Below are 113,652 nucleotides of genomic sequence, written 5' to 3' on the forward strand. Positions count from 1 at the left end.
CCCTCCAGCAGCAGGCCACACGTCCACAACAGTAATCACGGCCAGTCGGCAGCTTACAGAGAGACCCGATCAAGGATCCGAGACGAGCCACTAGCAGGGCCGGCAGGCCGCCGTGGCCCCCAGAACCTGCGGCCGTCGCGGTACGGCCGGGGGCGGAGGGGCGGCGGGATGACAGCTGACAGCGGACAGATTTCAACATCTGTCCGCTGTCAGCTGTTGTCTGTTATCTGTCGCCTGTCCGCCGTCACCTGTTCGCCGAGCCCTGGGTGAGGCCCGCGCGGATCCCGTCCAGGATCAGCCCCGCGCCGGTGTAGCCGATGCCGAGCATCCACAGGCTGTCGACCACCTGGAACACCCGGCCGTTCCGGACGGCATCCAGGTTCTTCCACAGCGCGCCCGCGGTGACCCTGCCCACGTCGGACTTGTCCGCGTCCCCGTACACCGAGTAGAAGATGACGTCGGCCGCCGCCTGGTCGACCTGCTCCGGGCTGATCTCGATCGAGAAGCCGGGCTTGTCCTGGTTGGCGGGTCGACCGAGCCCGAGGTCCTTGAACAGTGAGCCGACGAAGGTGTCGTTGAGGTACAGCCTGGTCGGCGCGCCCGCCAGGAAGCGGGCCATCTCGACCCGGGTGGCGGCGGCCTTGGCCGGTCCGCCGAGTGCGGTGACCAGGTCCCGCAGCTTCGTCCGGTACGCGGTGTCCGCAGCCTCGGCCTCGGCCTGGCGGCCCAGCGCCTCCGCGTGCAGCCGGGCGTTCTCCTTCCAGGTCGGTCCGGTGGTCTTGGAGAGCACGGTCGGTGCGATCTTGGACAGCTCGTCGTACCGCTTGTCGTCGCGGACCTGGTTGCTCAGGATCAGGTCCGGCCGCAGCGCCGCGATCGCCTCCAGGCTGGGCTGGCCGATGGCGCCGACGGCCTTCGTCCCGGTCAGCCGGTCAGCGGGGAGGTAGGTCGGGAAGGGTGCGCCGGCGCTGACGGTGGTGGCGCCGACCGGGACGAGACCGAGGGTGACCACCGAGTCCAGGGCGTCGGTGTCCAGCGCCACCACCCGAGCCGCGCGCGCCGGTACGGTGCTCTCGCCGCGTGCGTGCCGGACGGTCCTGGTGCCGCCGCTGCCGGACGAACCGGCTGCCGGGGCAGGTGAGTCGGAGGTGCAGGCGGCGAGCGTCAGGCCCGGGGGGAGCCCGGCGACGAGGCCGAGTACGGCGCGGCGGCTGAGGGGTCTGGGCATCGACGGCACCTCCGACGTACGGGCAGGGCGCGGGAATCCCTGCCCGCGCAGCAGCCCGGGTACGCCTCGGAACCGCGCCGGCCCGCCTGCACCTCGGAACCGCGCCGGCCCGCTACGCCTCGGAGCCGTTCTCCCGTCGCTGGCGCAGCAGTTCGTCGTACTCGGCGTGCACCCGGCGGTCCATGGCGAGGGCGAACTGGGCGTCGGCGACGGTCCGGGCGAGTGGCCGCACCCGCAGGATGCGTTCGGTGAGCCGGGCCGCCTCGCCGGGTGGCAGCGGGGTGTCGGCGGACAGTGCGCTGAGCAGGTGCTCGCTGACGACCTCGATGAAGATCTCGGCGATGGCGTCCACGTGTTCCCGGGTGCGCCGGCTGGCGTCCAGCACCGCCGAGAGCGGCACGCCCTCCGCCACCAGCTCGGTGGTGGCGTCCATCAGGCGGCGGCTGACGTGGGTGATCCCGTCCTCCTCGACGGTGATGTAGCCCTGGGCGATCGATTCGGCGGTGTTCTCCTCGGTGAGCTGGTCTCCGAAGGCGGCCTTCAGTTCCTCCCAGTCCAGACGTACCGGGGCCTCGTCCGACCAGGGTGCGACGATCGCCGCCTCCAGTCCGATGAGGTCCGCGACGTCCCGGCCGCTCTCGCCGGCGCCGATCAGTTCGACGATGCCGCCGAGGGTGTGGCCGCGTTCCAGCAGTTCGCCGATCATCCGCAGCCGGGCCAGGTGCTCCTCGCCGTACCAGGCGATCCGGCCCTCCTTGCGGGGCGGTTGGAGCAGTTTGCGCTCGCGGTAGAAGCGCAGGGTGCGGGTGGTGATGCCGGCCGCTTCGGCCAGTTCCTCCACCCGGTACTCGCGTTTTCTGTCGCCCGCAGCAGCTCTGACCTTGTCCACGGCGATCAGCATAGGTCCGTCGGCCGGAAAGGCTCCCGGAACGCGGAAGGGAAGCTCCCGGAACCCGGAAGACTCCCGGAACCGGGGCTGTCGCGCTTCTTCCATCCGGTGTCAGCAAGGGCTACCCTGCCAACCATGCCAGTGATTACTGGCGCGATTGGCAGGGTTCCGGGGCAAGCCCCCCGGAGAGCGCGACGATCACCGCCCCACCCTCAGGAGGAGGCCGCATGGCATCCAGCAGCAAGCGCCCCCGATCCGGCGCGTCCGAGACGTCCGCGGTGCCGGACCAGGCCGTACCGCACGTCCGGGTGGCGGTGATCGGCTCCGGCTTCGGCGGCCTCGGCGCCGCGGTCCGGCTGCGCCGCGCCGGGATCACCGACTTCGTGGTCCTGGAACGCGCGGACTCCGTCGGCGGCACCTGGCGCGACAACAGCTACCCCGGCTGCGCCTGCGACGTGCCCTCGCACCTCTACTCCTTCTCCTTCGCCCCCAACCCCGACTGGCCGCGCAGCTTCTCCGGCCAGCCGGACATCCGCGCCTACCTGGAGAAGGTCGCCACCGTCTTCGGTCTCCGCCCCCACCTGCGGTTCAACACCGAGGTGCTGGAGGCGCGTTGGGAGAGCGACGAGACCCGCTGGCGGATCACCACCTCGGCCGGTCAGTGGACCGCCGACGCTGTCGTCTCCGCCGCCGGACCGCTCGCCGACCCGCAGATCCCCGACCTGCCCGGGCTGAGCGGCTTCACCGGCAAGGTGTTCCACTCCTCGCGCTGGGACCACGACTTCGACCTGACCGGCAAGCGCGTCGCCATGGTCGGCACCGGCGCCTCCGCCGCCCAGATCATCCCGTCGATCCAGCCCAAGGTCGGCAAGCTGACCGTCTTCCAGCGCACCCCGGCCTGGGTCCTGCCGCGCCGCGACCGCGAGATCACCCAGCTGGAGAAGTGGCTGCACGGCCGCCTGCCGGTCACCGCGGCGATCCGCCGCGGCACCCTGTTCGCCCTCCGCGAGCTCCAGGTCGACGCCTTCGTCCGCCGCCCCGGAATGCTGCGCCTGGTCCAGCAGCTCGCCGAACGCCACATCGCCCAGGGCATCCAGGACCCGGCGCTGCGCGCCAAGCTCACCCCGGACTACCGGATCGGCTGCAAGCGCATCCTGCTCAGCAACACCTACTACCCGGCGCTCGCTGCGGCCAACAGCGAGGTCGTCTCCTCCGGCCTGCGCGAACTGCGCGGCTCCACGCTGGTCGCGGCCGACGGCAGCGAGCACGAGGTGGACGCCATCGTCTTCGGCACCGGCTTCCACGTCACCGACATGCCCATCGGGGACCGGGTGTTCGGCGTCGACGGCACCAGCCTGGCCGAGGAGTGGAAGGACGGCATGGAGGCGCTGCGCGGCTCGACCGTGCGCGGCTTCCCGAACCTCTTCTTCGTCATCGGACCCAACACCGGCCTCGGCAACAGCTCGATGATTCTCATGATCGAATCCCAACTGAACTACATGATCGACGCGTTGACCACGCTCGGCTCGATCGGCGCCGCCGCCATGCAGCCGACCGCGCGCGCCCAGCGGCAGTGGAACCTCGAACTGCAGCACCGGATGGACCGCACCGTCTGGACCACCGGCGGCTGCCGCAGCTGGTACCTCGACCCGAGCGGCAAGAACACGGTGCTCTGGCCCGGCTCCACCACCTCGTTCCGCCGCGCCACCCGCAAGGTGGACCTCGGCGAATACGAGCTGATCATGCGGGCGGTGCCGACTGCCGCCCGCACCGTCCAGGAGGTCACCGCGTGAGTTCCGTCCATCTGCCTGCCGAGTACGAACCACCCCTTCCCGTCGAGGAGTTGAGCGTCCGCTCGGCGGACGGCATCCGGCTGCACGTCGAGGTGCACGGCCAACCCGGCGCTCCCACCGTGGTGCTGGCGCACGGCTGGACCTGTTCGACCGCCTTCTGGGCCCCGGTGATCCGCGAACTCTCCGACCGCTACCGGGTGGTGGTCTACGACCAGCGCGGCCACGGACACAGCGAGATCCCGCCGAGCCGGGCCCGCTACTCGACCCGGGCGCTCGCCGAGGACCTGTCCGCCGTGCTCGCCCGGACCGTCCCGGCGGGGGAGCGGGCCGTCCTGGCCGGGCACAGCATGGGCGGAATGACCATCATGGCCGCCGGTGGCCGCCCCGACGTCGCCGAGCGCACCGCCGCCGCCGTCCTGATCTCCACCGGGCCGAGCGAGTTGGTGGCCGAGCTCACCGTCCTGCCCCCGGGCGTTCGCTCCCCGGGCCTGCGCCGCTTCCTGCACCGGCAGCTGCTGCGCTCCCGGATGCCGCTCGGACCGGTCTCGCCGCTCAGTCGGGTGGCGCTCAAGTACGCGACCATGGGGCCGAGTTCGCCCGCCGGTCAGGTCGAGGCGACGGCCCGGATCGTGCACGCCTGCCCGACCGCCGTCCGCGCCAACTGGGCCGCGGTGCTCGACCGGCTGGACGTCCACGCGGGGCTGGCCCGGCTCACCGCGCCCACGGCGGTGGTGGTCGGCACCAACGACCGGCTGACCCCGCCGGTGCACGCACACCGGATGGTCGCCGAACTCAAGGATCCGCAGGGGCTGTTGCTGCTGCCCGGGGTCGGGCACATGTCGCCGCTGGAGCGGCCGTCGGAGGTCGCCGCCGAGATCCACCGGATGGCCGCCGAGCACCTGGTCGGCGCGCCCGCCGGCGCTGATCCCGTCCCGGCCGCAGCCGCCGACTCCACTGCAGAACCCGCCGGGGACACCGCCGTCTCCCTCGCCCACTCCGCCCTTGCCCTCGCCACCGCGGACTCCACTGTGGAGTCCACCAGCGACTCCACCGACGAAAGGACCGCCGTCGCATGAACGCCATCCCGCCGTTGTCCGCGCAGGTCGTCGTCGTCACCGGGGCCGCCCGCGGGGTCGGCGCGTCGCTGGCCCGCAAGCTCGCCCGGCGCGGAGCCAAGGTCGCCCTGCTGGGGCTCGAGCCGGAGGAGCTGAAGGCCGTCGCCACCCAGTGCGGGCCCGACGCGACCAGCTGGGAGGTGGACGTCACCGACCTCGACGCGCTCGACGACACCGCCCGCCGGATCAAGGAGCACTACGGGCGGATCGACACGGTCGTCGCCAACGCCGGGATCGCCATCGGCGGACCTCTGACGGACAGCGACCACCGGGCCTTCAGCCGGGTCATCGAGGTGAACCTGCTCGGCAGCGTCGCCACCGCGCGGGCCTTCCTGCCGGCGCTCACCGAGAGCCGCGGCTACCTGCTGCAGATCGCCTCGCTCGCCGCGCTGACGCCGGCGCCGCTGATGAGCGCGTACTGCGCCAGCAAGGCCGGGGTGGAGGCCTTCGCCCACTCGATCCGCGCCGAGGTCGCCCACCAGGGGGTGAAGGTCGGCGTCGGATACCTGAGCTGGACCGACACCGACATGGTGCGCGGCGCCGACGAGGACACCGTGCTGAAGCAGATGCGGTCCCGGCTGCCGTGGCCGGCGAACAAGACGTACCCGCTGGAGCCCGCGGTGGACCGGATCGTCGCGGGGATCGCCCGCCGGTCCGCCCACGTCTACGCCCAGGCCTGGCTGCGCGGCATGCAGCCGGTCCGCTGGGTGCTGCCGAGCCTGATCGCGGTGGTCGGCTCCCGGGACGTCGCCCGGCTCGCCCCCCAGCTCGCGGCCACCGCCGCGAGCCGCCTGCGTGCCGTCGGCGCCGGAGGTGCGGCGGACACGGCAGCCCGGGGGAGCCACAGCGGCTCGGGCAGCTGACCCCGGACGGGGTCACAGAGGACAGCTGGCGGACGGCAGTCGACAGATGACAGCTGACAGATTTCGAAATCCGTCAGCTGTCATCTGTCAGCTGTTCGCAATCCGCGCCAGCGTCTCCAGCGCCCGCGCCAGCACCGGCAACGGCGGCGACGCGAGCCCGACCCGGACGGCGGACGGCGAGCGCCGCGGATCCACCGCGAACGCCGTCGCGGGCGTGACCGAGACCCCGGCCCGTGCGGCCGCCGCGACGAAGGTCTCCGCCCGCCACGCCCCCGGCAGCTCCCACCACAGGTAGTACGAGCACGGATCGGCCCGCAGCCGCTGCCCCGCCAGCACCTCGCGCGCCAGCAGCTGCCGGGCCGCCGCGTCGGCCCGCTTCGCCGCCTCGACCACGGCCAGCGTGCCGTCCCCGATCCAGCGCACCGCGGCCTCCAGCGCGAACCCGCTCGGCGTCCACCCGCCCGACCGCAGCGTGCCCGCCACCGGATCGCGCAGCGCGGCCGGCACGACCGCGAACCCGGTGGTCAGCCCGGGGGCCAGCCGCTTGGAGAGGCTGTCCACCAGGACGGTGCGCTCCGGTGCCAGCGCGGCCAGGGGTGTCAGCTCGGGTCGCAGGAAGGACCAGATGGCGTCCTCGACCACCGGCAGGTCGAGCCGTCGCAGCTCCTCCGCGAGCGCCACCGCCCGCTCGCGCGGCAGGCTCACTCCGAGCGGGTTCTGCAGCCGGGGCTGCAGGTACACGGCACGCAGCGGCGCCGCCCGGTGGGCGGCCGCGACGGCGTCCGGCAGCAGCCCGTCCTCGTCCACCGCCAGCGGCACCAGCCTGATGCCCAGCCGTTCCGCCACCGCCTTGACCACCGGATAGGTCAGCGCCTCCACCCCGAGCCGCTGCCCGGGCGGCACCAGCGCGGAGAGCGCCCCTGCGACGGCCTGTCGCCCGTTGCCCGCGAACAGCAGGTCCGCGGCGTCGAACTCCCGGGAACCGGTCGACAGGAGACCCGCGAAGGCCCGCCGCGCCGCGCCCGTCCCGGCCGCGCCGATCGGCCGCAGAGCCTCCCCGAGCGCGTCCGCGCGCAGCAGCGGTGCCAGTCCACCCGCCAGCAGTTCGGACTGCCCGGGGACGACCGGGTAGTTGAGCTCCAGGTCCACGGGCGCGGCGGTGGGCTCGGCGAGCGGGACGAGGCCGCCGTCCGCACCGCGCCCGGCCCGGACGAAGGTCCCGCGCCCGACCTCTCCGACGGTCAGGCCGCGTCGGGCCAGTTCCCGGTAGACCCGCCCCGCCGTCGAGTTGGCGATGCCCCGGCTGCGGGCGAAAGCGCGCTGGGTGGGCAGCTGCTGGCCGGGCCGCAGCCGTCCGCCCGCAATGTCGGCGGCGACCAGGTCGGCGATCAGGCGGTAGTCGTCCATCGGCGTCGATCCCCTCATGCCCTGACCATCATTGCACCGAGTGCAAAGTCATCATTGCATTGAGCCGTCCACCCGTCCTAGCCTCCTCGCATGGACCACCTGGACCGCCTGCACCTGGATCACATGGACGCGTTGACATTCGCCGTGGACGGCCACGCCGTGCTCGGCATCGCTGCCGTGGCACTGGGCATGGTGCTGTCGCCGGGACCCAACATGATCTACCTGGTCTCGCGCTCGATCGCGCAGGGCCGCCGCGCCGGGCTGATCTCGCTGCTCGGGGTCGCGACCGGCTTCCTGGTCTACCTCGTCGCCGTGACGGCGGGGGTGGCCGCGGTGTTCTCGGTGGTGCCCGCCCTCTACACCGCGATCAAGCTGGCCGGCGCCGGCTACCTGCTCTGGCTGGCCTGGAAGGCGGTCAAGCCGGGCGGTACGGCGGTCTTCGCCCCGCAGGAGCTGCCGCCGGACCCGCCGCGCCGCCTCTTCGCGATGGGCTTCCTGACCTGCCTGCTCAACCCCAAGATCGCGATCATGTACATCTCGCTGCTGCCCCAGTTCGTGGCACCGGAGCGCGGCCACGTCGCCCTGCAGAGCCTGCTGCTGGGCCTGACCCAGATCGCGATCGCGATCACCGTCAACGGCCTGATCGCGATGAGCGCGGGCAGCATCGCCGCCTTCCTCAACCGCCGCCCCGCCTGGCTGCGCATCCAGCGCTACGTGATGGGCACCGTCCTCGCCGGCCTCGCCGTGCACATCGCCGCCGACCGCGCCAAGGCAGTCGTGGCCTAGGACTGGCGGGGCCGTACGGCCAGGCCTTGCGGCCGGGAGTCACGGCCGGGAGTTACGGTCAGGCCTTACGGCAGGGACTGGCGACAGGCGGTCCGCAGCACCTCGAACCCGACCTGGATGAACCGTCCGAGAACGATCGATCGTCTGCATCCGCACCCCCCCTGAGCAGGGGCGTTGCGCTCGGTGTGGGCTCGGTTGCGGCGAGTCGGTACGGTCGGGGGTATGACCACAGCCATGATCACCGGCGCGACCGCCGGCATCGGAGCCGCGTTCGCCCGCCGGCTCGCCCGTAGCGGCTACCAGCTCGTCCTGGTGGCGCGGGACACCGAGCGCCTGGAGCGCGCCGCCGCCGACCTGCACGGCACGTACGGCGTCGAGGCGGAGGTGCTGACCGCCGACCTCGCGACCGACGCGGGCATCGGCGCCGTCGAGGCCCGGCTCGCCGACTCCGCCCGCCCGGTGGACCTTCTGATCAACAACGCCGGCTTCGGCAACAAGGGCGCGTTCGGGGCCGTCCCGCTGCAGGACGAGCTGGACATGCTGAAGGTGCACATCGAGGCGATCCTGCGGCTGACCACGGCGGCGCTGCCCGGCATGCGTGAGCGCCGGCGGGGCGCGATCGTCAACGTCGCCTCGGTGGCGGCCTTCCTGCCGCGCGGCACGTACGGGGCGAGCAAGGCCTGGGTGGTCAGCTTCACCCAGGGCGTGCTGCGTGACCTGGGCGGCACGGGCGTGCGGATGATGGCGCTGTGCCCGGGCTTCACCCGGACGGAGTTCCACGAGCGGGCCGGCATGGGCACCGGCAACATCCCGTCCTGGTCCTGGCTCTCCGCCGAGCGGGTGGTGGACGAGGCGATGCGCGACCTGGCCCGCGGCCGGTCGTTGTCCGTGCCGGGCAAGCGGTACAAGGTCGCGGTGGCGATCGCCCGGGTGCTGCCGTCCGGCGGGCTCGGCGGCCTCTCCTCGAAGGCGGCGCGCACCTACCGCACCGACTGACGGCCGCAGCTGTCCGAGGAGTCGGTCGGTCGGGGCGAGCGGGGCGGTCGGGCGGGGCGGTCGGCTGCCAAGACTGCCAGAGCGGTCGGGCGGGGAATAGAGCGAATCTCACTATTAGCTTGTCTAACTATGAGCTATCCTCCCTATATTGATCCCCGTCCGACCCGCCGACCCAGGGAGGCCCGCCCTTGAGGCCAGCCACCATCCGATGGACCCCGCCCGAGCGCGCCGAGGGCGAGCCCCGCCCGCCGGCCCAGTGGCGGCGCATCCTCGCGCTCTTCCGCCCGTACCGAGGTCGCCTGACCACCGTCGGGCTGCTGGTCGCCGCATCCGCCGTGGTCTCGGTGGTCTCGCCGTTCCTGCTGAAGGCCGTCCTGGACACCGCCATCCCGCAGGGCCGCACCGGGCTGCTCAGCCTGCTCGCGCTCGGGATGATCCTCACCGCCGTGGTGAACAGCATCTTCAACGTCCTGCAGACGCTGATCTCCACCACCGTCGGCCAGCGCGTCATGCACGACCTGCGCACCGCCGTCTACGGGCACCTGCAGCGGCAGTCGCTGGCCTTCTTCACCCGCACCCGCACCGGCGAGGTGCAGTCCCGGATCGCCAACGACATCGGCGGCATGCAGTCAACGGTGACCTCCACCGCGACCAGTCTGGTCTCCAACCTCACCGCGGTGGTCGCCTCCGTCGTGGCCATGGTCGCCCTCGACTGGCGGCTCACCGTCGTCTCCCTGGTCCTGCTCCCGCTGTTCGTCTGGATCAGCCGCCGGGTCGGCCAGGAACGCAAGAAGATCACCACCGAGCGGCAGAAGCAGCTGGCCGCGATGAGCTCGGCGGTCCAGGAGTCGCTCTCGGTCAGCGGCATCCTGCTCGGCCGCACGATGGGCCGCTCCGACTCGCTCGCCCGCGAGTTCACCGGGCAGTCCGACCAGCTCGCCGACCTGGAGGTCCGGGCCAGCATGGCCGGGCGCTGGCGGATGAACACCATCCAGATCGTGATGGCCGCGATGCCCGCGCTGATCTACTGGGCGGCCGGGCTGACCTCCGCCGCCGGCGCGCCGATCGTCTCGGTCGGCACCCTGATCGCCTTCGTCACCCTCCAGCAGGGCCTCTTCCGCCCCACCGTGAGCCTGCTGTCCACCGGCGTGGACGTACAGACCTCGCTCGCGCTCTTCCAGCGCATCTTCGAGTACCTCGACCTGCCGGTGGAGATCGCCGAACCGGCCGACCCGGTCACGCTGCCCGAGCTCCGCGGCGAGGTCCGCTTCGAGCACGTCGACTTCCGCTACGACCCCGCGCAGGAGCGCCCGACCCTCGCCGGCCTCGACCTCAAGGTCCCCGCCGGGAGTTCACTGGCCGTGGTCGGCGAGACCGGCTCCGGCAAGACCACCCTCAGCTACCTCGTCCCGCGGCTGTACGACGTCACCGGCGGCCGGGTCACCCTGGACGGCGTCGACGTGCGCGAACTCTCCTTCGACACCCTGGCCCGCGCGGTCGGCGTCGTCTCCCAGGAGACCTACCTCTTCCACGCCTCCGTCGCCGAGAACCTGCGCTTCGCCAAGCCCGACGCCACCGACGCCGAACTGGTCGAGGCCGCCCGGGCCGCACAGGTCCACGACACCATCGCCGCCCTGCCGGACGGCTACGACACCCTGGTCGGCGAGCGCGGCTACCGCTTCTCCGGCGGCGAGAAGCAGCGCCTCGCGCTCGCCCGGACGATCCTGCGCAACCCGCCGGTGCTCATCCTCGACGAGGCCACCAGCGCGCTCGACAACCGGACCGAGCGCGCCGTCCAGCAGGCCGTCGACACCCTGGCCGCCGGCCGCACCACCATCACCATCGCGCACCGGCTCTCCACCGTCCGCGCCGCCGACCAGATCGCCGTCCTGGACCACGGCCAGGTGGTCGAACTCGGCACCCACGACCAGCTGGTGGAGCTGGATGGCCGGTACGCGGCCCTGCTGCGCCGGGAAGCGCCGGAGGCGGCCGCCCTGCCGGAACCCGTCCTCGGTCACGCCTGAACCCGCCAGTCGGACCCGGGGGTTGGGCCTGCCCGTTCGGACCCGCAAGTCGGACCCGCAAGTCGGACCCGAAGTCGTAGCCGGGAGTCGGGCCCGGGGGTTGGGTCCGGGAGTCGGACCCGCCGCTCGGAGCCTGGGGGTCGAACCCGTCGGCGGTCAGGCGGCCTTCGGTACCTCGTTGTAGCTCTCTGCGACCTCCTGGCCGGAGAGCCGCTGGATCGCCGCCATCACCTCGTCGGTCACCTGCCGACGGGCCTTCAGCGAGCGGGCCTGCCCGTGCAGCTCGTCGAAGTGCAGCGGCTCGCCGAAGCGGACCGTCACCTTCTTGAGCCGCGGCACGCGCTTGCCCACCGGCAGGATCTCCTCCGGCCCCTCCAGCGCCACCGGCACCACCGGCACGCCCGCGGTCAGCGCGAGCCAGGCGACGCCCGTCTTGCCCCGGTAGAGGCGGCCGTCCAGCGAGCGGGTGCCCTCGGGGTAGATGCCGAAGGCCTTGCCGTCCTCCAGGATCTCCAGCGCCGACTCCAGTGAGGCCTGAGCGGAACGGTAGGTGCCGCGCTCGACCGGCACCGCGCCGATCGCCTCGAAGAACCCCTTGGAGAGCTTGCCCTTGAGTCCGGGCGCGGTCCAGTACTCGGCCTTGGCGAGGAAGTGCACCCGGCGCGGGGCGGTCAGCGGGATCACCACGCTGTCGATGAACGACAGGTGGTTGCTGGCCAGGATCACCCCGCCCTTGCGCGGCACGTTCTCGGCACCCTCGATGACCGGCCGCCAGATACCCCGCGAAACGGGTTTCAGCACCAGCCTGGTGGCGAGATCGAGCATGTTCCCTCCCTGGACGAACGACCGCCCGGGAGGTCCCGGGCCTGCATCAGATCCGCAGACTACGACACCCACCCCCGCGCCCGTCCACTCCCGGCCGCCGTGGCGAACACCACGGCCGGGTAGGGTACGGCCGTCCGTACCGAGCACGACCCCGCAGTACCCAGGAGGGCACGATGGAGACCACCGAGGCGATCAAGGCCTTTTTCGACCGCTTCGACCAGGATGGCGACGGCAAGATCACTCCGGCCGAGTACGCCCTGGCCGCGAACGAGATGGGCGACCACGACGTCACCATCTCGATGGCCGAGGCGCTGATCCACAGCATGGACACCAACCACGACGGCGTCCTGACCTTCGAGGAGTTCCTGGCTGCCCGCCGGCGCTGAGCCCGCGCCGACGGGGCCGGTCGCCGTACCGGCGGCGCCGGCCCCGTCAGGAGGTCCCGTCCGGAGGCTTCGTCCGGAGACTCCACCGCTTGTGCTCCGGGCCCAACCGCCCCCGCGCTCCGGGGTCCTGGTCCTACCGCTTGTCCACCGGGAACACCCGGCGCACCACCCGTTCCGCCGCCCCGCCGTCGTCCCAGACGCAGAACTTCGCGCGGAACCGCGCCCGCGCCCCCGGCGCCGGATCGCCCGCCAGCAGCGCCCACGTCAGCTCGTCCGCGGTCTCCGTGACCGCGCCCGGCGGCTCCGCGAACAGGTCGAAGTAGACGCCGCGCTCCCGCTGGTACTCCTCCCAGTCCGGGGCGAAGATCACCACCGGCCGGTCCAGCACCGCATAGTCGAACATCATCGACGAGTAGTCCGTCACCAGCACGTCCGCCGCGAGGTAGAGGTCCTCGACGACCGGGTGCGCCGAGACGTCCACGATCTCCGCCGCTCTCCCCTCGGCCGTCAGGTCGCCCGGCCCGCCGGTGTGGAAGTAGTGCGTGCGCACCAGCAGCGTGAAGTCCGGGCCCAACCGCCGGGCCAGCTCGGCCACGTCCAGCAGCGGCAGGTAGCCGCCCTTGCCGCCGCGGTGGGTCGGCGCGTACAGCACGGCCCGGGTGCCCGGCCGCAGCCCCAGCCGCTCGCGCACCGCGCGCACCTCGTCCGGGTCGGCGTCGGTCAGCCGGTCGTTGCGCGGGTAGCCGGTGTCCAGCATCTCGTACCGGCCGGGGAAGGCGCGGGCGAAGTGCTCGCTGGTGTGCGGGTTGGGGGAGACCAGGAAGTCCCAGCGGTCGATGGCCTCCTGGAGCAGGTCGAAGTCCATCCCCTCCGCTGCGGAGGGGCGGTCGCGCAGGTCCATGCCCATGGCCTTGAGCGGGGTGCCGTGCTGGGTCTGCACGTGCACCGAGCCCGGCCGCTTGACCATCGTGCGCGGGAAGTTGACGTTGTTGACGAAGTACTTGGCGGTCGCCATCACCTTGAGGTAGGCGGGGGTGTTGACGATCACGTACGGCACCCCGGGCGGCAGCGTGGCGGCCTGCCGGCGGTTCTGCACCACCCACACGCCCCGGATCCGCGGCGCGAGCTCCTTCGCCTTCTCGTAGATCGCCGCCGGACTGCACGCGTAACCCCGGTGCCAGTACGCGGCGTAGACCGCCAGGTTCTCGTCCAGCGGCAGCCGGCGGAAGGCGTTGTACGCGGTGAACCGGGCGCCGCTGCGCACCCCCTTCTTCACCGCGGGCGCCATCGCCCGCGCCCCGCGCTTGAGTTCGCGCGGCAGCCGGCCGGTGCGGCGCAGCTCGGCGTACGCGATCCGGGCGCCGCGCGAGGCCAGCCGGTACTGCACGCCGCGCACCCCGCCGGGGAAGCGGTAGCCCGTCGGGCGGTGGCGGTCGAAGTGCCGGGCGATCCGCTGGAAGAACGTTTTGCGCAGGTCGACGGGGACCAGCCCGGGGGTGTCGTAGACGTTGAGCGCCTGGCGGACGGTCCGGTCGAAGACCAGGGTGCGCAGCGAGTCCGGGACGGTTGGGCCGGGGCGGTCCGCGCGGTCCAGGAAGGCGAAGATCGCGTCGTACTGGGCGAAGACGTCGGCGTGCTTGGGGGAGGCGGTGGCGGTGATCGCGCCGTCCCGGCCGCGCCGGTAGTTGTAGCAGGGGCGGTCGAGGTAGCGCAGCCGCTCGGCGGCCAGCAGCGCGGGGTAGGTGACCGAGATGTCCTCGTAGTAGCCGCGGCCGAAGGAGACGCCGAGGCCGTCCAGGAACTCGCGCCGGAACACCTTGTTCCACACCGACATCACGGTCTGGAACAGCGCCGGGTGCTCGGCCAGGGTGCAGCCCTCGACCAGCGGGGAGCCGGTCAGCACGTGGCGCCAGGGGTTGGACTCCGTCCCGCCGTCCGGGTAGACGTGGGTGAAGTCGGTGATCAGCACGTCGGCCGGGGTCTCGCGGCGGCGCTCCTGCGTCAGCTCGTCGAGGATCACGCTGACGGTCCGCTCGGGCACCCAGTCGTCGCTGTCCAGGAACCAGACGTACTCGCCGCGCGCGTGCGGCAGGGCGGCGGTGCGGGCCCCGCCGAGGCCCTGGTTCTCGGTGAGGTGCAGCACCCGCAGCCGGGGGTCGCGGGCCGCGTAGGCGTCCAGGATCGCGCCGGAGCCGTCGGGGGAGAGGTCGTCGACCGCGATGACCTCGAAGCGGGACTCCAGGGCGGGGGTGTCGCCGAGGATCGAATCGAGGCAGCGCGGCAGGTACCGCTCCACGCCGTGGACCGGGAGCACGATGCTGAGGAGGAGGGACACGGTGGCCGAGTCTACCGATCCACCGGGCGCGACCTGCGTGGACGTCCGGTGCGGAGGTCCTGCCGGGGATCCGCGGGTTTTGCCGGTGGCAGCTGGTGGCAGCCGTGGCGGCCGGTCGGTGGGATCCGCGGGGGGTGACCCGGAACCGCCGGTGCCGGGCCCCTCACGGGGCGGCACCGGCAGTCAGGTGGCGGCCCGGCCGACCCTCTACGGCCGACCGCCGGTCCGGGCACCGCGCGAGCCTGGCCACCGCAGCGTCGAGGCGGCCGGGCAGTGGCTCGCGGGAGCCGGAGTTCTTCATCACTCGAACACGCACCTGGGTGCGGTGCGGGCACCGGCGCGTGCATCAGATATTGCTTGGAGGTTCGGCGGGAGTCAATCCCTCGAATGTGTTCACTTCATGAATTCGGGCGGAGCCGGGAGCGGGTGGGAGCTGGCGGGCGGCGGAGACGGGCGGAGACGGGCGGAGACGGGTAGTGGCGGGCGGTGGCGGACGACGGTGGGCAACGGTGAGTGATGACCCCGAAGATCACTTTGTCGATCTGGCGGCTGTCCCCTATATGCGGTGTCCACATGCGGAGTCCCCGCGGGTGTGCGCGGGCGCCCCACCCGGTGCCGAGTCGCGTCCCGCCACAGCGCCCCCGTGCGCCGGGCGCGTACCGCGCACACGGGCGCCGGGCCCGCACCTCCTGGCCCTGCTGACGGATGGCCGGTCGTGCACCATCATTGATGCCTAGTCGTGATCGGCCGGGTGGCCCCTGGTGCACCGTCAGTTGACGCCACACGATACGGTGGCACAACACCAAGGACGGTTGCGCGAAGGCCGTCTGTCACGGATAGTCTTCGCCTCACGGCCCTGGCGCCTCGTAGGGGTGGGAAAACTGATGGAACACATGCAAGTGCGGACTCGGCCCCGTGTGCCGGCGATCCAGTGCGGTGTCGGCACGACCGGCCGCCGGATCGAACGGCACCTGGCCGTGCTCGGCGCGCCCGCGCTCCCGGCGGTGGACACCGCCGAGGCGCTCGGGTTGATAAGGGAGCTGACGCCGCGCGGCGGCGAAGCCCCGGCGACCCGTCGTCGCCACACCAGGATCTCGCTGCTGACACCGCTGCGTCGGCTGCGGCGGAGCCTCTTCGGCGGGCGCGGCTAGGGGTTCGTCCCCGGTCGGCGTCAGTCGTTGTCCCGTCCTGGTCGGGAGCAGGCCCGGTGGACCATCCGGTCCGCCGGGTCATTGGCGTATCCGGGCAGCTGCCGTCGGGGAGCCGGGCGGGCGGCCGCTGTCCCGAGCCGGGCGGGGGCTGTCCCGAGCCGGGCGGGGCTGGTCGAGGCCCGGGCTGTGGTCTGAACCTTTCACCCTATGCGAGTTTGCCTCCCTGGCAAGCCGAGTCGGCGAGGCAGTACGCCGAGCCCCCTGACCTGGGTCAGGATGGCGCCATGGCGGACAACAAGAACTCCACCCCGGCCGGTCTGTTCCAGACCACCACCTTCGAGATCACCACGGGCAGCCGCGAGGTCGCCCTCGACATCACCGACCGCTGCGCCGCGTTCCTCGACGAGCGGGCCGCCGGGCGCGACGGCCTGCTCAACGTCTTCGTCCCGCATGCCACCGCCGGGATCGCCGTCCTGGAAACCGGCTCCGGCAGCGACTACGACTTCCTCGCCACCCTGCGCGCACTGCTCCCGGCCGACGACCGCTGGAGCCACCGGCACGGCAGCCCCGGCCACGGCCGGGACCACGTGGTGCCCGGACTGGTCGCCCCGCACGCCACCCTGCCCGTGCTCGGCGGCCAACTCGCGCTCGGCGTCTGGCAGTCGGTGGTGCTGGTCGACACCAACGGGGACAATCCGCGCCGTACCGTCCGGCTGTCCTTCCTGGGCTGACTCCCGTCGGGCCGGCCGGCCCCCCATCAGGCCGATTGCCATGTCCGGTGGCTACCGGCCGACGTGCGCGGCCACGGCCGTGAGGTAGCGCTCGATCGCCAGGTGCTGGCAGAGCAGCGCGACCGGGCGGCCGAGGCGCGCGTACCAGGCGGAGAGCCGGGAGAACGCGGTGACCTCGAACCACACCTCGCCGTCGGCGTCCATGGACACCAGGAAGGCCTCCTCGCCGCACTCCGGGTGCCCGGGGAGCGTCCCGTACGCGAACCCGACCCGGTCCGGCTCGTCCACGGTCCACACCACCCGGCAGGGGATCACCAGACGCGGCCACCGACTCCCCGGCAGGCTCAGCCGCAGCAGGACCGTGTCCCCGTCGCGGGCCGGCCCGCCGGGGTGGACCGCGAAGCCGGTGCCCAACTGGGTGCCCCAGCCGAGGACGTACCGCCCGGCCCGCTGCAGTACCTCCGGCCCGTGCCCGAGGTGCACCCGCCGCCGCAGGTGTGCGTAGCCGTCCGGCAGCCGCCCGCCCCGGGTGGCCCCCACCTCGGCGTACGACGGGGCGGTGGCGCGGGCGGCGAGCAGGCGCTGGTGGAGATCGGTAGCCATGCCGGTCACGGTAGCCGTCGGCCAGGCCCGCCCGGTCGGCGGGCCGACGGCTACCGACTGCCGGCGGACGGGCCATGGCGGACGGGCGGGCTGCGAACGGGCTGCGGCGGACGGCGTTCGGCGAACAGCTTTCAGTCAACAGATATCAGCGAACGTTTTCTGAAATCTGTTCGCTGTCATCTGTCTGCTGTCATCTGTTCCCTCAACGCCGTGCCCCTCCGCCGTCCGCTTCGGTCAGTCGTCCAGCGAGATCGCGTTCTTGGCCCGCTCCACCGATTCCTCGGCGGCCGGTCCGCCCGGGTTCTCCGTCGCCAGAGCCTGATTGAGTTCGACGAACGGGCGCAGCCGCTCCTCGTACGAGGCGAGGGCGGTGCGGTGGTCGCCGGCGGATCGGGCGAGTGCGCCGGCGAGGACGTGGGCGCCGACCAGGGCGAGGCTGGTGCCCTGGCCCGACAGTGGGGAGGCACAGTAGCCCGCGTCCCCGAGCAGGGCGATCCGGCCGTGCGACCAGCGGTCCATCCGGATCTGCGTCATCGTGTCGCAGTAGAGGTCGGGCGCCTCGGCCAGCGCCTTCAGCAGCCTCGGGGTCTCCCAGCGCAGCGCCGACATCCGCTCGGCGACGACCGCCCGCTGCGCCTCCGGACTGCGCCGGCCCTCCGGAAACGGCTCACCGGCGAAGCCGAAGGTGATCCGCAGCTCGGTGTTGTCGCGTACCGGGTAGACGCCGTACCCGGCCTCGCCGTCGCGCAGCCACAGCTGCCAGTCCTCCAGGTCGAGGAAGTTGTCCGCGCTGAAGATCGCCAGGTGCATCCCGAGGTGGCGGGCGAAGCGCTCCTCGGGCCCGAAGGCCAGTCGGCGCACGGCCGAGTGCAGTCCGTCGGCGCCCACGACCAGGTCGTACCGGCGCGGCTCGCCGTGCTCGAAGGAGACCCGGACGCCTTCCTCGTCCTGGTCGAGCGCGGTCACGCTGTCCCCGAACACGAACCGGCTTGCCCCTTCCTCGGTGGCACGCTCGTGCAGGATCCGGACGAGGTCGTCTCGCAGCAGCTCGAGGTCGTCGTTGTCGAGCCGCCCGCTGCTGATCGTGTGCTCGGTGGAGCGGTGGACCTCGCGGCCGTCGCCGTCCAGGACGGACATGCCCCGCATCCGGGTGCGCCGGGCGCGGACCTGTTCCAGCACGCCCAGTCGTTCGACCACCTCCAGCGCGACACCCCGGATGTCCACGGCCTGCCCGCCGCCGCGCGGCCCGGGAGCGCGCTCCACCACCGTGGGGGCGAAGCCCCGGCGGCTCAGCAGTGCGGCGAGCGCGGTACCGGCGATGCCACTGCCGGAGATGAGCACGGTCTTCATTGGTCGCTCCTCGCTGTCCGTCCGCGCGCGGTGTCGCGCGTCGGCTCGTACGCTGTACGCGGGTTGAATGTACGGCGTACGCGTAGGCCTTCCAAGTGCTGTTCCACCGCCTCTGATCTAGTGCAGCGAGCCGATCCGTAGCGGCGCTCCTGGTAGCGTCTGAACTAGTACAGTTCGGGCCGTCGCGGAATGAGATCCGCGTCACACGAGAGAGTGGGCCGCATGACCGCCGGATCCGAGTCCACCCCGCCGTACCGGCGCATCGCCGACGAGATCGCGGGGCGGATCGCCGACGGCGCGCTCGCGCCGGGCGAGCAGGTGCCGTCGACGCGGCGGATCGCCCGTGAGTGGCACGTCGCGCTGGCCACGGCCACCAAGGTGCTGACCACACTGCGGCTGGAGGGGCTGGTCGAGACCCGGCCCAGGGTGGGCACCGTGGTGGCCGCCACCGCTGCGCCCGGGCCTGCTGCGCCCGGGCCTGCTGCGCCCGGGCCTGCTGCGCCCGGGCCCGCTGCTCCCGTGCCCGGTGCGTCCAGGCCCGCTGCTCCCGTGCCCGCCGGACCCGTTGCCGCCGCGCCCGCGTCGATGTCCGCCGCACCGTCGGCCTCGGGGCCGTCCGTCGAGCTGACCACGGAGCGGATCGTCCGGGCCGCGATGGAGATCGCCGACCGTGAAGGGCTCGCGGCGCTCTCCATGCGCAGCATCGCGGCCCGGCTCGGCGTCGCCGTGATGTCCCCCTACCGCTACGTCCCGAGCAAGGACGACCTGGTGCTGCTGATGGCGGACGCGGCGTTCGGAGAGGAGTCGTACCCGGCAGAACCACCGGCGGCGTGGCGGGCGCGGCTCGAGATCGGCGCGCACACACTGTGGCGGATCTACCGGCGCCACCCATGGCTCGCCCAGGTCGGCGCGCTCACCCGCCCGCTGATGCTGCCCGCCCTGCTGGACCACGCCGAATGGGCGCTCACCGCGCTCGACGGTCACGGGCTCGACGCCACGACCATGCTCGACCTGCACGTCCTGCTCTACAGCTACGTCCAGGGGATCGCCGTCCACCTGGAACGGGAGGCCCAGGCCGAGGCCACCACCGGCCTCACCGAGGACCAGTGGATGGACCATCAGGGTCCGGCCCTGACCGCGATCGTCACCGGCGAACGCCATCCCGTGTTCGCGCGTACGACCGGCAGCCTCGGCAACGGCTACGACCTCGACCTGGACGCGTTGTTCGCCTTCGGGCTGAAGCCGCTGCTGGACGGCGTCGCCGCCATGATCGAGTCGGTCGGGAGCGGGAGCGGGAGCGGGAGCGGGAGCGGGAGCGGGAGCGGGAGCGGGAGGGGGAGTGGGAGCGGTAAGGGAATCCGGTCGCGGGAGCGGCAGGGAAGCGAGGCCGGGATCGGGGCCGTCTTGCGGCGGGGCGGAGTGGCGGAGTAGGAAGGCGGCATGAGCGACAGCGTGACGGACGAGTCCACGGCGGTCTGCGAGCTCGCCCCCGAGGGCGGTGCCGAGGCGGCGCTGCGGCACGACCCGGCGGCGACCGGGCCGTGCGCCGACTGTGTGCTGTGCGGCGAGCCGACCGAGCTGCCCGCCGATCAGCCGGGCAGCACGCTCTGCCCGGTGTGTGCCTGGCAGCAGGCGCAGCGGATCGCCTGCTCGGGCTGATGCCGGTCCCCGGTTGAGTCGGCGGCGTTACGCGTCCTCCCGCCCGGCCAGGGCCAGGGTCGAGCCGCGCCGCCCCTTGCGGACCATCAGCTGGGCCGGGATGCGGCTGCGCAGGTCGGCGACGTGGCTGACGATTCCGACCGCCCGGTCCCGTTCGCGCAGGCCGTCAAGGACGTCCATCACCTCCTCCAGGGACTGCACGTCGAGGGTGCCGAAGCCCTCGTCGATGAACAGGGTGTCCAGCGGCATGCCGCCCGCCTCGTCGGTGACCACGTCGGCCAGGCCCAGGGCGAGGGAGAGCGAGGCGAAGAAGCTCTCGCCGCCGGAGAGGGTCGCGGTGTCCCGCTCGGTGCCCGTCCAGGCATCCACCACCCGCAGGGCCAGGCCCGAGCGCCTGGTGCCGTTGCCCCGGTCGTCGCTGTGCACCAGGGTGTAGCGGCCGCCGGACATCCGGACCAACCGGTCGCTGGCGGCCGCCGCGACCTGCTCCAGCCGGGCCGCCAGGACGTACGACTCCAGGCGCATCCGCAGCCGGTTCTCGGCGGAGGTGCCGGCGGCCAGGGTGGCGAGCCGGTTGATCCGCCCGTACCGGTCCAGCGCCGGAGCCAGTTCGGCGGCGAGCCCGGCCAGCTGCCGTCCGATCGTGGCCAGTGCCTCGCACCGCTCGCGGGCCGCCGCCTGAGCGGCGTGTGCCTCTCCGAGCCGGTCGGTGGCGGTGCGGAGGGCGGCTGCGGCGGCGGGCAGGTCGACCGGGGGACGGGCCGCGGCCTCGGCCAGCTCCGGGAGGTCGAGCTCACGCCGGACGGCGGCGGTCTCCGCGCGGTGCCGCTCCAGCCGGGCTTCCAGCCGCTCGCGCTCCTCGCGCGGCAGCAGCACTGCCAGTGCCGCCTCGGCGTCCGGGAAGCCCGCCACGGCGGCGGCCTTGCCCAGCTCGCCCTCGGCCTCGTCGAGCCGGGCGGCCGCCTCCGCACTGGTCCGGGCCGCCGCCGCCGCGGTGGCGACCTGTTCGGTGAGCCGGGTCAGGGCCGCGGCCCGGTCGGCGACCGAGGCCGCCTCACCCCGGGCAGCTGTCACCCGGGCGGTCAGCGCCTCCCGCTCGGTGTCGAGCTTCAGCAGCCGGTCGGTGAGGACGGCGGCGCGTTCCTTGGCCTCGTGCAGCTCGTCGCCACGGCGGGTGCGGTCCCGGGACAGCCGGGCGATCTCCTGCTCGACGCGGCCGAGCGCCTCCGCCGTGTGCCGGGCCTCGCGGTGTTCGCGCTCCAACGCGGCGAGGGCCCGCGCGAGCGCGTCCGCACCGTCCGGTCCGGCCGCCCCGGCGGCGGCGGCCTCGCGCACCCGCAGGGCGGTCAGTGTCTGGTCGGCCGCCGTCCACGCCTGTTCGGCGTCGGCCTGGGCGCGGCGGGCCCGCTCCTCGTCCTGGGCGCCGACCCGGCTGCCGGGCGCCGCTTCGGCGGGTGCCGGGTGATCGGGCGAGCCGCAGACCCGGCAGGCCTCGCCCGAGCGGAGCTGTTCGGCCAGTTCGGCGGCCATGCCCGTCAGGCGCCGGTCCCGCAGGTCCAGGCTGTGCTCGCGGGCGTCCAGTGCGGCGGTGCGCAGCTCGGCGACCCGCGGTTCGGCCGCCGCGATCTCGGTGCGCAGGCCGTCGCGCTCCCGGGCCGCGTCCAGGCGGGCGGCCGACTCGGCGCGCTGCCCGTCCAGTTGCTCGACCCTGGCGGTTGCCGCCCGGGCCGCGGAGTGTTCCTCCTCCAGCCGGTTCAGTTCGCCCTCGAACTCGGCCAGCCAGTCCTCGGCCTCCTCCGCCAGTGCCTCGGCGGCACTTCGCTCCGCCGTCAAGGAGCGCTGTTCGCGGGCGAGTTCGGCGCAGTGCCGCTCCTCCGCCCGGGCCGCCTCCAGCCGGACCACCTCGGCCCGCAGCCGCAGCTCGGCCTCGGCCAGCTCGGCGGCGCCGGCCCCGTCGAGCGGCCGGCCGCCCTCGCCGGTGGCGGCGGCCAGCGTCTCGCGGTGCCGGCGCTCCGCCGCCTGGGCGCGCCGGAGCGCCTCGGCCGCGCTCTCCCGCAGCCGCAGCGCGGACTCCACCCCGACGGCCTCCTGAGCGGCGGCCAGCCGCTGCCGGTCCCGCGCCGCGTCCGGCTCGAACCCGGCCAGCCGCTCGGCCCGGTCCAGCGCCTCCCGGTGTCGGCGCTGCCGCCCGGCCAGCTCCTCGGCGGCCTCTCGGTGCCGCTGGGCCGCGCGCTGCGCCTCCCCGGCGCCCGCGAGCGCCGACTCCGCGATGGCGAGTTGCTCGGCCGCGCCGCCGCGCAGGATCGCCGCCCAGCCGAGCACCCCGGAGGTCGGCCCGGCGTCACCGTCCTCGGCCGGGGCCCAGCCCTCGACGGGCTCGGCGCCGGGACCGGCCGCCTGCTCGGCCTTGCTGGCGAGGTCGCGCAGCCGGCGCCGGCCGGCCTGGACCTCGGCCTCCTGGGCGCGCCGCTGCTCGGCCAGCCAGTCCTCGACGAACCGGTACCGCTCGGTGTCGAACAGCCGCCGCAGCAGCTTGCCCCGCTCCTCCGAATCGGCCTTGAGGAAGCGGGCGAAGTCGCCCTGCGGCAGCAGCACCACCTGGCAGAACTGCTCCCGGTTCATGCCGATCAGCCGGAGGATCTCCTCCCCGACCTCCTGGTGCGACTTGCTGAGCCCCCGCCAGCCCGCCGTGCCGTCGCCCGTGTCGGCGACCCACTCGCGCAGCAGGGTCTGCGCCCGCTCGACGGTGGTGCCGGTGCCGACCTTCTTCGGCCGGCGCTGCTCCGGCAGGCGGGTGATCTGCAGCCGCCGCCCGCCGAGGGTCAGCTCCAGCCGGACCTCGGTCAGCCGCTTGGGGTCGGCGTGGTCGCTGCGCAGCCGGTTGGCTCGGCGGGTGCCCGGCGTCTCGCCGTACAGGGCGAAGCAGACCGCGTCCAGCACGCTGCTCTTGCCCGCGCCCGTCGCGCCGCGCAGCAGGAACAGCCCGCCGGCGGCGAGTGCGTCGAAGTCCACCGTCTCGGAGCCCGCGAACGGGCCGAAGGCGGTGACGGTGAGCCGGTGCAGCCTCATCGGGGCAGGTCCGCCTTCCGGTCGGTGGTCTCCCGGACGCGCTCGAAGCCCTCGCGCAGCCAGCCGAGCTCGTCCGGCGCCGGCTCGGCTCCGGGACGGACGTGCCGCAGGAAGCCCTCGGCGATCTCCAGGTCGCCCCGGCCGCTCACCCGTGCCGCGTACGAGGACGAGGACTCGGCCTCGGTCTCCTCGGGGTCGAAGAGCAGTTGCAGGGTGTGCGGGAAGCGGCGGCGCAGCTTCTCCATCGGCTCGCTCGGCCGGGCCGCGTCGGTGAGCGTGGCCTGCACCCAGGACTGCTCGTGCTCGGCGTACTCCTCGTCGGTGAGCAGCGCCTCCAGGCTGTCGCGAAGGGTGGCGAGGCGGCGCGGCTCGGGGCAGGGGACGCGCTCGGCGGTCACCGAGCCGTCGGCCGCGAGGTCGACCAGCCACATGCTCTTGCGCTGCTTCGCCTCGGAGAAGGAGTAGGCGAGCGGGGAGCCGCTGTAGCGCAGGTGCGGGGCGAGCGTCTGGCAGCCGTGCAGGTGGCCGAGCGCGACGTAGTGCACCCCGTCGAACACCGAGGCGGGCACCGCGGCGACGCCGCCGACCGCGATGTCCCGCTCGCTGTCGCTCGGTGCGCCGCCGGTGACGAAGGCGTGCGCCAGCACCACCGCCCGGGTCCCGGCCGGGCGCGCTGCCAGATCGGCCCGCACCTCGTCCATCGCGGCCCCGAGCACCGCCGCGTGCCCGCCCCTCGCCAGGCCGAACCGCTCGCGCACCAGCGTCGGCTCCAGGTACGGCAGCCCGTACACGGCCACCGGCCCGTGCTCGTCCGCCAGCAGCACGGGAGTGGCGCACTGGCCGGGATCCGTCCGCAGGTGGATCCCGGCCCTCCCGATCAGTCCCGCGCCGACCCCCAGCCGGCGGGCCGAGTCGTGGTTGCCGCTGATGAACACCGTCGGCACGCCCAGATCCGCCAGCCGGTGCAGCACGTCGTCGAACATCGAGACCGCTTCCAGCCCCGGCAGTGCCCGGTCGTACACGTCCCCCGCGACCAGCACGGCGTCCACACCCTCGGCCCGGACCACATCCACCAGGTGGTCCAGGAAGGCCCGCTGGGCGTCATGCAGGCTCTCCCGGTGGAACGAACGCCCGAGATGCCAGTCGGAGGTATGCAGCAGTCGCATGGTCCCCGACCCTAACCCGCACCACTGACAATCCCACCCGGATCCGTGGAGGCATGCGTCTCACGGGTACCGGGGGTCGGTCGGGGTGCTTTCGCCCCATCGGATCGTCGGTCAAGTCGACACGATCTCTCTCGCCTCTCCCGCGCCCCTTCCTTTCGAGGCGCGCTGTTCGATTACTCGGAGTGGATTGTCAGTGGCTCTGTGTATGTTCCTCGACGTCGGCAGCTCCGCCGTTCGGGGTGGCCGGCGCTGTCGGGTGTCGGGTGATCGAGGAACGGATCGAGGAACAGGAGGAGCCATGGCTGCTGTGCGGGAGCTGGTGCGCGAGGTGGCGGGTGTCGCGGGGCGGCGCCGGCGGGTGCTGGTGCTGGCCGGGTCGAAGCAGGGGGGTGCCGGTGGGGCGCCGGGCGGTGGGTCCGGTGGGGCGGTGCCGCCCGGGGGCGGACGGCCGCCGGGCGGGCGTGCGGGAGGAGGTGGTGCGCGGGCGCGGCGGAGCGAACGGGCCCGGGGTGCGCCGCCGCAGCCGGTCGCGGTGGCCCTGGCCGTCGAGGCCGGGGACTTCGCCGGGCTCGCGCGGTACGGGCTGTTCGGCGGACTCGGCCACCAGGACTACCTGCGGCGGGCCGAGGAGCAGCTGACGGCCCTGTACCGGCAGGGCCTGGAGGTGCACCTGCGGGTCCTGGACGCGAACGACTTCGAGGACTACTGCGAGGTGCTCGGCCTCGATCCGCGGATGCCCGCGGCCCGGGTCGCCTACGCGGGCGATCCCGAGCTGGCCGGGGAGCCGTTCGTCTACGCCGGGGAGCGGCTGGCCGAGCTGCTGCCGGTGCTGATGGACGACCACCGGGCGCGGGTGCGGATGTCCGTGGCCTGCGCGGCCCTGTTGGACGCCGTCGGCGACGACCAGGCCGGGCAGCGCCGGATGGCTGCGGTGATGCGGTACGTGACGTCGGTGTACCTGGCGCTGGCCGAGGGCGCCGGGGAGGGCTGTCACCTGCTGACGCTGCGCTGCCACGGACCCGAGGACGGTGAGGAGCTCACCTCGGCGGTGGACGTCTGCGTGGAGCAGGGGCGGCTGTACCCCGCCGGGCGGGACACCGAGGCGTTCTGCGTCACGCTCGCGGCGGGTGTGGCCTCCGGAGGTGAGGGGGCGCTGCTGCTGCACGGCGATCCGTCGCTGAGCGGCCGGGCGGACCCGCCGCCCGGTGGCTCGGGGGGTCCCCCCGGCGGCGACGGCCCGGCCCGGCCGCCGGTGCGCGGTTGGGCGCTGGCCGGCGGGCGGCTGCGACCGATGACCGCGCATGAGGTGTTCGACGAGCTCGCCGACGACGCCGCCCGCGGGCTGCCGTTCCCGCCGGGCGTGGACCCGCGGCCCGGGTTCCCGTTGCCCGGGTTCCCGTCGCTCGGCGTCCCGGCGCCGGGCTTCCCGCCGCCCGGGTTCCCCGGCCCCCGGGGCGGGGGTGGGCCGCTGGGGTGATCAGGGCGGTCACCGCCTCCGCATCCACCATGCGGCGCTGGGGACTGTTCATCGACCGCCTGTTCGGGGAAGATTCGGAGAAGATCAACAGCAGGAGCGCGAGGTACCCCACGCCGCCGCTCCGGCCGCTCCGCTCCGTACCGCGCCCTGCAGGTCCCTTCCGCGCACCGCCGGTCCGGCGAGCCCGACAGCGAGAGGGGGACGCATGAGCGCGCGGAGCGAGCTCGGTGCCGGGGGGTGCGCGCAGGCGGACACCACGGCCGAGGTCTCCACCGGTTCGTTCGCCGATGTCTCCGCTGGGCCGTGCGGTGCCCCGGCCGAGCGCCGCGAGGCGAGAGCATGAGCCCGATCGAGTACAGCGCGGAGATCGCCGAGCTGCTCGGCAAGGTGCGGCGTCGCCCCACGGCGGGCTGGCCGTGGCGGCCGGGCGAGCAGGTGCCGGACGGGCTGCCGGTCAAGCAGTCCTGGGGGTGGCTGTTCGCCCCGGACGGGCGGGTGCTGACTCTGGTGAACCCCAGGGACGGGATCTGCTCGCTGCCCGGCGGCTCGCTGGAGCCGGAGGACGCCGGGGACCCGGCGGCCGCCCTGGCCCGGGAGGCCGCCGAGGAGGCGCAGGCGGTGATCGGTCGGCCGTACTACCTCGGCTACCTCTACGACCGGGTCGGCTCGGCGAACGGCGGGCACGAGTGCGCGCGGGTCCGGATGGCGGCGGCGCTGCGGGCGGTCGGGCCGAGCGCGGCCGACCCGGCCTCGGGCCGGCACTACCGGCGGCTGCTGGTCGCGCCCGGGCTCGCCGTCGAGCTGCTGGGCTGGGGCGAGCCCGGGCTGCGCCAGGCGCGGGCGGCGGTTGCCACCGCCGTCCGCCGGCTCGGCGTGCCCGCAGCCGCGAACGAGACGATCGAGGAGCTGCCCGTCGGGGGCTGCACGGTCTCCCCGGGTGCCGCGTACCCGGGCGGCGGCCACCCGGGTGGGCGGGGCTGACCCGGTTCGGGAGTCGACCCGCCCGTCCCGGGCCTGAGCGACGCTCATTGTCTTGACGTTCAGTGTCCCGGGGCTTGGTGTCTCGGGGCTTGGTGTCTCGAGGCTCGGTGTCTCGACATCGAGCGCGTCGACATCGAGCGCGTCGACGCTCGGCGCTTCGGCGTCCGGTCCTGAAGGTGGTTCACACCGGCACCCGCCCGCGCCGGGTCGCACCCGCCCCGGTCCCCTCGCGCCCGCTGCCGCGCCCTTGCCCCCCGGCCGCTGACCCGCGTCGAAATTGACTCAACGATGGTCGGACGTCGACTCCAGGCTTACCCCGCGCTGAACATCCACAAGTTGCCGGTCTACGCGCGCAGTGCTACGCGCGTCAAAAAGCACCCGGGCTGACCAGCGTGAACTCACGTGCTGTGGGCGGCAGTTCACCTCTCTGCTATCAGACGGTCCGTCAATATCTTTGGCATGAGCGCTTCCGGGTTCGGCTACCGCCTGGTATCACTTCTGTGACCCACGCCACGCCCCCACGCCCCCACCCCCCCACCCTGGAGGTGTCATGATCCACCCCCGCCCCGCCCGTGCCCTGTCCATCGCCGCGATAGCGGCAGGCCTCGCCATGACGACGCTCTTCGCTGCCTCGTCCGCCAACGCGGCCGGTGCCAACTACGTGGCCCTCGGCGACTCGTACTCCGCCGGTGTCGGCGCCGGCAGCTACCTGAGCGACAGTGGCAGCTGCAAGCGCAGCACCAACGCGTACGCGTACCTGTGGAAGAACGCGCACTCGCCGTCCTCCTTCAAGTTCGTCGCCTGTTCGGGCGCGAGGACCGGGGACATCCTGAACAACCAGATCTCCGCCCTGGACTCCGGCACCACGCTGGTCAGCATCTCGGTCGGCGGCAATGACGCCGGCTTCGCCGACACCATGCAGACTTGTGTCCTGGGCTCCGACAGCGCCTGCCTCAGCGCCGTCAGCACGGCGAAGAACTACGCCCTCAACACCCTGCCCGCCCAGCTGGACCAGGTGTACTCCGCCATCAAGTCCAAGTCGCCGAACGCCCACGTCGTGGTGATGGGCTACCCGCACATGTACAAGGTGGGCGGTGACTGCGTCTTCGGCATCGGCGACACCAAGCGTGCCGCCATCAACAGTGCCGCCGACACCCTGGACGGCGTCCTCGCCAAGCGCGCCGCCAACGCCGGCTTCAACTTCGGCGACGTCCGCAGCATCTTCACCGAGCACGAGATCTGCGGCAGCCTGACCACCTGGCTGAACAGCACCACCCTGCCGATCGACGAGAGCTACCACCCGAAGGCCTCCGGCCAGGCCGGTGGCTACCTGCCGGTCTTCTCGCAGTCCTGACGGACCCGGTCGGATTCCGACACCGCCGCGGCCGTCGCACCACGGCTGCCGCCGCCCCCTCCCGAGGCACGGGGAGGGGACGGCGGCAACGCCGTTTCAGCTACCGGTAGGGGCAGCCCCGGTCGAGACGGCTCCGGTCGGGACGGCTCCGGTCGGGGCGGTCCCGACCGGAGCGGGTCAGGCCCCCGGCCCGGTCGGCGAAGGCCCGGTCGGCGGGAAGGGGATGCCGGACAGGACCGGCAACAACTCCGCCTCCTCGTGCTCGAGGTGCGCCTCCAGCTGGGCCGACATCCGGTCCAGTTCGGTGCGGAGCCGCTCCGGCTCGGTGACCTCGATCCCGGCCAGCAGCGCCACCAGTTCGTCCTTGATCCGCCCGATCGCCCGGTGCTGCTCGTCGAGCCGTGCGAGCACGTCGGCCAGCTCCGGGTGGCTGCGCGCGAGCGCGGGGAAGATCGCGGCGTCCTCGCCGGTGTGGTGATGGGTCAGCCCGTCGCAGAACGCCAGGCAGTGCTGCCGTAGCTGCAGCCCGAGCCCGGCCGGGCGGCCGGGGACGTGCGTGTGCGCCTCCTCCCGGACGTGGCGCAGCTGTGCGCGCAGCCAGGTGTGCGCCTCCAGCAGCTTGTCGGCGAGGGTGCGTACCACCGGCTCCTCGCCGCCGGGTCCGGCCCCGGGCCGCTCCCGTTCCAGTACGACGACCGGCAACTCGCGTTCGGTGTGCGCCTGGTAGTCGCCGTACCCCGGCGCCTTCCGGACGACGGCCGCGAACAGCCGTTCCCGGCGGGCGCCTTCGGCGGGTACGGCGATCACGTCGAAGGTGTCGGTGCCGAGCTCGACCCGGGCCACCGGGTGGACCAGCAGGTTGCGGTACCACTGTGGGTGTTCCGGCGCCCCGGCGGCCGAGGCGACGACCAGCAGCAGCCCCTCCGCCCGGACGTACCCGAGCGGCACGGTGTGCGGCCGCCCGGACCGGGCGCCGGTGGTGGTCAGCAACAGCAGGTCGCCGCCCTCGAACGGGCCGCCGACCCGCCCGCCGTTGGCGCGGAACTCCTTGATGACATTCAGTTGGAAAGACATAGGCATGTGTGTGTGGTGGGGTCTCCGGAGAAAGGGGAGTCGCGGCCACACGCGGTGACAGTCAGGGGTGGCGCATCGCGCACGCGGACACCGCGGGTGACCGCGTGGCGTCAGATCAGGGAAGCGGAGAGAGTGCTCATCGCGCGTCGTCCCTTCGGAAGGGTGCTCGCTCGGCCACCGGCCGGCCCACTGCTCTGTGGCCGGCGCCGCGCTGCACGCCCCCATTAGATCCGCGCCGCGGTCGCACTGTCAACGAGCGGGATCACCCACCACCGGGGGCGGCGAAGCACCGCGCGGTACGGCGACGCGCCGCCGCTCCCCCTGGAGGCGGCGGCGCGTCGGGTCTGCGACGGCCGGTATGGCGGTGCTTCTGCGACGGTCGATATGACGGCACGTCAGCGGCGGTCGGTGTCGCGGTGCGTCAGCGCAGGTAGTCGACCAGGCCGGTCGGCTTGAGGCCGGCGGCGTCGGCGGCGGCCAGGGCCCGCTGCAGGTCGGTGGCCAGGATGTCGGTCCAGTGCATGAGGACGACGTCGCCCGGCTGCAGCAGGCCCGGGTGCCAGATGTCGGCGGCACCCCAGCTGAAGTCGGCGTCGGCGGTGAGCACGGTGCGGATGCCGCAGTTGGCGGCGGCCTGCAGGGTGTCGGCGTTCCAGGCGAAGTACGGCGGACGGAAGACCACGGGCGCGGTGCCGAAGTGGCGGGTCAGGGCGTCGCGGGCGTCGCAGATCTCGACCTGCTGCTGGTCCGCCGGGAGTTTGCTGAGGTCGGAGTGGGAGACCGTGTGGTCCTGGATCGAGGAGCCGGGCACGGCGGTGACCCGCTGGAAGAAGGCCGGGTCGGTGCCGGCCGGCATCGGCAGCGGGAAGGCGGTGATCGGCAGGCGGTGGTCGGCGATGAACTGTTCCGCCTCGGGGGTGCGCTGCCAGCCGTCGTCCACGGTGAAGAAGACGACCCTGTCGGTGGTCGGGATCGAGCTCGCCGCCACCGCCGGGGCGGGTGCGGGCCCGACCACCCGGACGTCGTCCACCGAGAACGGGCCCTGCTGGTACCAGCCGTGCACGTACAGTCGGACGCTGTGCGCGTCGGGGCCGGTGGTGAACCGGGTGGTCAGTCGCTGCCAGCTGCCGCCGGTGCTTTCCGTCCAGGCGGGCGGGACGTCCTTGCCGGTGCCGGTGGCGCCCAGGTAGACGAAGCTGCCGCGCACCCAGGCGGAGGCGGTGTAGGTGGTGCCGGGGCGGACGGCGACGGTCTGGGCGCACTCGCCGGTGGAGTCGGCGTTCGCCGGGGTGACGGTCAGCGCGGAGGCGCCGGCGTGCGGGGCGGTGGGGGTGACGGCCGCCTCGGCCGGGCCGCCGGTGCAGTTCCAACCGGGGATACTGCCCCAGTCGGCGAGGCTCGGGGCGGGCAGCTCGAACCCGGGGTTGGTCGCCAGGTTGACGGTCGGGGCGGCCTCGGCGGCCGGGGTGGCAGGGGCGGCCTGGGCGGCCTGGGCGCCGTCGGCGGAGGCCGCCGGTACGGCGAAGGCGGTGAGCAGCGCGACGGAGGCGGCCAGCGCGGACAGCCGCGTGGACATCGACACGTGAGGACTCCAGCGTGTGGGGGAGACGCCCGTGGGGAGGGCGCGAACGAAAGGGGTGGTGGTGCGCCGCACTCGGGCCGAAGAGAAACAATGGACTGGACCAATCGGCCCGTCAAGGGAACGGCAGATGAACCGGGCGGCCACCGGACCTGTGCCACAAGGGACAAGACGGCCAGTCAAAACACCTACCGGACATCCCGATCAGGGGAGGTACAGCTCCTCGATGTCCTCCGCGTAGTACTCCGCGATGGCCCCTCGCCGCAGCTTGAGTGAGGGCGTCAGCAGACCTTGCTCCTCGCTGAACTCCCGTGGGAGCAGCCGGAACGCGCGGATCGACTCGGCTCGCGACACCGCCGTGTTCGCCGCCGCCACCGCGCGCTGGATCTCGACGTGCAGGTCCTCGTCCGCGAGCACCGCCCATGCGTCGAGCTGTTCCCGCCCGCGGGTCTTCAGCCAGTGCGCCAGCGCCGCCGGGTCGAGCGTGATCAGTGCGGCCACGTACGGGCGGTCGTCGCCGACCACCAGGCACTGGGAGACCAGGGGGTGCGCCTCGACCCGCTCCTCCAGGCCGGCCGGGGCGAGGTTCTTGCCGCTGCTGGTGACGATCAGGTCCTTCTTGCGGCCGGTGATGGTGAGGTAGCCGTCCTCGTCCAGCCGGCCCAGGTCGCCCGTCGCGAACCAGCCGTCGACCAGCGACTCGGCGGTGCACCGCGGGTGGTTGAGGTAGCCGCCGAAGACCGAGTCGCCGCGCACCCACACCTCGCCGTCGTCGGCGATCGCCACCGAGGCGCCCGGCACCGGCTGCCCGACGGTGCCGAGCTTCTGCCGCCCGGTCGGATTGGCGGTGATCGCGGCGGAGGTCTCGGTCAGCCCGTACCCCTCGTACAGCTGCAGCCCGGCGCCGGTGAAGAACAGGCCCAGGTCGCGCCGCAGCGAGGAGCCGCCGCACATCACGCTGCGCACCCGGCCGCCGAGCGCCGCGCGCAGTCTCGGGTAGACGGTCCGCTCGTAGGCGAGGTGGCGCAGCCGCAGTGCGGCGCCCGGTCCGGGGCCGCGTCCGAAGGCCTTCTGCTCCCGGGCGGCGGCCCAGTCGACGGCCACCTGTCGGGCCTGCTCGAAGAGTTCGCCGCGGCCGGAGCTCTCGGCGGCGCGCCGGGCCTGCTGGAAGATCTTCTCGAACACGTACGGGACGGCGTGCAGGAAGGTCGGCCGGAAGGTCTCCAGCGCGGGCAGCAGCGCGTCGGTGGAGACCTCGGGGACGTGGCCGACCCGGAAGCCGCCGCGGATCGCCGCGATCTGCACGGCCCGCCCGTAGACGTGGGCGAGTGGCAGGAACAGCAGGGTGCCGGGCTGGCCGCCGCCGGTGTCACGCAGGACGTCGCCCCAGCCGGCGAGCAGCGCGTCGGCCTCGGCGGCCAGGTTGGCGTGGGTGAGCAGGCAGCCCTTGGGCCGGCCGGTGGTGCCGGAGGTGTAGACGACGGTGGCGACGTTCTCGGCGGCGACGCCGAGGCGCTGGCGGTGCACCAGGGAGTCGGGCACGCCGTGGCCGTCCTCGGTGATCGCGGCGACGCAGTCGCGGTCCAGTTGCCAGATGCCGGTGAGGTCGGGCAGTGCGTCGCAGACCGCGCCGACGGTCATGGCGGCGTCCTCGTCCTCGACCAGGCAGGCCACGGCCTGGGTCTCGGCGAGGATCCAGCGGACCTGCTCGGGGGCGGCGGTGGGGTAGACCGGGACGGTGATCGCGCCGATCGACCAGAGCGCGTAGTCGAAGAGGGTCCACTCGTAGCGGGTGCGGGACATCAGGGCGACCCGGTCGCCGTAGTGCACGCCGTGTGTCAGCAGTCCTTTGGCCAGGGCGAGCACCTGGTCCCGGAACTGCCGGGCGGTGACGTCCTGCCAGCGTCCGCCGCCGGTCCGCCGGGACAACTGGACCAGGTCGGGGGTGCGCTCGGCGGTGTCGTACAGGGAGTCGGCGAGTCCTCCGGCGGCCTCGGGAGCGTCCGGGGCGGGGGTGGTGAACTCGCGCACAGTCCTCCCCAGTTCGCGTCTCCCGGCGCCTGTTGCCGGGCCGGCCCGGCGCGCCCTCCGGCCGCCGGGGCGCCGGCGCCGGTTGCGCGGGTGGAGCGAAACTATCGGATCGTCCCGTCACTTCCCAGGGTTGTGACGGTGGCGCGACGAGATCGGCACCGGTCCGCCCGCATGGTGCCGCACCCGTGAAGGCGTGGGAGAGGATGCGGGAGAGGGGTGAGGGTGGCGTGCAGGTCGGGCATTCCGGGCATCAGTGGACGATTCCGTCGTGAAACGAGGGCCTGGGCGACCGGTTTCTGACGTGTGCGGGGCAAGGTGGGGAGGCGGATTGGTTCGGCCCTCGAACGAGTGGTCAGGGCGTAGTAGAGTCGCGCAGACCCGTGGCCGGGAGCCCCCTCCGTATCCCTCCTCACCGTTCCTGCCCCTGCCCCACCCCGCCCCACCCCTCCCGCCGCGCCCACCGCTTCCACGGCCCCCACCCTCCCCGTCCGCGCCTGGCACTTCCCGACCGAGGACTCCATGCGTCTGCGCCGCAGCTCGATCCGCGCGAAGATCATCGCGCTGCTCCTGGTGCCCATCGTGGCGCTCACCGCCCTGTGGGTGTTCGCGACCTTCGCCACCACCGGCGACGTCTGGAGCCAGCTGAGGATCAGCCGTACGTACAAGGAGTTCGCTGGCCCGGTCGACCAGTACGCCACCGACCTGCAGAACGAGCGCCGCGCCGCCGTCCAGAGCCTGGCCGACCCCCGCTCGCCCGTCGCCCGGGACGCCTACGAGCACGCCAAGGCCAACACCGACCGCAGCCTCGCCGTGCTGCGGCAGAAGAAGGACAGCGCGGGCAGCAAGCTCTCCACCCCCCAGCGCGGCCGCTTCGTGCAGATCATCGCCTCCGCCGACCAGATCGGCCCGCTGCGCTCCCAGGTCGGCCGGGCCGCGCTGAACTGGGAATTCGCGCTGGACCAGTACAGCGACCTGGTCAAGCCCGTGTTCGGCTTCCGCTCCGCCTACGTCGCCCGGCAGACCGGCCAACTCCCGCGCCAGGGAACCATTCTGATCGAGCTGGTGCGCGCCCGTGAGTACCTGTCTCAGGAGGACGCGGCGATGGAGGGCCTGCGCGCCGGCGCCGCCAAACCCACCGCCGAGCAGTACCAGGTCGCGCTGGACGCCCTGCACAACCAGCAGGCGCTGTTCACCGTCTACGTCGCCGAGCTCGAACCCGCCGACCAGTCCGACTACATCGCCCTGCGCGGCGGCGAGGCCTGGGGCGCGCTGGCCCGCGCCGAGGCGGACTTCGTCGGCGCCGGCGGCCCCGACCGGGTGGTCCAGGCACTCAACAGCGACTCCTGGCGGGAGACCGCCGACCGGGCACTCGGCGACCTCAACTCGATCAACAGCCGGATCGCCGCCGGGCTCGACGAGCGCGCGCGGTCCGCGGCGATCGGCATGCTCTGGCGCGGCGGCATCGCCGGTGCGATCGGCCTGGTCGCGGTCGTGCTGTCGATCATGATCTCGTTCCGGATCGGTCGCGGCCTGGCCCGCGAGCTGATCGGCCTGCGCAACGCGGCCAACGAACTCGCCGGCACCCGACTGCCCTCCGTCATGCTGCGGCTGCGCCGCGGCGAGCCGGTCGACGTGGCCACCGAGGCGCCCGGACTGAACTTCGGCGACGCCGAGATCGGGCAGGTCGGCCAGGCCTTCAACGCGGTGCAGCGGGCCGCCGTCGAGGCCGCCGTCGAACAGGCCGAGCTGCGGCGCGGCGTCTCGGCCGTGTTCGTCAACCTGGCCCGGCGCAGCCAGGTGCTGCTGCACCGTCAGCTCACCCTGCTCGACACCATGGAACGCCGCACCGAGGACCCGACGGAGCTCGCGGACCTCTTCAAGGTCGACCACCTCACCACCCGCATGCGCCGGCACGCCGAGGGCCTGATCATCCTGGCCGGCGGCTCGCCCGGGCGTGCCTGGCGCAAGCCGGTCCGGATGGTCGACGTGGTCCGGGCGGCGGTCGGCGAGGTCGAGGACTACGCCCGGGTGACCGTCCGGCCGTTCCCCGGCACCGGCCTGCTCGGCAGCGCCGTCGCGGACATCACCCACCTGGTCGCCGAACTCGTCGAGAACGCCGCGGTGTTCTCCCCGCCGAGCACCCAGGTCACCGTCCAAGGCGAGGTGGTGGCGCACGGCTTCGCGCTGGAGATCGACGACCGCGGGCTCGGGCTGAGCGAGCAGCTGCTCGCCGAGATCAACGAACGCCTCGCCGTGGAGCAGGAGTTCGACCTGGCCGACACCGACCGGCTCGGCCTCTTCGTGGTCAGCCGGCTGGCCCGGCGGCACGGCATCCGAGTGCACCTTCGGCCGTCCCCGTACGGCGGGACGACGGCGGTGGTGCTGATCCCGCGCGAGCTGCTCGCCGAGGCGCCGGACGGGCTGGCGGAGCCGGCCGCGACCGGTCGGCGGTCCGTGGGCGCCGGTCGGCGCGGGCAGCGGGACCTGGTCGCGGTCCCGGGGCCGGTTCCCGGGCCGGGGGCTGCGGGCGGAACCGACCCCGGGGCGGGCTCCTCGTCCGGTTCCCTGTCCGGCGTGTCGTCGGGCTCCTCGTCCGGCGCCGGTGAGGGCGGTCGGCACCGGGGGACGGGCGGGCCGCGGCCCTCCGTGCCCGAGGCGGGGCGTACGGCGGGCGGTCTGCCGCGTAGGGCCTCGCGGCCCAAGGGCGGACCGGTCCTGGTCCCCGCGCCCGGAGCGTACACCGGGGACACCGGGGACACCGGGGACGGGCCGGGCACGGGCCGGCACCGGCGGGAGGACATGGTGGTGGCCGCGGCTGCGGAGGCCTTCGCGGCTGCTGCGACCGCCGAGGCTGCCGCTGTCGCCGAGGCTGCCGTGATCGCTGGGGCTGCAGGGGTTGCCGAGGTTCCGCCGGTGGACGCCGCGCCCCGGACGGTGGGCGGTCTGCCGCGTCGGGTCCGGCAGGCGAACCTGGCGCCGCAGCTCAGGGAACAGCTCACGGAGCAAGTGAAGGAACGATTCCGCAGCGCGGGCGGGTCGGGGGACACGACCGGGGACGCGGGGTCCGCTCCCGACGCTCGGGAGGCACGGGAGCGCTCGCCCGAGGAGGCCCGGGCGACCTTCGCCTCGTTCCAGCGCGGCTTCACCCGGGGACGCGGTGCCTCCGCCCCGGTGGACCGTGCCGATGCCACCAAGGATCGCGACGGCTCGCCGACAGGCCGTGACGGATCGTCAAGAAACGGCGACGGATCGTCAAAGGACCGCGACGGCACGCCAGAGGGCGCAGAGAGCGCCCCGACGGCCCACGAGGGATCGCCGCGCGATCGCTTCGCAGCCGTACCCGTCTGGCAGCCGCCGGGCGCGTCCCGCCGGGCGATCGGCCCGGCGCCCGCCCCGGCGGCGCTGCCCGCCCCCTCGGACACCGGGCGAGCCCCGCTCGCCCGTCGGCTGCCGCCCGGACCGCCGGTCCGTCGCAGCCCGGGCCCGGGATCGCCCGTACCACCGGTATCACCCGTTGTACCCGATTCATCAGCACGACCGGCACCACTCGCACGACCCGCACCACCCGTGCGGCCCACATCGCCTGTGCGGCCCACATCACCCGCATCATCGGCATCACCTGCACCACCCGCTCCAGCGGAAGGAACTGATTCATGACCACTTCGACGCAGCCGTCCGGGGACCTCAACTGGCTCCTGGACGACCTGGTGGGGCGCGTAGCGGCCCTCCGGCACGCGGTGATCCTGTCCAGCGACGGCCTGGCCACCGGCGCCTCCCGCGACCTCGACCGCGAGGACGCCGAGCACCTGGCCGCCGTCGCGGCCGGGTTCCACAGCCTGGCCAAGGGGGCCGGCGGGCACTTCAAGGTCGGCGGCGTCCGGCAGACTATGGTCGAGCTGGACGAGGCGTTCCTGTTCATCACGGCCGCCGGCGACGGCAGCTGCCTGGCCGTGCTGAGTGACGCCGAGGCCGACATCGGCCAGATCGCCTACGAGATGGCCCTGCTGGTCAAGCGGGTCGGCGAGCACATGGCCGCCGAGCCGCGCACCGAAACCGCCCCGCCGGGGAGATGAGCGGGCCGATGGCGGATCCGAAGGCGGACGTGCCGGACGTGCCGGACGGCCCGGAGGTGCCGGTGGGCACGGACGGGCCGACCGGTGCGGGGGCGTCGCCTGGTGCGGACGCATCGGCGGAGGTGGACGCCCCGGCCGGCGTGAACGCGCCGGACGGTGTGGCCGCATCCCAGGGTGTGGACACTCCGGCGGACGCGGAGCAGATCGACCCGGACGGACCCGAGGTCGACCTGTTCCGTCCGCGCACCCCGGTCGACGACCGCTGGTTCGACGACGAGGCCGGCCCGGTCGTGCGGCTCTACTCGATGACCCGCGGCCGCACCCGGCCGGTCGAGGAGGGCCTGTTCGACCTGATCTCGCTGGTCACCGCCGTCGAGCCCGGGCCGGACGCGGGGGCCGTGCCCGCGCACGTCCTCGACCCGGAACACCAGACGCTGCTGGCGCTGTGCCGCCGCGAGCCGCTCTCCGTCGCCGAACTCGGCTCCTTCACCGACCTGCCGGTCAGCGTGGTGCGGGTGCTGCTCGGCGACCTCTACGACGCCGACCTGATCAGCGTCACCCGACCCGTTCCGCTCGCCGAGCTGCCGGACGAGCGCCTGCTGCGAGACGTGATCAATGGACTCCGTGCGCTCTGACCACCACCTCCGCCCGGACGGTGCCGCGTCCGACCCGGCGAACGCCAACGACCCGCGGTGGCGCGGCGGTCCGGCCGCCGCGGTGAAGATCCTGGTCGCGGGCGGCTTCGGCGCGGGGAAGACCACCCTGGTCGGCTCGGTCAGCGAGATCCGGCCGTTGCGCACCGAGGAGGAACTCAGCGAGCTGGGGCGTCCACTGGACGACACCTCGGGCGTCGAGGCGAAGCGCACCACCACGGTGGCGATGGACTTCGGCCGGATCGACCTGCGGCCCGGCCTCGCCCTCTACCTGTTCGGCACGCCCGGGCAGGACCGGTTCTGGTTCGTCTGGGACGAGTTGGCGCGCGGCGCGCTCGGCGCCGTGGTGCTCGCCGACACCCGGCGGCTGGCCGACTGCTTCCCCTCGGTCGATTTCTTCGAGCAGCGCGGCATCCCGTTCGTGGTCGCGGTGAACTGCTTCGAGGGCACCGAGCGGTTCACGCCGGACGAGGTGCGGGACGCGCTCGACCTCGACCCGGACATCCCGGTGTTGCTCTGCGACGCCCGGCTGCGGGAGGACGGGAAGGACCTGCTCGTCGCGCTGGTCGAGCACGCCGCCGCGCGCCGCCACCGCGCTGCCGCCCGGGCCTGAGGGAGCCTCGGGTGACGGCGGCGCGGGCGTCCCCTACCGGCCGACGTCTCATTCCGATGTCCGCATCCCGGACGGTCGGCGCGCGGAAGGTTGCCTAGACCGGCCCGGCCGTGGAAGGCTCAGTGGACGAAGGCCGCCCGGCCATGCCGTCGGGAGCCCCGGAAACGCCCCGTTCACACGGGCGTTGCCGACCGGCGGACGGCCTTCGACGATCCGGCGAGGCACCGCCGGCGCGCACCGGCAGCGGTGAACCGCCGCGCACAGAACGAGGGGGAGGGCAGCAGAATGACGACCGTCGGCCGACGACGCATCGCCACCGCCCTGTCCGGGCCCCTCATGCCCGGCTCCGCCCGCTCGGGTGCCGCCGCTCCGGTGCTCACCGTCCGCCGCTACATCGACCACGCGCTGATCTGCAGCGCGTGTTGTCGCTGACCGGCCTGTCCCATCCCGGTACGTCCCCGGCGCTCCCGGCCCACCAGCCACCGCCCGACGCACCGCTGATCCCGTCGACCAGGCCGTAGCGGACCGCCGTTCGGCGCGCCCGCGGCCGACCAACCGGACCGCCCAGCGGAGAGACCACCAGTGAACATCGTCTGCCCCAGACCTGACCCCGCCGCCGTCGGCCGTACCCGAACGGCCGGGACGGCCCCCGCGACGTGCGCGGGCGGTGGACGGACCGGACGGTGGAACGGGCGCGTGAGCCGCGCCGCGGACAGCCGACGGGGTCACCACGACCTCGAGCCGTTCTGGCCGTCCCGGCAGCCGCACCTGTTCGATCAGACGTGTCCGGGCTCGCCCAGCGCGTCCCGGCTCTCCGCCCGCTGACCCGGTTCAGTCCGGTCCAGCCCCGGCAGTACGCCCGGTCGACGCGCAGACGACTCCACCCCGTCCGTCACGCGCGAAATGAGCGGCACACCATGTCTTCTTCCTCCACGGCCACCCTGCCCCTGCCCACCGCGACCCCGCACCTGCGCGCGGTCCGCTCGGTTCCGACGGTCCCCTCTGTTCCGTCCGTTCCGCCTGTTCCGTCCTCCGTTCCGTCACCTGTTCCGTCCGCCGTTCCCGGTGCCGCCGGCTCGGCCTGGGTCGCGGGGTCGTCCGTCGGTCCGTCCGCCGGTCCGTCCGTCGCCCCGGCTTCGGTGGCCGACCGATGGCCCGGGGCGGCGCTCCGCCCGCCGCACACCGGCCCGGCCCGCCCGGCCGGTGGTCCGACGACCGCCGTAGCGCCGCAGCCGGGCACGGTTGTCCCGCCGGCCCCGCACGCGCTGCTCGCCGCGCTGCCGGAGGGGGCGACCGTCGTCGCCGCCCTGCCGCAGGGCGTGCTGCCGCAGGGTCTGCTCGCCCAGTACGGCGCGCAGTTCGGTGGCGCGAACGGGAGCCCGATGGTCGGGTACCTGGTGCTGGTGCCGACCGAGAGTCCGGCGGCGGGTGGCCCGGGCCTGCCCGATGCGCCCGTCGTGCCCGCGACTGCCGGACTGCCCGGAGCTGTCGGGTGGTCCGGAGCCGCCGGACTGCCTGGGGCGTCGGCTCCGGCGGGTGTCCGCCCGGTGCGTGCGGCCGGGCGCGGCATCACCGTCGACGCGGAGCGGCGCAACGCGTACGTCGACGGGCGGCTGCTCGACCTCACCTACCTGGAGTTCGAGCTGCTGGCCCACCTCACCGAGCACCCGCAGCGGGTGCACAGTCGGGACCACCTGGTCTCCGCGGTCTGGGGCTACGGCCACGTCGGGGACGGCCGGACGGTCGACGTGCACGTCGCCCGTCTGCGCCGCAAGCTCGGACCCGCCTACCGCGAAACGATCGTGACGGTCCGTCGGGTCGGCTACAAGTACAACCCGGCCGCCGTCTGATCACCGACTGCCGACTGTGGCGGCGGGCCGCCCGTACGTTCCGAACGGACGAGCAGCCCGCCGCCGCAGGGCTATTGATGGCCTTCCGGGCGCTGTGGAGTGCAGCGGACGGTGCAGGCCCAGCCCGGTGCCCGGGTGCGTCGACCGTCGCTGACAACTGACAGCTGACAGATTTCGAAATCTGTCAGCTGTCAGTTGTCAATCGTCACCTTCCGCCGCAGAGGCCGCGCAGCTCGGCGCCTCAGTAACGCGGGCTCAGCGGCTCAGCCGGTCGATCTCCGCCAGCTCCTCCGCCGTCAGCGGCCCGCCGGCCAGCGCGTCGAGGTTCTGGTCCAGCTGGGCCACGCTGCTCGCGCCGATGATCACCGACACCACCCGGGGGTCCCGCAGCACCCAGCACAGCGCCAGCTGCGCCAGCGTCTGCCCGCGCCCCTCGGCGATCTTGTCGAGTGCCCGCAGCTGCTCCAGCTTCGGCCCGGTCAGCGCCTCCTGGGTCAGGAACTTCCCGACCGACATCCGCGAGCCGGCCGGTACGTCCCCGGAGAGGTAGCGGTCCGTCAGCAGTCCCTGGGCCAGCGGCGAGTAGGCGATCAGGCTGGTCTGGGTGTCGCCCACCGCGTCCAGCACCCCGGCCTCCTCCACGTGCCGGTTGAGGATCGAGTACGCCGACTGGTTCAGCAGCACCGGCGTCCCCAGCTCCCGCAGGATCGCCACCGCCTCCCGGTGCTGCTCCGCCGGGTAGTTGGAGACCGCGGCGTACAGCGCCTTGCCCGAGCGCACCGCGCTGTCCAGCGCCCCCATCGTCTCCTCGATCGCGGTGTCCGGGTCGTAGCGGTGCGAGTAGAAGACGTCGACGTAGTCCAGTCCCATCCGGTCCAGCGACTGGTCGAGGCTGGCCAGCAGGTACTTGCGGCTGCCGCCGTTGCCGTACGGGCCGGGCCACATGTCCCAGCCGGCCTTGGTCGCGATGAACAGCTCGTCGCGGTACGGCCGGAAGTCCTGGGCGAACAGGTAGCCGAAGTTGCGCTCGGCACTGCCGTACGGCGGCCCGTAGTTGTTCGCCAGGTCGAAGTGCGTGACGCCCCGGTCGAAGGCCCGGCGCAGCACCGCCCGCTGCACCTCCAGCGGCTGGGTGTCACCGAAGTTGTGCCAGAGCCCGAGCGAGACGGCGGGCAGCTGGACGCCACTGCGGCCGGCCTTCCGGTAGGTCATCGAGGCGTAGCGGTCATCCGCGGCGAGGTAGCTCATGTCGGACATCCTGCCAGCCGGCCCCGGCCGATCAAGCCCTTGCCGTTCCCGTAACCACTGATCCGCCGCCCGCCCGCCCGCGCAGCGCGCCGTGCGCGCCCTGTCCGGCGTGACGCCGGCAACCGTGCGTGACGTGACGCGCGCCACCGATCGCGGCGGAATGCCGCCCGGCGGCAAGGGGGATGACGAACCGTCGAGGGGTCGTGGCCGCCGGGGGGCGGCGCACGGCCCTCAACCATCGGGCGGCCGTCGAAGGCTCCTGGAAGTCGATCCGGAAGCCCGATCCTGAACCCGATCCGGCATACCACTGGCACTCTGTACCTACTGGTATGTACAGTGATTCACATGAGCACCCAGGAACGCCTCATCGAGAGCACCCAGGCACTCCTCTGGGAGCGCGGCTACGTCGGCACCAGCCCCAAGGCCATCCAGCAGCGCTCCGGCGTCGGCCAGGGCAGCATGTACCACCACTTCACCGGCAAGCCCGACCTCGCCGCCGCCGCCCTGCGCCGCAGCGCCGAGCAGATGCGGGGCATCGCCGAGGCCGACCTCGCCGCCCCCGGCAGCGCGTACGGCCGGATCGCCGCGTACCTGCGCCGGGACCGTGACGTCCTGCGCGGCTGCCGGATGGGCCGGATGGCCCAGGATCCGGACGTGGTCGCCGACCCGCAGCTGCGCGCCCCCGTCGAGGAGACCTTCGACTGGCTGCGCGGCCGGATCGCCGACCTGGTCGCCGAGGGCCAGGCCGGCGGCGAGTTCGCCCCCGCCCTCGACCCGGCCGACACCGCCGCCGCCGTGGTCGCCGTCGTCCAGGGCGGCTACGTCCTGGCCCGCGCCGCGGACAGCGCGGAGCCGTTCGACCAGGCCGTCCGCGGCGCCCTCGGCCTGCTCGCGGCACACCGAACGGCCTGACGAACAGAGCGAACCGGGCCCGAAGAGCCAACCGGGCCGGCTCGGCCAAGAGGCCGACCACACGACCAGGGCCGGCAGCCCGAACGGAACGAACAGGACCGACAGCCCGACGCCGCGCACCGACCCCGAGGAGCCCCGCCGTGCACGCCATGCAGTACGAGATCACCCTCCCCGCCGACTACGACATGGGCATCATCCGCAAACGCGTCGCCGACAAGGGCCACCTGCTCGACGCCTACCCGGGCCTCGGCCTCAAGGCGTACCTGGTCCGGGAGCGCGGTCTCCAGGGGTCGCCGGTCAACCAGTACGCGCCGTTCTACCTCTGGCGCACCGCCGAGGGCATGAACAGCTTCCTCTGGGGCCCGGCCTTCCGCGGTCTGAGCGCCGACTTCGGCCGCCCGGCCGTCCACCACTGGCTCGGAGCGGGACTGGGCCACGGCGGTGCGACCGACGCGCGGGAGACCGCCCCGACCACCGCCACCCGCGACACCGTACGGCTGCCGGAAACCGCCGACCCGGCCGAAGCCGTCGAGCGGGCGCTCGCCGAACTCCCCACGCACCCGGCCCTGCACACCGCCGCCGTCGCCGTGGACCCGAGCCGCTGGGAACTGCTCCGATTCGCCCTCTGGCACGGCCCGGCCCCGGAGGACGCGCCCGGCGCCCGCTACCAGGTGCTGCACCTCTCCCGACCCGAACTCGACCGGCTGCCGGCCGGACGCCACTTCTGAAAGGCCCCACGCCCCGATGACTTCCGTGCCGCTGCCGCCGAACGACCTCGCCCCCGCCCCGCTCGACCGCGAAGCCGGCTACGCCCTGCTCGCCGACCTCGCCGGGCCGGCCGCCGCCGGCACCCTCGGCGGGCTGGACGCCCTCGCCCCCGGCTTCCCCGACTGGATCGTCACCAGCCTCTTCGGCGGCACCTACCAGCGCCCCGGCCTCGCCCTGCGCGACCGCCAGATCGCCAACCTGGCCGCCCTCACCGCCCTCGGCGGGGTGGAACCCCAGCTCGCCGACCACGTGCGCTACAGCCGGCGGATCGGCCTGACGAAGGAGGAGATCACCGAGGTCATCGTCCACCTCGCCCCCTACGTCGGCGTCCCCAAGGCCCTCGCCGGCCTGCGCGTCGCGACCGCGACCTTCGCCGCAGCCGCCGAAGCCGCCACCGAAACCACCGCAGTCAGCGACCTCACCGAGGAGCAGGCATGAGCCGCACCGTCCGCACCGTCCTGGGCGACCTCGACCCCGCCGAACTCGGCGTCACGGACTCCCACGACCACCTCTTCATCCGCAGCCCGCTGCTCCCCGGGCAGGAGCTGGACGATCCGGCTGCCGCCGAGGAGGTCCTGCGCGCCTACGCCGCCGCCGGCGGCCGCACCCTCGTCCAGTGGACCCCGTTCGGCATGGGCCGGGGCGCGGACTCGCTCGCCACCCTCTCCCGCACGACCGGCGTCCACATCGTCGCCGCCACCGGCGCACACCAGGCGGCCCACTACGCGGCCGGCCCCGTCCCGTACGCGGACCTCGCCGAACGCTTCGTCGCCGAGCTCACCACCGGACTGCCGGGTGCATCCGAGAGCGCCCGCGCCGGTCTGATCAAGGTCGCCGACGACGCGGGCCGCACCACCGCGCACACCCGTCGGACGATGGCCGCGGCCGCCGAAGCGCACCACGCCACGGGCGCCCCGATCGCCGTCCACCTCGAACCCGACGGCGATCCGCACGAGGTCCTGTCCCGGCTCAGCAGCCGCGACGGGGTCCGGCCCGACCGGATCATCTTCGGCCACCTCACCCGGTTCCCCGACCGCGCCACGTACCGCAGCCTCGCCGCCGAGGGCGTCCACCTCGCCTTGGACAGCCCCTCCCGGATCGGCCACCCGACCGACCTCCAGGCCTTCGACGTCATCGCCGACCTGGTCGACGCGGGCCACGCCGACCAGCTGCTCCTGGGCGCCGACACCACGACCCGTACCGCCCGGCAGGCCGGCGGTCCGACCCGCCTGCTCACCGATCTCGCCCCACGGCTCGCCCGCGCCTACGGCCCGGAACTGCCCGAGCTGCTCCTCACCACCAACCCGGCCGCCGCCTTCGCCGCCGACTGGCGCACCCCGTGAGCCCGGCAGGCCCTGAGCCCGGCAGGCCCTGAGCTGGGCGGACCCTCGAGCCCTGGCAGGCTTCCGAGCCCGTTCCCGCTCCTGTGGCCGACTGCTCCGGCCCGGGTTTGAATCCGAGTAGCCCTCCTGCCGGAGGGGCGCCCCCAGAGAGGCGGACTCGACGATGCCCGCACCATCGACCGCGGCCGCACCATCGACCGCCGCACCGTCGACCTACCCGTGGCTCGCACCCGCCCGGCTCGCCGTCGCGGCCCTCGTCGCCGTCGCCCTCTGCTTCTCCGGCTACCGCGCGGCGACGGACCCCACCGGGGTGGTGAACTTCTTCAGCTACTTCACCAACCTGGGCAACCTCGCCGTGGTCGCCGTCCTGGGCTACGGCGGCTGGGCGGGCCTGACCGGCCGCCGCCCGGTGCCGGACGAGGTGCGCGGGGCGGTCGTGCTCTACCTGGTGATCACCGGACTGGTCTACGGCACGCTGCTGGCGAAGTACCCGGAGCAGCTGGTGATCCCGTGGGCGGACGACGTGTTGCACCGCGCGATCCCGCTCGTCGTGCTTGCCGACTGGCTGATCGACCCGCCCGCCCGGCGCGTCCGCCCGGTCGTGGTGCTCGGCTGGATGGCGTTCCCGCTGCTGTACCTGGTGTACGCGCTGCTGCGCGGCCACGCCGTCGACTGGTACCCGTACCCGTTCCTCGACCCCGCCCTGCACGGTGGCTACCGCCGGGTGGCCGGGGCCTGCTTCCTGACGGCGGTGGCCTTCGTCCTCGTCGGCGCCGCGGTCGCCGCCGTGGGCAACGCGCTCGCCGCGCACCGCGACGCCCGCGACGGCGCGGTCCCGAGGGGCCGTCACGCCCGTGCCGGAACGGGCTGACGAGGGCCGAACACGCTCCCGTGGTGACGGCCGTGGTGACGCTCCGGACCCTCACGGCCGCCGACGCAGCATCGAGGCCTTCCGGCAGCGGGCGAAACGCCGAAGCGGGGCCTGTGCCGTACAGGGGACGGCACAGGCCCCGCCGTTCGGGGCCGCGGGGGCGGGCGGTCACATGTGGGTGCCGCCGTCGATGCGGAGCTCGGTGCCGGTGACGAAGGCGCCGTCGTCGGAGGCGAGCATGGCGATCACGCCGGCCACCGTCTCCGGGCCCGCGAAGCCCTGGCCGAGGGCGGGGGAGAGCTTGGCGAGCAGGCTGAAGTCGGCGTCGGCGGGCAGGCCGGGGTTGTTGGTCATGCCGCTGTCGATGCTGCCCGGGGCGACGCAGACCGCGCGCAGGCCCTGCTTCGAGTACTCCGAGGCGATGGCGTGGGTGAACGACTGGATGCCGCCCTTGGTCGCGGCGTACGCGGCCATGTAGGGGTGGGCGAAGCTCGCGGAGGTGGAGCTGAAGTTGACCACCACGCCCTTGCCGCCGGCGAGCAGTGCGGGGAGCGCCTCGCGGGTCATCAGGAAGGTGCCGGTCAGGTTCACCGCGAGGAGCGTGTTCCAGAACTCCAGGGTGGTCTCGTGGGTGTGCGAGGCACGGAGGATGCCGGCCGCGTTGACCAGGACGTCCAGGCCGCCCAGGTCGGCGATCGCCTCGGCGACGCCCGCGACGACGGCGGCCTCGTCGGAGATGTCCAGGACCCGGATGGTCAGGCGGTCCGCGGTGCCGTCGGCGGTCGCGCGGTCCAGGGTCTTCTTCAGGCCGTCCTCGTTGACGTCGACGGCGACGACCTTGCCGCCCTCGGCGAGGATCCGGTGCACGGTCGCCCGGCCGATGCCCGAGCCGCCGCCGGTGATCAGGACGTTCCGTCCGCTGAAGCGCTCCATGGTGGTACTCCGTTCGTTCGTGGTCTCTCGACCTCAAGAGGCACGGTACGCCCAAGTGGCACGTTGTGCCAATGAGGCTTGATGAGTCATCTCGGCATGACGCGCCAGAATGGCACCCATCCGCGTAGGCTGACCCCGTGACCGGACGCCCGACCCTGAACCAGCGCCGCCGTGACGCCACCCGGCTGGAGATCGCCCGCGCTGCCGCCGCGCTCTTCGCCGAAAAGGGGGCGGAGGCCACCACCGCCGAGGAGATCGCCCTCGCCACAGGCATCTCGCTGCGCACCTTCTACCGGTACTTCTCCGTCAAGGAGGATGCCGTCGCCCCGCTGCTCGCGGCGGGCGGACGGCAGTGGGTCGACCGGTTCGCCGAGAGCTCGGCCGACCTGCCGCTGCGCGAGGCGCTGGAGAGCGCGGCGGTCGCGTCGCTGACGCCGGCCGACGAGGCGGGTGCCGAGATGATGCAGTGGACCCGCAGCCTGCTGCGCGACCCGAGCCTGGAAGGTGCCTGGCAGCGCGTCCACGCCGACTCGGAGGTGCGGCTGCGCGCGGTCCTCGCCGACCGCTGCCCGGAGGGCACCGATCCGCTGGAGATCCGGCTGGCCGCCGCCGCCGCGACAGCGGCGATCCGGGTGGCCCTGGAGCAGTGGGCCTCCTCCGACGCCCCCGCCGTCGGCCCGGGCTCCCCGCGCGACCTGGGCGCCCGCTGCATGCGCGAGCTCACGGCGGGGCTGCGGCTCTGGGAGCGGGTGTCCTGAGCCGGGGGTGCGTCGGGCGTGGGGCGTGGTGGCTGCCGCGCCCGGCGGTTGGCGGGTGACGGCGAGCAGCTGACAGGGTTCAGGGTTCAGATGTCAGATGACAGATTTCGAAATCTGTCATCTGAACTCTGTCGGTTGAAAGCCGTCGGCCGTTCCCCGCGACCTCCCAGCCCGCCATCAGCGTTCTCCCAGCTGGCGCTAGGGTTGATCATTGCGCCCTGGCAGGGGAGCCGGGGTGACCTCCTCGGATGTCCCCAGCGGAGGGGTCCGGAGTTCGAGGCGTGGGAGCAAGTAGGACATGGGTCTGACGAGCCACAAGGTGCTGGCGCTGACCGTATTGATCGCCGTCGTGGTGATGGGGGGCACGGTCTGGCTGTGGCCCAGGATGGCCAGGACGACCTGGCAGGCGGTGCTCGGCCGGATCGGCACGCTGCTCGCCACCCAGTTCGCGGTGCTCGCGGCGCTCGGCCTGGTGGCGAACAACTACTTCGCCTTCTACAGCAGTTGGGACGACCTGCTGGGCACCGGTGACACCGGCCCGGTGGTGATCCACAACAAGGCGGACGCCTCCGGTCGCCTCCTGGTGGAGACGATCGGCCACGCCTCGGTCAAGGGCGGCGGTGCGGTGGGCCGCGAGCCCAGCCAGTCGGGCGAGATCCGCAAGGTCCGGATCGACGGTGCGGTCAGCCGGCTGTCCACCGAGAGCTACGTCTACCTGCCCCCGCAGTACTTCCAGCCGGAGTACGCGCAGAGGAAGTTCCCGGCCGTGATCGTCAGCACCGGGTTCCCAGGAATCGCCGAGAACCTGATCACCCGCTTCAACTACCCGGGCGCGGCGCTCAAGCTGCTGCAGGAGGGCCGGATGCAGCCGACCGTCCTGATCCTGATGCGCCCCTCGCCCGCGCTGCCGCAGGACACCGAGTGCGAGGACATCCCGAACGGCCCGCAGTCCGACACGTACTTCACCAAGGACGTGCCCTCGGCGATCCAGGCCAGCTTCCGGGTCTCGTCCGACCCGCAGGCCTGGGCCTTCATGGGCAACTCGACCGGCGGCTACTGCGCGCTCAAGCTGGCCATGCGCCACCCCGACGTGTTCCCGACCGCCGTCGCGCTCTCGGCCTACTACGACGCCGCCGACGACCCGACCACCGGTGACCTGTTCGGCGGCAGCAAGCAGCGCCGCGACGAGGCCAACCTGATGTGGCGGCTGAAGAACCTGCCGCAGCCCAACGTGTCCGTGCTGCTGGCGGGCACCAAGAAGGGCGACGGCGACTACCGGCGGGAGACCGAGGCCTTCGTCGAGGCGGCGCGGAGCCCGATGAAGGTCTCGTACAGCATGCTCGAGAACGGCGGCCACAACTTCGAGACCTGGAGCGCGCTGCTGCCGTCCTCGCTGGAGTGGCTGTCCCAGCACCTTGCGGTGCCGAACCCGACCGCCTGACGACCGGCCGCTTATCGGCCGGACCCCGGGGCCCAGCCGCGGGTCGGGGGTCCGGCCGTCACAGGTCTCAGGCCACCCGCTCCAGCGAACCGGTGTGCAGCTGGCCGACCCGGCCGCCCTCGCCCTCGAAGGTCCAGAAGGCCCGCACCGTCAGCTTGTTCAGGTCCATCACATGGCTGACGGTGATCCCGCTCTGCTCCGTCCAGCTGACGAAGTAGATCTCCGGTGCGACCTCGGCGACGTGCAGCCGCACGTCCTCCCACTGGCCCGCGGACTCGCCGAGGCCCTCCCAGCGCAGCCGCGTGCCGTCGGCCGAGTAGGTGTTGCGGAAGGCCGCGCCGTTGTCGGCCCGGAAGACGTAGGTGCGGCCGGCGAAGGCGGGCAGGGACGCGATCATGGTGGGGCGGCTCCTCGTTTCGGGCTTTGGTGCTCTTGTGCACTGCGGAAATGTCAGGCCTCCAATTTATCCGACCGGGTGCAGTCGGTCAGATCTTTGCCACGGTACGGATCGCCACCGCGCCGCCCGCCGGGGGGTGCGACCGGCACATGGACACCCGCCGCGCTCCGGTCCTACCGTCCGCCCATAAAACGCACCCCTGCGAGACTCACCCCAGCGAGACGCACCCCCACCACGCCCGTCCACACCACCGGCATCGCGACGGTCGGCGGCACCCGGCTGCTGAGCGGCCTCGACCGCCTGGAGCTGGCCTGGGCGCCGGAGGCCGAGAGCCAGGTCGACGCCTGGCTCGGCTGACCATCCCGCCAGGCCTTCGGCCGAGCACCCGGACGGGCACCCGGCCAGGAACCAGGACGGGCATCCGGCCGGGCCGGGGGATTGATCAACTCGGCCGCCGCACAGCGTTGTTGATCGACACCACTGTGAGCTGCGCGACAACCGGACCGACGGAGTTGTCCGTTCACGCACAGCCTGCCTAGCCTGCAACGGTCGTCCGCCCTCGCGGACCCCGCCGCCGGGACGCCGAGTCCCGTCCACCCGTCGGCGGGTCACCGAGCACCACGCGGACGGGAGCGGGGGAACCAAGGTCGGCGCCCGGCCCGCGCGCTCACGCGTACGGGTCGTGGCTAGGGGTGAAGCCGTTCCACAGGCGGCCGGGCCAACTGCAGCCCGAACCCGACAGCTAACCTCGCAGGCGTCGCAGAGGTCCGCTCATGCCCCAGCCTGCTGTCCGGCGCGCCACGCCGCGCCGCGCCCGCCCCTCCCGCCGCGGCCGCAACGCCGCCTTCGCCGCCACGGGGGCGCTCGCCATCAGCGGCGCCGGCCTGTTCGGACTGCCGTCCGTGAGCAGTGCCCAGGCCGCCACCGCGCCGACCGTCACCCAGGACCGGCTCGCCCCCGCCACCATGGTCGCGGGCAAGGCCGGCACCGCCTCGCTCGGCCTGCACTCCTCGGCCTGCTTCACCGCGAAGACCGTCGGCGTGGGCGTGCGGGACGCGCGCGGCACCAACCTCGACTTCCCCGGCAACGCCTCCAACGTGCAGATCTGCCCGAGCGGCGTGAACTTCACCAGCGGCGCGCGCACCCTGCCCGCCGGGACGTACACCCAGTTCGGCTTCTGGCAGGACCTCGGCGGCGTCTGGCACAACCTGCCCTCGCAGCAGCTGATGGTCTCGGCCACCGCCACCCCGGCCCCGGCCCCGACGGCCACCGCCACCCCGGCGCCGACCTCCACGCCGACCCCGACCTCCACGCCGACCCCGAGCGCCACGGCCAGCCCGACCGCCCCCGCGCCGTCCTCCCCGGTCGTCGGCAAGTCGCTGACCTGGTCGGACGAGTTCAACGGCTCGATCTCCTGGGGCCAGCGCTGGGTCGGCGACAAGAGCACCTCGTACAAGTACGGGAACCACAACCCGGACGACAACAAGCTGGACTGGCTGAACAAGAACAACGTCAGCGTCGCCAACGGGGTCGCCACCTTCACCGCCGCCCCCGGCGGCCCGGCCCTGGAGAACGGCAAGCAGTCCTGGAACACCGGCTTCCTGACCACCGAGGGCTCCAGCGAGGGCTTCCAGGTCAAGACCGGCGACTACGCCGAGACCCGGGTCAAGCTGCCCGCGGGCACCGGCGCCTGGCCGGCCCTGTGGACCTGGAAGAACGGCAACGGGGAGATCGACTCCTTCGAGTACCACCCCGACAACCCGAACCTGCTGGAGCTGACCAACCACGTCAACCCCGGCAACCCGAAGTACTACACCGACGCGAGCGCCATCGCGAAGGACCAGTGGGTGACCATCGGCACCTACTACGGCGCGAACTCGGTGGACTGGTACGTCAACGGCGTCAAGGTCTTCTCGGACGGCAAGGGCGTCGGCGCCAACTGGTCGGCGTACCTGATCCTCAACCTCTCGGTGTGCGCGGGGCAGTACCACCCCGCGCCACAGGGGACCGCTCCGATCACCATGGCCGCCGACTACGTCCGCGTCTACCGCTAACCGGTAGGACGTCTCACCGGTCGCCGCAAGCCGGCAGCCGCTCGCCGGCGCCCGGCGCCCGGTGGGACGACGTGCTCAGGAACCGGCAGCCGTCTCGACCACCGTGATGTCGAACGGCTGCCGGTTGTTGCTCTCGTCCCGGTCGTCCGCGCTGCGCACCGCGACCCAGCCGCCGCTCAGTTTTCCCAGGGGCAGGTCGGGGTCCAGACGGACCGGGACGAGGGCGGTCGCGGTGCGCAGCGGCGGCAGCCCGGGCCCGAAGACGCAGCGCACCCGGTGGCCGTTCTGCAGCACCTCGCAGTTGTCGGGGTAGTAGGGCCCCTCGGGGGTGACGCCCTTCGGCAGGGTGACCACGACCGTGAACGGGGAGGCGGTGGCGTCCGGGCCCCTGTTGGCGACGAAGCCGTGGACGGTCGTGGTGCCGCCGGGCGGCGCCGCCGGGTCCGGGTCGATCCGGACCACCTCCAGGTCGGAGTCGGACGGCGCGGCGACCACGGCGGGCAGGGTGGACACCTCGGGGACGGCGGACGCGGTCGGCGCGCCCGGCGCGACGACCTCCACCGCCGGACGGGGCTCCGGCCGACGCAGCGCCCAGGACGGGCTGGTGGCCGGCACCGCCACCGTGCAGCCCGCCACGACGGCCGCGACCAGCACGGCCCCGCCGTACCTCCTGCCCCTCGTGCTGCCGTGCGATCCCGTGTCACCGCAAGACCCAGTGCTGCCGCGCGATCCCGAGCCACCTCCTACGACGCCCCGTACGTCCTGCTGCTCCATGCCGCTCACCGTGCCCTCGTGCTTCGGCCGCCCGCACCGTCGCGGGCCGCGTCCGCACCAGGGTGGCCGAGCTGTCGCCGCGACCGGGGCGCATCCCGACCCGCCCCGCCGCCGTCCGCTCGAACGGAGGACGTGCGGTGTCGGCCCGGCGGCCCGTGTCGGAAGGGGGGGTGACGAGGCGTCAGGCTGGTGGCCCTCAGGGGGCGAGGACCTGCCCCAGCCGGCCGGCGATCTGGCGCATCACCGGTACCAGCGAGGCGGCCCCGGCCTGCTCCTCCAGGGCCCGGATGCGGGCCTCCGGCCCGGAGACCGAGAGCGCGGTGGGCGTCGGCGCGCCGGGGACGGCGAGCGCGATGCAGCGGACGCCGATCTCCTGCTCCTGGTCGTCGACCACGTAGCCGCGCTCGCGCGCCTCGGCGAGCTGGTGCAGCAGCTCCTGCGGGTCGGTGACCGTGTACTCGGTGTGGGCCGGCAGCGGGTTGGGGCCGAGGACGGCGCGCGCCTCGTCCTCGGGCAGCTGGGCGAGCAGTGCCTTGCCGACGCCGGTGCAGTGCGGCTGCACCCGCCGCCCGACCTCGGTGAACATCCGCATCGAGCGCCGCGACTGCACCTGCCCGACGTACACCACCTCGCCGCCCTCCAGTACCGCCAGGTTCGCGGTCTCGCCGGTGGCCTCCATGAGCTCGGCCAGGTAGGGGCGGGCCCAGCTGCCGAGCAGCCGCCCGGCCGTCTCGCCGAGGCGGATCAGCCGGGGGCCGAGGGTGTAGCGGCGCGCGGTGTCCTGGCGGACATAGCCCTGCTGGACGAGGGTACGAACCAGTCGGTGGATGGTCGGCATCGGGAGGCCGGAACTGGTGGAGAGCTCGCTGAGCGTGGCCACGCCGCCGGCGTCGGCCAGCGCCTCCAGGAGTTGGAAGGCGCGCTCGACGGACTGCACGCCGCCGCTCGCGCGGTCGGAGCCTGTCGTCGATGCTGTGTCGGGGGTCGCAACCACCGGCGTTCCCTTCGCTGTCGGGGAGGAGTAGAGTCCCGGCGACCTATTCAACAAACCGTTGAAATTCTGTATCGCGGAAACTAGTCTCCACCTTACAGAATCGAACTCGCCGACAGGCGGGTAACGATCGAGGAAGTTCCCGAGGAAGTTCCCACCGGAGCTCCCTTCGCCAGGCTCAACCGTCTTAGGAGTGTCCTGCTCATGGCTGCAGATCAGGGGCCCGTCGGCACCTCCCCCGCCGCTCCGGTCGTCACTGTCGCCGGTCCGCGCGTCCACCGGGCGGAGGAGGTGCTCACTCCGGAGGCCGTCGCCTTCGTCGTCGGCCTCCATCGCGCCTTCGAGGACCGCCGGCAAGAGCTCCTGGCCAGGCGGAAGACCCGCCGCGCCGAGATCGCGGCAGCCGGCACGCTGGACTTCCTCCCCGACACCGCCGACATCCGCGCCGGGGACTGGAAGGTCGCCGAGGCGCCCCGCGCCCTCCAGGACCGCCGGGTCGAGATCACCGGGCCGACCGACCGCAAGATGGTCATCAACGCCCTCAACTCCGGCGCCAGGATCTGGCTCGCCGACTTTGAGGACGCCACCTCCCCGACCTGGGAGAACGTGGTCAGCGGCCAGGTCAACCTGATCGACGCCTACGAGGGCCGGATCGACTTCACCACCCCGGCCGGCAAGGCCTACGCCCTCAAGCCCGCCGCCGAACTCGCCACCGTCGTGGTCCGCCCGCGCGGCTGGCACCTGGACGAGAGCCACCTGCTGGTCGACGGCACCCCGGTCGCCGGCGCCTTCCTCGACTTCGGCCTGTACTTCTTCCACAACGCCGCCCGGCTGCTCGCCAAGGGCGCCGAGGACCCCAACTCCGGGCCGTACTTCTACCTGCCGAAGACCGAGAGCCACCTCGAGGCCCGGCTCTGGAACGACGTGTTCACCCACGCCCAGGCCGCACTCGGCATCCCGCACGGCACCATCCGCGCCACCGTCCTGATCGAGACCATCACCGCCGCCTTCGAGATGGACGAGATCCTCTACGAGCTGCGCGACCACGCGGCCGGCCTCAACGCCGGGCGCTGGGACTACCTGTTCTCGATCGTCAAGAACTTCCGCGACGCCGGCGAGCACTACATCCTGCCGGACCGCAACAGCGTCACCATGGCCTCGCCGTTCATGGCCGCCTACACCCGCCTGTTGGTGCAGACCTGCCACAAGCGCGGCGCCCACGCGATCGGCGGCATGGCCGCGTTCATCCCCAGCCGCAAGGACCCCGAGGTCAACGCGGCCGCGCTCGAGAAGGTCAAGGCCGACAAGGACCGCGAGGCCGGCAATGGCTTCGACGGCTCCTGGGTCGCCCACCCGGACCTGGTGCCGGTCGCCCGGGCCTCCTTCGACGCGGTGCTCGGCGAGCGGCCCCACCAGAAGGACAACCCCGGCCCGTCCGAGCCCGTCACCGCCGCCCAGCTGCTCGACATCGCCGGCGCCGGCGGCACCTGCACCCACGCGGGACTGCACAACGCCGTCCAGGTCGGCGTCCGCTACATCGAGGCCTGGCTGCGCGGGATGGGCGCGGTCGGCATCTTCAACATGATGGAGGACGCCGCCACCGCCGAGATCTCCCGCTCGCAGATCTGGCAGTGGATCCACAACGGGGTCGTGCTCTCCGACACCGGCGAGAAGGCCACCGCCGAACTGGTCCGCAGCCTGGTCGCCACGGAACTGGCCGAACTCCTCGCCGAGCTGGGCGAGGATGCCTACCGTGCCGGCCGCTGGCGCGAGGCCGCCCAGCTCTTCGAACAGGTCGCCCTGGCCGAGGAGTTCGCGGACTTCCTGACCCTCCCCGCGCTTCCCCTGCTGGGCTGAGCCCAATCTAATCCGCCGGCTCCGCCGCTGACGCCTGCCAGGCTGTAGCACTCCGGCGGCCCGTTACTCCGTTCCGTACGGCGACGAATCCACCTGTCCTCTCATCGCCGTACGGAACGGCCTTTTCCTCGCAAGGAGTTCACCCATGCCGCGCATCTTCTTCAACGGCCAGGCGATGGTCGGCGGCCCGTTCCACGCCAAGGTCGCCGACGCGCTGATCGGGCCCGCCCGGACCGCTCCCGGCTACCGCTTCTTCTCCATCGACCACAGTGGCGGCACGGACGTCTGCCCGGGGCTGCTGCCCGACCCGGACGTCGACACCGCCATCGAGGGCGAGCTGTACGACATCAGCCTGGAGCGGCTGCGGGACGTCGTGCTGCCCGGCGAACCGCGCGAGCTGGAGCTGGGCGTGATCACGCTGGAGGACGGCTCCGCGTGCTTCTCCATGCTGCTCGCCCGGGGCGAAGTCGAGCGCGGCGTCCACCGCGAGATCACCCACCACGGTGGCTGGCGCACCTACCTGTCGACGATCGGGCGCGCGGCCTGACGGCGGACGGATGACGGCGGACGGATGACGGCGAACAGATGACGGCGACCAGATGACAGATGACAACTTTCGTCATCTGTCATCTGGTCGCTGTCGTCTGTCATCTGTTCGCTGAGGCTCCCCGCCCGGAGTTCGCCCCCGAGCTCGCCGGGGTGGGGGCGGGTCGGCGCCGGGCACGCCGCGGCCCCGGACCCTCGCCGTGGGTCCGGGGCCGCGGTCCGCGCACCCGCTGTGGGGTGCGCGGAGTCCGGGGGCACACCGTCCCTGGGTGCCCTCGGAGTCCGAGGGGTGTCAGACCGGTCGGGCCGCCAGCTCCCGGGCGGCGCGGGCGCAGTCGCGCGCGATCCGGTCCTCGTTGACGGTGGTCAGCTGCCCCTTCTCGACCACCGCGTTGCCGTTGACGAACAGCGCTGACAGCGGCGGCAGGGCACCGAAGGTGAGCGCGGCGATCGGGTCGGCGATGGAGGAGTGCATGACCCCGTCGATCTTCCACAGCGCCAGGTCGGCGAGCTTGCCGACCTCGATCGAGCCGATCTCGTTCTGCCGGCCGAGCACCCGGGCGCCGCCCATGGTGCCGAGGCGCAGCGCCTGGCGTCCGGTGAGGGCGGTGGGGGAGCCGTGCAGCCGGTTGATCAGCAGGGCGTTGCGCAGCTCGGTGCCGAGTTCGCCGGACTCGTTGGAGGCGGTGCCGTCCACGCCGAGGCCGACCGGGACGCCGGCCCGGAGCATGTCGGGTACCCGGGCGATGCCGGCGGCGAGGCGGGCGTTGGAGGAGGGGCAGTGGGCGACGCCGGTGCCGGTCTCGGCGAACTTCGCGATGTCGGAGTCGTTCATGTGGACGCAGTGGGCCATCCAGACGTCCTCGCCGAGCCAGCCGACCGACTCGAAGTAGTCGGTCGGGCCCATGCCGAACAGCTCCTTGCAGAACTGCTCCTCCTCGGCGGTCTCCGAGCCGTGGGTGTGCAGCCGGACGCCCTTGCGGCGGGCGAGTTCGGCGGACTGGCGGAGCAGGTCGGTGGAGACCGAGAAGGGCGAGCAGGGCGCGATGGCGACGTGCAGCATCGAGCCGAAGGAGGAGTCGTGGTACCGGTCGACGGCGGCCTCGGAGGCGGCCAGGATGTCGTCCAGCTCCTCGACGGCGTGGTCCGGCGGCAGGCCGCCGTCCTTCTTGCTGCGGTCCATCGAGCCGCGCAGCGCGGTGAACCGCAGGCCGAGCTCCTGGACGGCCTCGATGGAGGCGCCGAGGACGTCGCCGCCGTCCTGGGGGAAGACGTAGTGGTGGTCGGAGGCGGTGGTGCAGCCGGACTTGAGCAGCGCGGCGGCGGAGCCCTGGCTGGCGGCGTGGACGAGCTTCTCGTCGATCCGGGCCCAGGTCGGGTAGAGGGCGACCAGCCAGTCGAACAGGATGTTGTCCTGGGCGAGGCCGCGGGTGATCCACTGGTAGAAGTGGTGGTGGGTGTTGACCAGGCCGGGGGTGATCAGGTGGCCTTCGCCGTTGATGCGGCGCACCACGTTGTCCAGCCACGCCGGGGCGGCGCCGTCGCCGACCGACTCGATCGTGTTGCCGAGGATGACCACGTGGCCGCGGGCGTACTCGGTGTCGTTGGCGTCGACGGTGGCGATCGCGACGTTCTCGATCACGATCCGCTGGTCGGCGGGCGGGGGCTGGACTGCCATGGTGTCTCCTAGTGGGGGAGGGCCGGGAGGAGGGCGCGTCGGGGCGAGGCGCGCTCCTCCCGGACCGGTCAGGACGGTGTCGCCGTCGGCACCGTCGCGCCGGAGCCCTCGCCGGATCTGGACCGGCGGGCGGCTCCGACGTGGTGGAAGAGCAGGTTGAGCAGGACGGCCATCACGCAGCCGGCCGAGATCCCCGAGTGCATCAGGGTCCTTACGGCCTCCGGGAAGGAGTCGTAGAACGTCGGCGCGGCGATCGGGACGATGCCGACACCGAGCGAGACCGACACCAGGATGGTGTGGGAGCTGGACTCCATGCCGGCCTCCGCGAGGGTGCGGATGCCGCTGGCCGCGACCGTGCCGAAGAGCACGATCCCGGCGCCGCCGAGGACGGGCTGCGGTACCAGGGAGACGACCGAGCCCAGCACGGGGAAGAGCCCCAGCAGGACCAGGATGCCGCCGCCGGCCGCGACCACGAAGCGGCTGCGGATCTTCGTCAGCGCGACCAGCCCGATGTTCTGGGCGAAGGCGCTGGCGGCGAAGCCGTTGAAGACGGGGCTGAGCGCGGTGGCCAGGCCGTCGGCCCGCAGGCCGGCGGCGAGGGTGGTTTCGTCGGCCTCGCGGTCGACGATCTTGCCGAGCGCGAGCATGTCGGCGGTGGACTCGGTCATCGAGACCACCATGACGATGCAGAGCGAGACGATCGCGGCCGCGTCGAACATGGGCGCGCCGAAGTGGAACGGGGAGGGGAGCGCGAAGACCTTCGCGTCCCGGACCGCGCCGAAGTCGGCCAGCCCCAGCGGGAAGGCGATCAGGGTGCCGAACGCCAGGCCGACGAGCAGGGACAGCTGCTGCCAGAAGCCGCGCAGCAGCCGGTTGCAGAGCACCACCGCGGCGAGGGTGATCGCGGCGAGGCCGATGGCCCGCATGGAGCCGTACCCGGGGGCGCTCGGCGAGCCGCCGCGAGCCCAGTTGACCGCCACCGGAAGCAGGGACACCCCGATGAGGGTGATCACGGTGCCCTGGACGACCGGGGGGAAGAACCGGATGAGCTTGCAGAAGTACGGCGCCGCGAGGAAGCACAGGGCCCCCGCGACGATCACCGCTCCGAAGATCACCGGGAGGGCGTTCTTCGGTCCGTGTTCGTTGGCGATGGCGATCATGGGCGCGACCCCCGCGAAGGAGACGCCGTTCACGAACGGCAGTCGCGCGCCGATCTTCCAGACCCCGAGGGTCTGGAGGAGGGTGGCCAGTCCGGCGGTGAACAGGCTGGCCGATATGAGCAGGGCGAGTTCGGCGGGCGAGAGCCCGACGCCGGCGCCGACGATGAGCGGGGGTGCGACGACCCCCGCGTACATCGCGGCGACGTGCTGGAGTCCGGTGGAGAACAGTTTCACCGGGGGCAGCAACTCGTCCACGGGGTGGGTCCCGGGCCCGGACTCCTCGCCGGGGAGGCTGGTGGAGGTGTCCGGGCCAGGGGGTCCTGCCGGGGTGGAACCGCCGTCTGTACTGGTGTTGCTGGGTGCCATGTCGAGCCCCTCTTGTGCCCGTGGCTCCCGGCGCGCCCGTGGCGCTGGAGTGCGGCTGGTGGTGATGTGGCCGAGGACGGGACGGCGGTGCAAGGATTCCTCGGCCGGCCTCTCCAGTGCCCCGGGCCGGCCGCCGCGAGGCAGACACGAACTCCGGTGGGTGGGGGTGGAGAAACTGGTGGTGCGGGTGATACGGATGGCGCAGGTGCTGCCGGTGGTGCGGATGGACCGGCCCGCCCGGACTCGACCGGCCTGAGGGGGCCGGCGGGTGCGGCGATTCCGGGCGGTGTCCACGGTGGTGGGGGAGGTCAGGCGACCGGGATGACCGGGGCGACGCCCTCGCGGTGCACGGTGCCCTCGATCAGGCCGTACATGCGGTCCGCGGCGTAGTAGACCTCGTTGTCGTTCTTGAGGCCGAAGGGCTCCAGGTCGACGAGGAAGTGGTGCTTGTTGGGCAGCTCGAGGCGTACCTCGTCCACCTCGGCGCGGTTGTTGAGGACCCGGGTGCCCATCGCGTGCAGGGTCTGCTGCAGCGAGTAGGAGTAGGTCTCGGCGAACGCCTCCAGCATGTGGCGCTTCACGTGGGCGTAGGAGCGGTTCCAGTTGGGCTGGGCCTCGCCGTCCTTGCCGCTGTAGCCGTACTTCCAGCGGGCGGTCACCTGGGTGGCGAGGATGCGGTCGTACGCCTCCTGCAGGGTGGTGTACTTGTCCTTGATGTAGCCCCAGAACTCCGAGTTGGTGGAGTTCATCACCACGAGGTCCTTCAGACCGGAGATGACCTGGACGGACTCACCGTCGTAGAAGATCTCGGTGGTGCGGACCTCCTGGCCGCTGCGGACGAAGGAGTGGCCGACCTCCTCCGAGCCGATGAAGCGGGCCGAGCTGTCCGGCGTCTTGATCCGGTCCCAGGTGTACTCCTCGATCCGGATCCGGGCGCCGTGCACGACGCCGCGCTCGGTGTTGTCGACGAAGTGGCGCGCCAGGATGATGCCGAAGGCCTCGGCCGACTCGATGCCGTACTCCTTGGCGAAGGCGTAGACGGTGTTCTTGGTGGTGTCGGTGGGGAGGCAGTTGGCGTTGGACCCGGTGAGGTGGACGTCCTCGAACTCGCCCTGGAGGGAGACCGAGACGTTCAGGTCCTTGATCTCGTGCCGGGTGGAGTCGCGGGAGATCCGGACGATGCGGTTCTCCGCCTTGCCGTACTGGTTCTGACCGAGCACGTGGGCCATGACGTGGCTCCTAAAGCTTCCAGGTCGGTCTACTAGCTTCCGCGGTAGACCGAGTATCCGAACGGGTTGAGCAGCAGCGGCACGTGGTAGTGGTGCTGTTCGGGCGCGACCGTGAAGACGATCGAGACCTCGGGGAAGAACGGCGGCTCCGACGACTTGAGCGCGTAGTGGGCGCCGGTGTCGAAGAGCAGCCGGACGACCGAGCCCGCCTCCACGGCCGGCAGGTCCTTGACCCGGCCGTCGGAGTCCGTGGCGGAGGTGCCGAGCACCTGCCAGCCACCCTCGGTGTGCAGTGCGAGCTCGACCGGGACACCCTCGGCCGGGCGGCCGAGGCTGGTGTCGAGCACGTGGGTGGAGATGCCAGTCATGGGTGAAGTGACCTTACTGATGGCAGATGTGATGGTGCGCCAGTTCCCGAGCGACCTGGCCGGGCGCGTGAGCGACGACTTTGTTCATGACGGTACGTCAGAAGTGCGGTCAGGAGCCGTCGATCAGGCGGTTGAGGCGGATGTCGTTGATCTTGCGCAGCTCCCCGCGGACGATCTCCGCCTCGGTGGCGGCATCGTTGGGGTGGCGCTCGCGCAGGGCGGCGAGCATGCCGACCGCGGTGCGGCCGGTCGCGCAGATCAGGAACACGTGGCCGAACTTCGCCTCGTAGGCGGTGTTGGCCTCGCGCAGTTCGTCGAGGACCGCTTGGTCCACGCCCTGGATTCCGGCCTGCTCGCGCTCGGAGGTGGCGTCGCCCGTCTTGGGCTTGCCGATCCGGGCGTGGCCGGCCATCGCGTCGCGCAGGTCCTCGGCCGTCAGCGACGCCATGGCCGCCGCGTTGGCGGCGAGCAGGGCCTCGCGGTCGGACCAGGGCTTGGCCTCCGCGACCGCGGCGGCCCAACGGGGGCTGGAGCATACCTCCAGCAGGATCGCCTCCAGCTCCGCGGCATCGGCCGCGGCCAGGGCGTCAAGGGCGTGGGGGTGGTTGGTCACGAGTGGACCTCCTGAAGAGTGGTGCCACCCGCAAAAGCTAGATCGACCCCACCCGGGCGTCAACACTTTGTTGAACGGTTGGTGGTTACGTTTTGAACCGGCCCGGGATGCCGGGCCCTTTCGTGTGCGATTCGCCAAGTGTGCCCCGCCGCGGGCCGATCCAGACTGGCCGTACCGGCGGGGTCACCCGTTCGGAAAGTCCCGTCGGTCAGGAGGGCTTCGAGCCGTCCTGGCGGTTCAGGTAGTTGTACACCGTGAAGCGGCTGACGCCCAGGGCCGAGGCGACCGTCTCGACGCCGTGGCGGACGGTGAAGGCGCCGCGCTCCTCCAAAAGGGCGACGACCCGCTGCTTCTCCAGCCGGTCCAGCTCGGCCAGCGGGCGGCCGTCGAACTGGCGGGTCATCTCGGCCAGCAGTCGGTCCAGCGCGCTGCTCAGGTGCGGCAGCCGGACGGCCAGCGCCGGCGTGCCCTCCCACTCCAGGACGACGTCCTCGGTCTTGGCCTCGTCCAGCGGGACGGGCGTCGCGCCGACCGCGTCCAGCAGCGGCTTCATCGCCGCGGCGAGCGGGTGTTCCACGTGCTCGGTCACGGCGTACCGCCCTCCTCGTCCAGGACGCTGACCTGGACGGAGATCCGGGTCGCCCCGGCGTCCAAGGTCTCCCGGAGCAGCTTGGTCACCGCGGCGAGGACCTGTTCGGCCTCGCCCTCGGCGCCGGTCCCGAAGGGGCCGACCGACACGGCCAGGCCGGCGTCGTCGACGGCCCTGCGGGCCGCCGCGGCGTGCTCCGGGAACGTGTCCAGTTCGAACGGTTCTGTCGTGAACTCCACCATCAATCGCACGGGATCACTGTATCCAGCGAGGGTGCGGGCGGGCAGGGGCTGGGCGATCGAACAGTCGCGGTACCAGCGGCGGAGCACCCTCCGAGCGTCTTCAACAAAATGTTGCGACGCCCTTGACACTCGCTTCATCGGCCGGAGATGCTTCCACCACACAGAATCCCTCTTCCGGATCGTGGAAGTTGCGGATGACGGAAGAGAGATGAGAGGTGATTGACGTGACGGCCGCTGCCAAGCACCACTACACGGTCAACCTGTCGATCCTGTTCGGCGAGCTGCCGCTCCTGGAGCGCCCCGCCGCGGCAGCCGCGGCCGGCTTCACCGCCGCCGAGCTCTGGTGGCCCTTCGGGGAGGAGCACAACCCCTCCGAGGCCGAGCTCGACGCACTCCGCAAGGCGTTCACCGACGCCGGGGTACGGCTCACCGGCCTCAACTTCCTGGACGACCTGAGCAAGGGCGCCCGCGGTACCGTCTCGGTTCCCTCCGAGCGGGACCGCTTCCGGGCCAACGTCCCGGTCGCCGCGGAGCTCGCCGGCTCGCTCGGCACCAAGGCGCTCAACGCGCTGTACGGCAACCGGGTCGAGGGCGTCGAGGCGGCCGAGCAGGACGCGCTCGCACTGGACAACCTGGTGCTCGCCGCGAAGGCCGCGCACGAGGTCGGCGCGATCCTGCTGATCGAGGCCCTGAACCAGGCCGAGTCCCCGGACTACCCGTTGGTCTCGGCCGCCGCCGCCGTCGAGGTGGTCGACAGGGTCAACGCCGCCACCGGCCTGGGCAACGCCCGGTTCCTGTGCGACCTGTACCACCTGGCCAAGAACGGCGAGGACCTGGCGCAGGTCATCGAGACCTACGCCGACCGCATCGGCCACGTGCAGATCGCCGACAACCCGGGCCGCAACGAGCCCGGCACCGGCGGACTGGACTTCGAGGACCTGTTCGCCCGGCTCACCGCCGCCGGCTACACGGGCCCGATCGGCCTGGAGTACCGCCCCTCCACCGGCGTCAGCGCCGACAGCTTCGGGTGGCTGCCGCGCGAGCTGCGCGCCGCCGAGTAGCGCCACTCGGCTCTCGGCCGACCCACCCGACCTCCCACCCGCACACGTAAGGAACTCGACGCGATGAGCCGCAAGATCGCCTTCATCGGCCTCGGCATCATGGGCAGCCCGATGGCCGCCAACCTGGTCAAGGCCGGCCACCACGTCACCGGCTTCAACCTCACCCAGCCGCAGATCGACGCCCTGGTCGCGGCCGGCGGCCACGGCGCCACCTCCATCGCGGACGCGGTGAAGGACGCCGAGGTCGTCATCACCATGGTCCCGGCCGACCCGCACGTCGAGCAGGCCATCCTGGGCGAGGGCGGCGTACTGGAGAACGTCAAGCCCGGCACCCTGGTGATCGACATGTCCTCGATCACCCCGCAGACCTCGATCAAGGTCGAGGCGGCCGCCAAGGCCAAGGGCGTCCGGACGCTGGACGCCCCGGTCTCCGGCGGCGAGGCCGGCGCCGTCGAGGCCGTTCTGTCGATCATGGTCGGCGGCGCCGCCGAGGACTTCGCCGAGGCCAAGCCGCTGTTCGACGTGCTGGGCACCACGGTCATCCACGTCGGCCCGGCCGGCGCCGGCCAGACCGTCAAGGCCGCCAACCAGCTGATCGTCGCCGTCAACATCCAGGTGCTCGCCGAGGCCGTGGTGTTCCTCGAGAACGCCGGCGTCGACCTGCAGGCGGCCCTGGACGTCCTCGGCGGCGGCCTGGCCGGCTCGACCGTGCTCAACCGCAAGAAGGCGAACATGCTGAACCGCGAGTTCGCCCCGGGCTTCCGGATCGACCTGCACCACAAGGACATGGGCATCGTCACCGACGCCGCCCGCGCCGTGGGCGCCGCGCTGCCGGTCGGCGCCGTGGTGGCCCAGCTGGTCGCCTCCGCCCGCGCCAACGGCGACGGCTCGCTCGACCACTCGGCGCTGCTGCGCGGCGTCGAGCGGCTCTCCGGCCGCGAGGTCAAGTAACACCCCCGGGGGCTCCCGTGCGGAGCCCCCGGCCCGAAGCTCCTCCTGGCGGCGTGTACCCATCCGGTCGTGCCCGCGTCGCCAGGAGGTTTGACCCGACCGGCGTGCGGGCTGGGGCTCATCCGCCCGCCCGCCGGTCGATCCAGCCGGTGATGCGTACTCCCTTCCAGGGGGCACTTCGGTCGTGCCTGCGCGTCGCCTGGCCCCTTCCCCGCCGAGGGGAGCCTCTCGTACGTCGGAAGCGGGACGAGGGGAACGGCGGGGAGGGGGTCGCACCCTCCCGGGGTCTCCGGCCCCTCCCAGGCCGACCAGGCCCTCCCGGGGCCTCCGGACCCTCCCGGGCCGGAACGGCCGAGGGGGTCGCACCCCCGGACCCCCGGGCACATGCTTGACGCACGTCGCAGTACCACCGCCACACCCGTACGGAAGCGAGGACCGCATCATGCCGCCCACCCCCCGCCAGGGCCATGTGGTCGTCGCCCCCGACAAGTTCAAGGGCACCCTGGAGGGTGCCGAGGTCGCCGCCCGGATCGCCGCCGGCATCCGGCGCGCCGCGCCCGGCACCGAGGTGCGCGAGCTGCCCGTCGCCGACGGCGGCGAGGGCACCCTGGCCGCCGCGCTCGCGGCGGGCTTCGACCGCGTCCCGGCCAAGGTGGCCGGCCCGACCGGCCTGCCGGTGGACGCCGCGCTCGCCGTCCGGGGCGACACCGCCGTGGTCGAACTGGCGCAGTCCTCCGGGCTCGCCCGGCTGCCCGGCGGCCGGACCGCCCCGCTCGCGGCCGGGTCCTACGGGGTCGGCCAGCTGATCGCCCGGGCCGTCTCGCTCGGCGTCAAGCGGATCGTGCTGGGCCTCGGCGGCAGCGCCTGCACGGACGGCGGGGCGGGCATGGTGCAGGCACTCGGAGTGCGTCTGCGCGACGCCGAAGGCGCCGAACTCCCGCCCGGCGGAGCCGCGTTGCGCAGGCTTGCGGAGATCGACCCGGGCCCGCTGGCCGACGGCCTGCGCGGCGTCGAGATCGTGGTGGCCTGCGACGTGGACAACCCGCTGCTCGGGCCGCGCGGCGCCACCGCCGTGTACGGCCCGCAGAAGGGCGCCGACGGCGACGACCTGGTGGTCCTGGAGGAAGGACTGACCCGGTTCGCCGACCTGGTCGCCGAAGCCACCGGACGGGACGTCCGGGAGGCCTCCGGCGCCGGCGCCGCGGGCGGGGTGGGCTTCGCCGCCCTCGCCCTGCTCGGCGCCACCATGCGACCCGGCATCGAGCTGCTGCTCGACCTGCTGGGCTTCGACGAGGCCGTGCGTGGGGCACGCCTCGTCGTGACCGGCGAGGGCTGCCTGGACGCTCAGACGCTCCACGGCAAGGCCCCCGCCGGAGTTGCCGCGGCGGCCGCCCGGGCGGGGGTTCGGGTGGCCGCCGTGGCAGGTCGACTGGAACTCGCCGAGCCCCAGTGGCGGGCGGCCGGCTTCACCGCCGCGATCGCGCTGACCGACCTGGCCGAACAGCCGGGGGACAGCATGACCAGGGCCGCCGAGCTGGCCGAAGTCGCGGGGGAGAAGCTGGCCGGCGAGCTACTGGCGCGCTGAACCCTCGTACGTTCATCCATTGACGTTTTGTTGAAGGCGGGCCTAGGCTCCCGGCAATCCCTCGCCTCCTCCCGCGTTCGACGACCCTCGAACCACCCGAGAAGCACCCTCGGACACCTCTCCACCCGCCCCCAAACCACCCCCCAACTCCCAGGTTTCGGAGGTCTCCCATGCCTTTCAGCCAGCCGACGGTGATCCGCTCCCGACGGGTCGTCCTGCCCGACGGCGAGCGCCCCGCGGACGTGCTGATCCGGGACGGGAAGATCGAGCAGATCGTCGCGCACGGCTCGCTCACGGTCGGCGACCGCGAGCTCGCCGACCTCGGCGACACCGCCCTGCTGCCCGGCCTGGTCGACACCCACGTGCACGTCAACGAGCCCGGCCGCACCGAGTGGGAGGGCTTCGCCACCGCCACCCGGGCCGCCGCGGCCGGCGGCGTCACCACGATCATCGACATGCCGCTCAACTCGATCCCGCCCACCACCACGGTGGAGGGGCTGCTGGCCAAGCGGAAGACCGCCGAGGGCCAGGCCTGGGTCGACCTCGGCTTCTGGGGCGGTGCCGTCCCCGGCAACGTCGCGGATCTCGAACCCCTGCACCGCGAGGGCGTGTTCGGCTTCAAGAGCTTCCTCGCCCCCTCCGGCGTGGACGAGTTCCCGCACGTCGAGGCCGCCGACCTGGAGGCCGCCCTGGCCGAGCAGGCCCGGATCGGGGCGCTGGCGATCATCCACGCCGAGGACCCGACCGTCCTCGCCGCCGCCCCGCAGCAACCCGGCGTCCACTACCGGGACTTCCTGGCCTCCCGCCCCGCCGACGCGGAGACCGCGGCCGTCGCCCACCTGCTGGACACCGCCCGGCGCACCGGCGCCCGGGTGCACATCCTGCACGTCTCCTCCGCCGCCGTCCTGCCGCTGCTGCGCCAGGCGCGCGAGGACGGCGTCCGGGTGACCGCCGAGACCTGCCCGCACTACCTGACCCTCGCGGCCGAGCAGGTGCCCGACGGCGACACCGCCTTCAAGTGCTGCCCGCCGATCCGCGACGAGTCCAACCGGGACGCGCTCTGGGAGGCCCTGGCGAACGGCGAGTTCATCGCCGTCGTCTCCGACCACTCGCCGTCCACCCCCGACCTCAAGCTGCTGCCCGAGTACGGCGGCAACGGGGACTTCGCGGCCGCCTGGGGCGGCATCGCCTCGCTGCAGCTCGGCCTGCCGGCCGTCTGGACCGAGGCCCGCCGCCGCGGCCACACCCTGTCCGACGTCGTGCGCTGGATGTCCGCCGGACCGGCCGAACTGGTCGGCCTCACCGGCACCAAGGGCGCCATCGCGCCCGGCCACGACGCCGACCTGGTCGCCTTCGACCCCGACGGCGAGTTCGCCGTCCACGCGAGCGGCCTGCACCACCGCAACCCGGTGACCCCGTACGCGGGCCGGACCCTCACCGGCGCGGTGCGCGGCACCTGGCTGCGCGGCCGCGAGGTGGACACCGGAGCCCGGCCCTTCGGCCGGCAGCTCGCCCGGCCCGCCGCCCCTGCCACCCCCCGTACCACCGCCCGGGCCACCGCGCGGACCACCACCCGTTCCACCACCCCGTCCGATCGCGCCTGAAACCGAACGCGCCTACAGAGGAGAGTCAGTGACCACTGCCGACACCCCGAGTGCTCCCTTCACCGAGCTGGTCAACCTGGCCTCCCGGCTGCTCGGCGCGGGCGTCGTCGCCACCAACGAGGACACCTTCGCGGACGCCGAGAACCTGCTGGTCGCCAAGCCGGCCGAGTTCCGCCCGCACACCTTCGGCCACAAGGGCCAGATCATGGACGGCTGGGAGTCCAAGCGCCGCCGCGGCGTCTCCGCCGAGCAGCCGCACCCCACCGACCAGGACCACGACTGGGCGATCGTCCGGCTCGGCGCCGGCGGCGTGATCCGCGGCGTGATCGTGGACACCGCCCACTTCACCGGCAACTACCCGGAATCCGGGTCCGTCGAGGCCGCGTCCGTACCCGGCCACCCCTCGCCCGAGGAACTCGGGGACGCCGACTGGACCACGATCGTGCCGCGCACCCCCCTGCGGGGCGACACCGCCCACGAGTTCGCCGTCGAGGACGGCACCCGCTACACCCACGTGCGGCTGAACATGTACCCGGACGGCGGCATCGCCCGGCTGCGCGTGCACGGCGAGGTGCTGCCCGACCCGCGTGAGCTGGACGGCCTCACCTTCGACCTGGCCGCCCAGGAGTACGGCGGCGTGGCCGAGGCGGCGTCCGACCGCTACTTCTCCTCCCCGCACAACCTGAACGCTCCCGGTCGCGCCTCCGTCATGGGCGAGGGCTGGGAGACCCGGCGTCGGCGCGACAAGGCCAACGACTGGGTGCAGATCGCCCTGGCCGGGGGTGGTGAGGTCCTGGCCGCCGAGGTGGACACCACCCACTTCGTCGCCAATGCCCCCGGCTGGGCCGACCTGATCGGCTTCGACGCCTCGACCGGAGCCGACCCGGCCGCCGGCGAGTGGTTCGAACTCCTGCCCCGCACCCGCCTGCAGCCCGACACCCGGCACCGCTTCCGGCTCGACACCGGACGCCCGGTGACCCATGTGCGCATCAACGTCTACCCGGACGGCGGGCTCGCCCGCCTCCGGCTCACCGGCCGCCTCACCGAGGCCGGCCGCGCGGCCCTCGCGCTGCGCTGGTTCAACGCCGTCCCGGCTGCCGAGGCCGCCACGGCCCTCACCGAGGCCGGGCTGACCGCCGACGAGGCCGCCGCGCTGACCGCCGCCCGCCCGCTGGCGGACCCGGCCGCGGCCGGCGCCGCCGTCGCGGCGCTCCAGCCGGGCGACGGCCCCGACGGCGAGCGCTCCTCCCGCCGCCGCTCGGCCGTCTGGCGCCTGCTCGGCGCCTGAAGCGCCCACCCACTGAAGTGTGACGGCCCGCCAGTCCACTCTCCACGCACCGCTCTTATCGACACCTGAAGGACCCTCCATGTCCAAGATCCTGACCACGGAGTCCGGCGCCCCCATCGCCGACAACCAGAACTCGGCCTCGGCCGGCGAGTACGGCCCGCTGCTGATCCAGGACCAGCAGCTGCTGGAGAAGCTGGCCCGGTTCAACCGCGAGCGCATCCCGGAGCGCGTCGTGCACGCCCGCGGCTCCGGCGCGTACGGCTACTTCGAGGTCACCGACGAGGTGTCGCAGTACACCCGGGCGGACTTCCTCGCCGAGGTCGGCAAGCGCACCGAGGTCTTCCTGCGCTTCTCCACCGTGGCCGGCAACCTGGGCGCCAGCGACGCGGTGCGCGACCCGCGCGGCTTCGCGCTGAAGTTCTACACCGAGGAGGGCAACTACGACCTCGTCGGCAACAACACCCCGGTGTTCTTCATCAAGGACCCGATCAAGTTCCCCGACTTCATCCACTCGCAGAAGCGCGACCCGTACACCGGCGTGCAGGAGGCGGACAACGTCTGGGACTTCTGGGCCCACTCGCCCGCCTCGACCCACCAGATCACCTGGCTGTTCGGCGACCGCGGCATCCCGGCCTCGTACCGCCACATGAACGGCTACGGCTCGCACACCTACCAGTGGGTCAATGCCAATGGCGACGCCTACTGGGTGAAGTACCACTTCAAGACCAACCAGGGCGTCCGCTCCCTGGACGGCGACCAGGCCGCCGAGGTGGCCGGCGCCGACGCCGACTCGCACCAGCGCGACCTGCACCAGGCCATCGAGCGCGGGGTGTTCCCGTCCTGGACCCTCTACGTCCAGCTGATGCCGGTCGCCGAGGCGGCGGACTACCGCTTCAACCCCTTCGACCTCACCAAGGTGTGGCCGCACGCCGACTACCCGCTGGTCAAGGTCGGTCGCCTGGTGCTCAACAGGAACCCGGAGAACGTCTTCGCCGACGTCGAGCAGTCCGCGTTCTCGCCGAACAACTTCGTGCCCGGCATCGGCCCGTCCCCGGACAAGATGCTCCAGGGCCGGCTGTTCGCCTACGCGGACGCCCAGCGCTACCGCCTCGGCGTCAACCACACCCTGCTGCCGGTGAACGCCCCGCGCGCCACCGTGGCCGCCAACTACGGCCGCGACGGCCTGATGGCCACCAACGCGGCCGGCCGTGGCAGGAACTACGAGCCCAACTCGTACGACGGCCCGGCCCAGACCGACAACGCGCTCGCCGCGCCGGTCAAGGTCGATGGCCACACCGGCACCTACACCACGCCGGCTCACAGCAAGGACGACGACTTCTTCCAGGCCGGTGAGCTCTACCGGCTCATGTCGGACGGGGAGAAGGGTCGCCTGATCGCCAACATCGCCGGCTTCCTGGCGCAGGTGACCCGCGACGACATCGTCGAGAAGAACCTCGCCCACTTCCACGCCGCGGACGAGGAGTACGGCGCCCGCCTGGCGGCGGCCGTCGCCAAGCTGCGCTCGGGCGACGAGAGCTGACCGACAGTCACCGACCGACCCCCTTCATCCGCACCACCACCCTCACGGCCGCCGGGCCCGCACCCGGCCGCCGTACGACGGGCCCCTCCCTCCGGGCAGTGGGGGAGGGGCCCGTCGCGGTTTCCGCCGGGTCGCGGTTCCCGGGTCGGGCGGGTCGGCCATGGCTTCCACTGCGTGATCGCCCGGCCGAGAAGTCCCAGGTCGACCGGAGGTTGCTGCACGGAATGTTCACGGATATTCACGGACGGCAGTCGCCGGAGCCACCGGGTCGATAGGCTGGTGCGTGCCCGCGGTCGCTCCGTGGGGGGACATCGGAAGGGGACGACATGTCGACACCAGCCCCGGGTCGTCACGCCGCGCTGGACCAGGGCCTGACCGGCCAGTTCACCTCCCTGCAGCACGCCCTCAGACTGCTGGAGGCGGTCGACCGCCACCCCGACGGCGCCACCCTGGTGGGCCTCGCGCGGGAGACCTCGCTCGGGCTGCCGACCGTGCGGCGGCTCGCGGAGATCCTGGAGATCGAGGGCTACCTCCAGTGTCAGGACGGCGGTTGGGTGCTCGGCGGCACCTTCGCCCTGCTCGGCCAGCAGAACCGGGAGCAGCTGGTCAAGGCCCGGCTCGACCGCAAACTCGCCGAACTCCGGGACGAGTTGGGCGCCGCGGTGTACTTCACCCGGTACCACGACGGCGAGTTGTCGGTGGAGGCGGTCTCGGCGGCCGACTACGCGCCGGCGGTGCAGGAGTGGGTGGACTTCCGGGCCACCGCGCACGCCAGCGCGATCGGCAAGTGCCTGCTCGGCCAACTGGACGCGGACGCCCGGCGCGACCACCTCTCCCGGCACCCGGTCGCCCGGCTCACCTCGCGTACGGTCACCGACGCCGACCAGCTGATGCACCGGTTGGAGCGGCAGCCGGCCACCGTACCGGTGCTGGACATCCAGGAGTACGCGCTGGGCACGGTGTGCGCGGCCGTGCCGATCACGGCGGGCAGTACGGTCGGCTGCCTGGCCACCTCGATGCCGGTGGGCAACGTCCACAAGCTGAAGGCCGCGGCCGAGCTCCTGGCGGCCCGGGCGGCGCCGTTGATGCTGGCGATGGCGGTCTGACGGCGGGGCGGCGGTCGCGTCGGTGAGTTCGCCGCGTGCTTGAGTTCGCCGCGCCCCTGAGTCGTCGCGTTCCTGAGTCGTTGCGTGCATGAGTCGTCGCGTGCATGAGTTCGAGGAAGCCCTGCCGGGAAACCGGTGGGGCTTCCCGCGTTTCCCGTGGTGTTCACCGGTGCACATCACTTATTAGACTCGATGTCGATAAGGGCCGCCGAAACCCTTGTCCCCATCACTACCCGCGAGTACGTTTCCCTGAGCCGAGCCGCCGCCCCAGGTCAGGAGGGCCTGCCATGCCCCGTCCCACCCCCGTCCCCGCCCTCGCCGCCCCCGCCGCGCGCGTGCACGACAGCCTCGTCCTGGAGCCCCGGGACGTCCGCTTCGACTGGGCCCAGCTGCCGCTGCACTGGATCCCGGACGAGCCGATGGCCACCCACGTCATCAACGTGCTGCACCTGCTGCTGCCCGAGGGTGAGCGCTGGTTCGTCAAGGTGTTCAAGGAGGCACTGCCGCTCATCCGGGACGAGCAACTGCGCGAGGAGGTCCTCGGGTTCATCGGCCAGGAGGCCATCCACGCCGAGGCGCACCAGGAGGTCCTCGACCACCTGCTCGGCCAGGGGCTCGACCCGCGGCCGTACGTCCGGCAGGTCTCCTGGCTGTTCCGGCGGGTCCTGGGCGACAAGCCGGGGCTGACGCCGGCGCGGCGGCGGGAGAACGTCATCGAGCGGGTCGCCTTCGTCGCGGCCATCGAGCACTTCACTGCCTTCCTCGGCAACTGGATCCTCAACTCCCCGGGCCTGGACCGGGCCAAGGCCGACCCGACGATGCTCGACCTGCTGCGCTGGCACGGTGCCGAGGAGGTCGAGCACCGCAGCGTCGCCTTCGACCTGATGGTCCACCTGGACCCGGGCTACCTCCGGCGGATCCGCGGGATGGCGGTGTCCGGGCCGCTGCTGGTCCACCTCTGGGTGCGCGGCGCACGCTTCCTGTTGGCCGCCGACCCGACCCTGGCGGGGCGGCTCAAGCCCAGCTGGCGCGAGGCCGGGCGGATCGCGAAGCGCGGCCTGCTGCCGGACCCGCTCGGGTCCCTCCGCTCCGGGCTTCGGTACCTGCGGCCGGGCTACCACCCGACCCAGGAGGGCTCCTCCAGCCAGGCGCTGGGCTACCTCGCCACCTCCCCGGCCGCCCGCGCGGCCGCCGCGAGCGGCTGACGGTCGACGGGCTTCGGCGGACGGGGTTGGGCGAACGGATTTCAGCAGACAGAAGACGTCATCTGTTATCTGTCTGCTGTCATCCGTCGGTTGTCATCCGTCGTCCGTTCGCCGAAGTCCGAAGCCCGAATCCGTCAGCTGTCACCCGCCCTCCTCTCCCGACGCCAAGGACCCCGCCGGATGGACCAGCTCACCCCGCCTCCCGACCTCTACGGCCGCCCGCGCGCCGACGCCTTCATGCGCCGGCTCACGGCCTTCGGCGACCGCTACTCCCCGGCCCTCGGCGGCCCCCTGCTGCGGCGCAACCCCCGCCGCCCGTACAGCCGCCCCCTCCCGCCGCTCCAGCTGGTGGTCACCGCTCGGCGTGAACTCGCCGCTGACGTCGTCGAGTTGCAGCTCGCCGACCCCTCCGGCGGCCCGCTGCCGGCCTGGCAGCCCGGCGCCCACCTGCGTCTCGCCCTGCCCTCCGGCCGCGAGCGCCACTACTCCCTCAGCGGCGACCCGGCCGACCGCGCGGCCTACCGCATCGCCGTCCGGCGGCTGCCCGAGGGCGGCGGCGGGTCCGTCGAGATCCACGACACCCTGCACCCCGGCGCCCGCCTCACCGCCCGCCGACCGCGCAACGGCTTCGCCTTCTGCGCCGAGCCCGCCGTCCTCCTGCTGGCCGGCGGCATCGGCATCACCCCGCTGCTCCCGATGGCCCGCGAGGCGCAGCGGCACGGCCTGGACTGGCGCCTGGTGCACGTCGGCCGCAGCGCCGACACCCTCCCGTACGCGGACGAGCTGCGCGCCCTCGACCCGCACCGGCTGGTGCTGCGCACCGACGACGAGCACGGCGGCGTGCCCACCGGCGCCGACCTGCTCGCCCACGCCCCGCGCGGCGCCGCCGTCTACTGCTGCGGCCCGGCCCCGATGCTCGCCGCCGTGCAGCGGGCCCTGGACGGATCCCAGGCCACCGCCCTGCACTTCGAGCGCTTCGGTGCCGCCCCGGTCACCGACGGCGCGCCCTTCGCCGTCCGCGTCGGCGCCGACGGCCCGACCCTCGACGTCCCCGCCGACCGGTCCGCCCTGGACGTGCTGCGCGAGGCCCGCCCGGACCTCCCGTACTCCTGCCACCAGGGCTTCTGCGGCACCTGCGAGGTCCGTGTGCTGGCCGGCGCGCCCGACCACCGGGACCGCCGCCTCACCCCCGAGCAGCGCGCCGACGGCGCCCTGCTGCCCTGTGTCTCCCGGGCCGCCGAGGGTGAGACCCTCGTGCTCGACCTCTAGAAGGAGCCCTTGCCATGGCGAAAGCGACCCCCGCCTTCCGCTACACCGAGCGCGACCTCGCCCGCTTCCGTGAGACCCAGCAACTCGCCTACCACTGTGCCGAGCAGGTCGCCGCCTGGATCGAGCCCGGCGTCACCGAGCGGCAGGCCACCGCCGAGCTGCGCCGCCGCCTGGTCGCCGCCGGGGTGCAGGACTTCTTCCACGTCCCCTTCGCCTGGTTCGGCGACCGTACGGCGTTCCGGCACTTCCACACCCCGCTGCAGTTCTTCGCCGGAAACCGGCGCCTCGAGGAGGGCATGCCGTACGTCCTGGACTGCGCCCCCGTCGTGGACGGCTACACCGCCGACATCGGCTACGGCGGCAAGGTGGGCGAGAACCGGGTCTGGGACAAGCTCGCCGCCGACCTCGAGGTCTACCGCGGGCTCATCCTCGCGGAGGTGCGGGCCCGCAAGCCCCTCGACGAGGTGTACGCGGCGGTGGACGCGCAGCTCGCCGCGCACGGCTACGACAACCGCCACCAGGTCTACCCGGGCCGGGTGATCGGCCACCAGGTCACCCGCACCGTCACCCGAGGACCGGCCGGGGTGAACGTCTTCGGCTTCGGCGTGCGCACCCTGCAGACCCTCGGCCGCGAGCTCATCTCCGAGCGGCTGCACGGCCGTTCACCGCTCTGGGCGGACGGCCGGTCGTCCCGGCACGCGCCCACCCCGGGCCTGTGGGCGGTCGAGCCGCACATCGGCTTCCGCGGTGTGGGTATCAAGTTCGAGGAACTGCTGGTGGTCACCGAGGACGACGCCTACTGGCTCGACGACGACCTGCCCCACGTCCGCCGCTGGAACACCGAGGCCACCACGGCCACCGAGGCCACCACGGTCACGGCGGCCACCACGGCCACCGAGGCCACCACCCTCGAGAAGACTGCCGAGCCGACCGCCCTGGAGGCCACCCGATGACGACCCCCACCCGCCGCCGGACCGTCCACTCCGGCGGCCTGCCGCTCGCCGTCTTCGAGCAGGGCGACCCGGACGCCCCCACCGTCCTCCTCGTCCACGGCTACCCCGACACCCACACCGTCTGGGACGACATCGCCGCCGACCTCGCCCGCGACCACCACGTGGTCCGCTACGACGTGCGCGGCGCCGGCGAGTCCGGCGTCCCGGAGGACCGCGACGGCTACCGGCTGGAGCGGCTGGCCGAGGACCTGTTCGCCGTCGCCGACGCGGTCAGCCCGGACCGCCCGGTCCACCTGGTCGCCCACGACTGGGGCTCGGTCCAGTCCTGGGAGGCCGTCACCGCGCCCGGCGCCGAGCACCGGATCGCGTCGTACACCACGATGTCCGGCCCCAGCCTGGACCACATGGGGTACTGGCTGCGCCACCGGCTGCGCCGCCCCACCCCCCGCCACCTGAAGCAGCTGCTCCACCAGGGCCTGCACTCCTGGTACATCACCGCCTTCCACCTGCCCTACCTCGCCCCCGGCGTCTGGCGCCTCGGCCTCGCCCGGGCCTGGCCGCGGGTGCTGCGCGACCTGGAGCACGTCACCCCGCGCGCCGACCACCCGCAGCGCACCCTGCGCCGCGACGCGGTGCGCGGCATCGAGCTCTACCGGGCCAACTTCCGCCCCACCATGGGCCGTCCGCGTGAGCGGCCGACCGAGGTGCCGGTCCAGCTGATCACCCTCACCCGGGACCGCTACGTCGGCACCTACCTCTCCGAGGGCCTGGAGCGCTGGGTGCCCAAGCTGACCCGCAGGACGCTGCACGCCGGCCACTGGTCGGCACTGCTGGAGAAGGGAGCCACCGTGGCCGGCATGATCCGCCAGTTCACCGCCCGCATCGAGGCCGCGCAGGCCGCGCAGGCCGGCCGGGCGGACCAGGCCGGACAGGCCGGTCAGGCCCAACCCGCCCTGGACGACGGCCGCTTGGTGGTCGTCACCGGCGGCGGCAGCGGCATCGGTCGGGCCACCGCGCTGGCCTTCGCCGAGGAGGGCGCCCGGGTGGTGGTCTGCGACCTGGACCTCGCCGCCGCCGAGCGCACCGCCGAACTCGCCTCGCTGATCGGCCCGGCGGCGCACGCCTACCGGGTGGACGTCTCCGACGGCGCGGCGGTGGACGCCTTCGCGCGGGCCGTCGCCGCCGAGCACGGGGTGCCCGACGTGGTGGTCAACAACGCCGGAATCGGTCACTCCGGGACGTTCCTGCAGACCACCGAGAAGGAGTGGCAGCGCGTCCTGGACGTCAACCTCTGGGGCGTGATCCACGGTTGCCGCGCCTTCGGCACCCTGATGGCCGACCGCGGCCAGGGCGGCCACATCGTCAACATCTCCTCGGCCGCCGCCTACCTGCCCTCCAAGGCGCTCACCGCCTACGCCACCAGCAAGGCCGCGGTGTTCATGCTCTCCGACTGCCTGCGCGCCGAGTTCGTGGGCCACGGCATCGGGGTGTCCACCATCTGCCCGGGCATCGTCAACACCAACATCACCCGCACCTCCACCTTCTCCGCCACCACCGTCGCCGAACAGAGCGCCAAGCGGGCCCGCGCCGCCAAGCTCTACGCCCGCCGCGGCTTCCCCCCGGAGAAGGTCGCCACCGCCATCCTCGCCGCCGTCCGCACCGGCAAGCCCGTCGTCCCCGTCACCCCCGAGGCCAAGGCCGCCCGCTTCCTCTCCCGCCTCAGCCCCGGCCTCCTCCGCCTCGCCGCCCGGCTCAACGTCACCTGACCGCCTCCACGTCACCTGACCGGGGAACGTCGCCGGAACGGGCCAGGCGGCCGTCCATGGGCCTGTGAGAGCATCCAGGCCCATGGAGATGACAACCGCCCTGTGGTCCTTCGCCCTCGTCGTGGGGCTGCTCACGCTGACGCCGGGGCTCGACACCGCGCTGGTCCTGCGGACGTCCGCGTTGGGGCGGCGGCGGCAGGCGTGGGGGGTCGTGCTCGGGATCCAGACCGGGACGCTGATCTGGGGGACGCTGACCTCGGCCGGGGTGACGGCGCTGCTGACCGCCTCGCAGCTGGCGTACGAGGTGCTGCGCTGGGCGGGCGCCGCGTACCTGGTGTGGATGGGCATCGGGATGCTGCGCGACCGGGGTGCCCAGGCGGCCGAGGAGGAGCCGGAGGAGGGCGGGTTCGGGCACGGCTGGCGGCGGGGCACGCTGACCAATCTGCTGAACCCCAAGGTCGGGGTCTTCTACGTGGCCGTGCTGCCGCAGTTCATCCCGGCCGGCGTGCCGCACTTCGCCGCCGGCGTGGCGCTGACCTGCGTCCACGTCGTGGAGGGCCTGCTCTGGTCGACGATCCTGGTGGGCTTCGCCCGGGTGCTGCGCGGTTGGCTGCGCCGGCCGGCCGCGCGCAGGCTGATGGACCGGGTGACCGGTGTGGTGGTGGTGGGGTTCGGCGTCAGGCTGGTGCTGTCCGACTGATCAGGTCGCCCGCTCGGGGTCCGGTGAGTGGCACTCCGCCGAGGTCTTCGAGGCCTACCGCGTGGTGCGGTGAGGCGGTCACGCCGCGTGCGGTGAACCGCTTCCGGCCGGTTCCTCCGAAACGGCGGACACGTCGTGGTGGATCGGCCCGTCTCCGGTGCTCAGTGGCAGGCAGCTGCCGCCGCGGCCGTGGGCGATGATCTCGGCGGCGACGGAGACCGCGGTCTCCTCGGGGGTGCGCGAGCCGAGGTCGAGGCCGATGGGGGAGCGCAGCCGGGCGAGTTCGGTCTCGGTGAGCCCGGCGTCGCGCAGCTTGGCCTGGCGGTCCCGGTGGGTGCGGCGCGAGCCCATCGCGCCGACGTAGCCGACCGGCAGCCGCAGGGCGCGTTCCAGCAGGGGGATGTCGAACTTGGCGTCGTGGGTGAGCACGCAGAGCACGGTGCGTCCGTCGATCCGGCCGAGTTGGGAGTCCAGGTAGCGGTGCGGCCAGTCGACCACGACCTCGTCGGCCTCGGGGAAGCGGCGGGTGGTGGCGAAGACGGGCCGGGCGTCGCAGACGGTGACGCGGTAGCCGAGGAACTTGCCGATCCGTACGACCGCGGCCGCGAAGTCGATCGCCCCGAACACGAGCATCCGCGGCGCGGGCACGTAGGACTCGACGAAGCAGGTGACGGTGCCCTGCTCGTGTTCGTCGCAGGGGCGTCCGTCCAGGCCGAGGACGAGCCGGCCGGTGCGTCCGGCCTCCAGCATGGCCCGCGACTCGGCGATGATCGCCCGTTCCAGTCCGCCGACGGTGGACGGCTTCACGGAGAGTGCTCCGGTGGCGTCGTCGGCGGTGACGGCGAGGGTGGCGCCGAGGAGTCCGCCCGGCCCGGCGATGACCCGCACCAGTGCCACGGGCGTGCCGGCGGCGATGTGCGCGATTCCCGTGTCGAGCCCGGCGTCGGCCCCCGGCACGACCGGCTGGACGAACACGTCGAGGATCCCGCCGCAGGTCAACCCGACCGCGAAGGCGTCCTCGTCGCTGTACCCGAAGCGTTCCAGGACCGGCTCGCCGCTCTCGATCGCGGCCTGGCACAGCTCGTACACCGCGCCTTCGACGCAGCCGCCGGAGACGCTGCCGATCGCCTCGCCGTGCGCGTCGACGGCGAGCGCCGCGCCGGGGTCGCGGGGAGCGCTGCCGGAGACGCCGACCACGGTGGCCACGGCGAAGGCGCGCCCGGCCGCGTGCCAGGCCTGCAGCTGTTCGGCGATGTCCTGCATGGCGGAGGCTCCTTACACGGTTTCGACAGTAGCGGGGACGCCGCCGTACGGGAAACGATCCCGTACGGCGGCGGTGTCGCAGGGAGGGGGCGGTAGCGACCCCCCGGGTCCGGCTAGTGCACGCCGAGCCAGGACTTGATCGGCGTGAGCGCGAAGTACAGGACGAACACGCCGGTGAGGATCCACATCAGGACCCCGGGTTCGCGCCAGCGTCCGACCCCGGCCTTGATGACCGTGTACGAGATGACGCCGGCCGCGACGCCCGCGGTGATGCTGTACGTGAACGGCATCAGCGTGCAGGTGAGGAAGGCCGGGATGGCCACCTCGCGGTCGGACCAGTCGATGTGCCGGGCCTGGCTCATCATCATCGAGCCGATCACGACCAGGGCGGCGGAGGCCACCTCGACCGGGACGATGCCGGCGATCGGCGAGAAGAAGAGCATCAGGGCGAACATTGCGCCGGTGACGGCGGAGGCGAGCCCGGTCCGGGCGCCGTCGCCGACGCCGGTCGCCGATTCGACGAAGACGGTCTGCCCGGAGGCGCCTGCCAGGCCGCCGACCGCGCCGCCGGCGCCGTCGATGAACAGGGCCTTGGACAGCCCGGGCATCCGGCCCTGTTTGTCGGCGAGTCCGGCCTCGGTGCCGACGCCGATGATGGTGGCCATCGCGTCGAAGAAGCCGGCCAGCACCAGGGTGAACACCGCGACCGAGGCGCTGATCGCGCCCATGCCCTTGCCGCCGAAGGCGCCGAACAGGTCGACGTGGCCGAAGAGGCCGAAGTCGGGCGCGGAGACGGGACTGCCGGGCCACACCGGGACGGAGTTCTTCCAGGCGGTGGCGGGCACGTCCGCGACCTTGTTGACGATCACCGCGAGCACGGTGCCGCCGGCGATGCCGATCAGGATCGCGCCGCGGATGCCGCGGGCCATCAGCACGAAGATCGCCAGTAGCGTGAGGCAGAAGATCAGGACCGGCCAGCCGGCCAGCTCTCCGGTCGGGCCGAGCGACAGCGGGGTGGGGCCGCCGGTGTGCATGAACCCGGCCTTGTAGAGGCCGATCACGGTGACGAACAGGCCGATGCCGATGGTGATGGCGTGCTTGAGCGGCAGTGGGATGCCGTTCATGATCTTCTCGCGCAGCCCGGAGACCACCAGCAGCACGATCAGCAGGCCGTAGATCACGCACAGGCCCATGGCCTGCGCCCAGGTGGTGTGGGGGACGACCAGCGCGGAGACCGCGCCGGAGACCGAGAGGCCCGCGGCGAGGGCGAGCGGTACGTTGCCGACGACGCCCATCAGGATGGTGGTGACGGCCGCCGCCAGCGCGGTGGCGGTGGTCAGTGCCGCGTGGTCCAGCTTGACGCCGGTGACGTCCGCGCCGCTCAGGATGAGCGGGTTGAGCAGGATGATGTACGCCATCGCCATGAAGGTGGTGAGACCACCGCGCAGTTCGTTGGCGAGCGTCGAGCCCCGGGCCGAGATCTTGAAGTAGGCGTCCAGCGCGCTCTTCGGGCGTGGGTCCGGGGTCGACGGGTGGGTGTCGTCCTCGGTGGGTCTGTCTTCGGTGGTGCCGGGTTCCGTGGGGATCCTGGGCATGTCCACTCCCAAGTGTCAAAGGGGGTTGGGGTGGGCGAGCCGACCTGACTACCGGCGCATGAGCGGCATAGGGGGACGTATCGACTCACTGTGGGGGCACTCGAAAGGGGGGAGTGCCCACGGTGCATTTGAGGGTGGTGGTGCGCACCGCTGCGCAACCCCGGCGAGGGCGGGGCAGCGGGTGTGGGGGTGGTGCCCCCGGGGCGGCGGGGAAGACTGTCGCCGCCCCGGGGAAGCGTGAACCGCCGGGGTCAGCCGGGCTGTTCGGTGGTCAGGTGCTCCGGCCGGACCGGGATCCGGGTGAGCGCGAGACCGGTGGCGTTGCGGATGGCGGCCACGATGGACGGCGTCGCCGAGACGGTCGGCGCCTCGCCGACCCCGCGCAGCCCGTACGGCGCGTTGGGGTCGGGAAGTTCGAGGATCTCCACCGGGATCGGCGGGGTGTCCAGGATGGTGGGGATCAGGTAGTCGGTGAAGGAGGCGTTGCGGACCTTGCCGTCCCGCACGATGATCTCCTCCATCACGGCGAGGCCGAGCGCCTGGGTGCAGCCGCCCTGGATCTGGCCGACCACGGAGAGCGGGTTGAGCGCCTTGCCGACGTCCTGGACGGCGGTGAGCTCGACCACCTTGACCAGGCCCAGCTCCACGTCCACGTCCACCACCGCGCGGTTGGCGCAGAAGGTGTACTGGACGTGGCCGAAGCCCTGGCCGGTCTCCTTGTCGAAGGCCTGGGTGGGCCGGTGGTGGTGCTCGCGGGTGAGGTCGATGGCCTCGTCGCCGAGCACGTCCACCATGGAGACCAGGACGCCGGCGCTCTCCGAGACGACCTTGCCGCCGGCCAGCGTGATGTCCTTGTGGGCCCAGCCGTAGCGCCGGCGGCCCTTCTCGATCAGCTCCCGCCGGACCGCCTCGGCGGCCAGCTTCACCGCGCCGCCGGTCATGTACGTCTGGCGCGAGGCCGAGGTCGAACCGGCCGATCCCACCTCGGTGTTGGCCGGGTGGATGGTGACCTGCTCGACGCCGAGCTCGGTGCGGGCGATCTGGGCGTGCACGGTGACGCCGCCCTGGCCGACCTCGGCCATCGCGGTGTGCACCATGGCGACCGGCTCGCCGCCGATCACCTCGAGCCTCACCCGGGCGGTGGAGTAGTCGTCGAAGCCCTCGGAGAAGCCGACGTTCTTGATGCCGACGGAGTAGCCGACGCCGCGTACGATCCCCTCGCCGTGCGAGGTGTTGGACAGCGCGCCCGGCAGCTGGCGCACGTCCAGGTGCTCGGTGTCCAGCGGCGGCGGCAGCGGCATCTCCTTGGCCCGGCGCAGCAGGTCGGCCACCGGTGCGGGCGAGTCGATCTGCTGGCCGGTGGGCATGAAGTCGCCCTCCGACATCGCGTTCAGCTGCCTCAACTCCACCGGGTCCATGCCCAGTTCGACCGCCAGCTTGTCCATCTGCGACTCGTAGCCGAACGCGGCCTGCACCGCGCCGAAGCCGCGCATCGCCCCGCAGGACGGGTTGTTGCTGTAGAGCGCGATGGCGTGCATCTTGACGTTCGGGATCACGTACGGGCCGTGCCCGAGCGAGGCCGCGTTGCCGACCACGGCCGGGGAGGCGGAGGCGTACGCGCCGCCGTCCAGCACGATCCGGCAGTCGGCGAAGACCAGCTTGCCGTCGCGGGTGGCACCGTGCTCGTAGTGCATCCTCGCCGGGTGGCGGTGCACGTGGCCGTAGAAGGACTCGTCCCGGGCGTAGACGATCTTGACCGGCTTGCCGGTGTGCTGGGCCAGCAGGCAGGCGTGGATCTGCATCGAGATGTCCTCGCGGCCGCCGAAGGCGCCGCCGACGCCGGCCAGCGTCAGCCGGACCTTCTCCTCGGGCAGGTCGAGCACCGGGGCCATCTGCTCGCGGTCCACGTGCAGCCACTGGGTGGCGATGTAGAGGTCGATGCCGCCGTCCTCGGCGGGCACCGCCAGGCCGGACTCGGGGCCGAGGAAGGCCTGGTCCTGCATGCCGACCTCGTAGTCGCCGCTGACGATGACGTCCGCCAGCGCCCGTACCTCGTCCGTCACGCCGAGGCCGGAGACCAGCTTCTGCTCGTGGCAGATGTTGCCGTAGGCGTGCGACTTGTACTCGTGCGGCTCGTGGACGTAGCCGTGCGTCTGCGGGTCGAGGCACTGCTCCTCGGTGACGATCGGGGTGAGCACCTCGTACTCGACCACGATCTTCTTCACCGCGCGGCGGGCGGTCTCCGGGTGGTCGGCGGCGACCAGCGCGATCGCCTCGCCGTGGTACCGGATCTTGTCGATGGCCAGGGCCGGCTGGTCCTTGATCTCCAGTCCGTAGTACTTGGCGCCGGGGATGTCCTCGTGGGTCAGCACCGCGTACACGCCGGGCACCTTGAGCGCCTCGGAGATGTCCACCGAGAGGATGTTGGCGCGGGGGTGCGGCGAGCGCAGCGCCATACCCCACAGCATGTCCTCGTGCCACATGTCCGACGAGTAGGCGAACTCGCCCTTGACCTTCAGGTTGCCGTCCGGGCGCAGCGGCGAGCCGCCGATGCCGTCCTTGGACGCCTGGTTGATGTTCTGCAGGTTCTTCTGGCCCTGGATCGTACGAGCGCTCATTCCGTCACGGCCTTTCCGGAGCACTTGCGGGCCGAGGCGAGCCGCACCGCGTCCATGATCTTCTCGTAGCCGGTGCAGCGGCACAGGTTGCCGGACAGGGCCTCGCGGATGTCGTTGTCGCTCGGCTGGGCGTCGCGCTCCAGCAGGGCGTCGGTCTGCACCAGCAGGCCGGGGGTGCAGAAGCCGCACTGGACGGCGCCGGCGTCGATGAACGCCTGCTGGACCAGGCCCAGTTCGCCGTTCTCCTCGCTCAGCCCCTCGACCGTGCGGACTTCGCGGTCCTGCACCTGGCCGGCCGCGACCAGGCAGGAGCAGACCGGGACGCCGTCCAGGTAGACCGTGCAGGAGCCGCACTCGCCCTGCTCGCAGGCGTTCTTCGAGCCCGGCAGGCCGACCCGCTCGCGCAGCACGTAGAGCAGGCTCTCGCCCTCCCACACGTCGTCGGCCTCGACCGGCTTGCCGTTGGCGGTGAAAGTGACCCTCATGCCGCACTCCTGATCTGCTTGCTGTAGTCGTTCCAACACCAGGTGAGGGTGCGGCGGGCCATCACGGCCAGGGAGTGGCGCCGGTAGTCGGCGGTGCCCCGGACGTCGTCGATCGGCGAGGCCGCGGCCTTCACCAGCTCGCCGAACCGCTGGATCACCTCGGCGCCCAGCAGGTCGCCGGACTCCCAGAGCCCGCGCTCGGCGAGCACGCCCTGCAGGTACTCCTCGGCCTCGACGGCGCGGCGCGGCGTGGGGGCAGCCGAACCGATCCCGGTGCCGACGGTCCCGTTCTTCGGGTGGAGGGCGAAGCCGAACGCGCAGACCGCGATCACCATGGCGTTGCGGGTGCCGATCTTCGAGAACTGCTGCGGGCCGTCCGCCACCGGGATGTGCACCGCCCGGATCAGCTCGTCGGCCGCCAGACTGTTGCGCTTCACGCCGAGGTAGAACTCGTCGATCGGGATCATCCGGGTGCCGCGCACCGAGGCCGCCTCCACGAACACGTCCCGCCCGGCCGCCAGCAGCGCGGGGTGCGCGTCACCGGCCGGGGAGGCCCCGCCGAGGTTGCCGCCGACCCCGCCGCGGTTGCGGATCTGCGGCGAGCCGACGGTGTGGGCCGCCAGGGCGAGCCCGGGCAGCGGCCCGGACAGCTCGTCGATGATCCGGGTGTACGGGACCGAGGCGCCGAGCTTGACGACGCTGCCGTCGTTGGACCATTCGGTGAGCTCGGTGATGCGGTTCAGGTCGAGAATCGCGGATGGCCGGTGCACGTCGAAGTTCATCTCGACCATGACGTCCGTACCACCCGAGATGGGCAGCGCGGTCGGGTACTCAGCCTTCGCCGCGAGTGCCTCGTCCCAGGTGGCGGGCCGAAGGAACTCCATGCGGGTGTCTCCTCAAGTCGTCGCCTGCCGGGTGTCCGGCGGCGTGTCGCCCAGTGAACTCCTGTGACGCGGCCCACTGGCAGTCACCGATGGCATGAAGCCCCGGCTGTGGTCCCGCCCGGCATCCTGTACGTTCCTCTAAGGAGCAGAATTTCGCAGCCCAGGTCTCCGCCGAGTGCTACCTACGACCGTAATCCGGCCGTGACGGACGGGCTACGGCCCCGTGATTCGAGCGCCCGCTGGTGCGTAACGCCGAGCACGGATGTTCGGGCACACTGTGACCCCCGGACCGAAGGACCGGTCACCCCCCACCCCTCCGTTTCCCCGATCCGGCCCCGCCCAGCCCCGATTCAGCCCCCCGATTCAGACCCCCGGTTCAGCCCCCTGATCCGGCCCCGATCCGGCCCCCGATCCCGTCCCCCAAGGAGTCCGCGGATGCGCGTTCGTGACCTGCTCGCCCCCGGCGCCCCGAGACTGCGCCTGCTCGCGGCCGAGGAAGAGCTGGACCGGCAGGTCAGCGGCGTGATGACCACGGACCTGCAGGACCCCGGCCGCTACCTCCACGGTGGCGAACTGGTGCTCACCGGCATGCTCTGGCGCACCGTCCCGGCCGACTCCGAGCGCTTCGTGCGGACCCTCGCGGCCGGCGGCGCGGTCGCCCTCGCGGCCGGCGAGGCCGAGGTCGGCCCGGTGCCCGCGGACCTGGTCGAGGCCTGCCGCCGGCACCGGATGCCGCTGCTGGCCGTCCCCGACGACATCGCCTTCGGCACCGTCACCGAGTTCATCGGCCGCCAGGTCTCCGCCGACCGCGCCGCCGACCTCGCCGCCCTCGTCGACCGGCACCGGCTGCTGGTCTCGGCGGCCGGCGGCGGCGGCCTGGACGCGGTGCTCGACCTGCTCGGCGGCGACCTCGACCTGGACTGCTGGGTGCTCGCCCCCACCGGTGCGGTGATCGCCGGCCCCGCCGACCGGCTCTCCGCCGAGGACCGCGACCAGCTGGTCCGCGCCCACCTCGCCGCCCAGCGCCAGCGCCGCCGCCCCCCGCACCGGGCCCGCCTGGCCGCCGGCTCCTACTCCCTGCTGCCCGCCGTGGCCTCCGCCGAGCAAGAGGTGTCGCTCGCCGACTGGATGCTCGCGGTGGCCGGCGACATCACCGAGTGGACCACCAAGCGCCAGCAGCTCGCCGAGAACCTGGCCCGCCTGGTCGCCGCCGAGCGCCACCGCCGCGACGAGGGCCGCCGGCTGCGCCGCCGCCTCGCCGACGAGGTGCTCGCCCTGCTGCGCCGCGACGCCGACCCGGCCGAGATCAGCCGCACCCTGTACGCCTCCTCGGCGATGGCCGCCCGCTACGAGCTCCCCGAGCCCAAGACCCGGGCCGAGGAAGGCTCCTGGCTGGTGATCAGCGCCGAGGGCACCGGCCTGCCCGAGGGCGCCGTCCGGGCCGTCCTGGAGGAGGCGCTCGGCGTCACCAGCGACCGCGCCCTGGTCGCCGGGACGGGCAACGGCGCCGTCGTGGTGCTGCCCGCCCTGGACAGCCCGGTGCCCGCCGACACCATGCGCGACCTGCTCGCCCCGCTGGAGGCCGGGCTCGGCTCCGAGGGCCGGATCACCCTCGGCGTCTCCGCCCCCGCCTCCGAGGCCGGCGGCCTGCGCGGCGCCCTGGAGGAGGCCCGGCACGCCCGCCGGATCGCCGCCTCCCGGGTCGGCCGGGTCTGCGTCGCGGGCCCCGAGGAACTCGCCTCGCACGTCCTGCTGCTGGCCGCCGTCCCGGACGAGGTCCGCCGCGCTTTCCGCAGCAGGCTGCTCGACAAGGTGATCGCGTACGACATCGAGCACCAGGCGGACCTGGTCCGCACCCTGGAGGCCTTCCTGCGCTCGGACGGCTCCTGGACCCGCTGCGCCGCGCAGCTGCACGTCCACGTGAACACCCTGCGCTACCGGATCGGCCGGATCGAGGAGCTGACCGGGCGTGACCTCTCCCGGCTGGAGGACCGGGTGGACTTCTACCTGGCGCTCGAACTGGCCTGACGGGTCGTTCGGCCGGCGGGCTCCGGCACGGGGGCTTCGACGTACGGTGGCACACGGCCTCAGGCAAACGGAAGGGCCCGCCGCGACGTGATCGCGGCGGGCCCTCGTCGTACCGGGGTACCCGGGTCGGCTACTGCGCCGGGATGATCGAGGTCAGCCACTGGAAGGCGCTCGGGACCGCCTTCTTCCACTGCTCGGTGGTGTGCGGGCCGGTGCCCTCCTCGACCTGGACGGTGGTCGGGGCCTTGGCGGCGGCGCGGATGGCCTCGCCGTCCTCGTAGCCGTCGCCCTTCGAGCCGCTGACGAGCATGGCGACCTTCGGCGGCTGCGGGGCGGACTTCAGGATGGTGACCGGGTTGTTGGCCTCGCGCAGCTTGGGGTCCTTGCCGACCAGCGAGTCCTTCTCGTTCGCGGGGTCGTTGTAGCCGGACATCGCGATGGCGGCCCGGTACCGGTTGGGGTGGGCCAGCGACAGCTTGGCCGCGCAGTGCGCGCCGGCCGAGTAGCCGGCGATCGCCCAGCGGTCGGCGGACGGGTCGGCGCGGAAGTTGTCCAGCACCATCTGCGGGACGTCCCGGGTGATCCAGGCGTCGGCGTTGACCTTCCCGGGGATGTCGGTGCAGCCGGCGTCCTGGTTGCTGCCGAGCAGCAGGGTGCGCGGCGAGACCAGGATGAACGGGGCGACCTTGCCCTGCTGCATCAGCGGCTTGAGCTGCTCGGAGACCTTGAGCGTGCCGTACCAGGTGGAGGAGGAGCCCGGGAAGCCCGGGATCAGCTCGACCACGGGGAACTTCTTGTCCTTGTACGCCGGCTCGTTGTACTGCGGCGGCAGCCAGACCAGCACCTCGCCGTCGACGCCGGAGACCTGGCCCTTGAGCTCGGTCTTCTGCACGTCGTTGGGGACCGCCGGGTCGTTCACGCCGCCGAAGCTCTGCTTGACCTTCGGCGCCTCCTTGGCGGCGTCACCGCCCGGGTTGCCGGCCCCGTCCGCCGGGGGCACCGGGGGCACCGCGCGGACGTGGTTGCCGGTGCCGAGCAGGTCGTCCCAGTTGCCGTAGATCAGGTTGGCGTTGTTGACCATCACGAAGACCATCAGGACGGCCGTGATCTGGCAGAACATGATCATGACGATCCGGGTGAGGGTCTTCACCGGCTGAGGGCCGCCGACCTTCCCCCAGAACAGCAACGCCACTGTGATGGACACCGGCACAAGGATGACGGTGAGGATGAAGAATGGCGTACCTGTCAGTTCCATCAAGTTCTCGTATCCGGGTCGCTCGCCGCCCGGGTCCCATTCGCCCGAACGCACGTCAATGGCATCAGACGGCCGATAACCGGTGATCGGTTGCCGTCCGAATCTGTGCGGAACCTGAGAGGAACATCACGTTCTCGTGATGATCCCCCTTCGGATCGGCGCCCAGTCTGTCACTCGGACGGAGGTCGTCCGGGCCAGATGTTCAGCGAACTTCCAGGAAAGGTCCCCCGCGGCACCTTACCTCCCGGGGCGTTCGCGCCGCCGGGCGAGGCGGTGCGAATGCGCGAGACCCCGCCAGGGAGACTATGGGGATGAGCATCACCCGCTTTCGCCCGTCCCGACGCCTCTGGCCCGTGTGCGCCGTCCTGGCCCTCGCGGTCACCGCGGCCGGATGCAGCAGTACCGGAGGCAGACGCGCCGAGGAGGCCCGCGCCAAGGCCGCGACCGCGGCCGGCAGTGCCGTCACCACCCCGCGCTGGAAGGTCGCCATGGTGACCCACTCCGGCCCCGGCGACGCCTTCTGGGACACCGTGCGCAAGGGCGCCGAGCAGGCCGCGGCCAAGGACAACATCACCTTCCTGTACTCGAACGACGCGCAGACCCAGAACCAGGTCCAGCTCGTCCAGGCCGCCATCGACCAGAAGGTCGACGGCCTGCTGGTCACGCTCGCCAAGGGCGACGCCATGGCCGACGTCCTCGCCAAGGCCAAGGCGGCGGGCATCCCCGTGATCACCGTCAACTCCGGCCAGGACTACTCGCAGAAGTTCGGCGCGCTCACCCACATCGGCCAGGACGAGTCCACCGCCGGCCAGGCGGCCGGTACCGAGCTGGCCGGCCGCGGCCGCAAGAACGTGCTCTGCGTCATCCACGAGCAGGGCAACGTCGGCCAGGAGCAGCGCTGCTCCGGCGCCCAGTCCAAGGCCGGCGGGTCCTTCCAGGTGCTCTACGTCAACGGCGTCGACATGCCCGACGCCCGCGCCGCGATCTCCGCCAAGCTCCAGGCCGACCCGGCCATCGACACCGTGCTCACCCTCTCCGGCTCGATGGCCGCCACCGGGCTGCAGGCCATCCAGGACACCCACCGCCCGGCGGAGCTGGACACCTTCGACCTCGGCCCGCAGGTGGTGGCCGGGCTCAAGTCCGGCAGCGTCGGCTTCGCCGTCGACCAGCAGCCCTACCTCCAGGGCTACGAGGGCGTCGACCTGCTCTGGCTCTACAAGTCCAACCTGGACATGCTCGGCGGCGGCAAGCCGGTCGAGACCGGCCCGCAGATCCTGACCAAGGACAACGCCGACGCGCTCGCCGAGTACGTGGCGAGGGGGACCCGGTGAGCTCGGACCTCCTCGCCCAGGACGGCCTCGTCCAGGACCGTCCGGCGGCCCTGCGGCGGCTCCTCGCCCGCCCGGAGCTGGGTTCGCTGATCGCCGCCGTCGCGGTCTTCGTGGTCTTCGCCGCCGTCGCCGAGCCCTTCCTGCGGCTCTCCTCGCTGGGCACCGTGCTCTACGCGGCGTCCACCATCGGGATCATGGCGGTGCCGGTCTCGCTGCTGATGATCGGCGGCGAGTTCGACCTCTCGGCCGGTGTGATGGTCACCACCGCCGCGCTGACCTCCTCGATGGTCTCCTACCAGTTCACCGCGGTGACCTGGGTCGGTGTGCTGGTCTCGCTCGCGACCACGCTGGCCATCGGCTGGTTCAACGGCTGGATGCTCGGCCGCACCAAGCTGCCCAGCTTCATCGTCACCCTCGGCACGTTCCTGATGCTGACCGGCGCCAACCTGGGCGTCACCAAGGCGATCTCCGGCACCGTCTCCACCAAGTCGATCGCCGACATGGAGGGCTTCGAGACCTGCCGCCGACTGTTCGCCTCCGAGGTCACGGTCGGCGGGCTGACGATCAAGGCGACCGTCTGGTGGTGGCTCGGCCTGCTGGTGGTGGGCAGCTGGGTGCTGCTGCGCACCCGCTTCGGCAACTGGATCTTCGCCGTCGGCGGTGACGCGGAAGCCGCCCGCGCCGTCGGCGTGCCGGTCGCCCGGACCAAGACCCTCCTCTACCTGGGCGTCGGCTTCGGCGCCTGGGTGCTCGGCCAGCACCTGCTGTTCTCCTTCGACACCGTGCAGTCCGGCGAGGGCGTCGGCAACGAGCTGATCTACATCGTCGCGGCCGTCATCGGCGGCTGCCTGATCACCGGCGGCTACGGCTCGGTGGTCGGCTCCGCGCTCGGCGCGCTGATCTTCGGCATGGCCAGCAAGGGCATCATCTACGCCCAGTGGAACCCGGACTGGTTCAAGTTCTTCCTCGGCGCGATGCTGCTGCTGGCCGCGCTGCTGAACGCCTACGTCAAGCACCGGGCCGAGCGGGGGCCGCGATGAGCACCGGGGATTCGAGGACCGAGGTTCCGATGAGCGAGGTTCCGATGAACGAGGAACTCCTCTCCCTCGAGGGCGTCGGCAAGAGCTACGGCACCGTCCGGGCCCTCCAGGACGTCTCGCTGACCCTGCGGGCCGGCGAGATCAGCTGCGTGCTCGGCGACAACGGCGCCGGCAAGTCCACCCTGATCAAGATCATCTCGGGGCTGCACCGGCACGACGAGGGCAGCTACACCGTCGGCGGCGAGGAGGTCCGCCTGGACTCCCCGCGCCAGGCCCTGGACCGCGGCATCGCCACCGTCTACCAGGACCTCGCCGTCGTCCCGCTGATGCCGGTCTGGCGCAACTTCTTCCTCGGCTCCGAACAGGGCATGCGCCGCTGGGGCGGCCTGCGGCTGGACGCCGAGAGCATGCGTGCCACCACCCGCGAGGCGCTCGCCAAGATGGGCATCGACCTGCACGACGTCGACCGGCCCATCGGCACCCTGTCCGGCGGCCAGCGCCAGTGCGTGGCGATCGCCCGCGCGGTGCACTTCGGCGCCAAGGCACTGATCCTGGACGAGCCCACCGCAGCGCTCGGTGTCAAGCAGTCCGGGGTGGTGCTCAAGTACGTCACCGCCGCCCGCGACGCCGGACTCGGAGTCGTGCTCATCACCCACAACCCGCACCACGCGTACCTGGTCGGCGACCACTTCACCCTGCTCAAGCGCGGCCGGATGGCGGGCAGCCACCCGCGCGCCGAGATCAGCCTGGAACAGCTCACCACCGAGATGGCCGGCGGCTCCGACCTCGCCGAGCTGTCACACGAGCTGGCCCGTCCCTCCGCACCCGTCTCCCGTGAGGAGCCCCCGCAGTCGTGACCAGCCCTCAAGGCAGCAGCCGGCCGCCCGTCCTGCCCACCCTGCTCGGCCTCGGCCCGCGCGCCGAACGCCGCCGCCGCGCCCTGCCCGCGGGGATACTGCGACTGCCCACCATCGGCGTCGACATCGGCGGCACCAAGGTGGTCGCCGGGGTGGTCGACGGCGAGGGCAAGGTGCTGGAGAAGCTGCGCACCGACACACCGGACAAGAGCAAGAGTCCGAAGGTGGTCGAGGACGTCATCGTCGAGCTGGTGCTGCAGCTCGCCGACCGGCACGACGTCCACGCGGTCGGCATCGGCGCGGCCGGCTGGGTCGACGCCGACCGCTCCCGGGTGCTGTTCGCCCCGCACCTCAACTGGCGCAACGAGCCGCTCCGGGAGGTGCTCAGTGCGCGGCTGCGCTTCCCGGTGATCGTGGAGAACGACGCCAACGCGGCCGCCTGGGCCGAGTGGCGCTTCGGCGCCGGGCGCGGCGAGGACCACATGGTGATGCTCACCCTGGGCACCGGCATCGGCGGCGCCGTGGTGCGCGACGGCTACGTCGACCGCGGCAAGTACGGGCTGGCGGGCGAGTTCGGGCACATGCAGGTCCTGCCCGGCGGCCACCGCTGCCCGTGCGGCAACCGCGGCTGCTGGGAGCAGTACTCCTCCGGCAACGCGCTGGTGCGCGACGCGCGTGAGCTGGTCGCCGAGGAATCCCCGGTCGTGCAGCCGCTGCTGGCCCGGGCGGGCGGGACGGTCGAGGGCATCACCGGCCCGCTGGTCACCGAGGCCGCGCAGGAGGGCGACCCGATCGCCATCGAGCTGCTGTACGAGGTCGGCACCTGGCTGGGCGTCGGCATCGCCAACCTGGCCGCAGGGCTGGACCCGGGCCGCTTCGTCATCGGCGGCGGCGTCTCCGAGGCCGGCGACCTGCTGCTCGGCCCGGCCCGCGACACCTTCCGCCGCACCCTCACCGGCCGCGGCTTCCGGCCCGAGGCCGCCATCGTGCACGCCGCCCTCGGCAACGACGCCGGCCTGGTCGGCGCAGCCGACCTCGCCCGCCAGGTCGCCCGGCGCTTCCGCACCATCAAGCGGCGCCGGGTGGAGCGCACCGCACTGTAAGGGGGGCACAACTTTCAGCCGACAGAGTTCAGCGAACAGATTTTGTCATCTGTCTTCTGAACTCTGTCGGCTGTCGGCTGTCGCTTGGCAGTTGTTCGCTCTGCGGTGTCAGCCCGCGGCCTTCCAGCGGTCGCGGCCGTCGCTGCCGGCGCCGCAGACCATCGGCGTGCCCTTGCTGGTGACGCCGGTGGCGCCGGCCGGGGAACAGAACGAGCCCGGGTGCACGGTTCCGGCGCTGCCGCCCGTGCCGGATCCGCCGCTGCTCGAGGAACCGCCACCGCTGCTGCTGCCGCCGCCGGTGGCCGACCCCCCGCCGGTCGAGGTGCCGCCGGTGGTGGAGGACCCGCCGTCGGCCGGTCGGGTTGCGGCAGGCGGGTCGGACTTCGGGGGCTTCGGGGCAGGGGCGGCGGTCCCGGGCTGCTGGACGGTGGCGGCGGGCGTGGGTGTCGGGGCGGCGGACGGCGTCTCCGTGGGCGTCGGCGTCGGCGTCGGCGTCGGGGTGGCCGGGGGCGAGGCCGTGGTGGGGGTCGGTTCGGCCGTCGCCATCGCCGTTGCGGTGGCCGCGGCCGGGGCGGGGGTGTGCGAAGCGGGCTTGGGGTCGGTCAAGGCGCCGATCCAGGCCAGGCAGCAGACCGCGGCCACCGCGGTGCTGAGGAGTTTCTTCCAGAGCGCCCTCGGCCGGCTCCACGCGATCAGGAACGCCGCGAACGGGAAGACGAGGAAGCTGGCGATGTGCACGCCGCGCCGCTGCCACCAGGGGCGTCGGGCGGGGGCGGCGACAGGGTGCGGGGATGCCGGGGCCGGATACACGGAGGGGGCTGGTCCTTTTTGTGAGGAAGTCGTGAGGCTCCCGCGCAACCTATCCGTCGCATGAACGACTGTTCATCTCATCGACCACGATCGCATCCGGAATGTGACCTGCCGAAAGGCCGGAAGCCGGATCCTTCTCCGCTGCCCCGTCAACTACCCGCCGGTAGCAGCATGGTGTGGTTGTCGGATCATCCCCGCCTGTGGAACAACTGAGTTGACGTCGACTCAGGAGGGCTCGGATGAGGGTTCTGACCCGTCTGGCACCACCACTGCTGCTCAGCACCGCACTGATCTGGTCCACCGCGCTGCCGGCCGGGGCCGCGGCCCCGCCACCGAAGGCGCCCGAGGCGGTGGGCTGGGGCGGAGCGGTGGCCACCGTCGACGCGGACGCCACCGCCGCCGGGATCGAGGTACTGCGCAAGGGCGGCAACGCCGTGGACGCGGCGGTCGCCGCCGCGGCGGCCCTCGGGGTCACCGAGCCGTACTCCTCCGGCATCGGCGGCGGCGGGTACTTCGTCTACTACGACCACGCCACCGGTCGGGTGCACACCATCGACGGCCGCGAGACCGCCGCCCGCGGCGCCGACGCCGGGCTGTTCCTGGAGGACGGCAAACCGCTGCCCTTCGCCGACGCCGTCACCAGCGGCCTCTCCGTGGGCGTCCCCGGCACCCCGGCCACCTGGGACGCCGCACTCCGCCAGTGGGGCACCCGCTCGCTCGCCCAGACCCTCGAACCCGCCGAGCGGATCGCCGACAGCGGCTTCGTCGTGGACGACACCTTCCGCAGCCAGACCGCCGACAACCAGGCCAGGTTCAAGGACTTCCCGGCCACCGCCAAGCTGTACCTGCCCGGCGGCAAGCCCCCCGAGGTCGGCAGCGTCCTGCGCAACCCGGACCTCGCCGCGACCTACCGGCTGCTCGCCAAGGACGGCGTGAAGGCCTTCTACCGGGGCACGTTGGCCGAGGACATCGTCAACACCCTGCAGCACCCGCCGGTCGACCCGGCCTCCGGCCGCAACGCCCGCCCCGGCAGCGTCGACACCGCCGACCTCGCCGCCTACCGGGTCCGCGACCAGGCGCCCACCCACGTCGCCCACGGCGCCTACGACGTCTACTCGATGGCCCCCTCCAGCTCCGGCGGCACCACCGTCGGCGAGGCGCTCAACATCCTGGAGGACGGCGGCGACGTCTCCGCCTACAGCAGCACGCAGTACTACCACCACTTCCTGGAGGCCTCCCGGATCTCCTTCGCCGACCGCAACCGCTGGGTCGGCGACCCGGCCGCCGTCGACGTGCCCACCAAGCAACTGCTCTCCGAGCGCTACGCCGCCTCCCGGGCCTGCCTGATCAGCCCCGACCACGCGCTCACCAGCCCGCTCGCCTCCGGCGACCCGCGCCACCCGGCGGACTGCGCCGACACCGGCCAGGCCGTCGCCGAGCCGTACGAGGGCCCCAACACCACCCACCTGACGGTCGCCGACCGCTGGGGCAACATCGTCTCCTACACGCTCACCATCGAGCAGACCGGCGGCAGCGGAATCACCGTTCCCGGCCGGGGCTTCCTGCTCAACAACGAGCTGACCGACTTCGACTTCGCCCCGCTCGCCCCCGGCGTTCCCGACCCCAACCTGCCGGGCCCGGGCAAGCGGCCGCGCTCCTCGATGTCCCCGACCGTCGTGCTGCGCGACGGCGAGCCCTTCCTCGCCACCGGCAGCCCCGGTGGCGCGACCATCATCACCACCACGCTGCAGGTGCTGCTCGGACGGCTGGACCGCGGCCTGAGCCTGGAACAGGCGATCGCCGCGCCGCGCGCCAGTCAGCGCAACACCGCCGCGACCCAGGCCGAGCCCGCCTTCCTGGCACTGCCCGAGCGGGCCGAGTTGGAGGCACTCGGACACGCCTTCACCGGTGTGGCCGAGATCGGCGCCGCCACCGGCGTGGAACGGCTGCCGGACGGACGCTGGGTGGCCGCCGCCGAACCCGTGCGGCGCGGCGGCGGCGCGGCGGCGGTGGTCCGGTCCGCACGCTGACCCGGTCGGCGCCCGTGTGCTGACCGGGTCGGCGCCCGTGTGCTGAGCCGTCCGGATTGTCAGTGGCGGGCGGTATGTTCGGGGTGGGCCTCCCTCACGAGGGTCGGCCCGCCCCGTCCGTACCTCCGCCAGTACCTCCGTCCGTACCTCCGTCCGTACCGAACCACCGGGAAGGCCGCCCGCCGTGACCGTCCGCATCGCCACCTGGAACATCAACTCCGTCACCGCGCGGCTGCCCAAGCTCCTGGAGTGGCTGGAGAGCGCCAAGCCCGACGTGCTCTGCCTCCAGGAGCTCAAGTGCGCGGCCGACGCCTTCCCGTACGACGAGGTCCGCGAGCTCGGCTACGAGACGGCCGCGCACGGCACCGGCCGGTGGAACGGCGTCGCCATCGTCTCCCGGCTCGGCCTGGAGGACGTCGTGCGCGACCTGCCCGGCCAGCCCGGCTACCTCGCCGACGGCGCCCTGCTGCCCGATGTCGAGCCGCGCGCCATCGCCGCCACCTGCGGCCCGGTCCGGGTCTGGTCGGTCTACGTGCCCAACGGCCGCGAGGTCGGCCACGCGCACTACCACTACAAGCTGGAGTGGCTGGAGGCGCTGCGCAAGGCCTCCGTCGAGGACGCCGCCGGCCCCCGTCCGTTCGCCGTCCTCGGCGACTTCAACATCGCCCCGGCCGACGAGGACGTCTTCGACGTCGCCGCCTTCGAGGGCCTCACCCACGTCACCCCGGTCGAGCGCGCCGCGCTGGAGGCCCTCGGCGAGATCGGCCTGCAGGACGTGGTGCCGCGCCCGCTGAAGTACGACCACCCCTACACCTACTGGGACTACCGCCAGCTGGCCTTCCCCAAGAACCGGGGCATGCGGATCGACCTCACCTACGCCAACAAGGCCTTCGCCGACGCCGTCACCGACAGCTACGTCGACCGCGAGGCCCGCAAGGGCAAGGGCACCTCGGACCACGCGCCGGTCGTGGTGGACCTCGACCTGTGAGCCGCGCGGATGAGTCAGCCGGCTGAGTGGCACCGGATGAGTCAGCCGCCGAGCCGTGCCCGGGAGCCCGTCGCCGGTGACCCCGGGTAGGCGGGCCGTAACCCGAACGGTCCTGAGCGCTGGCTGATCGCGGGGCGCGTGCCTACCGTCGGTGAATGACCGGGTGCAGTTGATCGACTACGTGGACATGGGAGTCCCCGGCTGCGCCCGAGAATCCCGGAGGTTCCGGCATGCGCCCCTTGCGTACGGCCGCCGCCGCCCTGATCGGCGCGACGGCGCTGACCGGCCTGACGGCCCCCCTCGCTTCCGCCAGGGACGGCGCGGCCTCGGTCAGCCCGTCCCAGGCCGCACCGGGCCAGACCGTGACGGTCACGGTCTCCTGCGAGAAGTCGGACAAGCCCGACGCCAAGACCATCACCGCCCGCTCCGCCGCCTTCGAGGGCGGCCCGGCGACCCTCACCCTGGGCTCCGACGGCAAGCACACCGGCTCCGCCCGGCTGGCCTCCCAGCACTCCGGGGACAGCAAGGTCGACGGCACCTGCCCGGACGGCGGCGCCTTCTCCACCACCGTGACGGTCACCACCGTCGCCGCCACCACCACTCCCGACAAGAGCCTCGGCGACTGGGGCAAGGCGGCGGGGGAGTGGGCCGGCTCGCTCGGGCAGTCCGGCGCCGGCAGCCAGCAGGTCGCCCCGCACGGTGCCGTGCAGACCGGCCTCGGCGGCTCGGTCGTGGAGGACCCGGCGGAGCTGGCCGGCGGTCTCGCGCTGGTCGCGGGAGGTGTCGGCGGCTTCTGGCTGCTTCGGAGGCGCGGTGCCTGACGGCCCTCACCCCCTTCGCGCCGCAGCGCCGCGCCGCCGGACCCTGACGGGTCCGGCGGCGCGGCGCCCTGTCAGGCCTGCTGCCCCTGCGGGCCCTGCCACGCGAACCCGGGCTCCTGCGTGAGCCCCGTCTCCCGCGTGAGCCCGTCCTCGTGCGCGAGCAGGCCGCTCGCCAGCAGGTACTGGGCCAGCACATAGGTCGCCATGATCCAGAACTGATGCCCCGGCAGCTCCCGCCACTTCGCCAGCTTGGTGGCGATCAGCGTGTCGGAGAGCAGGAACAGTGCCCCGCCCAACCCGGTCCGCCGGCCCAGCCCGGCCGAGGTGACGGCCGTCGAGGCGAGCAGCAGGCTGTAGCCGGCCACCGGGACCCGCAGGTCCCCGAGGTCCGGCCAGAGCCGGCCCACCAGCGCCACCCAGGCCGTCGCGTACGCGGCCGCGACCACCAGGGCCCGACGGCGGTCGGTGAGCGCGCCACGCTGGACGAACATCGTCACGTAGCAGACGTGCGCCGCCGCGAAGGAGCCCATGCCGGCGAGGAACGCGGGGTCGTTCTTCAGCTGGAGCAGTACGTCGCCGCCCGCGCTCAGCAGCAGCGCCGGCGCCAGCAGCTTGGGCGCCTCCCGCTCGGCGGTCCTGGCCGCCGCCACGCTGTGCGCGGCCAGCAGCGGCATCAGCGCCGGCTTGGTGGCGTTCTGCAGTACCGACGCGCCGGACAGGATCGAGCCCAGATGCGTTGCCGAGGTGGCCGCGAAGCCGCCCAGCAGGCCGGTGGCCGAACGCAGGCGCGCGCCGAGGACGGCACGGGTGGTCGTACGAATGCTCATGCTGGCGCGGCCTCCGACGGTCGGGCGGTGGGGGGATCCGCACCGACCCTAAGGGAGCCGAACAAGCGGCGGAAGGGCGGGTTACCAGTGCGTAACCCGGACGGCGCCCGGCGGGTGACGGGGTGGCTGGGGAGTCGAGGGGTGGCGGGAGGACTCGGAGCGGAGGGCGGGCGGCCGATTCGAGCGCTCTTGCGGAGACTTCCTCAGGAGGGCGGTTGCTGCCACCGGGTGACCCGGGCACCGTCTACGCTGGACCCCGACATGGATCAGCAGGAGTACGCGGTCGGCGCCACCCGGGTGGCCGCCGGCAGGCCGGACGGACGTACGGGCGGGGCAGGTCGGGGAACCGCCGCCGCCGTCCTCGCCGTACGCGAAGCCGCGCGGGCCGATGCCGTCGATTCCGTCGGTGTCGTTGACGCGGTCGATGCGGTCGATGGCGCCGATGCGGCCGACGTGGCGCCCGGGACCGCTCCCGCAGCCGTCACTGACGACGCGCAGGCCGCCGGTGCCCCGCCCGGCGCGGTCCTCTCGCCCGACCCGGGGCTGCTGCGGCTGGCCCACTGGTTCGCGGCCGCCGCCCCCGGCACCGCCGACGACCTCTGCACCGCCTCCTTCGGCCTCTACCCCGCCCGCCACCTCGGCGCGCCCGCCGAGCCCGCCGACCCCGACGTCAGCTGGTGGCACGGCCCCACCGCCCACGGCCTCGCGTCCGCGCGTACCCGAGAGGCCCGCGCCGACGGCGGACTGCGCCGCGCCCGGCGGGACTCCGCCGCGCTGCCCGTCGTCCGGTCAGGCGCCAAGCCGGGCGGGCCCGGCAGGCACCGCAAGCCCGAGCGCACCCGGGCGATGCCGGAGACCGCCGCGAGTGCGTGTCCGCCGCCGCTCGCGGTCACGGTCGCGCAGGATCGTTCCGGCGAGGAGCTTCCCGCCGCCGAGCGCCGGATCGCCGCCCGGCTGCTGCTCGCCCACCCGCTGGTCACCGCCTCCGGCCCGCACGCCGACGGCTTCCCGCTGATCCGGCGTCACCGCGACTGGCTCGCCGAGCGCTTCGACACCCTGCTCGGCTACCGCCTCGAGGTCGGGCCCTGGCACGCCCGGCTCTGCAAGGCCGGCCTTGGCCCCGGCACCGCCCGCCGCCTCGAACACCCCGTCACCGGCGCGCCGTTCACCCCCGGTGGCTACGCCCAACTCGCTCTCGCCCTGGCCCTGTTGGTCGACGCGCCTGAGCAACTCGAGTACCGGCGGCTGCTCGACGCGATGCGCGCCGCCGCGCCCGGGCTGACCGCCGACCCGGCCGACCTCGACATGGCGCTCGCCACGCTGGCCGAGTGGCAGGTGCTCGGCGATCCGCCGGGCGACCCCGCCGACGACACCTTCGTGCTGACCGTGGATCGCGAACTCGCCCGCGCCGTCCCGGCCGGCCCGCCCGCCCTCGCCGACGACGCCGCCGACCTCATCCGCCGTGCCGCCGAGGCCGAGCCCGCCACCGCCGTGCGCCGCCTCCTCGCCGAGACGCCCGCCGTCCTCGCCGCCGACCTCCCCGAGGACCGCCGAGCCTGGCTGCACGAGCACCGGCTCAGCGGTCCCGCCGCGCTCGCCGAATTCCTCGGCCTGGAGGCCGAACTGCGCGCCGAGGGCGTCGCCCTGCTCGACCCGGCCGCCGAACTCACCGATGTCGCCCTCCCTGGCGCCGGCACCCTCGCCCAGGCCAGCGTGCTGCTGGTCGAGCGCCTGGTCGAGGAGGTCCGCCCGCTGCCCGGCGAGACCACCGAGGGCGACGTCCCGATCGCCGACGCGCTGATAGACGGCGTCCTCGGCGACATCGCCGACGAGTACGGCCTCCCGGCCCGCTACCTCTCCGACCGCACCGCCCTGCGCCGCGACGCCCTGGACCTCCTCCACCGCCTCGGCCTGATCACCCCCACCCCCCAGCTCAAGCGCCCCCCGACCTGGCACCTGCGTCCCCACGCCGCCCGCTTCGCCCCCGCCCCGGACCTCCGCCCCACCCCCGGCACCGGCCGCCACTCCCGCCCCGGCCCCTTCGTCCCGCCCCCACCGGGCCCCCGCACCGAACAGCGGGCGTAGCGCCCTGCGCCGCGTCCGACCTCCTGCATCTCCTGCCCCCGCGTCCCACCGCCGCATCCCGCCCGTGCCCCGCCCCCGCGGCGAACGGCGGGTGTGCTGCCGCCGTGTCCGTCTCGGGACGGGGAAAGCAAAAGCACCGCGTCCGGATGCGGGACGGCGGTGCTGGATGGAGAGGGGTGGGTGCGGCTATTTGCTGGCGGTCGCGCTGGCGAGAGGGCCGTGGTCGACGGTTTCCACGGTGGCGCCGACGCCCAGGGTGCCGAGGGCGATGGAGGCGAGGACGGCGGTGCAGGCGAGCAGGCGGCGGTGCCGCTTGGGGAGGGGGAAGCGCGGTTCCTGGTAGGGCGCCTGAGGGCTGGCGTTCATGACAGGGAGGTTTCCAGGGCGGCGTGAACGGTCGGTACGCGCGGGTGAAGTCCGGAGGGGGGTTGGGCGTCGGTTGGCCGCGTACGCCCCACTCGTCGGGAGCGGGGCGTACGCGCAGGTCAGCGCGGTGTGGTCTGATCGCCGACGGCGACCCGGACGGCGACCCGGACGGCGTCCCGCAGGCCGTGCGCCGGGTGGAAGCGGGAGGGGCCGGCGGCCGGGTCCTCGCGGAGCTCCTTCACGAGCCGATGATGACCAGCTGGGCGTTCTGGGTGTTGCGACGGAGGTGACGTACCCGAGGCCGTCGGCGACCTGCAGCGCGCCGAGGCCGAGGCTGGTCGCCGAGCCGAGCACCAGGACCGCGTTGATGCCGAAGACCGCCCGGTCGGTGGGGAGGGTCGCGGCGGGTTCGTCGGGCTCCTTCACGCGCTGGCCGGGCTGCGGTGGCTGGCTGCTCATCGGACGGACCTCTCGACATACGGGATTCGATCTGTATGTCGCACTGTGTCCAGTCGGTTCCGCGAGCGGCGGGAGGGCGCGCCGGGGAGGCGGCGGGTGCGGGCCTGCGTCCCGTCAGGCGGCGAGCTCCTCGGCCGGATCGTGCGCGGTCGTGAGGTAGTGGGAGAGCGCCCGGCGGCTGCGGGTGAGGTCGTCGATCCGGGCGTCCAGGTCGGCGAGTTCGCCGCGCAGGGTGGCGAGCAGGTTCGGGCAGGCCTCCAGGACGGGGACCGGGCCGGCGGCGCACGGCAGCAGCTCGGCGATGACCCGGGTGCTCAGACCGGCCGCGAGCAGGCTGCGGACCTGCCGCACCCGTACGGTGTCCTGCTCGCCGTACTCGCGGTAGCCGGCCGTCGTGCGGGCGGGCCGGAGCAGGCCCTGCTCCTCGTAGTAGCGGAGCAGCCGGGTGGACACCCCGGTCAGGCGGGCGAGTTCTCCGATGCGCATGATCGGCCGAACGTCGCAGCCGGCCGGGGTGTTCCCGCCGCCGCCCCCGCCCGTTCAGTCCTTTCCGAGGCCCTTGACGAACTCCAGTACCACGTCGCGCAGTTCGGGCAGCGCCTCGACCATCGGCAGGTGGCCGGTGGCGAGTTGGGCGAAGCGCGCGCCGGGGATGCCCTCGGCCAGCAGGCGGTGCTGGGACGGCGGGACGAGCATGTCCTCGGCGGTGCCGACGACCAGGGCCGGCACGGCTATCGCCGCCAGCTCCGCGCGCACGTCGGCCTCGCCGGCGAGCCGGAACTGCTGCCGGAAACCGGCCGGCTGCGGGGACTTGAGCGCCTCCCCCAGCCCCGCGAGCTGTTCGGCGGGCAGGGCGTCCACCCAGGACCCGGCGAACGTGACGGCGAGTACCAGCCGGGCCAGGTCGTCGGGCCGCTCCTCGAGGTCGACGATCAGCTCGGAGAGGATCCGCATCCGCGCCGAGCCGCCGGCCACGCCCGCGAGCAGCAGCAGTGAGCGGACCCGCTCGGGGTGGCGGGTGGTGATCCGGACGGCGACGGCGGCGCCGAGCGAGTAGCCGGCCAGGTCGAAGGTGTCCAGGCCCTCCGCGTCGGCGGCGGCGACCAGCCGCTCGGCCAGGTCGTCCAGGGTGAGCCGGCCGGGCTCGTACGGACTGTCGCCGGAGCCGGGGAAGTCGGGGGCGACGACGGTGCGGTGGACGGCGAGGTCGGGCAGCAGCGGGCCCCAGTTGTCCCGGGCGCTGCCGCCGGCACCGTGGGCGAGCAGCAGGCCGGGGCCGGAACCCTGGACGATCCGGGCGAGCGGGGCGGGGGCGGAAGGCATGGCTTCGCTCCTTCGTGGACGGTGATTCCTCCGACAGCGAGGACGGTAGGTGTTCACACCGGTGAGAAGGTCAAGCGCACGGGCCTGATGCGGGTTCGACGGCAACCCGCCGACACGCCCGGAACCCGCTCCCGCCACCGCCGCCATGGTTACGTACCGCGCCGGAAGGCCTACGCTGAGACCAGGGAGGCCGTTCGGACACCGTACGAACGCTCTCCGCCGCCGGGGCGCTCACCGTGCCCGCGTCGGCCGCGCCGGAGTTGCCCCGGGCCGGGCGGTCGCCGAGGAGGTGCCCAGGCCCCATGTCCGGAAACGTCAGCTCCGGCAATGTCAGCTCCGGCAATGTCAGCTTCAGTGATGTCAGCTTCAGTGATGTCACGACCGGAAGCCCCGGCTCCGGTGACGTCGCGTCGGGACACGTCAGGTCCGACAACGACGCGTCGGGAATCGTCAAGCCGCTGCCCGCCGAGTGGTTCGTCCCGCACGGCACCAACGCCGAGATGCGCTGGGAGGCCCTGCGCGACGCCGAGGGCGGGGCCGCCGTCGGCCGGCACGTGCCGGTGGAGCGGTTCTTCGTCCGCAACCACACCGGCACCCCGCTGATCGACCCCGACACCTGGCGGCTGCGGCTGTTCGGCAGCGGCCTGCGCGGTGCCCCGACGGCCGAGCGGCCGGTGGAGTTCGACCTGGCAGGCCTGCGCGCGCTGCCCGCGACCCGGATCAGCGCGGTGATCGAGTGCGCCGGAAACGGCCGTGACTACTTCCGCCGTCAGCAGGGCCAGTGCGTCCCGGGCACGCCGTGGACGCTCGGCGGGATCGGCTCGGCGGCCTGGCGGGGCGTGCGGCTGGCGGAGGTGCTGCGGGCGGCCGGGCTGACCGGGGCGGCGGTCGACGTGCTGCCGACCGGGCTGGACGCGGACTACGTGGTCGACGGCGTCAACCACGGCCCGGTGCGCCGCCCGCTGCCGGTCGCCAAGGCGCTGGAGGACGCGCTGCTCGCGTACGAGATGAACGAGGAGCCGCTGACCCCCGACCACGGTGCGCCGCTGCGGCTGGTGGTACCCGGCTGGGTGGGGATCGCCTCGATCAAGTGGGTCGGCACCATCGAAGTCGCCGACCACCCGCTCCAGTCACCGTGGAACACCGACTTCTACCGGATGTTCGGCCCCGACTACCCGCCCGGCGGTAGCGAGCCGCTCTCCGCGCAGGTGGTCCGCAGCGCGTTCGAGCTGGCCCCGGGCGCGGTACTGGAGGCCGGCCACGGCCACCGGTTGCACGGGCGTTCGTGGTCCGGCGCGGCGGCGGTGCGCCGGGTCGAAGTGAGCACCGACGGCGGCCGGACCTGGCGGCGCGCCGCGCTGCACGGCGGGTCGCACGCCGACGACTGGACGCGCTGGAGCTTCGACTGGCACCCCGAGCGGCCCGGCCGGTACGAGCTGCGCGCCCGCGCGACGGACCGCCGGGGCAACAGCCAGCCCGAGCGGGCGGCGTTCAACCGGGAGGGCTACCTGTTCGGCGCGGTGGTGGCCCACCCGGTGACGGTGGTCTGAACCCGCCCCGGGGCCGGCCCGTCGACCGACCCGCCTGAGGGTCGGTCGGTGGTCCGCACCCCGGGCCGGGCGGGGCTCAGCCGGTGGAGTGGACCTCGTACGGGGCCGGGTACCGCGTTTCGTACGGGGTCAGCACCAGCCGCACCACGTCCTCCAGGCGCCGTCTGGCGTCCCCGAGGGTGGTGCGGCCGGTCACCCAGGCGGTCAGCTCGCCCTGCCAGGCGTGGGCGACGATGTGCCGCACCAGGTCGCTGGACGCGGCCGGCACTTCGGCCGTCACCGCCTGCAGGGCAGTGCTGTCGGCCCGGGCCATGCCTTGCAGCGCCTCGCTGGCGAAGGGATCGGTGGAGGCCGCCACGGCCACCCGCAGCCGGGCGAGTTCGGGCTGCCGCTGGTAGGCCCGCATCCCGCCCCGGACGAACCGGACCGCCCGGTCGGTGGCCCCCGGCCCGGCCCGGGGCCCGCGCAGCTCGGCCACCAGGTCGGCCAGCAGCAGGCGGTGCCACTCGGCGATCGCCGCCGCCAGGAGGTGGTCCTTGGAGGAGAAGTAGCGGTACGCCGTCCCCAGGGCGACTCCGGACCGCTCGCAGACCTGCTTCATCTGCAGCCGCTCGACGCCGATCTCGTTCACCAGGGCGAGCGCGGCCGCGATCAGGCTTTCGCGGCGTTGGAGCTGACGTGGAGACATGGCCTCCACCGGCCGTGGTGACAGGTCAACCTTGGTCACCCGCACCATGATACGGGCCAGGGCCGCTCAGGAGTATGACGCCGACCGGCCGCCTTCCGTTCGCCGGTAGGTCACCGGGGCCCGGAGGCGCTACGACTGCCGGCGGATCAGCGCCTCCTGGACGGCCGAGGCGACCAGCCGGCCGTCCCGGTCGTAGAACTCGCCGAGCGCCAGGCCGCGGCCGTCCGAGGAGGACGGGCTGCGCTGGGCGAACAGCAGCCACTCGTCGGCCCGGAACGGGCGGTGGAACCACATCGCGTGGTCCAGCGAGGCCATCAGCAGCGTGGGCGGCTCGGTGCGTTGGAAGAAGTTCGGCTGCTCGTCCAGCCCGGCGGTGGAGGCCAGGGTGAGGTCGGACAGGTAGGTGAGCGCGCCGGCGTGCAGCAGCGGGTCGCCGTCCGGAAGTGGGGAGGCGGTGCGCATCCAGACGAACTGCTGGAGCAGTCCGGGGACGGACGGCGGCACCCCGGGCGACCCCGGCGGGACGAAGCGCACGTCGAGGTCGCGGAAGCCGCCGCTGGCCGCCACCATCCTGCGGACCTCCTCCGGGGCCTCGGCGACGGCGTCCGGCAGGGACTCCGGGGCGGGCAGCGGCGGCATCTCGCGGCGGCGGTCGCCGCCCGGCTCGGGGTGCTTGAGGGAGACGGAGAGCGAGAAGATCTCGTTCCGCTTCTGCATGGCCGTCACCCGGCGGGTGGTGTACGAGATGCCCTCGCGCACCCGCTCGACCACGTAGTCGATCGGTCGGGTCGGGGTGCCCGGCAGCAGGAAGTAGCCGTGCAGCGAGTGCACCGGGCGCCGGTCCTCGCAGGTGCGCCCGGCGGCGACGAGCGCCTGCGCGGCGACGTGGCCGCCGAAGGCGCGCATCGGGGCACCGGCGTGGCAGTAGCCCCGGAACGTGTTCTCGTCCAGCTGCTCGAGCTCCAGCAGCTCGGCGAACGGGGAGGTCGGGTGGGCGTCCCGGGCGGCCCGGACGGGCGGTTCGGTCAGGTCGGTCACGAGGCCATAGTGGCAGAAGCCAACCGTGTCGTGGTGTGACGTGGGTAACTCGGCCGGGGTGGGGGTTTGACGGAGGGGGTGGTAGAACACGTTTCAGTCGTGCGTCGTTCCGATGGGACTGCCAGACCCCTCGGTCGGTGACAACGTTCAGCGAACAGATGTTGAAATCTGTTCGCTGAACTCTGTCCGCTGAAAGTTGTCAGCTGAACTCCGTCACCTCTTCGCGCACCGCGGCCGTCTCCGGAGCCGTCCCTGCCACGGCTTCCCGCTCGCCGACGACCGGAGGTTCGAAGCTGCGCGGGGCGGCGGTGACGGCGCGCCACCACAGGCGCAGCGCGGGCGGGTCGGCGGGCTCGAAGGGCTTGCCCGGCCGGGGCATCGCGAGGCGGGCGCCGAGCGCCTGGGCGGCGGCGACCGCCCGCTCGGCGGGCTCCTCCCAGGGGTGCAGCGCGAGGTTGAACGTGCACCAGTGGATCGGCAGCAGCAGCTCGCCGCCCAGGTCCAGGTGCGCCCGCACGCCCTCCTCGGGCGTCATGTGCACCTCGGGCCAGAAGTCGCTGTACGCGCCGACCTGCACCATCGTCGCGTCGAACGGGCCGAGCCGGCGGCCGATCTCGGCGAAGCCCGGGAAGTAGCCGGTGTCCCCGCTGTGGAAGAGCCGGTGCCCGCCGCCGGACACCACCCAGGAGGCCCACAGGAACAGGGCGCTGGTGCGCGGGCCGCGGCTGCAGTAGTGGCGGGCCGGCGTGGCGGTCAGGGTCAGTCCGGCGACCTCGGCGGACTCCCACCAGTCCAGCTCGACGATCCGCTCGGCCGGCACGCCCCAGTGCTCCAGGTGCGCCCCGACCCCGAGCGGTACGGCGAACACGGCCTCCGTCCCGATCAGTGCCCGGATGGTGGCCATGTCCAGGTGGTCGTAGTGGTCGTGGGAGACCACGACCACGTCCACCGGCCCGAGTTCGGAGAGCGGCAGCGGCACCGGGTGCAGCCGCTTGGGGCCGGTCCAGGCGAACGGGGAGCAGCGCTCGCCCCAGACCGGGTCGAGCAGGACGCGCCGCCCGCCGATCTCGGCGAGCACGGTGGCGTGGCCCAGCCAGGTCAGCCGCAGCCCGGACTCCGGCGGTGTGGCCAGGTCGGCCGGGAGCAGCCGGTGCACGGGTACGGCGGCGCCCGGGAACCGGAGGGTCTTGTCCCCGGTCAGCTGGGCGCGGGTGATCTCCAGCGGGCTGCGTTCGTACACCAGGCGGCGGGTCGGCACCGGGTTGCGGAAGGCGCCGTCGGCGAACTGCGGGGAGCGGCGGATCCGGGCCAGCCGCTCGCCCCGGGGTTCGGCGCCGAACGCGTCGGTCCGGACCCGGTGCCAGGCGGCCCGGGGCAGCCCGGCCAGTCCGGGGACGGCGCGCTCGGCGGCTCGGTCGGTGGCGGGGCCCGCGGGCGGCGGGGCGAACTGCGAGGACAGACCGGCGAGGCGGGAGAACCACGGGGCGGGGCGGGGCACGGCTCCTCCAAGGACGGTCACGGCTACCAGGCGTGCCGGGACGCGCACCGCAGCGGCGGCCGGGGCACTGCGAGCGGCCGAGGTCGCTGCGATACGACAACCATCTCGTCGGAGGTTACTCGCCGTGGGCCGTCCGGACCTGGTGGAGGGCCCGGCGCGGTCCAATCGGGGGACCGCCGTATCCGCCCCACCCGGCAGGCATCGGCGGCGCGGCCCGCCGTATCCGCCGTATCCGCCGTACCCGCCGTACCCGCCCCACCCGGTCAGGCGTAGAAGCGGGTGATCGTCTCCGCGACGCAGTGCGGCTTGGCGCTCTGCTCGCTCCTGATGGTGAAGCGCACCACGGCCTGGACGCCGCCGGGCACCTCGGTGGCCGAGAGCAGCTCGGCGGTGGCCCGGATCGCCGTGCCCACCGGCACCGGCGCGGGGAAGCGCACCTTCTCGGAGCCGTAGTTCAGCGCCATCCGCACGCCCTCGACGGTGTAGCACTCCTTCGCCAGCACCGGGATCATCGACTGGGTCAGGTAGCCGTGCGCGATGGTCGAGCCGAACTGGCTCTCCTTGGCCCGCTCCGGGTCGACGTGGATCCACTGGTGGTCGCCTGTCGCCTCGGCGAACAGGTCGATCTGCCGCTGCTCGATGGTGTGCCACTCGCTGGTGCCCAGCTCGGTGCCGACGGCGGCGGTCAGCTCGGCGAGGGAGGCGAAGGTCGTCACGGTGCGCTCCTGGTGGGGGACAGGCCCGGGGAGGGGTCAGGACGCCGGAAGCGTATGCCTACCCACCGGTATCTGTCAGGAGGCCGAGCGGAAGCCCCCGGCCGAGCTGCTCACGGCCGCAGCGCGGCGCGCCCCGGGGCGCCCTGCCCGGTCGGGAACAGCCGCCGGCCGCTGACCAGCTCGGGCACCAGGGCGACGAACAGCGGCTCCGGGTCGCCGATCCACGGCCGCAGGCCGGAACGCAGCACCCGCCGCACCTGCTCGGGGTCGCGCACCACGTCGGAGCGCCCGTGCACCAGCACGCTCCAACCGGTGCGGGTGAGGGGGTCCAGCAGATCGGCCTGGAAGGCGACCACGGTGCCGTCAAGCCCGCGCGCGGTGGTACTTCCCCGGCGCACGGCGAGCACCAGCCGCCCGTCCAGGACCTCGAAGGAGACCGGCAGGACGGCCGGCAGTGCGTGCTCGGTGTACACCACGCGCCCGACGGGCACGGTGCTGAGCAGTCGCAGGCACTCGGCCTCGCTCAGGGTCTCCACACGGTCCTCAGGCTCCATGCGTCCGATCGTCCTCGGTCGGCGCGGGCGTCGATAGGGCCCATGGTCCCTGGGCGGACGGGTCGGGAGCCCCGTCGGCGGCCGCCCGGGGCGATAGCCTGCCCGGCGGCGGAACGGCGACGTGGACCGGAACGGCGACGTGGACCGGAACGGTGACGTGGACCGGAATGGTGCGGCGAGCGGTGACGCGGACGGTGGCTCGCCCGCGAAGTGCTCGGCGGGCGCACCACAGTGGCGGGCGGCGGCCCCGGGTGCGCCGGGGCCGGCCAGGAGGGGGAGACCGATGGCGGGTGGGGTCGATCTGGTGGTGATCGGGGCGGACGGCGGGCCCGACCGGGCCTTCGGCGGTGCGGCGCTCGCGCCGGACGGGGCCCAGCTGCTCGCCGAGGTGCTGCCCGGTATGTGCTTCGACACCGGCGCGGCCGGCTGCCGGGTCACCGCGGCGGCGCCGGACGCGGACGCCAACGCGATGCTCACCGCCGTCCGGGACGCGGCCCAGCACCCGGGCCGCTGGCTGGTGGTCTGCCTGGTCGGCCAGTTGGTGGCCGACCCGCGCGGGCGCCGGCTCGCCCTGGTCACCGGCGGCAGCACCCCCGACAACGCCTACCGCAGGGGCCTGGCCTGGGACTGGGTGGTCAGTGCGATGGTGCACGGCGACCAGGAGGAGGCGCTGCTGCTGGTCGACGCGGTGGCCGACCGGGACACCTGGGCGGCCCTGGAGCGCGGCGGCGAGGACAGCGCGGGTGAGCTGCTGAGCTTCCCGCGCGTCCCACTGTGGGGCCGGATCGGGCGCTACGCCCCGGGCAGACGCGGCCGGGACGCCGTACTGCCGGGCGGTGAGGGCTCGTTCAGCCGGGCGCTGACCACCGTCCTGCGCCAGGGCGTTCCGGGTGCCCCCGCGGCCGTCGCCCCGTCGGACCTCCAGCCAGCCGTGGCGGCACTGACGGACGGGCGGGAGTCGGCCGGTAGTTCGGGTGCGCCGGGCGCGCGCCTGCTCGTTCCGCCGCAGGGCGGACGCCTCTTGATGCGCAATCGGGCCGCGGTTCGGGGCGCATTGGCCGGATTGTCGCTTTCCGAAGAACTGTTGGCCGTTCTGTGGCGGGAAAGTGCCCCGACGGAACCGCCTTCCGCGTAAGGTCAGGGGGCCTGAGGTGTTGCCGTGATGGGGTGGGTTGGCGAAGAATCGATCCCCAGCGGAAAGACCGGCGGGACAGCGGAATTCTTCTGGCGGCCGTGGATCACGGATCGGGTCGGTCGCGACGAGGTGGGGCCATGCGGCAGCGCGGAAATGTGTTGCGCCCTGGGGCCGTTGGGGTCGGTGGGGCGATTCTGGTGTTACTGCTCGGCGCTTGTGCGAGCGGTGGTTCCGGCGGTTCCGTCGATCACCTCGGGGCGACGGCGCCCACGGTTGCGGGAGCGGCTCCGGTAACTCCTTCGAGTGGTTCGTCAAACGCCTCGATCGCGCCGACCGACGGACCGGAAGGGGCGATGGGCCGACTGGCCCTGAAGACTTATCAGGACTGGTGGCAGGCGCAGGCCGACGCCTTCGCCCGTACGGATTCGGACGGATTCTCGCTGGAGTCGTACTCCTCCGGACGCGCACTGTCGGACGTCCTGGTCGGACTCCGCCAACTTCACGACGCCAAACTGGTGATGACCGGAACGCCGCGCAATTCCGCGGTGGTCAAGGCCATTGACCTCAAAGCCGATCCGCAGACCGCCGTGATCGAGGACTGCGTCGATGTGACCGACTGGCATCGTGTCGATGCCGTCACGCGGGCCGCGAAGGATCCGGCCCAACGGCTGAACCGCTACCTGGCGACGGCGTCCCTGCGCTGGTTCCAAGCACGTTGGCTGATCTACGACTTCAAGCGGGAGGTGGACCGGACATGCTGAACAGGCGCTATCGGGCCCGGCGATTCGTGATCCTCGCACCGTTGTCCGCCGGGTTGCTGCTGTCCACGGCGGCGGTGGCGTCGGCGGACGAACCACCGAGCGGGGGTGCCACCCAGTGCGCCCCCGACAAGATCTGCTCGGACGTCCACACCGGCGGCAAGACCCCCGATCCCGGCTCCACCCAGTCGGGCGGTGGCGGCGGCTCGTCCGACGGCCCGCTGGTGTGCAGCTACCACGGGGTGGAATGGGCCTGCCACGACCCGGAACGCGGCTGGTTCAACAGCGACGTGGGCTGCTATTTCAGGGTGCAGGACCCCCAGCCGCCGGAGGGCGCGCCGGAGTGGGACGGGCACAAGTCCACGGAAGGCGCGATCTACACGAAGATCTGCCCGCAGACGGGCGGTGGCACGGACGGCGTCCAGAGCGTGTTCGAGTCGAGCGCGCCGGCCGGTCCGCCGGTGCTGAACCTGGCGGCCGTCGGTCTCAGCCTCGCCCACGAGATGAAGTTCCCGAAGCCGGCCGCCGGCGTGGCACCCAAGGGCACGGCCGTGGTCAAGGCGCCGGTCTGGCTCTGGCTGGACGGCGTGCGGGCGCCCGATCCGAAGAAGCTCGAGGTGCCCGGAGCCTCGGTCACCGTCACGCCCGTGCTGAAGAACGTGACCTGGACCTTCGACACGGGCGTCGAGGTGACCTGCGACAAGCCCGGAACGCCGTACGACCCGAAGTACGGCGCCGCCGCGTCGCCGGACTGCGGGTACGCGTTCGCCGTCGGATCGGGCACCAAGAAGGACGGGGTCTTCGCCGGCACCGTGACGGCGAACTGGCAGGGCCACGTCGTCGTGACCGGGCCGAACGCCAAGGTCTTCGATGTCGACATCCCGCAGTCCTCGAAGTTCACGCTCAAGGTCGCCGAGGTGCAGGTCCTCAACTGACCGCCGCACGGCGGCGATTCGACTACTGACGATCCGGCAACGTACAAGGGAAGGGCGGAACCCGGTGGAGAACCGTACATTCGCGACGCCGGGATCCGGCACACCCGCGGGCGCCGGGGCCTCCGTGGCGCTCCCGGAGCAGCAGGAGCAGGCCGGCGGTCCGGGCAAGGGCCGTGGCCGGGGGCGGGCGGTGCCGCACGCGCCCGGGCGGACCATGCGGGCGAGGCGGCGGCGCCCGGCGGTGCTGGCGATGGCGATCGCGCTGATCGCGGCCGGCGGGCTGGGCGGGGCCGTCCTCTACAACAGCACCGGCCAGCGGGTCGCGGTGCTGGCGCTCGCCCGGGACGTGCCGTGGGGCCAGGTGATCACCGAGGACGACCTGGTGGTGGCCCGGATCGCGGGCGACCCGGCGCTGCACCCGGTGTCGGCCCAGGACCGGACGAAGGCGGTCGGCATGCGGGCCGCCACCGACCTCAAGCGCGGCGCGATGCTCACCAGCGGCGACCTGGCCCAGGGCCTCACCGTGCAGCCCGGGCAGATCGTGGTCGGGGTGTCGGCCAAGCGCAGCCAGCTGCCCGCCAGCCGGCTCCAGCCCGGGGTGCAACTGGTCGTGGTCTACACGCCCGACAACGGCCGGGCCGACTCGCTGGCCGCGACGGTGATCACCGTCGGCCGGGTGGACACCGACGGCAGCCAGGTGATCGATGTCGCGGTCGGCACCGCGGACGGGCCCCGGCTGGCGCAGTGGGTGGCGAGCGGGCGGATCCAGGTGCTGCTGGCGCCGCGCGGCGCCTCGGCCGGGGGCGCGGGCGGCGGCACCACGCCCGGCCCGGCGCCGAGCGGCAGCCCCGCCGCCGGTGCTCCTTCCGCCGCTGCGCCCCCGGCCGGTGCACCCTCGGCCGGGACCGGTGCGTCCGGGGCTCCGACCGCGACCGGGGGCGCCTGATGGCGGTGATCGCGGTGGTCGGCGGCCCGGGCGCGCCCGGCGCGACCACGACCGCGCTGGCCCTGCTCCTGGCCTGGCCGCTTCAGCCCGGGCGGCGCATCCTGCTGGTCGAGGCCGACCCGGACGGCGGCGCCGTGCTCGCGGGCGCCCTGGAAGGCCGGGTCGAAGCCGTCTACGGGCTGCGCAACCTGGCCGTGGCCGACCGGCGCGGACTGCTCGCGCAGACCATCTGGGAGCAGCTGATCGACCTCTCGCCGGACGGCGACGCCGAACGCCTGCTGCTCCCCGGACTCACCGACCCCACCCAGGCCCCCGGCCTCGCCTACACCTGGGAGCCGCTCGCCGAACTGCTGCACGCCGTCGAACAGCAGGGCTACGACGTCATCGTGGACCTCGGCCGCTCCGGCGCCACCGGCGCGAGCGCGGTGCTGGCCCGCCGGGCGGACGTGGTGGCGGTGACCGTCCGGACCACGCTGCGCGGACTGAGCTCGATCCGGCCCCGACTGTCCGCCCTCACCGAGGACCTGGCCTCCGCCGGCACCGGCTCGGACGCGCTCGGGCTGCTGCTGGTCGCCGAGGGGCCGTACACGCGCGCGGAGGTGGCGCGCGAACTCGGGCTGCCGGTGCTCGGGATGCTGCCGCACGCCACCCGGACGGCGAAGGTGCTCTCCGACGGCGGCGACACCACCGACCGGCGGTTCATCCGCTCCGAGCTGATGCGGACGGCGCGGTCGGCGGCGGACGAGGTGCAGCTGCTGGTCCGCCGCAGGCGGCAGCGGCTCGCGCCGGGCGCGGGCTCGGCGGCGGTGGTGCCGGGTCAGGCGCCGGCCCGGCTGTCGGCGGCCGCTCCGGTGGCGGGCGCTCCGGTGGCGGCTGCGGTGCCGACCCCGGTACCGGCTCCGGCGGTGCCCACTCCTCCGGTGCCGACCCAGCCGGTGCCGACGCCCGCCCCGACCACGTACGCGCAGACCACCTACGGACAGGCTCCGTACAGCCAGCCCGCGTACAGCCAGGCCGCGTACGGCCGGGCCGGGTACGGGCAGTCGCCCTACGGTCCGGTGGAGGCCGAGTCGCCGTCGTACACGCCGCCGCAGCCGGTTCCGCCGGTGATCATCACCGGTCCGGTGGCGCCGCTGGCCGGGCTGGCGCCGCAGCCGGCCGCACCGGCGCCGTTCCCGGCGCACGTGCAGTCGCCGCAGCGGGCCGAGCAGGACGACCGGTACCCGCTTCAGCAACCGACTGTGACGGATGATCAGGTGCAGGTGAACGGGCAGTACCCGCACAACCCCGGGGAGGTGCTCCGTGCGCGGTAGCCCCCTGCACCAGCGCCCGGCGGCCGACCCGGCCGCGCTGCCCTGGGCCGCTCCGGCGGCCGCACCGACGCCGACGGCCACGCCGACGGCCGCGCCCACGCCCGCGACCGGCCCGGTCGCGCCGCAGCCCGTGACCCCCGGCCCCGTAGCCCCCGGCCCCGTCCCCCCCGGCCCGGTCGTGCCCGGCTCGGCCGCGCCGACCGCCGTGCCCTCCCAGCTGCCCTCGCTGGACGTGCGTGGCTCCGCCACCCGGCCGGTCGTCGACCCGCAGGTCGCCCGGGAGCTCAAGCGTCAGGTCGCGGCCGAACTCCACCAGCAGATCAGCCGGTTGACCACCGCCTCCGGTTCCGAGCCGGACCGCGCCACCCGCCGTCAGCGCGGCCGGGCGCTGATCGAGGAAGCCGTCGCCCGCTGGTCCGACGCCTACGCGCAGACCCACGGCATCCCGCCCACCCGGGAGCAGGACCGCGCCCTCGCCGAGGCCGTCTTCGACCTCCTCTTCCGGGCCGGCCGGCTCCAGCCCTACCTGGACGACCCGGAGATCGAGAACATCCTGATCAACGGCTGTGACGACGTCTGGGTCTCCAAGGTGCACCAACCCCTGCGCCAGGTCCCGCCGGTGGCCGAAAGCGACGCCGAACTCATCGAACTGCTGCAGGACTTGGCCCGTCAGCACGGCGGTGGCGAGCGCAGCCTGTCCACCGCCAGCCCCACCCTCGCGCTGCGGCTGGAGGGCGGCATGCGCCTGCAGGCGCTCACCGAGGTGACGCCCCGCCCGTACGTGGCGATCCGGCGCCACCGGGTGGCCTCCGCGACACTGCCCGAGATGGTCGAACTCGGCACCCTGGATACCACCTTGGCCGCCTTCCTGGCCGCCGCGATCCGGGCCCGGAAGAACGTGATGATCACCGGCACCCAGGGCGTCGGCAAGACCAGCCTGCTGCGCGCGATGGCCGCCGAGATCCCGCCGGACGAGCGGATCGGCACCCTGGAATCGGAGTTCGAGCTCTGGCTGCACACCCTCGGCCACCTCCGCCAGGTCGTTCCGATGGAGGCCCGCGAGGGCAACGGCGAACGCGTCGAGGGGCGGCTGGCCGGGGAGTTGACGATCGGCGACCTCATCCCGGCCGCGCTGCGCATGACCCTCTCGCGCATCATCGTCGGCGAGGTCCGCTCCGGCGAGGTCGTCCCGATGCTGCGGGTGATGACCAACGGCGAGGGCGGCTCGATGTGCACCCTGCACGCCCGCGGCCCGCACATGGTGGTCGACCGCATCGCCGAACTCTGCCTGGAGTACGGCTCGCACATGACCGACTCGCTCGCCTACCGGCTCACCGCCAACGCCCTGGACCTCATCGTGCACGTCACCATGGTCGACGAGACCGCCGTCGGAGGCCGCCGGCACCGCTTCGTCTCCCACGTCCTGGAGGTCACCGGCCTCGGCGAGAGCGGCCGTCCCGCGCTGAACACCGTGTTCGGCCCCCGGCCGGACCTCGGTGAGCCGCGGGCCGTCCCGCACACCCCGCCGCAGTGCCTGGACGACCTGCGCCGGGCCGGCTTCGACGCCGGGCTGCTCGACTCCCGGTACGGGAGTTGGGCCACCCCGCTGCAACTGCGGATCGGCGGTGGCGCGCGGTGATGCTGCTGTTCGCCCTGTGCGGGCTGGCGGTCGCGGGCGGCCTGGTCGCCCTGGCGGCCTGGGCCCGCGGCAGCGAGCCCGGTGACGAGGACGCGGCCGCGCGGACCAACCCGCTCGCCGGGCGCGCCCACGTGTTCTGGTACGGCGCCCCCGGGGCGGCCGCGCCCCGGATGGTGCGGCTGCGCCGGGTCCAGCTGCCGCTGGCGCTCGTCGGCGGGCCGCTGGCCTGGCTGTTCACCGGCATCCCGCTGACCGCGCTGCTGGCGCCGCTGGCCATCTTCGGCCTGCCCTGGCTGTTCGACACCACCCGCGCGGACACCCACCGGATCGAGCGGCTCGAAGCGCTGTCCGAGTGGACCCAGCGGATCGCCGACGTGCTGCTGCTCGGCGTCGGCCTGAACCAGGCCATCGTCACCAGCCGCCGCACCGCCCCCACCGCCCTGGAGGACGAGATCGGCGAGCTGGCCGCCCGGCTGCAGGCCCGCTG

Annotated in this window: 98 protein-coding genes, 1 pseudogene and 1 riboswitch (1 of these 100 only partly in view); of the genes and pseudogenes, 58 read left to right on the top strand and 41 right to left on the bottom strand. The window is 73.1% G+C overall.

What is annotated here, in order from left to right:
* Positions 1–244: 244 nt before the first annotated feature.
* Positions 245–1,228 carry an ABC transporter substrate-binding protein gene (locus tag ACZ52R_RS16825; protein ID WP_465620622.1) on the bottom strand — a complete coding sequence of 328 codons (984 nt, stop codon included), beginning with the start codon at positions 1,226–1,228 and terminating at the stop codon, positions 245–247.
* A gap of 112 nt (positions 1,229–1,340) precedes the next feature.
* Positions 1,341–2,129, bottom strand: coding sequence for a MerR family transcriptional regulator (locus tag ACZ52R_RS16830; RefSeq protein WP_465662254.1), 789 nt, complete (start codon positions 2,127–2,129; stop codon positions 1,341–1,343).
* A gap of 215 nt (positions 2,130–2,344) precedes the next feature.
* On the opposite strand from ACZ52R_RS16830, the gene ACZ52R_RS16835 reads away from it, so the two are divergent.
* The 3 genes from ACZ52R_RS16835 to ACZ52R_RS16845 are packed head-to-tail and all read left to right on the top strand — an operon-like array spanning position 2,345 to position 5,888.
* Positions 2,345–3,910: a flavin-containing monooxygenase gene (locus ACZ52R_RS16835; RefSeq protein WP_465753663.1), complete on the top strand. Its 1,566-nt coding sequence runs from the start codon at positions 2,345–2,347 to the stop codon at positions 3,908–3,910.
* Positions 3,907–4,986: an alpha/beta fold hydrolase gene (locus tag ACZ52R_RS16840; RefSeq protein WP_465620618.1), complete on the top strand. Its 1,080-nt coding sequence runs from the start codon at positions 3,907–3,909 to the stop codon at positions 4,984–4,986. Before ACZ52R_RS16835 ends, ACZ52R_RS16840 begins: the two co-directional genes overlap by 4 nt.
* Positions 4,983–5,888 (top strand): SDR family oxidoreductase, encoded by a 906-nt coding sequence (locus tag ACZ52R_RS16845; protein ID WP_465620616.1) that lies wholly within the window; start codon positions 4,983–4,985, stop codon positions 5,886–5,888. Before ACZ52R_RS16840 ends, ACZ52R_RS16845 begins: the two co-directional genes overlap by 4 nt.
* Before the next feature lie 87 nt (positions 5,889–5,975).
* Here the strand turns inward: ACZ52R_RS16845 and ACZ52R_RS16850 are convergent, their stop codons facing one another.
* Positions 5,976–7,295 carry an aminotransferase-like domain-containing protein gene (locus tag ACZ52R_RS16850; protein ID WP_465620879.1) on the bottom strand — a complete coding sequence of 440 codons (1,320 nt, stop codon included), beginning with the start codon at positions 7,293–7,295 and terminating at the stop codon, positions 5,976–5,978.
* A 123-nt stretch (positions 7,296–7,418) separates the two neighbouring features.
* Here ACZ52R_RS16850 and ACZ52R_RS16855 point away from each other — a divergent pair, with 123 nt between their 5' ends.
* The 3 genes from ACZ52R_RS16855 to ACZ52R_RS16865 all read left to right on the top strand — a co-directional run bounded on the left by ACZ52R_RS16855 (position 7,419) and on the right by ACZ52R_RS16865 (position 11,101).
* A complete protein-coding gene (locus ACZ52R_RS16855) occupies positions 7,419–8,081 on the top strand; it encodes a LysE family translocator (protein ID WP_465620877.1) in 663 nt (220 codons plus the stop codon).
* Positions 8,082–8,303: 222 nt separating this feature from the next.
* On the top strand, positions 8,304–9,077 hold the full coding sequence (locus ACZ52R_RS16860; protein ID WP_465619681.1) for an SDR family NAD(P)-dependent oxidoreductase: 774 nt from the start codon (positions 8,304–8,306) through the stop codon (positions 9,075–9,077).
* A 188-nt stretch (positions 9,078–9,265) separates the two neighbouring features.
* Positions 9,266–11,101 (top strand): ABC transporter ATP-binding protein, encoded by a 1,836-nt coding sequence (locus ACZ52R_RS16865; protein ID WP_465619683.1) that lies wholly within the window; start codon positions 9,266–9,268, stop codon positions 11,099–11,101.
* A gap of 156 nt (positions 11,102–11,257) precedes the next feature.
* Here the strand turns inward: ACZ52R_RS16865 and ACZ52R_RS16870 are convergent, their stop codons facing one another.
* Entirely contained in the window at positions 11,258–11,926 is a 669-nt protein-coding gene (locus ACZ52R_RS16870) for a lysophospholipid acyltransferase family protein (RefSeq protein WP_360490092.1), read from the bottom strand.
* Positions 11,927–12,099: 173 nt separating this feature from the next.
* On the opposite strand from ACZ52R_RS16870, the gene ACZ52R_RS16875 reads away from it, so the two are divergent.
* Positions 12,100–12,312, top strand: a complete 213-nt coding sequence (locus ACZ52R_RS16875) for an EF-hand domain-containing protein (protein WP_360490091.1) — start codon at positions 12,100–12,102, stop codon at positions 12,310–12,312.
* A 133-nt stretch (positions 12,313–12,445) separates the two neighbouring features.
* Here ACZ52R_RS16875 and ACZ52R_RS16880 read toward each other — a convergent pair whose 3' ends face one another.
* Positions 12,446–14,647, bottom strand: coding sequence for a bifunctional glycosyltransferase/CDP-glycerol:glycerophosphate glycerophosphotransferase (locus ACZ52R_RS16880; protein WP_465753664.1), 2,202 nt, complete (start codon positions 14,645–14,647; stop codon positions 12,446–12,448).
* An 884-nt stretch (positions 14,648–15,531) separates the two neighbouring features.
* Between ACZ52R_RS16880 and ACZ52R_RS16885 the strand changes: the two genes are divergently transcribed.
* Positions 15,532–15,798 carry a hypothetical protein gene (locus ACZ52R_RS16885; RefSeq protein WP_360490087.1) on the top strand — a complete coding sequence of 89 codons (267 nt, stop codon included), beginning with the start codon at positions 15,532–15,534 and terminating at the stop codon, positions 15,796–15,798.
* A 284-nt stretch (positions 15,799–16,082) separates the two neighbouring features.
* Positions 16,083–16,529 (top strand): YjbQ family protein, encoded by a 447-nt coding sequence (locus tag ACZ52R_RS16890; protein WP_465619688.1) that lies wholly within the window; start codon positions 16,083–16,085, stop codon positions 16,527–16,529.
* Positions 16,530–16,580: 51 nt separating this feature from the next.
* Here the strand turns inward: ACZ52R_RS16890 and ACZ52R_RS16895 are convergent, their stop codons facing one another.
* Positions 16,581–17,132 (bottom strand): DUF1990 family protein, encoded by a 552-nt coding sequence (locus ACZ52R_RS16895; RefSeq protein ID WP_360490083.1) that lies wholly within the window; start codon positions 17,130–17,132, stop codon positions 16,581–16,583.
* 234 nt (positions 17,133–17,366) lie between these two features.
* The gene (locus tag ACZ52R_RS16900) at positions 17,367–18,482 is read right to left on the bottom strand and encodes an FAD-dependent monooxygenase (RefSeq protein ID WP_465662261.1); all 1,116 of its coding nucleotides are present in this window, start codon (positions 18,480–18,482) and stop codon (positions 17,367–17,369) included.
* Between the two features lie 222 nt (positions 18,483–18,704).
* On the opposite strand from ACZ52R_RS16900, the gene ACZ52R_RS16905 reads away from it, so the two are divergent.
* Both ACZ52R_RS16905 and ACZ52R_RS16910 read left to right on the top strand, forming a co-directional pair.
* Positions 18,705–19,913 carry a TetR/AcrR family transcriptional regulator C-terminal domain-containing protein gene (locus ACZ52R_RS16905; protein WP_465753665.1) on the top strand — a complete coding sequence of 403 codons (1,209 nt, stop codon included), beginning with the start codon at positions 18,705–18,707 and terminating at the stop codon, positions 19,911–19,913.
* Between the two features lie 9 nt (positions 19,914–19,922).
* The gene (locus ACZ52R_RS16910) at positions 19,923–20,141 is read left to right on the top strand and encodes a hypothetical protein (protein ID WP_465662265.1); all 219 of its coding nucleotides are present in this window, start codon (positions 19,923–19,925) and stop codon (positions 20,139–20,141) included.
* Positions 20,142–20,168: 27 nt separating this feature from the next.
* On the opposite strand, the gene ACZ52R_RS16915 is transcribed toward ACZ52R_RS16910, so the two are convergent.
* Together ACZ52R_RS16915 and ACZ52R_RS16920 are read right to left on the bottom strand one after the other, a co-directional pair.
* Positions 20,169–23,210, bottom strand: coding sequence for an AAA family ATPase (locus tag ACZ52R_RS16915; RefSeq protein WP_465662267.1), 3,042 nt, complete (start codon positions 23,208–23,210; stop codon positions 20,169–20,171).
* Complete coding sequence (locus tag ACZ52R_RS16920; protein WP_465619700.1) at positions 23,207–24,376, bottom strand: exonuclease SbcCD subunit D; 1,170 nt, start codon at positions 24,374–24,376, stop codon at positions 23,207–23,209. Before ACZ52R_RS16920 ends, ACZ52R_RS16915 begins: the two co-directional genes overlap by 4 nt.
* 298 nt (positions 24,377–24,674) lie before the next feature.
* Here ACZ52R_RS16920 and ACZ52R_RS16925 point away from each other — a divergent pair, with 298 nt between their 5' ends.
* The 3 genes from ACZ52R_RS16925 to ACZ52R_RS16935 all read left to right on the top strand — a co-directional run bounded on the left by ACZ52R_RS16925 (position 24,675) and on the right by ACZ52R_RS16935 (position 28,188).
* Complete coding sequence (locus ACZ52R_RS16925) at positions 24,675–25,853, top strand: hypothetical protein (RefSeq protein WP_465662268.1); 1,179 nt, start codon at positions 24,675–24,677, stop codon at positions 25,851–25,853.
* A 339-nt stretch (positions 25,854–26,192) separates the two neighbouring features.
* Entirely contained in the window at positions 26,193–26,834 is a 642-nt protein-coding gene (locus ACZ52R_RS16930) for a hypothetical protein (RefSeq protein ID WP_465662270.1), read from the top strand.
* Positions 26,835–27,384: 550 nt separating this feature from the next.
* Complete coding sequence (locus ACZ52R_RS16935; protein WP_465619706.1) at positions 27,385–28,188, top strand: SGNH/GDSL hydrolase family protein; 804 nt, start codon at positions 27,385–27,387, stop codon at positions 28,186–28,188.
* Positions 28,189–28,365: 177 nt separating this feature from the next.
* Here ACZ52R_RS16935 and ACZ52R_RS16940 read toward each other — a convergent pair whose 3' ends face one another.
* From ACZ52R_RS16940 to ACZ52R_RS16950, 3 genes are all read right to left on the bottom strand, one after another.
* Positions 28,366–29,268 carry a nitroreductase/quinone reductase family protein gene (locus ACZ52R_RS16940; protein ID WP_465662272.1) on the bottom strand — a complete coding sequence of 301 codons (903 nt, stop codon included), beginning with the start codon at positions 29,266–29,268 and terminating at the stop codon, positions 28,366–28,368.
* Positions 29,269–29,683: 415 nt separating this feature from the next.
* Positions 29,684–30,838, bottom strand: coding sequence for a polysaccharide deacetylase family protein (locus ACZ52R_RS16945; RefSeq protein ID WP_465753698.1), 1,155 nt, complete (start codon positions 30,836–30,838; stop codon positions 29,684–29,686).
* Between the two features lie 207 nt (positions 30,839–31,045).
* Complete coding sequence (locus tag ACZ52R_RS16950; protein ID WP_465753666.1) at positions 31,046–32,872, bottom strand: AMP-dependent synthetase/ligase; 1,827 nt, start codon at positions 32,870–32,872, stop codon at positions 31,046–31,048.
* A gap of 519 nt (positions 32,873–33,391) precedes the next feature.
* On the opposite strand from ACZ52R_RS16950, the gene ACZ52R_RS16955 reads away from it, so the two are divergent.
* The 5 genes from ACZ52R_RS16955 to ACZ52R_RS16975 all read left to right on the top strand — a co-directional run bounded on the left by ACZ52R_RS16955 (position 33,392) and on the right by ACZ52R_RS16975 (position 40,061).
* The gene (locus ACZ52R_RS16955) at positions 33,392–36,529 is read left to right on the top strand and encodes a sensor histidine kinase (RefSeq protein WP_465753667.1); all 3,138 of its coding nucleotides are present in this window, start codon (positions 33,392–33,394) and stop codon (positions 36,527–36,529) included.
* Positions 36,526–36,945: a roadblock/LC7 domain-containing protein gene (locus ACZ52R_RS16960; protein WP_360490059.1), complete on the top strand. Its 420-nt coding sequence runs from the start codon at positions 36,526–36,528 to the stop codon at positions 36,943–36,945. The genes ACZ52R_RS16955 and ACZ52R_RS16960 overlap by 4 nt, the downstream gene beginning before the upstream one ends.
* Positions 36,946–37,148: 203 nt before the next feature.
* Positions 37,149–37,580 carry a DUF742 domain-containing protein gene (locus tag ACZ52R_RS16965; RefSeq protein ID WP_396287675.1) on the top strand — a complete coding sequence of 144 codons (432 nt, stop codon included), beginning with the start codon at positions 37,149–37,151 and terminating at the stop codon, positions 37,578–37,580.
* Positions 37,561–38,211 carry a GTP-binding protein gene (locus ACZ52R_RS16970; protein WP_396287654.1) on the top strand — a complete coding sequence of 217 codons (651 nt, stop codon included), beginning with the start codon at positions 37,561–37,563 and terminating at the stop codon, positions 38,209–38,211. Before ACZ52R_RS16965 ends, ACZ52R_RS16970 begins: the two co-directional genes overlap by 20 nt.
* A 1,139-nt stretch (positions 38,212–39,350) precedes the next feature.
* On the top strand, positions 39,351–40,061 hold the full coding sequence (locus ACZ52R_RS16975) for a winged helix-turn-helix domain-containing protein (RefSeq protein WP_465753668.1): 711 nt from the start codon (positions 39,351–39,353) through the stop codon (positions 40,059–40,061).
* A gap of 255 nt (positions 40,062–40,316) precedes the next feature.
* Here ACZ52R_RS16975 and ACZ52R_RS16980 read toward each other — a convergent pair whose 3' ends face one another.
* Positions 40,317–41,309, bottom strand: a complete 993-nt coding sequence (locus tag ACZ52R_RS16980; protein WP_465753669.1) for an aldo/keto reductase — start codon at positions 41,307–41,309, stop codon at positions 40,317–40,319.
* A gap of 345 nt (positions 41,310–41,654) precedes the next feature.
* Here ACZ52R_RS16980 and ACZ52R_RS16985 point away from each other — a divergent pair, with 345 nt between their 5' ends.
* The 5 genes from ACZ52R_RS16985 to ACZ52R_RS17005 all read left to right on the top strand — a co-directional run bounded on the left by ACZ52R_RS16985 (position 41,655) and on the right by ACZ52R_RS17005 (position 45,203).
* Entirely contained in the window at positions 41,655–42,221 is a 567-nt protein-coding gene (locus ACZ52R_RS16985) for a TetR/AcrR family transcriptional regulator (protein ID WP_465753670.1), read from the top strand.
* Positions 42,222–42,361: 140 nt separating this feature from the next.
* Positions 42,362–42,949: a DUF4865 family protein gene (locus tag ACZ52R_RS16990; protein WP_465662279.1), complete on the top strand. Its 588-nt coding sequence runs from the start codon at positions 42,362–42,364 to the stop codon at positions 42,947–42,949.
* Between the two features lie 16 nt (positions 42,950–42,965).
* Positions 42,966–43,427 (top strand): carboxymuconolactone decarboxylase family protein, encoded by a 462-nt coding sequence (locus ACZ52R_RS16995; protein WP_465753671.1) that lies wholly within the window; start codon positions 42,966–42,968, stop codon positions 43,425–43,427.
* Positions 43,424–44,332 carry a phosphotriesterase family protein gene (locus ACZ52R_RS17000; protein ID WP_465662282.1) on the top strand — a complete coding sequence of 303 codons (909 nt, stop codon included), beginning with the start codon at positions 43,424–43,426 and terminating at the stop codon, positions 44,330–44,332. Before ACZ52R_RS16995 ends, ACZ52R_RS17000 begins: the two co-directional genes overlap by 4 nt.
* Before the next feature lie 163 nt (positions 44,333–44,495).
* On the top strand, positions 44,496–45,203 hold the full coding sequence (locus ACZ52R_RS17005; RefSeq protein ID WP_465753672.1) for a Pr6Pr family membrane protein: 708 nt from the start codon (positions 44,496–44,498) through the stop codon (positions 45,201–45,203).
* Positions 45,204–45,371: 168 nt separating this feature from the next.
* Here ACZ52R_RS17005 and ACZ52R_RS17010 read toward each other — a convergent pair whose 3' ends face one another.
* Positions 45,372–46,136, bottom strand: a complete 765-nt coding sequence (locus ACZ52R_RS17010; protein ID WP_465753673.1) for an SDR family NAD(P)-dependent oxidoreductase — start codon at positions 46,134–46,136, stop codon at positions 45,372–45,374.
* 137 nt (positions 46,137–46,273) lie between these two features.
* On the opposite strand from ACZ52R_RS17010, the gene ACZ52R_RS17015 reads away from it, so the two are divergent.
* Both ACZ52R_RS17015 and ACZ52R_RS17020 read left to right on the top strand, forming a co-directional pair.
* Entirely contained in the window at positions 46,274–46,894 is a 621-nt protein-coding gene (locus ACZ52R_RS17015; RefSeq protein ID WP_465619731.1) for a TetR family transcriptional regulator, read from the top strand.
* Positions 46,895–47,192: 298 nt separating this feature from the next.
* A complete protein-coding gene (locus ACZ52R_RS17020; protein WP_360490039.1) occupies positions 47,193–48,335 on the top strand; it encodes an alpha/beta hydrolase in 1,143 nt (380 codons plus the stop codon).
* Between the two features lie 67 nt (positions 48,336–48,402).
* On the opposite strand, the gene ACZ52R_RS17025 is transcribed toward ACZ52R_RS17020, so the two are convergent.
* On the bottom strand, positions 48,403–48,732 hold the full coding sequence (locus tag ACZ52R_RS17025; RefSeq protein WP_360490037.1) for a phenolic acid decarboxylase: 330 nt from the start codon (positions 48,730–48,732) through the stop codon (positions 48,403–48,405).
* A gap of 606 nt (positions 48,733–49,338) precedes the next feature.
* Positions 49,339–49,504: riboswitch (cyclic di-AMP (ydaO/yuaA leader) on the top strand.
* 1 nt (position 49,505) lies between these two features.
* Here ACZ52R_RS17025 and ACZ52R_RS17030 point away from each other — a divergent pair.
* On the top strand, positions 49,506–50,786 hold the full coding sequence (locus ACZ52R_RS17030) for a glycoside hydrolase family 16 protein (protein WP_465662286.1): 1,281 nt from the start codon (positions 49,506–49,508) through the stop codon (positions 50,784–50,786).
* A gap of 75 nt (positions 50,787–50,861) precedes the next feature.
* Here the strand turns inward: ACZ52R_RS17030 and ACZ52R_RS17035 are convergent, their stop codons facing one another.
* Positions 50,862–51,440 (bottom strand): hypothetical protein, encoded by a 579-nt coding sequence (locus ACZ52R_RS17035; protein WP_465662288.1) that lies wholly within the window; start codon positions 51,438–51,440, stop codon positions 50,862–50,864.
* A 316-nt stretch (positions 51,441–51,756) separates the two neighbouring features.
* Positions 51,757–52,554 carry an IclR family transcriptional regulator gene (locus ACZ52R_RS17040; RefSeq protein ID WP_465619739.1) on the bottom strand — a complete coding sequence of 266 codons (798 nt, stop codon included), beginning with the start codon at positions 52,552–52,554 and terminating at the stop codon, positions 51,757–51,759.
* 201 nt (positions 52,555–52,755) lie between these two features.
* Here ACZ52R_RS17040 and aceB point away from each other — a divergent pair, with 201 nt between their 5' ends.
* Positions 52,756–54,408: a malate synthase A gene (gene aceB / locus ACZ52R_RS17045; protein WP_465619741.1), complete on the top strand. Its 1,653-nt coding sequence runs from the start codon at positions 52,756–52,758 to the stop codon at positions 54,406–54,408.
* A gap of 145 nt (positions 54,409–54,553) precedes the next feature.
* Positions 54,554–54,955, top strand: a complete 402-nt coding sequence (locus tag ACZ52R_RS17050) for an allophanate hydrolase-related protein (RefSeq protein ID WP_360490025.1) — start codon at positions 54,554–54,556, stop codon at positions 54,953–54,955.
* 291 nt (positions 54,956–55,246) lie between these two features.
* On the opposite strand, the gene ACZ52R_RS17055 is transcribed toward ACZ52R_RS17050, so the two are convergent.
* The 7 genes from ACZ52R_RS17055 to ACZ52R_RS17085 all read right to left on the bottom strand — a co-directional run bounded on the left by ACZ52R_RS17055 (position 55,247) and on the right by ACZ52R_RS17085 (position 61,199).
* Positions 55,247–56,632 carry an 8-oxoguanine deaminase gene (locus tag ACZ52R_RS17055; RefSeq protein ID WP_360490023.1) on the bottom strand — a complete coding sequence of 462 codons (1,386 nt, stop codon included), beginning with the start codon at positions 56,630–56,632 and terminating at the stop codon, positions 55,247–55,249.
* Positions 56,633–56,700: 68 nt separating this feature from the next.
* The gene (locus ACZ52R_RS17060; protein ID WP_360490021.1) at positions 56,701–58,158 is read right to left on the bottom strand and encodes a nucleobase:cation symporter-2 family protein; all 1,458 of its coding nucleotides are present in this window, start codon (positions 58,156–58,158) and stop codon (positions 56,701–56,703) included.
* A 308-nt stretch (positions 58,159–58,466) separates the two neighbouring features.
* Positions 58,467–59,387 (bottom strand): factor-independent urate hydroxylase, encoded by a 921-nt coding sequence (pucL, locus tag ACZ52R_RS17065; RefSeq protein ID WP_465753674.1) that lies wholly within the window; start codon positions 59,385–59,387, stop codon positions 58,467–58,469.
* A gap of 32 nt (positions 59,388–59,419) precedes the next feature.
* Positions 59,420–59,755: a hydroxyisourate hydrolase gene (gene uraH, locus ACZ52R_RS17070; RefSeq protein WP_360490017.1), complete on the bottom strand. Its 336-nt coding sequence runs from the start codon at positions 59,753–59,755 to the stop codon at positions 59,420–59,422.
* A gap of 109 nt (positions 59,756–59,864) precedes the next feature.
* Complete coding sequence (gene uraD, locus ACZ52R_RS17075; protein WP_360490015.1) at positions 59,865–60,368, bottom strand: 2-oxo-4-hydroxy-4-carboxy-5-ureidoimidazoline decarboxylase; 504 nt, start codon at positions 60,366–60,368, stop codon at positions 59,865–59,867.
* A gap of 208 nt (positions 60,369–60,576) precedes the next feature.
* A complete protein-coding gene (locus tag ACZ52R_RS17080) occupies positions 60,577–60,957 on the bottom strand; it encodes a helix-turn-helix domain-containing protein (protein WP_465619749.1) in 381 nt (126 codons plus the stop codon).
* Positions 60,954–61,199: a thiamine-binding protein gene (locus tag ACZ52R_RS17085; RefSeq protein WP_465620007.1), complete on the bottom strand. Its 246-nt coding sequence runs from the start codon at positions 61,197–61,199 to the stop codon at positions 60,954–60,956. The genes ACZ52R_RS17080 and ACZ52R_RS17085 overlap by 4 nt, the downstream gene beginning before the upstream one ends.
* Before the next feature lie 215 nt (positions 61,200–61,414).
* Here ACZ52R_RS17085 and ACZ52R_RS17090 point away from each other — a divergent pair, with 215 nt between their 5' ends.
* The 12 genes and pseudogenes from ACZ52R_RS17090 (at position 61,415) to ACZ52R_RS17145 (ending at position 76,227) form a co-directional block, all read left to right on the top strand.
* Positions 61,415–62,260, top strand: a complete 846-nt coding sequence (locus tag ACZ52R_RS17090; protein ID WP_465619751.1) for a TIM barrel protein — start codon at positions 61,415–61,417, stop codon at positions 62,258–62,260.
* A gap of 63 nt (positions 62,261–62,323) precedes the next feature.
* Complete coding sequence (locus tag ACZ52R_RS17095; protein WP_465753675.1) at positions 62,324–63,211, top strand: 2-hydroxy-3-oxopropionate reductase; 888 nt, start codon at positions 62,324–62,326, stop codon at positions 63,209–63,211.
* A gap of 442 nt (positions 63,212–63,653) precedes the next feature.
* A complete protein-coding gene (locus ACZ52R_RS17100) occupies positions 63,654–64,796 on the top strand; it encodes a glycerate kinase (protein WP_465619755.1) in 1,143 nt (380 codons plus the stop codon).
* A gap of 170 nt (positions 64,797–64,966) precedes the next feature.
* Positions 64,967–66,400 carry an allantoinase AllB gene (allB, locus tag ACZ52R_RS17105; protein WP_465619757.1) on the top strand — a complete coding sequence of 478 codons (1,434 nt, stop codon included), beginning with the start codon at positions 64,967–64,969 and terminating at the stop codon, positions 66,398–66,400.
* Positions 66,390–67,475 (top strand): annotated as a pseudogene (gene alc / locus ACZ52R_RS17110) (allantoicase); the annotation flags it as partial. The gene allB and the pseudogene alc, both read left to right, overlap by 11 nt.
* Positions 67,476–67,767: 292 nt before the next feature.
* Positions 67,768–69,228, top strand: coding sequence for a catalase (locus tag ACZ52R_RS17115; RefSeq protein WP_465619759.1), 1,461 nt, complete (start codon positions 67,768–67,770; stop codon positions 69,226–69,228).
* A gap of 326 nt (positions 69,229–69,554) precedes the next feature.
* Positions 69,555–70,334, top strand: a complete 780-nt coding sequence (locus ACZ52R_RS17120) for an IclR family transcriptional regulator (RefSeq protein ID WP_360489997.1) — start codon at positions 69,555–69,557, stop codon at positions 70,332–70,334.
* Between the two features lie 287 nt (positions 70,335–70,621).
* Entirely contained in the window at positions 70,622–71,539 is a 918-nt protein-coding gene (locus tag ACZ52R_RS17125; protein WP_465619762.1) for a metal-dependent hydrolase, read from the top strand.
* Between the two features lie 180 nt (positions 71,540–71,719).
* Positions 71,720–72,808: a PDR/VanB family oxidoreductase gene (locus ACZ52R_RS17130; RefSeq protein ID WP_465753676.1), complete on the top strand. Its 1,089-nt coding sequence runs from the start codon at positions 71,720–71,722 to the stop codon at positions 72,806–72,808.
* 14 nt (positions 72,809–72,822) lie between these two features.
* The gene (locus ACZ52R_RS17135) at positions 72,823–73,761 is read left to right on the top strand and encodes a M24 family metallopeptidase (protein ID WP_465662298.1); all 939 of its coding nucleotides are present in this window, start codon (positions 72,823–72,825) and stop codon (positions 73,759–73,761) included.
* A complete protein-coding gene (locus ACZ52R_RS17140) occupies positions 73,758–75,527 on the top strand; it encodes an SDR family oxidoreductase (protein WP_465753677.1) in 1,770 nt (589 codons plus the stop codon). Before ACZ52R_RS17135 ends, ACZ52R_RS17140 begins: the two co-directional genes overlap by 4 nt.
* 82 nt (positions 75,528–75,609) lie before the next feature.
* Entirely contained in the window at positions 75,610–76,227 is a 618-nt protein-coding gene (locus tag ACZ52R_RS17145) for a LysE family translocator (RefSeq protein WP_465619770.1), read from the top strand.
* A gap of 78 nt (positions 76,228–76,305) precedes the next feature.
* Here ACZ52R_RS17145 and ACZ52R_RS17150 read toward each other — a convergent pair whose 3' ends face one another.
* The 5 genes from ACZ52R_RS17150 to ACZ52R_RS17170 form a co-directional block, all read right to left on the bottom strand.
* Positions 76,306–77,490, bottom strand: coding sequence for an XdhC family protein (locus ACZ52R_RS17150; protein ID WP_465619772.1), 1,185 nt, complete (start codon positions 77,488–77,490; stop codon positions 76,306–76,308).
* Positions 77,491–77,603: 113 nt separating this feature from the next.
* Entirely contained in the window at positions 77,604–79,085 is a 1,482-nt protein-coding gene (locus tag ACZ52R_RS17155) for an NCS2 family permease (protein WP_465619774.1), read from the bottom strand.
* A 251-nt stretch (positions 79,086–79,336) separates the two neighbouring features.
* Complete coding sequence (pucD, locus tag ACZ52R_RS17160; protein ID WP_360489979.1) at positions 79,337–81,703, bottom strand: xanthine dehydrogenase subunit D; 2,367 nt, start codon at positions 81,701–81,703, stop codon at positions 79,337–79,339.
* Complete coding sequence (locus ACZ52R_RS17165) at positions 81,700–82,188, bottom strand: (2Fe-2S)-binding protein (RefSeq protein ID WP_360489977.1); 489 nt, start codon at positions 82,186–82,188, stop codon at positions 81,700–81,702. Before ACZ52R_RS17165 ends, pucD begins: the two co-directional genes overlap by 4 nt.
* Positions 82,185–83,072: an FAD binding domain-containing protein gene (locus tag ACZ52R_RS17170; protein WP_465619777.1), complete on the bottom strand. Its 888-nt coding sequence runs from the start codon at positions 83,070–83,072 to the stop codon at positions 82,185–82,187. Before ACZ52R_RS17170 ends, ACZ52R_RS17165 begins: the two co-directional genes overlap by 4 nt.
* 435 nt (positions 83,073–83,507) lie before the next feature.
* Here ACZ52R_RS17170 and ACZ52R_RS17175 point away from each other — a divergent pair, with 435 nt between their 5' ends.
* The gene (locus tag ACZ52R_RS17175) at positions 83,508–85,100 is read left to right on the top strand and encodes a PucR family transcriptional regulator (protein ID WP_465619779.1); all 1,593 of its coding nucleotides are present in this window, start codon (positions 83,508–83,510) and stop codon (positions 85,098–85,100) included.
* Between the two features lie 130 nt (positions 85,101–85,230).
* On the opposite strand, the gene ACZ52R_RS17180 is transcribed toward ACZ52R_RS17175, so the two are convergent.
* Positions 85,231–86,304, bottom strand: a complete 1,074-nt coding sequence (locus tag ACZ52R_RS17180) for an alpha/beta hydrolase (RefSeq protein WP_465619781.1) — start codon at positions 86,302–86,304, stop codon at positions 85,231–85,233.
* 356 nt (positions 86,305–86,660) lie between these two features.
* Between ACZ52R_RS17180 and ACZ52R_RS17185 the strand changes: the two genes are divergently transcribed.
* Genes ACZ52R_RS17185 through ACZ52R_RS17200 form a run of 4 tightly spaced genes read left to right on the top strand, consistent with a single transcriptional unit; the run spans position 86,661 to position 90,686 of the window.
* Positions 86,661–87,686, top strand: a complete 1,026-nt coding sequence (locus ACZ52R_RS17185; protein ID WP_465619783.1) for a sugar ABC transporter substrate-binding protein — start codon at positions 86,661–86,663, stop codon at positions 87,684–87,686.
* Entirely contained in the window at positions 87,683–88,726 is a 1,044-nt protein-coding gene (locus ACZ52R_RS17190; protein ID WP_360489967.1) for an ABC transporter permease, read from the top strand. Before ACZ52R_RS17185 ends, ACZ52R_RS17190 begins: the two co-directional genes overlap by 4 nt.
* Before the next feature lie 29 nt (positions 88,727–88,755).
* Positions 88,756–89,583, top strand: a complete 828-nt coding sequence (locus ACZ52R_RS17195) for an ATP-binding cassette domain-containing protein (RefSeq protein WP_465662303.1) — start codon at positions 88,756–88,758, stop codon at positions 89,581–89,583.
* On the top strand, positions 89,580–90,686 hold the full coding sequence (locus ACZ52R_RS17200; protein WP_360489963.1) for an ROK family glucokinase: 1,107 nt from the start codon (positions 89,580–89,582) through the stop codon (positions 90,684–90,686). Before ACZ52R_RS17195 ends, ACZ52R_RS17200 begins: the two co-directional genes overlap by 4 nt.
* Before the next feature lie 108 nt (positions 90,687–90,794).
* Here the strand turns inward: ACZ52R_RS17200 and ACZ52R_RS17205 are convergent, their stop codons facing one another.
* On the bottom strand, positions 90,795–91,496 hold the full coding sequence (locus tag ACZ52R_RS17205) for a hypothetical protein (protein WP_465753678.1): 702 nt from the start codon (positions 91,494–91,496) through the stop codon (positions 90,795–90,797).
* Between the two features lie 239 nt (positions 91,497–91,735).
* Between ACZ52R_RS17205 and ggt the strand changes: the two genes are divergently transcribed.
* From ggt to ACZ52R_RS17220, 3 genes are all read left to right on the top strand, one after another.
* Positions 91,736–93,526: a gamma-glutamyltransferase gene (ggt, locus tag ACZ52R_RS17210; RefSeq protein ID WP_465619790.1), complete on the top strand. Its 1,791-nt coding sequence runs from the start codon at positions 91,736–91,738 to the stop codon at positions 93,524–93,526.
* Positions 93,527–93,710: 184 nt separating this feature from the next.
* Complete coding sequence (locus ACZ52R_RS17215) at positions 93,711–94,514, top strand: exodeoxyribonuclease III (RefSeq protein ID WP_360489957.1); 804 nt, start codon at positions 93,711–93,713, stop codon at positions 94,512–94,514.
* 230 nt (positions 94,515–94,744) lie between these two features.
* On the top strand, positions 94,745–95,335 hold the full coding sequence (locus ACZ52R_RS17220) for a hypothetical protein (RefSeq protein WP_465619792.1): 591 nt from the start codon (positions 94,745–94,747) through the stop codon (positions 95,333–95,335).
* Between the two features lie 71 nt (positions 95,336–95,406).
* On the opposite strand, the gene ACZ52R_RS17225 is transcribed toward ACZ52R_RS17220, so the two are convergent.
* A complete protein-coding gene (locus tag ACZ52R_RS17225; protein ID WP_465753679.1) occupies positions 95,407–96,162 on the bottom strand; it encodes a lysoplasmalogenase in 756 nt (251 codons plus the stop codon).
* A gap of 261 nt (positions 96,163–96,423) precedes the next feature.
* On the opposite strand from ACZ52R_RS17225, the gene ACZ52R_RS17230 reads away from it, so the two are divergent.
* A complete protein-coding gene (locus ACZ52R_RS17230; RefSeq protein WP_465753680.1) occupies positions 96,424–98,247 on the top strand; it encodes a DUF2398 family protein in 1,824 nt (607 codons plus the stop codon).
* A 186-nt stretch (positions 98,248–98,433) separates the two neighbouring features.
* On the opposite strand, the gene ACZ52R_RS17235 is transcribed toward ACZ52R_RS17230, so the two are convergent.
* The 4 genes from ACZ52R_RS17235 to ACZ52R_RS17250 form a co-directional block, all read right to left on the bottom strand.
* The gene (locus ACZ52R_RS17235) at positions 98,434–98,613 is read right to left on the bottom strand and encodes a hypothetical protein (protein WP_465619798.1); all 180 of its coding nucleotides are present in this window, start codon (positions 98,611–98,613) and stop codon (positions 98,434–98,436) included.
* Positions 98,614–98,732: 119 nt separating this feature from the next.
* Positions 98,733–98,855: a hypothetical protein gene (locus ACZ52R_RS17240; RefSeq protein WP_465662311.1), complete on the bottom strand. Its 123-nt coding sequence runs from the start codon at positions 98,853–98,855 to the stop codon at positions 98,733–98,735.
* 331 nt (positions 98,856–99,186) lie between these two features.
* The gene (locus tag ACZ52R_RS17245; RefSeq protein WP_465619802.1) at positions 99,187–99,558 is read right to left on the bottom strand and encodes a MerR family transcriptional regulator; all 372 of its coding nucleotides are present in this window, start codon (positions 99,556–99,558) and stop codon (positions 99,187–99,189) included.
* Positions 99,559–99,612: 54 nt separating this feature from the next.
* Positions 99,613–100,395, bottom strand: a complete 783-nt coding sequence (locus ACZ52R_RS17250) for an alpha/beta fold hydrolase (RefSeq protein WP_465753681.1) — start codon at positions 100,393–100,395, stop codon at positions 99,613–99,615.
* A 302-nt stretch (positions 100,396–100,697) separates the two neighbouring features.
* Here ACZ52R_RS17250 and ACZ52R_RS17255 point away from each other — a divergent pair, with 302 nt between their 5' ends.
* Complete coding sequence (locus ACZ52R_RS17255; RefSeq protein ID WP_465753682.1) at positions 100,698–101,945, top strand: sulfite oxidase; 1,248 nt, start codon at positions 100,698–100,700, stop codon at positions 101,943–101,945.
* A 76-nt stretch (positions 101,946–102,021) separates the two neighbouring features.
* Here ACZ52R_RS17255 and ACZ52R_RS17260 read toward each other — a convergent pair whose 3' ends face one another.
* The 5 genes from ACZ52R_RS17260 to ACZ52R_RS17280 all read right to left on the bottom strand — a co-directional run bounded on the left by ACZ52R_RS17260 (position 102,022) and on the right by ACZ52R_RS17280 (position 106,439).
* Positions 102,022–102,672, bottom strand: a complete 651-nt coding sequence (locus ACZ52R_RS17260; protein WP_465619807.1) for a TetR/AcrR family transcriptional regulator — start codon at positions 102,670–102,672, stop codon at positions 102,022–102,024.
* 90 nt (positions 102,673–102,762) lie between these two features.
* Complete coding sequence (locus ACZ52R_RS17265) at positions 102,763–103,671, bottom strand: acyl-CoA thioesterase (protein ID WP_465619809.1); 909 nt, start codon at positions 103,669–103,671, stop codon at positions 102,763–102,765.
* A 199-nt stretch (positions 103,672–103,870) separates the two neighbouring features.
* Positions 103,871–105,058 (bottom strand): MBL fold metallo-hydrolase, encoded by a 1,188-nt coding sequence (locus ACZ52R_RS17270; RefSeq protein ID WP_465662366.1) that lies wholly within the window; start codon positions 105,056–105,058, stop codon positions 103,871–103,873.
* 374 nt (positions 105,059–105,432) lie between these two features.
* Entirely contained in the window at positions 105,433–105,885 is a 453-nt protein-coding gene (locus ACZ52R_RS17275; RefSeq protein ID WP_465753683.1) for a MaoC family dehydratase, read from the bottom strand.
* A gap of 110 nt (positions 105,886–105,995) precedes the next feature.
* Positions 105,996–106,439, bottom strand: a complete 444-nt coding sequence (locus ACZ52R_RS17280) for a pyridoxamine 5'-phosphate oxidase family protein (protein WP_465619811.1) — start codon at positions 106,437–106,439, stop codon at positions 105,996–105,998.
* Positions 106,440–106,722: 283 nt separating this feature from the next.
* Between ACZ52R_RS17280 and ACZ52R_RS17285 the strand changes: the two genes are divergently transcribed.
* The 7 genes from ACZ52R_RS17285 to ACZ52R_RS17315 form a co-directional block, all read left to right on the top strand.
* The gene (locus ACZ52R_RS17285; protein WP_465753684.1) at positions 106,723–107,574 is read left to right on the top strand and encodes a hypothetical protein; all 852 of its coding nucleotides are present in this window, start codon (positions 106,723–106,725) and stop codon (positions 107,572–107,574) included.
* Between the two features lie 137 nt (positions 107,575–107,711).
* On the top strand, positions 107,712–108,335 hold the full coding sequence (locus ACZ52R_RS17290) for a hypothetical protein (protein WP_465619815.1): 624 nt from the start codon (positions 107,712–107,714) through the stop codon (positions 108,333–108,335).
* Complete coding sequence (locus ACZ52R_RS17295; RefSeq protein WP_465662319.1) at positions 108,329–109,267, top strand: hypothetical protein; 939 nt, start codon at positions 108,329–108,331, stop codon at positions 109,265–109,267. Before ACZ52R_RS17290 ends, ACZ52R_RS17295 begins: the two co-directional genes overlap by 7 nt.
* Before the next feature lie 64 nt (positions 109,268–109,331).
* Complete coding sequence (locus ACZ52R_RS17300) at positions 109,332–110,213, top strand: SAF domain-containing protein (protein WP_465662321.1); 882 nt, start codon at positions 109,332–109,334, stop codon at positions 110,211–110,213.
* Positions 110,213–111,526 (top strand): CpaE-like family protein, encoded by a 1,314-nt coding sequence (locus ACZ52R_RS17305; RefSeq protein WP_465753685.1) that lies wholly within the window; start codon positions 110,213–110,215, stop codon positions 111,524–111,526. Before ACZ52R_RS17300 ends, ACZ52R_RS17305 begins: the two co-directional genes overlap by 1 nt.
* Positions 111,516–113,165 (top strand): CpaF family protein, encoded by a 1,650-nt coding sequence (locus tag ACZ52R_RS17310; protein ID WP_465619822.1) that lies wholly within the window; start codon positions 111,516–111,518, stop codon positions 113,163–113,165. The genes ACZ52R_RS17305 and ACZ52R_RS17310 overlap by 11 nt, the downstream gene beginning before the upstream one ends.
* Positions 113,165–113,652: the 5' portion of a type II secretion system F family protein gene (locus ACZ52R_RS17315; protein WP_465619824.1), read on the top strand. It continues 475 nt past the right edge of the window; only the first 488 of its 963 coding nucleotides appear in the window; its start codon is at positions 113,165–113,167; its stop codon lies beyond the right edge, outside the window. Before ACZ52R_RS17310 ends, ACZ52R_RS17315 begins: the two co-directional genes overlap by 1 nt.

This window comes from Kitasatospora sp. NPDC034023, from assembly GCF_055575795.1.

Bases quoted from the DNA above. Each gene is read 5' to 3' on its own strand.
- ACZ52R_RS17230 (WP_465753680.1), top strand. From the start codon at position 96,424: ATGGATCAGCAGGAGTACGCGGTCGGCGCCACCCGGGTGGCCGCCGGC.
- ggt (WP_465619790.1), top strand. From the start codon at position 91,736: ATGAGGGTTCTGACCCGTCTGGCACCACCACTGCTGCTCAGCACCGCA.
- ACZ52R_RS17280 (WP_465619811.1), bottom strand. From the start codon at position 106,439: ATGGAGCCTGAGGACCGTGTGGAGACCCTGAGCGAGGCCGAGTGCCTG.
- ACZ52R_RS16875 (WP_360490091.1), top strand. From the start codon at position 12,100: ATGGAGACCACCGAGGCGATCAAGGCCTTTTTCGACCGCTTCGACCAG.
- ACZ52R_RS16925 (WP_465662268.1), top strand. From the start codon at position 24,675: ATGGCTGCTGTGCGGGAGCTGGTGCGCGAGGTGGCGGGTGTCGCGGGG.
- pucD (WP_360489979.1), bottom strand. From the start codon at position 81,703: ATGAGCGCTCGTACGATCCAGGGCCAGAAGAACCTGCAGAACATCAAC.
- ACZ52R_RS16845 (WP_465620616.1), top strand. From the start codon at position 4,983: ATGAACGCCATCCCGCCGTTGTCCGCGCAGGTCGTCGTCGTCACCGGG.
- ACZ52R_RS16980 (WP_465753669.1), bottom strand. From the start codon at position 41,309: ATGAGCTACCTCGCCGCGGATGACCGCTACGCCTCGATGACCTACCGG.
- ACZ52R_RS17130 (WP_465753676.1), top strand. From the start codon at position 71,720: ATGGACCAGCTCACCCCGCCTCCCGACCTCTACGGCCGCCCGCGCGCC.
- ACZ52R_RS17165 (WP_360489977.1), bottom strand. From the start codon at position 82,188: ATGAGGGTCACTTTCACCGCCAACGGCAAGCCGGTCGAGGCCGACGAC.
- ACZ52R_RS16960 (WP_360490059.1), top strand. From the start codon at position 36,526: ATGACCACTTCGACGCAGCCGTCCGGGGACCTCAACTGGCTCCTGGAC.
- ACZ52R_RS16835 (WP_465753663.1), top strand. From the start codon at position 2,345: ATGGCATCCAGCAGCAAGCGCCCCCGATCCGGCGCGTCCGAGACGTCC.
- ACZ52R_RS17085 (WP_465620007.1), bottom strand. From the start codon at position 61,199: ATGGTGGAGTTCACGACAGAACCGTTCGAACTGGACACGTTCCCGGAG.
- ACZ52R_RS17145 (WP_465619770.1), top strand. From the start codon at position 75,610: ATGGAGATGACAACCGCCCTGTGGTCCTTCGCCCTCGTCGTGGGGCTG.
- ACZ52R_RS17005 (WP_465753672.1), top strand. From the start codon at position 44,496: ATGCCCGCACCATCGACCGCGGCCGCACCATCGACCGCCGCACCGTCG.
- ACZ52R_RS17155 (WP_465619774.1), bottom strand. From the start codon at position 79,085: ATGCCCAGGATCCCCACGGAACCCGGCACCACCGAAGACAGACCCACC.
- ACZ52R_RS17020 (WP_360490039.1), top strand. From the start codon at position 47,193: ATGGGTCTGACGAGCCACAAGGTGCTGGCGCTGACCGTATTGATCGCC.
- ACZ52R_RS16900 (WP_465662261.1), bottom strand. From the start codon at position 18,482: ATGAAGACCGTGCTCATCTCCGGCAGTGGCATCGCCGGTACCGCGCTC.
- ACZ52R_RS17170 (WP_465619777.1), bottom strand. From the start codon at position 83,072: ATGGAGTTCCTTCGGCCCGCCACCTGGGACGAGGCACTCGCGGCGAAG.
- ACZ52R_RS17135 (WP_465662298.1), top strand. From the start codon at position 72,823: ATGGCGAAAGCGACCCCCGCCTTCCGCTACACCGAGCGCGACCTCGCC.
- ACZ52R_RS17060 (WP_360490021.1), bottom strand. From the start codon at position 58,158: ATGGCACCCAGCAACACCAGTACAGACGGCGGTTCCACCCCGGCAGGA.
- ACZ52R_RS16930 (WP_465662270.1), top strand. From the start codon at position 26,193: ATGAGCCCGATCGAGTACAGCGCGGAGATCGCCGAGCTGCTCGGCAAG.
- ACZ52R_RS17050 (WP_360490025.1), top strand. From the start codon at position 54,554: ATGCCGCGCATCTTCTTCAACGGCCAGGCGATGGTCGGCGGCCCGTTC.
- ACZ52R_RS16995 (WP_465753671.1), top strand. From the start codon at position 42,966: ATGACTTCCGTGCCGCTGCCGCCGAACGACCTCGCCCCCGCCCCGCTC.
- ACZ52R_RS17000 (WP_465662282.1), top strand. From the start codon at position 43,424: ATGAGCCGCACCGTCCGCACCGTCCTGGGCGACCTCGACCCCGCCGAA.
- uraH (WP_360490017.1), bottom strand. From the start codon at position 59,755: ATGACTGGCATCTCCACCCACGTGCTCGACACCAGCCTCGGCCGCCCG.
- ACZ52R_RS16935 (WP_465619706.1), top strand. From the start codon at position 27,385: ATGATCCACCCCCGCCCCGCCCGTGCCCTGTCCATCGCCGCGATAGCG.
- ACZ52R_RS17250 (WP_465753681.1), bottom strand. From the start codon at position 100,395: ATGCCTTCCGCCCCCGCCCCGCTCGCCCGGATCGTCCAGGGTTCCGGC.
- ACZ52R_RS17010 (WP_465753673.1), bottom strand. From the start codon at position 46,136: ATGGAGCGCTTCAGCGGACGGAACGTCCTGATCACCGGCGGCGGCTCG.
- ACZ52R_RS17120 (WP_360489997.1), top strand. From the start codon at position 69,555: ATGTCGACACCAGCCCCGGGTCGTCACGCCGCGCTGGACCAGGGCCTG.
- ACZ52R_RS17055 (WP_360490023.1), bottom strand. From the start codon at position 56,632: ATGGCAGTCCAGCCCCCGCCCGCCGACCAGCGGATCGTGATCGAGAAC.
- ACZ52R_RS16885 (WP_360490087.1), top strand. From the start codon at position 15,532: ATGGAACACATGCAAGTGCGGACTCGGCCCCGTGTGCCGGCGATCCAG.
- ACZ52R_RS16940 (WP_465662272.1), bottom strand. From the start codon at position 29,268: ATGCCTATGTCTTTCCAACTGAATGTCATCAAGGAGTTCCGCGCCAAC.
- ACZ52R_RS17095 (WP_465753675.1), top strand. From the start codon at position 62,324: ATGAGCCGCAAGATCGCCTTCATCGGCCTCGGCATCATGGGCAGCCCG.
- ACZ52R_RS17125 (WP_465619762.1), top strand. From the start codon at position 70,622: ATGCCCCGTCCCACCCCCGTCCCCGCCCTCGCCGCCCCCGCCGCGCGC.
- ACZ52R_RS17140 (WP_465753677.1), top strand. From the start codon at position 73,758: ATGACGACCCCCACCCGCCGCCGGACCGTCCACTCCGGCGGCCTGCCG.
- ACZ52R_RS17285 (WP_465753684.1), top strand. From the start codon at position 106,723: ATGGCGGGTGGGGTCGATCTGGTGGTGATCGGGGCGGACGGCGGGCCC.
- ACZ52R_RS16985 (WP_465753670.1), top strand. From the start codon at position 41,655: ATGAGCACCCAGGAACGCCTCATCGAGAGCACCCAGGCACTCCTCTGG.
- ACZ52R_RS16915 (WP_465662267.1), bottom strand. From the start codon at position 23,210: ATGAGGCTGCACCGGCTCACCGTCACCGCCTTCGGCCCGTTCGCGGGC.
- ACZ52R_RS17100 (WP_465619755.1), top strand. From the start codon at position 63,654: ATGCCGCCCACCCCCCGCCAGGGCCATGTGGTCGTCGCCCCCGACAAG.
- ACZ52R_RS16910 (WP_465662265.1), top strand. From the start codon at position 19,923: ATGAGCGACAGCGTGACGGACGAGTCCACGGCGGTCTGCGAGCTCGCC.
- ACZ52R_RS16905 (WP_465753665.1), top strand. From the start codon at position 18,705: ATGACCGCCGGATCCGAGTCCACCCCGCCGTACCGGCGCATCGCCGAC.
- ACZ52R_RS17115 (WP_465619759.1), top strand. From the start codon at position 67,768: ATGTCCAAGATCCTGACCACGGAGTCCGGCGCCCCCATCGCCGACAAC.
- ACZ52R_RS17245 (WP_465619802.1), bottom strand. From the start codon at position 99,558: ATGCGCATCGGAGAACTCGCCCGCCTGACCGGGGTGTCCACCCGGCTG.
- aceB (WP_465619741.1), top strand. From the start codon at position 52,756: ATGGCTGCAGATCAGGGGCCCGTCGGCACCTCCCCCGCCGCTCCGGTC.
- ACZ52R_RS17025 (WP_360490037.1), bottom strand. From the start codon at position 48,732: ATGATCGCGTCCCTGCCCGCCTTCGCCGGCCGCACCTACGTCTTCCGG.
- ACZ52R_RS17255 (WP_465753682.1), top strand. From the start codon at position 100,698: ATGTCCGGAAACGTCAGCTCCGGCAATGTCAGCTCCGGCAATGTCAGC.
- ACZ52R_RS17235 (WP_465619798.1), bottom strand. From the start codon at position 98,613: ATGAACGCCAGCCCTCAGGCGCCCTACCAGGAACCGCGCTTCCCCCTC.
- ACZ52R_RS16860 (WP_465619681.1), top strand. From the start codon at position 8,304: ATGACCACAGCCATGATCACCGGCGCGACCGCCGGCATCGGAGCCGCG.
- ACZ52R_RS16890 (WP_465619688.1), top strand. From the start codon at position 16,083: ATGGCGGACAACAAGAACTCCACCCCGGCCGGTCTGTTCCAGACCACC.
- ACZ52R_RS16920 (WP_465619700.1), bottom strand. From the start codon at position 24,376: ATGCGACTGCTGCATACCTCCGACTGGCATCTCGGGCGTTCGTTCCAC.
- ACZ52R_RS16830 (WP_465662254.1), bottom strand. From the start codon at position 2,129: ATGCTGATCGCCGTGGACAAGGTCAGAGCTGCTGCGGGCGACAGAAAA.
- ACZ52R_RS17175 (WP_465619779.1), top strand. From the start codon at position 83,508: ATGCGCGTTCGTGACCTGCTCGCCCCCGGCGCCCCGAGACTGCGCCTG.
- ACZ52R_RS17225 (WP_465753679.1), bottom strand. From the start codon at position 96,162: ATGAGCATTCGTACGACCACCCGTGCCGTCCTCGGCGCGCGCCTGCGT.
- ACZ52R_RS16870 (WP_360490092.1), bottom strand. From the start codon at position 11,926: ATGCTCGATCTCGCCACCAGGCTGGTGCTGAAACCCGTTTCGCGGGGT.
- ACZ52R_RS17305 (WP_465753685.1), top strand. From the start codon at position 110,213: ATGGCGGTGATCGCGGTGGTCGGCGGCCCGGGCGCGCCCGGCGCGACC.
- ACZ52R_RS17195 (WP_465662303.1), top strand. From the start codon at position 88,756: ATGAGCGAGGTTCCGATGAACGAGGAACTCCTCTCCCTCGAGGGCGTC.
- ACZ52R_RS17150 (WP_465619772.1), bottom strand. From the start codon at position 77,490: ATGCAGGACATCGCCGAACAGCTGCAGGCCTGGCACGCGGCCGGGCGC.
- ACZ52R_RS17030 (WP_465662286.1), top strand. From the start codon at position 49,506: ATGCCCCAGCCTGCTGTCCGGCGCGCCACGCCGCGCCGCGCCCGCCCC.
- ACZ52R_RS17295 (WP_465662319.1), top strand. From the start codon at position 108,329: ATGCTGAACAGGCGCTATCGGGCCCGGCGATTCGTGATCCTCGCACCG.
- allB (WP_465619757.1), top strand. From the start codon at position 64,967: ATGCCTTTCAGCCAGCCGACGGTGATCCGCTCCCGACGGGTCGTCCTG.
- ACZ52R_RS17185 (WP_465619783.1), top strand. From the start codon at position 86,661: ATGGGGATGAGCATCACCCGCTTTCGCCCGTCCCGACGCCTCTGGCCC.
- ACZ52R_RS16955 (WP_465753667.1), top strand. From the start codon at position 33,392: ATGCGTCTGCGCCGCAGCTCGATCCGCGCGAAGATCATCGCGCTGCTC.
- pucL (WP_465753674.1), bottom strand. From the start codon at position 59,387: ATGGCCCACGTGCTCGGTCAGAACCAGTACGGCAAGGCGGAGAACCGC.
- ACZ52R_RS17290 (WP_465619815.1), top strand. From the start codon at position 107,712: ATGCGGCAGCGCGGAAATGTGTTGCGCCCTGGGGCCGTTGGGGTCGGT.
- ACZ52R_RS16825 (WP_465620622.1), bottom strand. From the start codon at position 1,228: ATGCCCAGACCCCTCAGCCGCCGCGCCGTACTCGGCCTCGTCGCCGGG.
- ACZ52R_RS16895 (WP_360490083.1), bottom strand. From the start codon at position 17,132: ATGGCTACCGATCTCCACCAGCGCCTGCTCGCCGCCCGCGCCACCGCC.
- ACZ52R_RS16850 (WP_465620879.1), bottom strand. From the start codon at position 7,295: ATGGACGACTACCGCCTGATCGCCGACCTGGTCGCCGCCGACATTGCG.
- ACZ52R_RS16970 (WP_396287654.1), top strand. From the start codon at position 37,561: ATGGACTCCGTGCGCTCTGACCACCACCTCCGCCCGGACGGTGCCGCG.
- ACZ52R_RS17220 (WP_465619792.1), top strand. From the start codon at position 94,745: ATGCGCCCCTTGCGTACGGCCGCCGCCGCCCTGATCGGCGCGACGGCG.
- ACZ52R_RS16855 (WP_465620877.1), top strand. From the start codon at position 7,419: ATGGACGCGTTGACATTCGCCGTGGACGGCCACGCCGTGCTCGGCATC.
- ACZ52R_RS16945 (WP_465753698.1), bottom strand. From the start codon at position 30,838: ATGTCCACGCGGCTGTCCGCGCTGGCCGCCTCCGTCGCGCTGCTCACC.